The following is a 115,343-nucleotide window of genomic DNA, read 5'->3' on the forward strand; positions in this document are numbered from 1 at the left end:
ATAATCGGCAAGGAACGCATTATAAAGCTCGTTGCCACCGCCATGATAGAGCCAGGCATTCTGCAGGCGTGTGTTCATGCCGAAGGGAATAGCCGTCCCGATGGCGAAAGCCGGGTTCTTGCCAGTGAAATAATAGCCGCACGTATGCGCCATTTCGACCGTGTTGGCCTGAACCGCATCGATGGCCTGTGGGCCAGGCACGATTTCACCGGCCTGGAATACCTGAATCTGGAACTTGCCTTCTGTCATCTTTGAAACGGCATTGGCCATATAGACCGCACCGCCGTAGATCGTATCCAGATTGTTCGGGAAGCCCGAAGTCAGGCGCCAGCGCAGCGTCGGCAACTCCTGCGCGATTGCCGGTGTTGCGAGTGCCGCTCCACTTGTGGCAGCGGCAGCGCCGATTGCGGCACCCTTCGTCAGAAATGTGCGACGGCTCAAATCCTGTGTCATGTGTCTCCTCCTAAGATTGTTCTGGTTTATCAGAATCTACGCAATGCTCGTTTTCCCCTCATTGCGCAGGTTTTTGCTGTTGGTCTTTGTCCTGTCCGAAGCTCGGCTGCGGAGAACCGAAAGACGGCGCGGGCAGAGGCTCAGTTGACGGCGAAGGCGCTCCGAAAGGTGCGGGTGCTGCGCCGAACGGATTGCCGCCGCCAGCATCTGGCATTGGCACATTGATCTGGATCGATGCCGGATCGGCCTGCGGATGGCCGCTCTTGTAGTGGGTGACGATGCCCGGGAAGCTGATGATGATGCCGACCATGACAAGCTGGATCAAAAGGAACGGGATCGATCCCATGTAGATTTGCCCCGACGTCACCGGCTGGATAGTCGCGCCTGTGACCTTGTCCTTATAGGGTCGGGATGGAGCGACCGAACGCAGATAGAAGAGCGAGAAGCCGAAAGGCGGATGCATGAACGATGTCTGCATATTGACCGCCAGCATGACGCCGAACCAGACCAGATCAATACCAAGGCTGTCGGCCACCGGCGCCAGAAGCGGGATGATGATGAAGGCCAGCTCGAAATAATCGAGGAAGAAGGCCAGAAAGAACACCAGAAGATTGGCGACAATCAGGAAGCCGACTTCACCGCCGGGGATGGACGTCATCAGGTGTTCGACCCAGATGTGACCGTTGACGCCATAGAAGGTGAGCGAAAACACGCGCGCGCCCAGCAGAATGAAAATGACGAAGGACGACAGTTTTGCCGTGGCGTAAAGCGCCGACGTCAGCATCGTCATGTTGAGGCGGCGATTGATGATAGCGAGAAGCAGAGCGCCGACCGCCCCCATCGCGCCACCTTCCGTAGGCGTTGCAACGCCGATGAAGATCGTTCCGAGAACAAGGAAGATCAGCACAAGCGGCGGCACGAGCGAGATCACCACTTTCTGCGCCAGTTTCCAGCCCTTCAATGTACGGGCATGCGGCGGCAGAGCCGGGACCGTATCAGGCCGGAAAATCGACATGCCGATGATAAAGGCACAGTAGAAGCCAACCAGCAGAAGACCGGGAACCAGCGCGCCCTTGTACATATCGCCAACCGAACGGCCCAGTTGATCGGCAAGCACGATCAGGACGAGGCTTGGTGGAATGATCTGTGCCAGCGTGCCGGATGCTGCAATCGTGCCGCTCGCCACTTTGCGATCATAGCCGTAGCGCAACATGATCGGGAGCGAAATCAGTCCCATCGAAATCACCGAGGCAGCGACAACGCCGGTCGTGGCCGCAAGAAGCGCGCCGACGATGATCACCGCAAAAGCCAGCCCGCCACGCACGGGACCGAAAAGCTGCCCGATCGTATCGAGCAGTTCTTCCGCCATGCCGCTTCGCTCCAGTATCAACCCCATGAAGGTGAAGAACGGAATAGCGAGCAGCGTTTCATTCGACATCTGCCCGAAGATGCGATCCGGTATCGCGCCGAACAGGTTGACAGGCAGAAGCCCCATTTCGATGCCGACGAAGCCGAAGGCAAAACCGACGAAGGCCAGCGCAAAAGCCACCGGGTAGCCGAGCAGCAGCACGACCACCAGCGACAGAAACATCAACGGAGCGAGATTTTCCGCAATAAAAGCAATCATATCCGTTCCCCTCAGAGCGTCTGGGCTTCCGCATCTTCAAGGGCGACCGTGTCCGGTATGCGCCCTTGAAGGATGGCGATGCGCTTGATGAGTTCGGAAATGCCTTGCAATGCGAGCAGCCCGAAACCGATGGGGATCAACACCCAGACCGGCCAGAGAACCAGCCCACCCGTATTGTTGGAGGTTTCACCGCTGGCGATCTTGGCTTCCACGATGGGCCAGGAGAGGTAAATGGTGATGAGGCAGAAAGGCAGGAGGAAAAAGAGCGTGCCGAAAATCTCGACCAATAGCTGGGTTCGCCGCGAATAACGGCTGTAGAGAAGATCAACCTTCACATGCTCGCTATGCAGAAGCGTATATCCGGCGGCGATAAGAAAGACCGCCGAGAACAGATACCATTGCGCTTCCAGCCACGCATTCGAGCTGACATTGAACAGCTTGCGCGAGACGGCATTGATAGCACTGATGAGCACTGCCACCAGGATCAGCCACGATACGGATTTTCCGATGAAATTATTGGCCGCGTCGATAGCACGCGACAACGCCAGCAAGACTGACATCGCTCCTCCCCTCCTGTTCCGCCTCCTCAAGCGGTTTTGGAGCGAATGATAGGACCGGCGAATCCATGCCGCAAGTTGACGAAAGTTCTAAGAAACGGAGACCTACCCATTAGTGGGTAAGGCAATATCGGGAGACGAACGGAATATCCGCTATTGCGAGGACAGCTATTGCGAAGACAGGCGCAACCGGTTCTCGATGACGTAGCGCGTAAGCCCGGCAGTGCTGGCTATTCCGAGTTTCTTCTTGATATTCTTGCGATGAGTTTCGACCGTCGCCTCCGAAATGCCGAGCCTGATTGCAATTTCGCGGTTGCTTCCACCTTCGGCCACCAGCACCAGAACATCGTTTTCGCGGACCGACAGCCCTTCCGATTTCCTGTCGCCGCTGTCGAGCAGCGCTTCCGAAACACCGGAAGAGAAATAAGTTCCACCCGAAGCGACCGCATGAATGGCGGCGACGATTTCAGTGGTGGACACATCCTTCAACACATAGCCGGAAGCTCCGCGCATGATGGAGGTCGAGATATATTCGCGGCTGTCGTGCATGGACAGCATGAGGATGCGAATGCCCGGCAATTGTTTCTTGAACAGTTCGATAGCGTCGATACCGTTGAGAAGTGGCATGTTGATATCCATCAAAACCACATCGGGATTAACGGTCAGCGCCAGTTCCAGTGCAGCCCGCGCATTGGAAGCCGCGCCTGCAATATCGATATCGTCATAGGTTTCGAGTACAGCTCGCAAACCATCCAGAACCAGCGGATGATTATCCACGAGCAATACGCGAATCTTGCATTCATTCGTCATGCGACTTCCGGTTCCCGCTTTCTCTCTGTTGCCGATTTCGGCAAGCGCGCGGTGAGCTGCGTACCATCTGCGCCGGTTTCAACCAAGAGCACACCGCCGAAATGCGCCATCCGCTCCTGCATATTTCGCAAGCCAAGCCCTGAAAGCTGATCTTTCAGATCACGCGCGGTAAAACCATTGCCGTCATCGGCGACTGTCATCGTCACCTTGCCGCCGGAACCCCAGAGGCGGATGCTCACCTGGCTTGCCCCGGAATGGCGCTCGACATTGGTGAGCGCTTCCTGCACGACGCGATAAAGCGCCGTGCTTGCCTCCGGCTTCAGCGTCTCGTTTAGTCCGCTTGCTTCGAGCTGCGTTTCAATGCCGGTCCGCTCCGAAAAATGTTCGCACAAAGCCTTGAGCGCAACGGTCAGGCCAAGATCGTCCAGAATGCGCGGACGCAGATCATGCGAAAGCCGCCGCACCTCCTTGATTGCACCATTGAGCGCATCCGATGCCTTCTCGATCGCAAGCGGCGCGCCTCCGCTGTCCATGCGCACCTGACGGCTTGCTAAATCGATGGCATAGCGAACGCCGACGAGATTTTGGGAAATGCCGTCATGCAGTTCACGCGCCAGACGTGCCCGTTCCTCCTCCTGCGTATCGATGATGCGCTGCGCCAGCTCCTTCAGCTTGTTATCAGCCATACGTCGCTCGCGCAGATTGAGCAGCATACAGGTCGCGAAGACGAGCATCACAGCTGGCACGGCGATCAGACTGACGATCAGGAATGTCGTTCGGATATTGGCCCGGAAATCGGCGTTGGCGGCAGCAGTCTGCGCATAGACATCGTCAAGATAGACGCCAGTTCCGAGCATCCACTTCCATTTGCTCAGTCCAACAGCGAAGGAGAGCTTGTCCGCCATTTCGCCGCTTGACGGCTTTTCCCATTTATACTGGTGCAGTCCTCCACCTTCCTTCGCCTTGTCAATCAGATTGGCAATAACGCGATCTCCATCAGGATCAACAAGATCGAGCCAGTTATGGCCGGGCCGAAATGTCTGGCGAGGATGGACGACATTGTTGCCGTCATAGTCATAGACAAAGAAGTAGCCGTCGCGACCATAATCGAGCGAGGTCAGAATCTTCCGCACCTTTTCCATGGCAGCGGTATCGTCGGGGCCTGCATCGTCGTAAATCTGCTGGATGGAAGAAAGCGCCAGGTTGGTAAGATTGAGAAGCTCAGTCTCCTTGGCCTTCAGCATATTCTTCTCGAAGGTCGCGATACTGCTCTGCACAAGATTTGCCGACTGCCAGGTAATGAAGGCCGTGACCGTCAGAATAGCCACGATAAGGGGCACAATCGCCAGTGCAACGATCTGATAGCGTAGCGTCACGACTTCTCCTCCCGGCACAACGAGCCGACTTTTCCCAGGCGACTTTAGAGTTCCGGCTTGATGAGGAAAAGGGGACAATCAGCAAAACCTTGCCCCAAGAAAAAGACGCTTGCACAACCAATAATATATTATTCTTTTCTTATATAACTGAAATATAAACAATAATTCATAGTTGAAGACACGAATATTTTATGTTCAATAATGTTTTCTTGGACAGTGCGTCCGAGTATACGGTTCTGGGGCTCATTAATTTCAGAGAGAATCTTTTTATGAAAAGCTATCGCGTAATCGGTCTTGCATTCACGCTTGCAACCATTTCCGGCGCTTCGGCCTTTGCGGCTCCACTTCCAGGTGGAGCTAGCACCCTTCAGGAGACTTACCAAGACTGGACCGTTTCCTGTCAGAGCCAGAAGGAAACAAGCATCTGTGTGATGCGTCAGGACCAGAGCAGCACGCAGACCGGCCAGCGCGTTCTGACCGCGGAATTGCGCAATGTGGAAGGTAAGGTCGAAGGTGTTCTGCTGATGCCATTTGGCCTTGATCTTGCCAAGGGCGCAGCTCTCAAGATCGACGAAGTTGCCGGACCGAACCTCGCTTTCTCTACCTGCCTGCCGCAGGGTTGCCTGGCGCCGGTCAGCTTCGAAGCAAAGCAGGTTGCAGCTCTCAAGGCTGGCACCAATATCAACGTCACCACGACAGCCCTGAGCCCAAGCCAGCCGGTCGCCTTCAAGGTTTCGCTGAAGGGCTTCGGCGCAGCGCTTGACCGCATCACCGCACTGACGAAGTAAGCTTCAAAACTTTGATGAAAAAGCCATACGCCCGACGGGCGTATGGCTTTTTCTTTTGTCAGGCCGGATGCGCCGAGATATGCGCGAGATGCCTGCGCCATCGCAGCGTCATCAATACCGAGACGATACCGAGACCGGCGGCAAGGCCGAGCCAGATACCGACCCCACCCAGTTCAAACTGGAATGCAAGCAAGGCACCCAACGGCAAACCCACACCCCAATAGCCGAATAGAGCCAGGAACATCGGAATGCGTGTATCGCGCAATCCGCGCAACATGCCCGCGGCAACGGCCTGTGCACCGTCAACGATCTGGAAGAGAGCCGCCAGCGCAAGAAATGTGACAGCCAGTTCCATCACTGGCAGGTTCTGCGGATCGTGCAGATCGAGAAAAACACCAATGAACACGCGCGGGATGAGAACCATAAGAAGCCCCATCACGGCCATGAAACCGACGCCGAGCGCATAGGCGCTCCAGCCTGCATAGGCGACAGCCTGAGGGTCGCCGCGGCCATAGGCACGGCCCACGCGCACGGTTGCAACCTGACCGAAACCGAGTGGCACCATGAAGCTGAGCGATGCAATCTGGATCGCCACGGCATGAGCCGCCATGGCCGTCGGCCCGATGCGGCCCATCATCACCACTGCAGCATAGAAGATCGAAGTCTCGAACACGAATGTCAGCGCCATTGGAATACCAATGCGCCACAGTTCACGCAGGCGCGCCCAGTCGGGACGCCAGAAGCGGCCAAACAGGTGATAGCGGCGGAAGCGGTGGTGACGCACCGTGATGAATGCAAGCCCGAGGAACATCATCGTGCTTGACGCTGTTGTGGCGATACCGGCGCCGTGCAGTTCCATGCGCGGGAAACCGAAGTGACCGAATATCAGCGTCCAGCCGGCAAGCGCGTTGAAGCCGATGGCAAGGGCCGCAATAAGCAGCGTCCACATCGGCTTTTCCATCGCCGCAAAGAACGAGCGTAGAACAATATATCCGAGATAAGGCAGCAGTGCCCATTGCAGCGTGTGCATGAAATCCGTCGATCGGGCAGCTATATCCGGGCGCTGGCCGAGAAACAGGAATATCTCCTCGCAATGCCAGAGCACGATCCAGACCGGGATCGAGATCATTATGACCGTCCATAGCCCCTGTCGCACCGTGCGGCGCACATCGCGAACCGAATGACGGTTCTTGCCAAGCGCGATGGCGATCATCGGCATGACGGCCGAAACGAGCCCCATCGAGAAGATCATGAGCGTATGATAGAAGCTGGTCGCCAGCAGTGCCGAAGCGAGCGTATCCGCTCCAAGACGGCCGATGAAGATGACGTCGGTTGCAGTCAGCGCTGCCTGCGAAAGATTGGTGAAGATCAGCGGCCAGCCAAGCTTCAACGCTGCCGCCATCTCCCTGCCCCAGCGTTGCGTGCCGGATTCATGCGGCCCCCGAAAGCCCGCATCGATTGTCCTGTCCATTGTCCGCTCCCCGAAGCATCCGGGGCCGTCAATCCGCCGGATGTTCCATTTGAATGAGGTCACGCCCCGGAACATCAGAGACCATGTCAATCTGAGAAGAGGCGCGGAAATACGATCATCGACCGTCCCATGCCGGCTAAGGGTGTCCATCGCCAAGAGAGCGATCACACCCCAACTTTTCGGGTTGCTCAATTTCTAACGGGAACGTTGTGTATGTTCCAGAAACTGATCCGGAGCCAAGCGGGCTGCGCATCGATTTGCACAAAATAAGAGCACAATGGATATCAGACTTGCTTAAAGAAGCAACACATCTCGGAATGGATTTTTCATCTCCTGACACTGAGGGGAATGGAATCCTCATTCTGACGCGAAAGCGCAATTGCCCGTCCGATAAAGGATTGACGCTAACGCCCTAACCGATAGGAATGATTGCATTAATTGCAGGAGGCGTCATGCGCAGCACCAAAGTCATCCATATTGTCGGCTGTCACGCAGAAGGCGAAGTCGGTGATGTCATTGTCGGTGGCGTGGCCCCTCCTCCTGGCGATACTGTGTGGGAACAATCGCGCTTCATCGCCAGCGACGAGACCCTGCGCAATTTCGTGCTGAACGAGCCGCGCGGCGGTGTGTTTCGCCATGTCAATCTGCTGGTGCCACCAAAAGATCCGCGCGCGCAGATGGGTTTCATCATCATGGAGCCAGCCGATACGCCGCCCATGTCCGGGTCCAATTCAATCTGCGTCTCCACCGTTTTGCTGGATAGCGGCATTATCCCGATGCAGGAACCCGTGACGCGCATGGTGCTGGAGGCGCCGGGCGGAATCATTGAAGTGGAAGCCGAATGTCGCAACGGCAAGGCCGAGCGCATCAGTGTGCGCAACGTTCCATCTTTCGCTGACCGTCTGGATGTCTCATTGGAAGTTGAAGACCTTGGCACGATCATTGTCGACACGGCTTATGGCGGTGACAGTTTCGTCATTGTCGATGCAGCTTCTATCGGAATGAAGATCGAGCCGGGCCAGGCGCGGGAACTTGCCGAAATTGGCGTGAAGATTACCAAAGCCGCCAACGAGCAGCTTGGTTTCCGCCATCCTGAAAAAGACTGGAACCACATTTCCTTCTGCCAGATCACCGAGCCGGTGACGCGCGACGGCGATGTGCTGACTGGCGTGAACACCGTTGCCATTCGCCCGGCCAAACTCGACCGTTCCCCGACCGGCACTGGCTGCTCGGCGCGCATGGCCGTGCTTCATGCAAAAGGCCAGATGAAAGTCGGCGAGAAATTTATCGGAAAGTCCGTGCTGGGCACAGAGTTTCACTGTCGGTTGGACAAGGCTCTGGAGCTTGGTGGCAAACCGGCCATCAGCCCAATCATTTCCGGTCGCGCTTGGGTGACGGGAACTTCGCAGCTCATGCTCGATCCGAGCGATCCGTTTCCGAGTGGGTATCGTCTCTCGGATACTTGGCCAAATATGCCAGAGTAAGCCAGAGCAAAGCGCCAATAAAAAACCCCGCACAAAGCATGGCATTGGGCGGGGTTTTCTTTACTCATTCAGATGAGGCTTACGCGAAGTCGAGTGCGCGGTCGCCGTCTTCATCCTTGATGCGCGATGGCAGGCCGATCTGGTTGAGGATGTGGAGGAACGGCTTTGGATTAAGCTCTTCCACATTCACCATCTTCTTCACATCCCATTCACCCGAGGCGATCAGGATTGCGGCCGCAACCGGCGGAACGCCAGCGGTATAGGAAATGCCCTGCGAACCCACTTCGTTGTAAGCGTCCTTATGGTCGGCAACGTTATAGATGAAGACTTCCTTCTCCTTGCCGTCCTTGGTGCCTTTGACGAAATCACCAATGCAGGTCTTGCCGGTATAGTCTGGTGCCAGCGACGATGGATCAGGCAGAACGGCCTTGACCACCTTGAGCGGCACGACTTCCAGACCTTCGGCAGTCTTGACCGGCTGTTCGGACAGGAGGCCCAGATTGTTCAGCACCGTAAAGACGTTGATATAGTGATCGCCAAAGCCCATCCAGAAACGCACATCTGCGTTCGGGTAGTTCTTAGACAGCGAATGCACTTCATCATGACCAGTCATATAAGCCTTGCTCGGGCCGACGACAGGCAGGTCAAAGGTGTGGCCGACTTCGAACATCTTATTCGACTGCCACTGACCGCCCTGCCATGAATAGACCGTGCCGGTGAATTCGCGGAAGTTGATTTCCGGGTCGAAGTTGGTCGAGAACCAGCGGCCATGCGAACCGGCATTGATGTCAACGATGTCGATGGATTTGACTTCATCGAGATAGTCGTCAGCAGCCAGACGTGCATAGGCATTAACCACGCCCGGATCAAAGCCAATGCCGAGAATGGCGGTGATACCCTTCTCTTCGCATTCCTTGAGATGCTTCCATTCGTAGTTGCCATACCATGGCGGGGTTTCGCAGATCTTCTTCGGATCTTCATGGATCGCGGTGTCCATGTAAGCCACGCCCGTATCGATACAGGCGCGAAGGACCGACATATTGAGGAAGGCCGAGCCGACATTGATGACGATCTGAACGCCCGTCTTCTGGATCAGAGCCTTGGTGGCTTCAATATCCAGCGCGTCCAAAGCATGCGCTTCCAGCTTCACCTCGGTCTTGAGGCTCTTCTTTTCATGCACGCTATCGATAATCTTGCGGCATTTCTCAACCGTGCGGGACGCAATATGGATATCGCCCAATATGTCAGAGTTTTGCGCACATTTATGTGCAACAACCTGTGCCACGCCCCCGGCGCCGATAATGAGAACGTTCTTCTTCATTTTCTGTCGATGCTTCCTCTTCCAGCGGTTACCCGCCATCTGTTAACCGTCCCGATTGCCTTCTCACCCGGAACACATGAATTCATTGCAGTTTGAGGGCTGCAAAAGGATCTTTAAGAAAGCGACCCTTCAAAATCCGCATAATCAAATTCGCGGACTAATTTGACCGTGCCATCAAGTTCACGCACGGCAATGGCTGGCATCTTCACGCCATTAAACCAGTTCTTCTTGACCATGGTATAACCGGCTGCATCTTCAAATGAGAGGCGGTCCCCAATGGAGAGCTCCTTGTCGAAAGTGAACTCGCCGAAAATATCGCCAGCAAGGCAGGATTTGCCGCAAACCATATAGCTGTGCCCGCCATTGTTGGGCGCCATCTTCGCCTTTTCGCGATAGATGAGCAGATCGAGCATATGTGCTTCGATCGAGCTATCGACGATGGCGAGGTTCTTGCCGTTATAAAGCGTGTCAAGAACCGTCACTTCCAGCGTCGTGGTCTTGGTGATCGAGGCTTCGCCCGGCTCCAGATAGACCTGCACGCCGAACTTTTCCGAAAACGCCTTCAGGCGCGCGCAGAATTCATCGACGGGATAATTCTCACCGGTGAAATGAATGCCGCCGCCAAGGCTGACCCATTCGACACGATGCAGAAGCGAGCCGAACTTTTCTTCGATATCGGTCAGCATCTTGTCGAAAAGACCGAAATCGGAATTTTCGCAATTGTTATGGATCATAAAGCCGGTCACGCGGTCCATGACCTTTTCGACCTTCGCAACATCCCATTCGCCAAGACGGCTGAACGGACGCGCCGGGTCAGCCAGATCAAAGGTCGAAGACGAAACGCCTGGGTTCAGACGCAAGCCGCGCTTGATATGCGCTGCCTTGTCGGCAAAACGCTCCAGCTGACCGATCGAATTGAAGATGATCTTGTCGGCGTGGCTGATAACTTCGTCGATCTCGTTATCAGCATAGGCCACGCTATAGGCATGGGTTTCGCCGCCAAATCTTTCATGGCCGAGACGCACTTCATTGAGCGATGACGACGTGGTGCCGTCCATATATTCGCTCATCAGATCAAACACCGACCACGTGGCAAAGCATTTCAGCGCCAGCAGAGCCTTGGCGCCGGACTTTTCGCGCACATAGGCAACCTTTTCCATGTTGCGCTTCAGCTTGGTCTTGTCGATCAGGTAGTAAGGCGTCTGGATCATGAGAGTTCCGGGTCGTCCAAAGGGGAAATCTGGCCTCGCCAGCAAGGCTGGTTTGCCAAGTTGAGGAAACACACAGGTGGTTTCCCAAATTATTCGAAGGCTTATAGGAAGCTTGTGACAGAAACACAAATCCGCCACAGCATTATCGGGAAAAAATTTCCCCACAAGCTATCGCGGATTACTTCCCGACCTTCAGCAGGTGAGCTTCATATAGAGCTTTCTGCAGGAATTTGAACCCCTTCCCTCTTCTAGAGCGGTTCCGGTTGATAAGAAGTCGTTGGAACCGCTCTATCTGTTTGTTTTTACGCATGTCTTTATCCCGAAACTGGTTCCCGCTTTCGGGAGACATGCGCTACCCCTTGCCCTGCCGTTTTCATTGAAAGTCTTTGCCCGGACAAATGGCTTCTGCCGGCCGATAGGGCTCGCTACAATCCCAGAAGTATCATCAAATTAATTAAACAAGCATTTGCTTGACAAATTACAGCCCCGGGCGTAGCCATTTTCTCCATGTTCGGGGCGACCTCATTCAGACTTTCGCCCGCACGATGACAGTCAAAGGAAAATGAAATGCAGGATCAGAAGCCGACCGCCGGTTGGGGAGACCTGTTCGCAGGCAGAAACGCTATCGTCTCGCTGACGCTTGTCGGCGGTGTCGCGCTTCATGCCATCAACGTGTTCATCGCCACAACCATTCTGCCAACGGTCGTCGCCGACATTGGCGGCATGGACTATTATGCGTGGAACACGGCGCTGTTCGTGACTGCATCCATTCTCGGCTCGGCTCTCGTGCCGCGCCTGCTTTCCCAGGCAGGCCCGCGCAGCGCCTATCTGATCGCGGCGGTAATCTTCGCTGCCGGAACCCTGACCTGTGGTCTGGCTCCATCTATGCCTGTCATGCTGGCGGGGCGCGCCATACAGGGTCTTGGCGGCGGCATGATGCTCGCCCTTTCCTATTCCATGATCCGCATCGTTTTCGACGAAGCATTGTGGCCACGCGCTATTGGCCTCGTTTCCGGCATGTGGGGCGTGGCCACACTTGTCGGCCCTGCCATCGGCGGTGTTTTTGCGGAGCTTGGCATCTGGCGTGCCGCCTTCTGGTCGCTCGCGCCGGTGATTGCCGTGTTCACCATCATGGCCATGACGGTGCTGCCGCGTGAATCCGGCTCCGCCGCCAGCAATGACCGGCTTGCCTGGCCACAACTCATCCTTTTGACCGCTGCAGTCCTCGCCGTTTCTGCTGGAAGTATTTCATCCGAACTGACGTTCAATGCCGGAGGCGTTGCGCTTGCCATTATTCTGCTGCTTCTCCTCGCAGCCGTGGAAAAGAAAGCCAGCAGGCGCATTCTGCCGAAAGGCTCGTTCAGCATCCAGAAACTCGGCGCGCTTTATCTGACCCTCGCCTTCCTCAGCGCATCCGTCACCAGTTCCGAAGTCTTCGTGCCGCTGTTCTTTCAGGTGCTGCACAACCAGTCGCCGCTTGTTGCGGGCTATCTGGCAGCCATCATGGGCGGCAGCTGGACACTTGGCTCCATCGGATCGTCAGGGGTTGCCGCCGGGCGTACCGACCGTGTCATTCTGGCCGCCCCCGTCATGGGCGTGGCGGGCATGGTTACGCTGGCCGTTCTCATTCCCGCTGGCAGCGAAGGACATTGGTACGATCTGCTGCCGATCTGTATCGCGCTGGCCGTCATCGGTTTCGGCGTTGGCCTGACATGGCCGCACCTGCTGACCCGCATTTTCAAGCGTGCCGACGCAGAGGATCAGAATCTGGCTTCCGCATCCGTAACCATGGTGCAGCTTTTCACGACCGCCCTTGGCGCAGCACTTGCAGGAATGGTTGCCAATATGGCTGGCCTCACCAATCCCGGCGGCTTTACCGGCACTGCACATGCCGCACTTTGGCTCTTCTCCGGCTTTGCCATTCTGTCTGCACTGGCATTCGTGTCGGCACTCGCTCTGGTCCGCAGCGCGAGACAGCCGCAACCGGCATAGTGCTAAAAGGATGGTTAGGCGGTCGGCGCAATAACGTAAGCACAGCGCCGCGCACCAGCCAGAATATGCTCGGTGCGGTTTACAGAAACATCAGGGCCAAGCACGGCCCTGAATACCTGAAGCTCTGATCTGCAGAAGCCCTGGCAGGCATCTGCAGCGGCGCAGATAGGACAATGATTTTCGATGAGCAGCCAGGAGCCATCGTCCCGCTTTTCGGCATCAGCCATATAGCCTTCGGCGGAACGAATGTCGGCAAGTTCCTTCACTCGCTGGTCGAGCGACAAATCCTTCAGCCGCGTCTGATATTGACGGCGCGTCTCGGTCTCGCGATGGGCGATCAGCGTGTCCAACGCATCGTCACCAAGAATGGTACGCACCGAATGAAGAAGCTGAACCGTCAGATCGGCATGCGTATCGGGGAAACGTTTGTTACCGGCTTCGGTCAGATCCCAGAACAACGAAGGGCGGCCAACGCCTTGGGATACGGAATGTGAGGAAACAAGCCCTTCCTCTGCCAGACGCACGAGCTGTTGGCGAACGGCCTCACCTGTGGTTCCCAAATGTTCCCCGATGGTCGCGGCGGTCTGCGCTCCCCGCATCTTGAGCGAGAGCATGATCCTCTCCGCGGGAGAACGTGCTCCCAATTCATCGGTATTTAGAAAGTCATTCCTTGACATATGTGCCATTTTCTATTTAAAGAAGGATTATCTTGTTAAATAGGTGATCAGGCCTGTCGAAGCAAGATAATTCTGAATTTTCAATATTCAAACCGGCTTTCGTCAAAGCCAGAGTCCACACCGGGATAGATCCTCAGGATGCTGAACGGTGATTATGCTCAAGCGATCAGGAGTTTTAAAATGAGCTTCACTTTGCCACCACTTCCCTTTGCAACCAACGCGCTCGAAGGCGTCGGAATGGGCACGGAAACGCTTGAGCTGCACCACGGCAAGCACCATCAGGCCTATGTGACGGCACTCAACGGTTTCGTGGAGAAAAATGACGCGCTCAAGGGCAAGTCGCTCGAAGAAATCGTCCTCTTCGCCAAGGATAAGGCTGATCTAGCTCCCGTGTTCAACAATGCCGGCCAGCATTGGAACCACGATCTGTTCTGGCAGAACCTGTCGGCAACCGGTGGTCGCCTGCCTGGAGCTCTGGAAAAGAAGATCGTCGAGGATTTCGGTAGCGTCGACCAGTTCAAGGAAGCCTTCAAGGCTGCGGCCGTCGGGCAGTTCGGCTCGGGCTGGGCATGGCTGGTTCTGGCCAATGACGGCAAGCTGAAGGTCACCAAGACGCCAAATGGCTCCAACCCGCTGGCAACAGGCGAAGGCAAGGCACTATTAGGGCTTGATGTCTGGGAGCATAGCTATTATCTCGATTTCCGTAATCGTCGGCCTGACTATGTAACGAATTTCCTCGACAAGCTGGCCAACTACGAATTCGCGGAAGCCACCCTGAAGGCAGCATGACGCGCTTACATTGATTGTGATCAAGGCGTTTTGCCCGCAGCGGATGCAGTCTCCACGGAGCTGCACGACTGCGGGCAAAATGCAGCAATGACCGATAGAAACCGAACCGACCAATCCATTCCATAGGCGCCGTCCTCCCAAGCGGTGCTGGAGCAAGACAGAGACAGTTCCGAAAATGAGCAGCAACTTCAATCAGGAAACCGTCACCGACATCCATCACTGGACCGACACGCTGTTTTCCTTCCGCACGACGCGCGACCCCGGTTTTCGCTTCCAGAGCGGCCAGTTCATCATGATGGGCCTGGAAGTGAACGGCAAGCCGCTCACACGCGCCTATTCGATTGCCTCGAGCCTTTACGAAGACGGTCTGGAATTCTTCTCGATCAAGGTGCCGAACGGTCCATTGACCTCAAAGCTCCAGCACCTGAAGGTTGGTGACCAGATCATCCTGTCCAAGAAGCCGGTCGGCACGCTGCTCTATGACAATCTGAAGCCCGGAAAAAATCTCTGGTTGCTTTCGACCGGCACCGGTCTCGCGCCATTCCTGTCGATCATCCGCGATCTGGAGGCCTATGAACGTTTCGAGAAGATTATTCTCGTTCATGGCGTACGTCAGGTGGCTGAGCTTGCCTATACGGACTTCATCGCCAATGAATTACCGCAGGATGAATTCCTCGGCGAAATGGTCAAGAACCAGCTCATCTACTATCCGACTGTCACGCGTGAGCCTTACAAGAATCGTGGCCGCCTGACCGACCTCATTCGTTCGGGTCAGCTCTTTGCCGATATTGGTCTGCCGGAATTCAACCACGATGACGACCGCATGATGCTCTGCGGCAGCCCGGAAATGCTGGCCGAAACCAAGCAGATTCTGGAAGAACGCGGCTTCAAGGAAGGCAGCCAGAGCGAAGCCGGACATTACGTCATCGAAAAGGCTTTTGTTGAAAAGTAAGCCCTGCCACAAGCGCTGGAAAATGAATAGAGGGAGGCGTCTGCCTCCCTTTTTCTTTAACTGTACTTATTGAGATCGTACCGCCTGCAGGAAAAACGTCTTCACACCGGCGACCATCTCGGCACGATCCATCATATCCGGGTTGGAGATGATCTCATCGACCGCACCGTGCAGCGCATTGAACAGAAGTACAGCCGTCAAACGCGTATCGGCGATTTTCCATGCGCCTGCAGCATTACCGTCGGTCAACAACGCATCGAGCCGGACGATTGCCGGATTTTCCTGCTTCATGCGACGCATGGGCGGGTGAAAATCATGGAACACCATGTCGTGGAGTTTGTAGTTGTCGAGATAGCCGGCAATTCCGGTCTCGGCCCATGCAGCCAGTTTTCCCTGCCAGTCGTCGGCGGGAAGTAGACCGAGTTGACGTTCCAATCGCTCGCAGAACCCATCGACAAATCGCTCCCGCAAGGCAAGCAGGATGTCGTCCTTGCTGCGAAAATGCAGGTAGAACGTACCTTTGGCAACGTCCGCCAGACGCACGATTTCATCCACGCTTGTCGCCGCGAAGCCCTTTTCGAGGAAGAGGGCTTCGGCTGCAGCCATCAGCTCGTCGCGACGTATTTCCGCTGGTTTAGTGCGGGGCTTGGGCTTGATGGCAGTGGAAGGCAAATCAATCTCCAAAACTTCAGGTCGCTGCCAATTTATCCCGGATCGCCGCCCTGTCAAAATCAAGCTGATTTGGTCGAATGACCCGATCTTCCAGCCAATGCAGCGCCGCATCGACATTGGAGAATGTGCCCGCGGGGACGCGAAACAGCTTTTCTGCATCCATGCGGCTTGCCTGTTCATAAACAGATTCCGGAACGATGTTCACCATGCCCAGCACCTGTTCGCGAATACGCTGCGCATTCTGCTGCAACCATTGTTTCACTTCCCGTGCCGAACCTTCGGGATGCGCAAGTGCATCCTCGTCCAGAAAACGGCGGATCGTGATGAAGGGCTTTCCCTCATCAAGCCACCGATTCCAGACATCAAAGAATTCACGAGTTTCTTCCAAGGTCGATGCACCCTTCGACAAGGTGACCACGTAAGGCCAATTTTCCGTATGGTGAAGCATCACGCTTCCCTCCTGCTCGATATCCATCAAACTTTCTGCGGCAATGCCGCTTTGAGCCGTGACGGCGATCCGGCAGCCGGCACGCACACAAGCAAGTTGCAGAACCACCGCACGACTCATGACTGACTATCAGTCAGTCATTGTGTGACATGAAAACATGAATTATTCAATCATGTTTTTGCATGTAGGATTCTTGCACGAGTATGGATGCAGTTTACGCCATGAATGTGCGAGACCTAACCCTTAGCGGTGGGCTAGGTTTCACAGCGAAACACGTTGGGACATTGCCTATGTGGGAGATATTGCGCCTGTCCACACAAGACGTAAAGCCTCATCTATTCAATTCAAAATCGAGCCCGATATCGAGATTTGGCGCGCTGTGCGTGGTCCAGCCAACCGAAATCAGATCGACGCCGCTGGCTGCAACCGCCGCCACTGTTTCCGGTGTAATGCCGCCAGAAGCCTCCGAAATAGCGCGCCCGCCGATCACCGATACCGCCTCGCGCAATTGCGCTGGCGACATATTGTCGAGCAAAACGGCATCCACACCAATGGCCATCGCCTCCTCGAGTTGTTGCAGCATATCGACCTCGACCTCGATCTTGACCATGTGCCCGGCGCCAGCCTTGGCGCGTTCGATGGCCTCGCGCACCCCGCCCGCGACGGCGATGTGATTGTCCTTGATCAGCACCGCATCATAGAGCGCGAAACGGTGGTTCATGCCGCCGCCTGCCCGGACTGCATATTTCTGCAAGGCGCGCAGACCGGGCGTCGTCTTGCGGGTGCAGACGATGGAGGCCTTTGTGCCAGCCACAGCCTTGACCAGATTAGTCGTCGCCGTGGCGATGCCGGACAGATGGCCAAGGAAATTCAGCGCCGTCCGTTCTCCTGCGAGTATAGAGCGGGACGAGCCGGAAACCCGGGCGACATCCTCCCCTTTTTCAAGAGACTGACCGTCCCGCGCCAGACGTTCGAATGTGACATCCGGATCGACCAGACGAAATGCCATTTCAGCCACGTCCAGCCCGGCGATAACGCCCGGCTGGCGCAGGCTGAACAGCATGGCCGAGCAGTGTTCTTCCGGCACCACCGCATTGCTGGTAATATCACCAGCAAGCCCCAGATCTTCCAGAAGCGCAGCGCGCACCAGCGGTTCGACGACAAGCGGAGACAAGCGCGGCAGGTTCATCATGCAGTCCTTGTAACAGGGTGAGGCGCGGCAATGTCGCGTGCCAGTGCGAAAGCTGCCGGAAAGGTGAAAAAACTGCGGACTGGAGCCGCAATTTTGGCGGGATAGTCGGTGCGGGCATGACTGCCACGCGACTCGCGCCGTTCATATGCCGCAACCGCAGCAACCAGCGCCACGGCTGCGGCATCGTCGGTCTCCGCGAGGGGGAGAAGGGCGGTGATTGCAGAGCGCAAACCTTCTTCATCACGCAGCAGGCCAAGATGGCTGGAAACCACGCGCCGCACCGGTTCGGGATCGGCGCTCTGCGGCAGGCTGACCGGCACGGGATGCCGCACGGCGACCGCCTCTTCACAGCCAAGCGCGCGGGCGGCGCGCAGCCCCATGGCGGCAGCTTCAAGCAGCGAATTGCTGGCCAGCCGGTTGGCGCCGTGCAGGCCGGTGCAGGCCGCTTCGCCCACAGCCCACAGCCCCGGCAGACTGCTGCGCCCGTCGGCGTCGGTCCTGATGCCGCCCATATGGTAATGCGTGGCCGGTCTGACCGGGATCATATCACTGGACGGATCAATGCCATGCTGTTTGCAAAGCGCGTCGATACCGGGAAACCGGGTTGCAAAACGCGCACCCAGAGCCGCGCGCGCATCCAGATAGACCTTGCGCCCTTGTGCAATCTCGTTGCCAATGGCACGCGCCACCACATCACGGGGCGCAAGCTCACGGCCCGGAATATCAGCCATGAACTGCTCGCCACGATCATTGACGAGCTTAGCGCCCTCCCCGCGCACCGCTTCGCTAACCAGCGGCAGACGCGGCGCAGAAACGGCAAGCGCGGTCGGGTGGAACTGCACGAATTCCATATCGGCAAGCACAGCGCCAGCGCGGCCTGCCAGAGCGGCACCTTGGCCGAGATTGCCAAGCGGCGTGGTTGTTGCCTTATAAAGTCCGCCGATCCCGCCCGTCGCCAGCACCACGGCGGTTGCTGCAACCGGTCCGAGATTTTCAAGACAGGCACCGACCACACGGCCATCCTGCTTGATCAAACGCAGGGCGCGGGTGTTTTCCAGAACTGTGATCGAAGGCGTTGCCAGAACCTTTGCGGTTAAAGCGCGCATGATGCCCGCCCCCGTCGCGTCGCCATCCACATGCACAATGCGATAGCGGCTATGGGCTGCCTCCAGACCGAGTGAAAATGCTCCGTCCAACTTGCGGTCGAAGTGCACGCCATGCGCTTCCAGCGCAGCAACGACTTCCGCGCCTGCCGCCACAATCTCCGCAGCCACGCCCCGGTCACACAGGCCGTCGCCAGCCGCAATCGTATCGGCCAGATGCAGCGCCGCGCTGTCATCAGCACCAACACTTGCAGCAATACCGCCTTGCGCAAGCGTGCTCGAACCGGACAGGCCGAGGCTTCCCGCTGTCACCAGCAACACCGGCTGCGGAGATAGCGTCAGCGCCGTCATCAGACCGGCAAGACCGCTGCCGATGACGAGAACCGGGAGCGGGGCCGTGTTCATACCGCCAGCATCCGTTCGACGGCGCGCCGGGCAGGCTCCATCAGTGCTGCCTCGACGGTCACTTCATGGCGATTGTTTTCCAGCGCATCGCGAATGTTGGCAAGCGTGATCCGCTTCATATGCGGGCAGAGATTGCACGGGCGGATGAACTCGACATCGGGGTGATCGACAGCGACATTGTCGCTCATCGAGCATTCGGTCAAAAGCACGACACGCTGCGGCTTTTTCTCGCCGACATAATCCGACATGACCGCCGTGGACCCGGCGAAATCGGCAGCTTCCACCACGTCCGGCGGGCATTCAGGATGGGCCAGAACCACCACACCGGGGTGGCTCTCGCGCAATTCGCGAATATCGTCGGGGGTGAAGCGTTCATGCACCTCGCAATGGCCATGCCAGGCGAGAATTTCGACATCGGTTTCGCGCGCCACATTCTGCGCCAGAAACTCGTCGGGGATCATCAGCACGCGCGGCACGCCGAGCGACTCCACCACCTTTTTGGCATTGCCGGAGGTGCAGCAAATATCGGATGCCGCCTTCACGGCAGCGGATGTGTTGACATAAGTAATGATCGGCACGCCGGGATGCGCTTCACGCAGCAACGCCACATCTTCCGGCGTGATGCTGTCGGCCAGCGAACAACCTGCAGCCATATCGGGGATCAGTACCGTTTTGCCTGGATTGAGCAGCTTGGCCGTTTCGGCCATGAAATGCACGCCCGCCAGCACGATCACATCGGCATCGACCTCCGCAGCCTTGCGCGCCAGCGCCAGACTGTCGCCGACAATATCGGCCACGCAGTGGAAGATTTCCGGCGTCTGGTAATTATGCGCAAGGATGACTGCATTGCGCTTTTTCTTCAGTTCGAGGATCGCCGCAACGTCGTCCTCGAAGCCCAGCCACTCCGCCTTCGGCAGGACTTTGGCCACGCGATCATAGAGTTGCGAGACGGAAACATGATCGTTCATGGGTGATCTCCCGAGTGCATCAATTATACTCAACTTGAGTATTTTATGTCTGCGAAGTTATACTCGATTCGAGTATATTGTCAATCGCGAGAGATTGGCAGCTTGGCACCAGCCAGATGGCGCTCGGAAAGGGCGCGTTCCTCGACAATCGAGTAGCGGAAACGGAACAGTTTTGCCGGGCGACCGCCGGTTTCGCTGTCGCTTTCGCCGGTTTCCTCGACGAGATCCTGCTGTTCGATCAGGCGGCGGAAATTCTGCTTGTGCAGGCGCAAGCCGGCCAACGCTTCGACGGTGCGTTGCAACTGCAGCAGGGTGAAACCGTCAGGCATCAACTCGAACACCACCGGGCGGTATTTGATCTTGGCACGCAGTCGCGCAATTGCCGTGGCAAGGATACGGCGATGATCGGCAAACATGGAGCGGCCGTTCTCGTCTTCCTTCATTCCGGCCTCGGCCACCAGACCAGCCTCGAACAGCAGCTCATAACGTTGCAGTACAAGGTCTTCGTTCCAGCGCCCGCTCCACTCTCCGCTCTCAAAGCCGAAGGTGAAAGCGATGCGCCGCATGCGCTGCGCTGTCAGCTCCGGCGTTTCAGCCCGATAGGCCCAGACAAGCAGCGCATTGTTGAGATGCTCCATGATGGCCGGTTCGCCCTGACGGTGATCTTCCCACGGCAGATAATCATACCAGCCGCGCCAGCCCGCCTGCCCTGCCGCCGCATCGCTTTCGCGCACGAGGCCGAGATAGCTGATCGAGATGATGCGTTCGCCCTGTGCGTGACGGTCACGGTCGGCAAAAGTGTAGAGCTGCTCCAGATAACCGACCGGATGTGCGGTTTCCGACTGCACCCAGGCGCGCAGACCCGATTGCAGAGAACGATGCTCGCTTTCGAACGGACCCGACGGTAAAGCTTGTCCCTGCCGCACAGTCATGACGCGCGGCTGTTCACTGGTCACAGCCGTCAGCACGGCAATCAGTTCGGTATGGGCAATATCGTCGGTCACGGCAACTCCGGAAAACAGTTCCGACATTGAACGCGATTGACGAATAAATACAAGGCGCTACCGCCATACGGCACAGGTTTTGCTATTCAGCCCTTGGGTTTCGCGCCGAAAACATGCTCCGGCCCCGGAAATGCACGCGCCTGCACCTCTTCGGCATAGGCTTTGGCTGCATCGGAAATCTGCGGCGCCAATTGCGCAAAACGCTTCACGAAACGCGGCGTGAAATCCTGAAACAGCCCCAGCATGTCGTCTGAAACCAGTATTTGCCCATCACAGGCAGCCGAAGCCCCAATGCCAACCGTCGGAATGGCGAGCGATGCGGTGATCTCGCGCGCCAGCGGTTCCACGGTGCCCTCAATAACCAGCGCGAAAGCACCGGCATCGGCAATGGCATGTGCATCGCGGCGAATCCGGTCGGCTTCCTCGTCGCCGCGTCCGAGCGAGCGGAAGCCGCCGACCGTGTTAACCTGTTGTGGCATCAGCCCGACATGACCGAATATCGGAATGCCCCGCTTGACGAGGAATGCGACCGTTTCGGCCATTTCCTCGCCGCCTTCGAGCTTGACGCCGTCGCAGCCGGTTTCCTGCATCACACGAGCCGCATTGCGGAACGCCTGTTCCTTTGATTCCTGATAGGAACCGAACGGCATGTCGACGATGACGCAGGCCGTCTCGGCCCCGCGCATCACCGCCTGCCCATGGGCGATCATCATGTCGAGCGTGACAGCAAGGGTGGAATCCATGCCGTAAAGCACCATGCCGAGTGAATCCCCCACCAGCAGCAGGTCGCAATGCGGATCGAGCAGACGCGCAATCGGTGTCGTATAGGCGGTGAGGCTGACAATCGGGCGCTCGCCCTTGAGAGCCGAAATGGCCTTCGGCGTCAGTCGCTTCTGTTTAACGGATGCGCTCATCTCAGGCCGCCTGTTCCTGCGCGACATGCGCGATCACGCGATTATCGAGAAGCCGCGTCGCGCCAAGCCGCACGAACAGCGCAACGAGCACCGGACGCCCCTGAACCGATGTCAGGCGCTCAAGCGTCACCGGATCGCGGAGTGCCACCACTTCCGGCGTCGCCAGCGGTTCCGTGGCGATGAAAGTGCGAATTGCCGCTTCCAGCGCATCGGGATCATCCACACCGGACCGATAAAGCCGCACGGCCTCATCGAGTGCCTTCGGTACGATGATGGCAGCGGCGCGTTGTTCGGGCGTTAGATAGACGTTGCGGGACGAACAGGCGAGCCCGTCATCCTCCCGCACCGTCTCGACGCCGACCACTCGCACCGGAATGGCCATGTCCTCCACCATGCGGCGGATGATGACGAGTTGCTGAAAATCCTTTTCGCCGAAATAGGCGGTGTCCGCGCCGACGATATTGAAGAGCTTGCTCACCACCGTCGCAACACCGGCGAAATGACCGGGACGCGCCTCGCCTTCCATCTGGTTGCCGAGGGTTGGCACATCCACCACCGTCTGCATCGGCTGCGGATACATGTCGCTGACCGCTGGCGCGAAAAGATAATCGACATCCGCTCCGCGCAACAGAGTGGCATCCCGTTCCAGATCGCGCGGATATTTGTCGAGGTCTTCATTCGCGCCGAATTGCAACGGATTGACGAAGATGGACACGACGGTCACGTCATTTTCCGCTCTGGAGCGGTGAACCAGTTCAAGATGGCCTTTATGGAGGTAGCCCATGGTCGGCACGAAGCCGATGCGTTTTCCAGCCCGCCTTGCTGGTGCCAAAACCTGACGCAATTCCTCAATGGTGCGGATGATCTGCATGAGGTCCTCCTCGCGGCCCGAATTTGTTGGCCGCGAGTCCTACAGCGTCAGCTCAAATATGACAACTGCAGAGGAAAGAACGCTGTCAGCATACTTTACTGCGTGGGGGTAGTTACCGCGCCAACCGTATTGCCGACAGCACGACCGAAACGGTCAATCTGCTCGTCATAGGTTTTGCGCGTGTTCGGATCGAACACGGCAATCGGCGCCGTCACCACCAGCGAGGCAGCCGTGCCGACACCCTGTGCCGTGCCCATCGCCACCGCCCCCAGACGATCACCGAGGCCAACCTGCGAATCCGTGATGGTCTGGCCTGCGACAAGGCGCTGACCGATCAACTGCACGACTTCCGGACTTGCAGCAAACTTGCCATGGTTGAGACGGTCACCCGCCTTCAACTGTGTCAGGTCGATAACGGTGATGCCTGCTTTTTCCAGCTCGGAGCGATAAGGCTCGATTGACGGATCGATCTGGCCGAGGCGGTCGATATTGCCCGAAATGCGCCGTGACAATGCAAGCGCCTTGTCATCCCGCGACGTGAACAACGTGAAGCGCGGATGCTGCTTGCCCATGGCAAGGAACTGCTTCGAGAACACATCGACGTCGAGATCGGGCGATGCCAGAATGACATCCGTGATCTTGGCATTGACGCGACCGTCGCGGATCGCCATCTGCCGCAGAGCCTCGACCGTCAGCCAGCTGCCCATCGAATGGGCCATGACAGTGATATCCTTGACCTCTGGCTCGCGTGCGATGGCGCGCAAGATCTGTTCCAGCGCATCGCGGGAATAATTGGTACTTTCCTTGTCGTAGTTGTAGTCGAAAACACTGGCGCGCGATGGCCAGGTAAAGATCACCGGTGCAACATCGGCACCGGAATCGTGCACGATCTGCGCAAAGCGATAGACGGAATCCTCGAACGTATTGTTGAAGCCGTGCACGAACACCATTACGCGGCGGCTTTTAGTCAGATGCGGGCGGACCCAGCCTGCCATTTCCACATCGGTCTTGACCGGTGTCACGCTGACGGTGGTGAAATCCTTCTGCGGATTGGGCGGCAGCTTCTTGGGCCACTGCACTTCACCCGCCTTGCGGTTCTTTTCCGGCGGAATGGACACAACGATCTCGTTGAGCGACACGAGCTTGTCGCGTTCGCCGGAGAAAAGAATGCCGGGATTATCAGACGGACGGCGCGTGGTGGCAACGACAAGATTCACCTTCGTCGTACCGGGCGAAGCGACATCGCCGACCGGGATAAGCACGCCTTCAGGCCGGCTGGCGCAACCGGCAAGCACAGACAGAAGAACAAGCAACGCAGGGGCAGTCCGAGAAAAAACGCGCCGCAAAACCAAACTCCCTCAACGCTACGCCAGCAGGTCTCTTATACGAGGGCGCTGAGATGCTGACGCATCACGCCCTGAAAATGCTCAATCGCCGCACAGGCTTAACCAAAACTCGATGGGTCAAACTCATCTAGTTTTGGTATTACACCCGAACTTTGAGGGTTAATATATTCTTTACCTGAAACCTTCTGCCAAGCCCCAATTATCCACCGTTGTCGGAACGCAAGGCGATTGCGGCTTATGGGTTACACACTGTTCAACAGGTGATACTTTCCTCACGATCAGCCCAGACCGATATATCCCCCAACAGCAACTCCGTTTCTGAAGGAGGCACATTATGGCATTGGAACTGACAGGGCTGCACCATCTGACAGCCATTACCGCCGATGCGCCCGGCAACCGGCGCTTCTATACCGACACGCTCGGGCTTCGGCTCGTCAAGAAAACCGTCAATCAGGACGACACCAGCGCCTACCATCTGTTCTACGCAGACGGGCTGGCTTCGCCCGGCACGGACATCACCTTTTTCGACTGGCCGGTACAGCGCGAACAGCGCGGCACCAACAGCGTCGCCCGCACCGGTTTGCGTGTGAACGGTGTCGAAAGTCTCGATTGGTGGCGAAAGCACCTTAACGATAAAGGCGTCCAGACGGGCGATATTTTCGAGGTCGCGGGACGGGCTGCTCTCGACTTCGAAGACCCGGAAGGGCAGCGCTTGCGCCTGACCGATGATGGCGGCGCGGGTGAGGCACATAGCTGGGACCGGAGTCCCGTGCCTGCGGAAAGGCAGATCAGAGGTCTCGGACCGATTACGCTTAGCGTTCCCGAACTGGTACCGACCCAGATCATTCTGGAAAAGGTCATGAACATGCGCCAGACCGGCGATTACGCTTCGCCTGACGGCGAAGGCCATGTCCATGTCTTCTCCATGGGTCCGGGCGGTGCTGCCGCCGAACTGCATGTCGCGGTACAGCCGAACCTGCCAACCGCATGGCAGGGTGCGGGCGCCGTGCACCATGTGGCCTTCCGCACGCCGGATCAGGAAAGCATGCAGGAATGGGTCGACCGCCTGCGGTCCGTACGCATGCCGTCAAGCGGCGAAGTGGAACGTTACTACTTCCGCTCGCTCTACTTCCGCGAGCCGAACGGTATCCTGTTCGAAATCGCTACCGATGGGCCGGGTTTCGCTGTTGATGAACCACTTGAAAGCCTTGGCGAGAGCCTGTCGCTTCCACCTTTCCTCGAAGGAAAGCGCGAAGCCATCGAGCGTAACCTGAAGTCCCTCGATTAATATAGTAAAAGGGCTGCGGAATTCTCCGCAGCCCTTTTATTTATATCTTGTCCCGAAGCCAGTCGCTTACAATGAGGATATCTTCATCGATGAGTGCATGCCCTGCTTCGACCGTGCTGATGGTAAGCGCCGCCCCGTCGTCTCTCAGGACTTTTTCCAGCGTTCCGGTCTCATCGCCGAACGGATCGGAAGCACCATTCATCAAAAGTACTGAAGCGTCCGACAAATCAGCGCTATCGGGCTGCTCCTCCAAAACCTCCTGACCGCGTAGAAGAACCGCCGTGCGAACCACATGCGGATGCAGGCGTATGAAAGCCGCCAGCAAATTTGCGCCGTTGGAGTTCCCGATAAAGGCTGTCCGATTCAAATCGATACCATAAGCGGCGGCGGCACCTTCAACGAAAGCCTCGAATGCCTGCGCTTCAAACTGAATATCGGCCTGATCGAATTTTTTCAGATCGAAGCGGCGGAACCAGCGCTGGATACCCTCTTCCGTGCTGCGTCCCCGTACCCCCAGAAGGGTTGCGCGCGGCGCAGCCTTGCGGGCGAACGGCATCAGGTCGTTTTCGTTTCCACCAGTGCCATGCAAAAGCACCAGTGTACTGCCATCCGGGTCTTCCGGCTGGTGTATCCGATGAACGAAAGGCAGATCACGATAGATGACGCGCTCTTCGCCCGGCAGAGCGAATTGCGGCATTCGTGCCCGAATGGCATCGGCCTTTTCTTCATTACCGGGCGGCACAAACAGGAACTGACCCAGTTTCTCGACCGGCTCGTCTATTGCAAAGCCCGGTGCATCAGTTGCAAATTCGAACAGCGTTCCGCCCGGTTCGCGAACATAGAGCGACGTGAAATATTTGCGGTCGTGCACATTGACAGCGCTGGAATTGAGCTTGGAAAGCTCCTTCTCCGCCTTTTCCACGTCGCCAGTATCGGCAGCACGAAAAGCGACATGATCGGCAATGCCCGTGCCGGGGATGCCCGGCCAGAAGCCGCCGGCGTCACGCACATCGATGGCGTCGCCGGAATCCGACAGAAGACGATCTATCGTGCCTTCTTTCGCCGAAGGCCTGAAACCGAAATAACGTTCGATGAAACCTGCCGTCTGTTCCGGCGCTTCGGACAGAATAGTCGCGGCACGCAAACGCCTGACGGCGAAAGCTGGCGGAATGCCTTCGCTTTCCCACGCATCATTGGCGGCAAGATCGCAGCCGACAAGCTTGACGATCACACCGTCGGGATCGCGCAGGCGCAGAACAGGTTCGCCAAACTCCTGAACCGGTCCTTCGGAAGGCACATGATAACGCAAGGCGCGTTCGAGCCAGAAACCGATGGCCGTGCGATCGATGGCAAGCGCGATTTCGCTGACCTGACCGTGGCCAACACGCCCCTTGGCACCATCTTCCCAGACCAGAAACGTAATCAACGATCCGGGCGTGCCCGAGCGGTCGCCATAGAACAGATGCAGCTGCTCGGCATCCTCGAACCCGCCTGTTTGCTTGACGATACGCAGCCCCAGAAAGCCGGCATAGAAATCGACATTCGCCTGCACTTTTCGGGTGATGAGGGTGATGTGGTGGATGCCGCTTGTCATGGACACTGTCTCCCCGATTCAAAACTTGAATCAGAGATAGAGCAGATGCTGCAGCTTGCCTATGGGGCTATGCAGTTACGCATTGTCAACGCACGGAGTTGAAAGCGAAGCAGGATGCAGGGGAGCTAAAAAAGAAAAAGGCCGCGCGGGAGGAGGATGCGCGGCCTGATCTTGAATACGGCTTGGGAGGAGGAGTGCCGCATTCCTTATCGAGTTCTGGGAGGAGGAGTGAACTCGATGAAGAGATATTTACCCGCCCCCCTTCCCTGCAGCAACGGTCATTAATGCATATCAGTTATGCAAAGACGTTGATGCTCAAGAAAAAGGCAGATTCGCTAATACAGAAAACGCCCGGAAACCGGGCGTTTTTAAAGAATTGTCTGTAAAACTAGGCTCTTACAAAAAGTGGGCAATCAGGGGAGCAGCAAGCACATTCACGAGGCCAACAAGCACCATGACCAGCCCGGCAATCGAACCTTCTTCGCTGCCGATCTGGTGGGCCTTGGCCACACCGGCTCCGTGCGCACCCATACCGAAAAGGGCTCCGCGTGCCAGCGCGGAGCGGATCGGCAGCCAGTTGAGCATGACTTCACCGAGAGCTGCACCGAACACACCTGTCAGCACCACGAAGATTGCTGTCAGGTCAGGCGTTCCACCAATGTCGCCAGAGACGGTCATCGCAAACGGTGTGCTCATTGAACGTGGCATCAGGCTGAGGCTGATTGCTTCGTTGAGGCCCAGCAGATGCGCCAGACCCCATGCGGAAGCCATGGCAGACGAACTTCCGACGACCACACCGGCCAGAAGCACCGGCCAATAGCGGCGGATCGTTGCGCGCTGCTGGTAAATCGGGACCGCAAAAGCAACCGTTGCAGGTCCAAGCAGCGCAACCAGCCAGTGGGTAGCACCGAAATAGCCGCGATAGTTCTGATTGAGCCCAATGACCAGCGCTATCAGCAACAATGGCGTAACAACGAGCGGCGTCAACCACCACATCGGAAAGCGGCGATAGACGCGCTTGGCAGCTAGATAAAGCAGGATCGTCGCGGCAGACCAGAAAAGCGTCGCAACAAGCGGATTACTTAGCGACATAACGCAGGCTCCAGCGGTAGCAGAGATCAACCGTCAGTGCGGTGACACTCATGACCGTCAACGTGCCGAGCAAAATCACAGCCATGATTTTCAGACCGAGCAGACCGAGCAGTTCCTTATGCTCGAGAATTGCAAGCACTGCGGGAACGAAGAAGAGCAACATTTCTGCTAGAAACCATTCTGCGCCGCGCTTCATGCTGAACAGGCTAACACGACCGCTCAGGAGCAGCGCCAGCACCAGCGCCATACCGACAATGCCACCCGGCAGAGGCAGACCGACGAGGCGGACGAAAAGCTCACCCGCCAGCCAGAAACCGACCAGCGTCGCAATCTGCATCAGACGGCTGTGATGCAGTGCGTAACGAAACCGGATCAAAAGGCTGTGGGCGTTCATGTGCTTTTCCAATGGGGACTGATGCATTTTCATGGGTGAATATAGGCCTTCTGGCGCTATTCTAGAAATGAATTGATTTCATTGCAGCTATTCCGTAATAGAATGGCTCATGAACTTGCGCAGCTTCCAGGCCTTTGTCGAAGTGGTGCGGCAAGGCGGTTTTTCCGCCGCCGCAAAAACCATCAACGCGACCCAGTCGACCGTCAGCAAGGCGGTCAGACAGCTTGAAGACGAATTGGGGCTGGTTCTGCTGGATCGTGAAATCTCTCCCTCTCGCCTCACGACGGCAGGTGAGATTGTCTTTCGTCGCGCGGTCGCCATGCTGGCGGAAAAAGACGACATGCTGGCCGAGCTGGGTGAGCTCCGCGGCCTCAAGCGCGGCCTGCTGAAACTCGGCCTGCCGCCCATCGGGTCCAGCGTGCTTTTCGCTCCCGTCTTTGCGGCTTATACGAAGCTTTATCCGGAAATCGACATTCAGCTGGTCGAGCACGGCAGCCGGAGGCTGGAGGAATTGCTGCTTGCCGGAGATGTGGAACTTGCGGCTTCGCTTCTGCCGGTTGAAGACAGCTTCGAGTGGCAGGATGTGCGGTGCGAACCGGTTGTGGCGCTTCTCCCGACCGATCATGCGCTTGCACGCGGTGACGGCGTTTCGCTGCAGGACATTGCCAGCCTGCCGTTCATTCTTTTCGAGAGCGGCTTTGCCCTCAACCACATTATCCTTGATGCATGTCGTTCGCATGGATTCTCTCCAAACGTTGCGGTCCGCTCCAGTCAGATTGACTTCATCGTCGAGCTCGTAGCGGCAGGCATGGGCATCGGCTTTCTACCAAAAATGATCGCGGAACAGCGGCATCATCCCGGCGTGCGCATCCACAGGATCAAAGGTGCCGATGTGAACTGGAATCTGGCACTGATCTGGCGAAAAGGCGCATTCCTGTCTCATGCCGCTCGTGCCTGGCTCGAGCTGAGCAAGGCCGGAACCGGCACCGCATCATCTTGAAACGCCCGCCATATCCCCTATCTCAAATAGATATACCGACTGGATAAGTGCCCCCGGCACCTCTTCAGCCATAGGCCCGTGTGTAGAACATTGCTCTACCCACCCGTTTCAAAGCGCGCGACGCCTGAAACCGCCGACGGATTTCTGCTCAGCGCTTCATCAGAAGGAGGCTATGATGGAAGGTCAGGTTATATTCTATAAGGACGACAGGATTCTCTACCGGCACCATATCGATGTGCAGGAAGACGATTATTCAAAGGGCGTCAACGACGCGCTCATTGCCTTTCAGCGCAATTATGCAGGCTTCGACCTCGCAGGCGACAACATTCACATTCGCTTCAAGAAGCCGGGTGACGTGTAGGTTTTGGAAGATTTTGCGGATCGAAACAGGCCGGTTCCCGAAACAGGGAAACGGCCTTGGTCCGCTGGTTCAAGCAAAAGCGGCTTCGCGGGCGACGCGATGAATATCGGTGCGTGAAAGGCCGAGATCGGAAAGCTCGCGGTCCGTGCAGCCACTAAGTTCGCGAATATTTTCGCGATACTGCATCCAGCGATGGAAATGGGTGCGAAGATTCATGGTGGTATCCCCTTTTTTTATCTTCCTCCCGATAGTGAGCTTCCGCCTTTCTCTGTCTTTTGAGAAGTGCATATCCTGCATGGCTGCTGTGATTGCAGCGAAATCCTATCATTTCACCCGGATTTCCCAACAACAAAGGAAATTGCCTCCTATTGTTGTAATCATTATGTAATTCTAATTTAGATATACCTACTGTTTCGACACAGGCACCGGTTCATTCTAATTAGAGTTGGAGTGCATGAAAAAGACATTGATCATCGTCGGCAATGCGCCTTTGCCGCGCGATCTTTCTGCCGAAGTGGATGCTGCCGATTTTGTGGTCCGTTTCAATGAGCCAAAAAAGTCCATCGGCATGAGCGGCACCCGGACAGATCTCCTGATGCTGGCAACCTCAAGCAAGCCGATGCAGCGGCGGCTACGCGATCCGGGCTTCGTGCAGACGCCGACTTTCAAGGCGGCCAAGGAAGTGATGCTTGCCTATCATCCAAGCATCATCCGCAAATATCACCCTGGTCCGAATTTCCTCTCCCGTCTCAAGGGAAGGCGTGGCGACTGGACCATGCAGACCATCGAAGTTGTCGGCTCTGCGGGTAAGGAAATCCGGATCATGCCGCCCCAATTCTATCTGGCCGGATGCAAAGAGCTGGGTGTAACCGACGAGAATATAAGCAAAGCCTTTCCAAGCACCGGCTTTTTTGGCATCTGGTACATGCTCGGAAAATGTCCGGAGGAAAGCTGGGACGTTAAAATCTGCGGCTTCACCTGGGAAGGCTGGAAACGCCACACCTGGGGAGATGAGCGCAGTTGGGTTGAGCAGAAGGTCAAATCCGGACGCATCAGCCTCATCCAGTGACCCAGCGCCATAGAGCATAATCCGACCGGAGTGAAACGAGGATCGATAAGATTATGCTTGAAGCAGAAATTAGGGCGTCGATCAGATGGAAACGCGCTCTAACTTTAATTTCCGGCGGAAAACGTGGGGAACGATCACGACACAATCTCTTTAGAGGAGCCTATGAATGAGTGAACCGTTACGCATTTTCATCGGATGGGATTCTCGCGAGCCCATCGCATATGAAGTCGCCAAAGCATCCGCATTGAAGCATTCCTCTATCCCGCTGGAGATCGTGCCGATCAAGTTGCAGGACCTGGTCGATCAAAGGGTTTACACGCGGGAAGTCGATCCACTGGCATCGACAGAGTTTACCTATTCGCGGTTTTTCACACCATGGCTTGCGGGCTACAAGGGGTGGGCGCTTTTCTGCGATTGCGACTTTCTTTTTCTGGGCGATATTGCTGGCCTCCAAGCTTACAATGATCCTTCAAAAGCCGTTTATTGCGTTCAGCACGATTATCAGCCCAAGGATAGTGTGAAGATGGATGGCAAGGTGCAGACCAGCTATCCACGCAAGAACTGGTCGTCCTGTATGCTGTTCAACTGCGAGCATCCCTCGACACGCCAGTTGACGCCGGAGCTGATCAACAGCGAAACTGGCGCCTACCTGCACCGCATGCAATGGGCTGCCGATGATGAAATTGGCGCTCTGCCGACGGATTATAACTGGCTGGAAGGCTGGAACGAGAAGCCGGAAACCGGCCTGCCGAAAGTGGTGCATTACACACGCGGCGGCCCGTGGTTCAAGGATTGGCAGAATGTCGACTACGCCGATTTGTGGCGAGCGGAAGCCGATAGTGTCGAGCCGGGCTGGAAGCCGGTCTGATCTGCAAAATACCTTGAGCTTTCTGTATGCTGCAAGGTAGATAAGGACCATGAACGAAACGCGTCCTGACATCACTGCGAATGACGGCCCCCAAAGGGCCGTCAAGGCTTTCATCATCCATCTGGAGCGCGCCACCGACCGGCGGCCGCAAGTCGAAGAACTCATTCGAAAGCTGCCGGTAGAGACGGACGTGGTGAACGCCATCGACGGGCGCACGCTCGATGCGCAAACGATCAGCCGTGTTTATCGGCGATCGGCACACAAGCCGCGCTATCCATTCCAGCTCAGCACCAACGAAATCGCGTGCTTTCTTTCGCACCGGAAGGCCTGGCAGGCGATTGTCGATCAGGAACTGGATGCAGGTCTCGTGCTGGAAGACGATGTGGAACTGACACCGGAATTTGCCGCTGCCTATTCCGCTGCATGTCAGATTCTCAAGGCCGATAGCTTCATCCGCTTTCCGTTTCGCGAGCGTGAAAGCGGGCGCGTGGTCCTGAACACCGAAACACTGCGGATCATCGAACCTGTACCGGTCGGCCTTGGCATGGTGGCGCAGCTTGTCGGGCGGGAAGCCGCGCAGCGCTTGCTCTCTGCAACCGAAGTGTTCGACCGTCCGGTCGATACCACGGCACAGATGAACTGGGTTACGGGACTCAAACCGCTATCCGTTCTTCCGGGCGGAGTGAAGGAAATCTCGGTACAGCTTGGCGGCAGCACGATCCAGAAATCGCGTTCCTTGCCCGACAAGCTGAAGCGTGAAATCTTGCGCCCGCTTTATCGCTGGAAGATAAAATCGCGCTCGCGCGCAGCTATCTGAGGTTTCCCGTGCCTGTTCCGATTTTCCTGTATCATCAGATTGACTTGCCACCGCAACACCGCACGCCCTATCGCAGTATGATCGTGCACCCGGATCGCTTTCGCCAGCAGATGGCCTGGCTGAAACGGCTGGGTTATCGCGGCCTGTCGGTGAGGGACGCAATTCCTTACATTTACGGCGGGAAACAGGGCAAAGTCGCCGTCATCACGTTTGACGACGGTTTCGAGAATGTGTTCCGTAATGCCCTGCCCGTGCTGCAGGAGTTTGGCTTCACCGCCACGAACTATTTCGTGGCCAACCAGATCGGCGGCTTCAATCTCTGGGACCAGAAGATCGGCGTTGCGCGCGCCAACTGTATGAGCGTTTCCGAATTGCGCGAATGGGCAGATCTTGGTCATGAAGTCGGTTCCCATACGCTCGACCATGTCCTCCTGCCGGAAATAAGCGAACAGGAAGCCATCACGCAAATCCAGCAATCACGCATGAAGATTGAAGACCTGCTCGGTCATGAGGTCATGTCTTTCGCCTATCCTTACGGCGGAGAAAACGCAGTGACACGCAAGATCGTCGAAGCGGCAGGCTATACAAACGCGACGACGACAGAAAAACGCCGCGCACGGTCAAATGATGATCCGTTCGGCATTCCGCGTCTTACAATCAGGCGCAATGATATATTGCTGCAATTCCTGCGGAAAACGTTCACGCGCTAAGCTGGCTCTTCGCCCTGGTTCCACGCTCTATGTCGTGCAAATCAGCCATGAAGCCGCGCTTAACAAGACAATCCGGGCCTGTGTACTGGACCGAACCTTCATAGACGAGCGAAAGATCGTCTGAAAAACGCTCGTTCTCGACGATTGCGCGGTAGTGCTCTGCACCGCCAGCATGGCTCTTTTCGGAGGCAATACGTTTGAACTCGCCGACCGAAAGCGAAGAAAAGCGGTAATGGAGAAGAGCACCGGTTGCCGGAAGAAAATTCCGGAAACATGGACCCGGCCCATGAATGCTGCCCCGGCGATAATCCGTCTTTTCATCGACCCAAATCAGCGGAAATTTTGAAAGTCGCATGCTGCGTCCGAACAAGCGCAAACGCGGTCCACCACGCACCGCCACCCCGAACTTCTCCCATGTCGCCGTGTAGCCGTCGCCGTCGAAATGCGACGAAACCTCAAACGGATATTTCGTCCCGTCATCGACGAAGACTCCTTCACGCAGCAGGCCGCCGGGATACATGTCGATCATCGGTGCCAGACACCGACGAATTCCATTCCCCTCCAGCTCCTCGATAAAAGAGCGGATATCCCGTTGCTCCATTCTCGGGAATACGAAGAACTCGTCAGCATCAACCGACAAATACCAGCGCCCGCGTCCGTAGAGGTTGAACAGGGCATCGCGCCAGGCACGTCCGCGGTCAGCCTGTGCGTAGCCAACGTCCGAGGTGAACAAATCCACATCAGGAGCACTGGACAAGATTTCAGTCGTTCCGTCGTCCGATCGGTCGTCTACCACGATGAAACGCGTAACACCCATCTCGCGATAATAGCGCAGAAACGACTTCATATAAGGCGCAGCATTGCGAACCACGCAAACAAGCGGCAGATCGCCTGGCCGTAAAGCCTCGAAGCTTCCGGATGCAGCAATCAGATTTGCCGATTTTTTTCGATGCGGAACCGAAAGCTGCACGTGCCTCCAACGCAAGCGCAGATGTCGCATCGGTGAGGCGCGCCAATAGGCAGTCCAGTCGCCGGTCGTCGAGGCTGGATAGTTCATCACCGTTCGCGTTGGTTTCATAAAGGTGCCAGGTTTTCAATGAAGGTCACAAAAAGCTGGTATTTTGTTGCGCTTCATTCAAGCAACTCTTTGTTGAAGCCGATCACTCTGTAACAGCCCCCGACACGCTTCGTGATGAAAACTTCGTCGCCGGTATTTTGATCGTCGAGCCGATTTGCTTGATTTCAATCAATGCTGCTTCACACAAACGTGGCAAATTGCCCATCAATGCGCCATGGACGGCAAGTGCCAAAAGCGCTAGTTAGTGCACAGACTAAGGAGCGCATTATGGACTATCGCCGTTTTTTCGAAGAAGCGATCGACCAGTTGCACGCCGAGAAGCGTTACCGCGTTTTTGCCGATCTTGAACGTATTGTCGGACGTTTCCCCCGAGCTATCTGGCGCAACAATGGCACTGCCCGTGAAATCACCGTCTGGTGTTCCAATGATTATCTTGGCATGGGACACCACGCCGACGTAATCAAGGCAATGTGCGATACAGCTGGCAATGCTGGCTCAGGTTCCGGCGGCACGCGCAATATTTCCGGCAATAACCATCCGCTCGTTGAACTCGAAACCGAACTCGCCGATTTGCATGGTAAGGAAGCTGGTCTCGTTTTCACGTCGGGCTTCGTTTCCAATGAAGCTTCGATTTCCACGATTGCACGGCTGCTGCCGAACTGCCTCATCCTCTCCGACGAGCTGAACCATGCCTCAATGATCGAAGGCGTGCGTCGTTCAGGCGCGGAAAAGAAGATTTTCCGTCACAATGACGTCGAGCATCTGGAACAGCTTTTGAAGGCCGCCGATCCGGCGCGCGCCAAGCTGATCGTGTTCGAATCCGTCTATTCGATGGATGGCGATATCGCGCCGATCGAGAAGATCGCCGACCTCGCCGACAAATATAATGCCATGACCTATATCGACGAAGTTCATGCTGTTGGCATGTACGGCGCGCGTGGCGGCGGCATTACCGAACGCGACGGTCTGGCACATCGGATCGATATTATCGAGGGCACGTTGGCCAAGGCTTTTGGCGCTCTCGGCGGTTATATTACCGGTTCGCGCGCGATTGTTGACGCCGTACGCTCGTATGCACCGGGCTTCATCTTTACGACCTCCTTGCCACCAGCAGTTGCCGCATCTGCGACGGCCGCCATCCGGCATTTGAAGAACTCGCAGGTGGAGCGTAACGGTCAGCAGCGTCAGGCGCAGCGCGCAAAGGACGTGCTTTCGGCCGCAGGTTTCCCCGTGATGCCGTCCGAAACGCATATCGTGCCTATTCTGGTCGGCGATCCTGAACTTTGCAAGAAAGCCAGCGACCGTTTGCTGGAAGTGCACGGTATCTATATCCAGCCGATCAACTATCCGACCGTGCCACGCGGAACCGAAAGACTGCGTATCACGCCGTCGCCTCTGCATGACGACGCCCTGATCGACGGCCTCAAGGATGCCTTGCTGGAAGTCTGGAATGCACTCGGCATTCCTTATGCAGAGCCCACTGTTTCGCAGCCAGCCAGTTCCGAGCGGATCATTCCGCTGATGGTCTCCAAGGCTGGCGGCTGACAATTTCTGGAATTCTCCAATAAAAAGGCCGCTTCGAGCGGCCTTTTTTGTCAGAGCTTTTCGATCCAGCGCACGAGCCGCCGTGCGGCTTCGTCCACCTGTTCCGGATCGCGGCAGAAACAGAGGCGGAAAAAACCTTCGCCGCCGAGGCCAAAAGCGCTGCCAGGTGCCAGACCGACATTGGCATTGTCCACCATATCGATGGCCGCCTTGACGGAATCCCCGACACCATCCACGCCGAAGAAAAGATAAAATGCCCCTTGAGGCGGCGTCAGGCGAACTTTGCCGGTCGATAACAGCGCTGCGCACAGGCTATCGCGCGTCGAACGCGCCCGTTCAACCTGCATCGAAATAAAGGCATCGCCTTCATCGAGAGCCGTAACGGCACCACGTTGCATGAATTGGGCAACACCCGAATTCGAATATTGGATCAGATTTTCAATGACCGGCCCCAGTGACGGGTGCACCGTCATCCAGCCTACACGCCAGCCCGTCATCGCCCAGTTCTTGGAGAACGAGTTGACGAAGATGATGCGATCATCCGGCTCCATAATATCCATGAAGGATGGAGCACGACCGCCACCATAATAGAAATGGGTATAAATCTCGTCGGCGATGATCCAGAGACCATGCTTGCGGGCAAGATCGAGAATGAATTGCAATGTTTCACGGTCCGCTGTCCAGCCGGTGGGATTGGATGGCGTATTGATGAAGAGCGCTTTCGTGCGCGGCGTGATGGCGGCTGCGATCTTTTCTGGATCGAGCATCCAGCCATTGGCACCGAATTCCAGCTCGACCGGAACCGGAACAGCGCCTGCCAGACCAGCTGCGCCAACAAAATTTGGCCAGGCCGGGGAAAGATAAATCGCCTCTTCGCCCGCCCCAACAGTTGCTGTCAGCGCCATTTCGATGGCGTGCATACCGGAGCCGGTGACATAGAAGTTCTCCGGTTTCAGGGGCAGCGGGAAATGACGCGCGTGATAGCGAGCCAGCGCCTCCCGCAGTTCCGGGATGCCAGCCTGCCAGGTATAGAAGGTCTCGCCTTCAGAGATACCTTTTTGGGCCGCGGCGCGGATGAAATCGGGCGTCGAAAGATCTCCCTCGCCTACCCAAAGCGGGATAAGCCCCTCGCGCCCGCGCCCGTGATTGGCGACCGCCACAATCCCGCTTTCCGGTGACTGGGCTGCTTCCCGACGAAGATTGGCTATGAGCGTCATGATTTCCCCGCGTTGAACTTCGATTTTGATTTCGTGCTTATCAAGGCCCGTTAGCGAAATCACGCGGCTTTTTGTGATGGTCCGATCAAGTGTATTTATGGATCAAAAGAAAACGGGGCCACAAGGCCCCGCATTCGTTCGTCAGTTTTGGATGGGTCAGGCTTTCTGCTTTGCCAGAAGATCGCGGATTTCGGTCAGCAGGACCTCTTCACGCGGTGCTTCCGGTTCCGGCTTTGCCTCTTCCTTCTTCTTCATGCGGTTCATTCCCTTCACCACAAGGAACAATACCCATGCGATGATCAGGAAGTTGATGAGAAGCGTGACGAAATTGCCGTAGGCAATGGTCGCACCGGCTTCACGGGCAGCTGCCAGCGTGGCTCTGGGTTCACCTGCCAGCTGTATGAACATATTCGAAAAATCGATACCGCCAGTGATCAGACCGATGATCGGCATGATGATATCGTTGACGATGGAATTGACGAGGCCGCCGAACGCCCCGCCAATAATGACACCGATGGCCAGATCGACCATATTACCCTTCAGGGCGAATTCCTTGAATTCCTTTAGCATTACCTGTCTCCCTCACGAACGCGGACCGTTGGGGCCGTCCTGCCGCGGTGGCGTTCGCCAAATCAACCTGGGCACCAGATAAACTGGCAGTGGATGGCAGGGCCCTCTCAGAAGCGAAACTGAAAGGCGCCCTGCCATTTCAAATGCTATCCTGAAAAATGACGTGCACTTCTTCAGGATCACACTCCTAGTGTGTAGGCGAAAATTACCAAAGAAAAGATGAAACCGCTAAAACACACTGTTTTTCATCAATAATCTTGCACGAACGCACCGAAAGTGCTTGCGTCAAATCATGATCGAGGAGTGAGGGAACAGGCTGGCTATGCAGGGCTGGGGTATTATTGGCGCCGCCTTTTTGTATTTGCTGCTGCTTTTTGCAGTTGCCAGCATCGGCGACCGGCGCACGTCGCGCTGGAACAGTGCTCCGCGCCCCTACATCTATGCGCTCAGTCTGGCCGTTTACTGCACCTCCTGGACCTTCTTTGGCTCTGTCGGCTTATCGGCTCAGCGCGGTCTTGAGTTTCTTGGAATCTATATCGGCCCCATTCTCGTCTTTACGCTCGGCAACCGGCTGCTGCGGCATATCGTGCGACTGGCGAAATCCGAGCACATCACGTCAATTGCTGATTTTCTCGCTGCCCGCTACGGCAAGAGCTTCGGTGTAGCCTCTCTTGCAACCTGTATCGCAGCTGTCGGTTCAATCCCCTATATCGCACTTCAGCTCAAGGCCGTTTCCGGCAGTGTCGGTCTTGTCATGGAACATTACGGATCAGCCGTCGATCCGTCGGTATTCATATTCGGTGACATCTCCCTCCCCGTTGCCGCTGTGCTCGCTGTCTTTGCGATCCTCTTCGGCACCCGCCATACCGACGCCACGGAACATCAGAACGGCCTTATTCTGGCTGTGGCTCTGGAATCCGTCATCAAGCTTTGCGCCTTCCTGACCGTTGGCTTTGCCTGCACCTTCTTTCTGTTCGGTGCCCCATCGCAACTGATCAATCAGATATCCCAATCACCAGAAGCGCTGGAAGCGTTCCACTATCAGACATCCATCGGCACATGGATCGTACAAAGCGCACTCAGTGCCGCCGCCATCATCATGCTGCCGCGACAATTCCATGTGACCGTGGTGGAAAGCCGGAGTGAAAAGGAACTGCGAACAGCCTCCTGGCTCTTCCCGCTTTATCTGGTCCTCATCAATATCTTCGTCTTTCCCATCGCGCTGATTGGCGTGATGACGCTCGGAGGCAATGTCAGCGGAGATTTGTACGTTCTGGCTTTGCCGCTGGCGGCAGGCGCTCATTGGCTCGCACTGGTGGCTTTTCTCGGCGGATTGTCAGCGGCAACGGCGATGGTCATCGTCGCCTGCGTTGCGCTTTCGATCATGATCTCCAACCATCTGGTGCTGCCGCTCTTCATCCGGCGTCTCGCGAAGCAACATGCCGCCGAACAGCGCGACCTGACCAAAGTCATTCTGAACACACGCCGCCTCACCATTATCGGCATTCTGGCATTCGCATTCGCCTATTATCGGTTTACCTCCAACAACATCCATCTTGCTTCGATCGGCTTCGTTTCTTTTGCTGCAATTGCTCAGTTTGTTCCGGCTTTCATCGGCGGGCTATTCTGGCGCAATGCGAATGGGCGCGGTGCCATGCTGGGTCTGTCAGCAGGATTTCTGGTTTGGGCCTACACATTGCTACTGCCAACGATGGCGCCGGAAAATGCTGCCATTCTGCGCAACGGCTTCCTTGGCTTTACGGCGCTACGTCCCGAAGCGCTTTTCGGAACCAACGCTCTCCCGTTGACCAATGGCGTGATGTGGAGCCTTGCAGCCAATACGCTCTTCTACATCCTTGGTTCCCTTTCACGCACCTCGACGCCGCTCGAACGCATTCAGGCAAGTATCTTCCTGCCGCGTTATTTCATCGGCACGCCGACGCTCAAGCGCTTCCGCACAACCGTCACTGTTGCCGAACTGAAAGCCACCATGGCGCGCTATCTCGGTGCGGAACGTGTCGAGCGCGCCTTTCTGCGCTTTGAAGGAAGGGAACAGAGGCGGCTTGATCCGGGCATGACTGTCGACACACCGCTCATCCGTCATGCGGAGCAGCTGCTCGGCACAGCCGTCGGCTCGGCATCGGCGCGCCTTGTACTGTCACTGCTTTTGCAGAAGAGCGATGCATCAGGACGTGACGCGCGACAGCTCCTTGACGATGCTTCAACCGCCTTGCAGCAAAATCGCAATCTGCTGCAAACGGCCCTCGATCAGATGGAACAGGGTATTACCGTTCTCGACAAGGATCTGAGGCTGACTTTCTGGAACCGGCAGTTCCGCAAGCTTTTCGATCTTCCAGATGAAGTGATGCAGGTCGGGATACCCGTTTCGGAAATCGTGGAACAGCTGCACCGCCGCGGCGATATATCGTTCAACGCGCAGAACGGGGTCATACGCTCGCTCGCAGCTGTGCGCCAGCCATGGCGCATCAACATGAAATCGACGGGCAAGGTGCTGGAAATTCAATCCAACCCGATGCCGGATGGCGGAATTGTCGCGACATATACCGATATCACGGCGGCAGTCGAAGCCGACGTCACGCGCCAGAAGGCAGCGGAAATGCTGGAGCAGCGCGTGGCGGATCGCACGGCAGAACTGACCCGCGTCAACCAGCAGCTCGCCAAGGCCCAGACGGCAGCAGAAGAGGCCAATCAGGGAAAGACGCGCTTTCTGGCAGCAGCCGGTCATGACATTCTGCAACCTCTCAACGCAGCGCGATTGTACAGTACCGCGCTTGCCGAAAAACTCGGACGCTCCGAAACGAGCGAATTCGCACGTAATATCGATTCCTCGCTGGAGGCCGTGGAAGCCATTCTGGGTATGGTGCTGGATATTTCCCGACTGGACACCGGGTCACTCAAGCCTGACCTCTCGGTGTTTCACCTCGACAAGCTGATGAGCCAGATTGCCACCGATTTTACGCCTCTTGCAGCCGCCAAAGGGCTGAAGTTGCGCGTTGTGCCGTCGAGCATCGTTGTCAAAACGGACCGCAATATGCTTCGCCGCCTGATCCAGAACCTTGTTTCCAACTCGATCAAATATAGCCGCAAGGGTGGTATTCTGCTCGGCGTCCGGCGTCGCGGCTCCTTTGTGGAGTTGCAGGTGTTCGATACCGGCATCGGCATTCCGTCGCAAAAGCTGAAACTTGTCTTCCGGGAGTTCACGCGACTGGATGAGGGGATGAGGGAAGCGGAAGGGCTTGGCCTCGGCCTTTCCATTGTTGACCGCATCGCAAGGCTGCTGTCGCTGCCGCTGTCCCTGTCTTCGACGCCCGATAAGGGAACCATGTTCACCCTGCGCATTCCTGTCTCGCAGGAAAAAGTGCCCGCCGATGACGTGAAGAGCCGCCGCGGCCTGCAGAAAGCGCTGGAATTGACCGGGCTCGATGTTCTCTGCATCGATAATGACGCCAGCATCCTGTCCGGAATGGAAACGCTGCTTCGCGGGTGGGGATGCCATGTAACGACGTTGCGCAGTGGAGCAGCGTTGAAGAACTATTGTGCCGACCACTCCACACCGCCCGATGTGATCGTCGCAGATTATCATCTTCTACACGAAAACGGCCTCGATATGATCGGCTTTGCGCGCGAGACGTTTCAGGTGGAAATACCCGCCGTCCTGCTGACAGCCGATCGTTCCAAGGAAGTCCGCCAGCGCGCTGAAGACGAGAACGTCACGGTTTTGCACAAGCCACTTCGGCCCGCCGCATTGCGTTCCCTTCTATCGCATTTTTATCATGCGAGGCAGGATAATAGGTCAGCGCAGAACGCCGCTCAGTAGTTGACCGTCATTCAATCCGTGCTCAGGGCATCATTGCCGATGCGTGACAGAAGAATGACCGCCTGCGTGCGGCTGTCGACCCCAAGTTTCTGCAGCACCGCCGAAACATGCGCCTTGACCGTGGCTTCCGACACGCCAAGCTCATAGGCAATCTGCTTGTTCAGAAGACCCTCGGCAAGCATGGTCAACACACGTGTCTGCTGCGGCGTCAATGTACGCAGTCGCGCAATGAGAGCCTCAATTTCAGGGTCGTGCGGATGATCCAACTCAATATCGGCAGGTGTCCAGATATCGCCAGCCAGAACGGCACGCACGGCCCCGCCAATAGTCTCCATGCTGGCGGATTTCGAGATGAAACCGGAAGCGCCGAGCTCGACAGCATGACGGATCGTGGCAGCATCGTCAGTCGCCGAGACGATGATAACCGGAAGCGCCGGTTGTAAGGCCTTCAACGTCACCAGACCGGAAAGCCCGGTTCCTCCCGGCATCGTCAAATCCAACAGTAGAAGATCGATATCTTCTCGTTCCCCAACCAGTTTCTTGACGGCGTCAAAATCGCCGACTTCGATGATTTCAACACTCTGCGACTGTCCCGAAAGGACCTGCCTGAGTGCGCCCCGGAAAAGCGGGTGATCGTCAGCAATGATGAAATGCATGTGCCTCGCGCGCCATTGTTTCAGGTCTCCTCCCCTCGCGGTGCAGGCCAATCAGCCAACCACTCCGTTTTATGCCGTTTTTTGGCTTGGGCAACCAAAATTCACGTTGCTAACCCGTTTTCACAATACGCATTGCCGCCATCTGGCCGCATTGTATGTTAGGCTGGTGTCGAAAATAACATAAGAGCGGCCCGACCAGCCTAATGGAAGGGAACCAAAAAGGCATTTCATGACGCGCAATACGCTTTATCCAGAAATCCAACCGTTCAAGGAAGAGATGCTTCAGGTTTCTCCGCTGCATCGAATCCATGTCGAGCAATGCGGCAACCCGGACGGCAAGCCGGTCATCATGATCCATGGCGGCCCCGGCGGCGGCATCACACCGACCATGCGCCGTTTGCACGGCCCGGAGCGCTATCGCATCATCCTGTTCGACCAGCGCGGATGCGGCCGTTCGACCCCGCATGCGGAACTGCGTGAAAACACGACATGGGACCTTGTGGCGGATATGGAACATATTCGCGCGCATCTCGGCATCGAGAAGTGGCAGGTCTTCGGCGGCTCCTGGGGATCGACCCTTGGCCTTGCCTATGCGCAATCCCATCCGGATCGCGTGGCCGAGCTTGTTCTGCGCGGCATCTTCATGATCCGTCGTTTTGAAGTCGACTGGATGTATTCCAACGGCGCAAGCATTCTATTTCCGGACCATTTCGAGGCTTATCAGGAGCATATCCCGGAAGCCGAGCGCGGCGATATGATCGCCGCTTATTACAAGCGCCTGACTGATCGTGACCCGCAGGTGCAGCTTGAAGCAGCGCGACGTTGGGCGCGCTGGGAAGGCTCAGTCATTTCACTTCTGCCCGACCCGGCCCGCGTCGATGCCTTCGGTGAAGACCAATACGCCATCGCTTTTGCGCGTATCGAATGCCACTATTTCCAGAACCGCGGCTTCCTCGATTCCGATGACCAGCTTCTGCGCAATGTCGATCGCATCCGGCATATTCCTGGTGTGATCGTGCATGGCCGCTATGATGTCTGCACGCCGTTTATCAATGCCTGGCAGTTGAAGAAGATGTGGCCCGAAGCCGATCTCAGAACCGTCGAGGATGCAGGGCACGCCGTCACCGAGCCCGGTATCACTCATGAACTGATCGAAGCGACAAAGCGTTTCGCTCAATAGAGCGGAAAACATTCACATTCGTTCGCGCTTCCGCTCTATCTATTTGTTTTTACGCATTATCCTACGCAAAACCGCTTCGTACTATTGCTGGAAATGCTCTAATGAAAAGGCGCCACATGGCGCCTTTTTTCTTTATCGTCAGGTCCGACCGCCCGGCGCAGTTTCTTTGTTCGGGCTTTCCGGCTCGCTGTCGAAACTTTTCGCAATATCCATGAAGCGACGCATGAAGCGTTCCATATAGCTCATGGACTGCTCGAATTCCTGCTCGGTCGGCAAGCCAGAAGCGGCACTTCCGCCCTTCCCCTCAAGAGCGGAAACCTTGTCTTCAAGTTTCTCTAGACGATCCTGCAAGTCGGCAATGTCGTTCTCATAAGCTTCGCGATCTTCGGTCGCCATCTTGCAGACGAGCTGTCCCTGCTGCTCCGTGCAGGTCGAGAGCGCCCCGGTTCGTGTATCCAGGCGGACATAACCGGTTTCCGTGCCTTCCAGCCGATAACGCCCGTTTTCCTGCGCAAATGCAACACTTGGAGCAAGCGCTGAACCGAGAAGAGCAACAGCAGCCAGATTGCGAACCATCAGTGTCTTTCTGTTCAACATAATGCAATTCCCTTCAGCTTCTCTTTGAGATGTCCCCATCATATGGGACGTTTACGACGAAAATCGAACATGCGGGACTTTGATTTCCGAAGAATTTCAGTCTAGAGAGCAGCCATGACCAATGAGATCATCTATAAGATCGCTCCGCGCGACCTTTGGGCACAAGCAGAACAGGCTGGTAGTTTTACCGGGGCTCCGGTTGATATTGCCGACGGCTATATCCATTTCTCTACTGCAACACAGGTGCGGGAAACGGCAGCCAAGCATTTTGCGGGCCAACAGGATTTGCTTCTGATCAGTGTGAACGCTTCCGCGCTTGGAGCAGCATTGAAATTTGAAGTTTCACGCGGCGGAGCCCTGTTTCCTCATCTTTACGGCGAGCTGCCGCTTGCAGCTGTTTTGAAGGTTGAACCCTTGCCACTGGGCGATGATGGTCTTCACATTTTTCCGGAGCTGGAAGATTAATGAGCGGGCTTTTTGAAACTCTCGGGCGACGCGCCCTCTTTGCCTTTGATGCGGAACAGGCACATGGCCTTTCCATCGCTGGCCTGAAGACAGGTCTTGTCACCTGCGGCGCGCCAAACGATCCGGCTCTTTCCGTCAAGGTTGCCGGCCTGCAGTTTCCAAATCCGCTCGGCATGGCGGCAGGTTATGACAAGAACGCCGAAGTCCCGGATGCACTGCTGAAACTGGGCTTCGGCTTCACCGAAATCGGCACCATCACACCGCGCCCTCAAAGCGGCAATCCACGCCCGCGCATTTTCCGCCTCGTTGAAGATAGAGCGGTTATCAATCGTCTTGGCTTCAACAATGAAGGCCATGATGCGGCGTTTAAGCGCCTGACGCAACGTGCAGGCAAGAGCGGTATCGTGGGCGTCAATATCGGCGCCAACAAGGATGCCGAAGACCGCATCGCCGATTATGTTGCCGGTATTCGCCGCTTCTATCAGCTGGCACGTTATTTCACGGTCAACATCTCTTCGCCCAACACTCCGGGTCTGCGCAATCTTCAGGCTCGCGACAGCCTGCGTGAATTGTTGAGCCGGGTACTGGAAGCCCGAAACGAAGAAGGCAAGATGTGCACGCTGAAGCGTCCGGTTTTCCTCAAGATCGCGCCCGATCTGGCCAATGAAGAACTGGACGATATAGCCGCCGAGGCAACCGAACAGAAGCTGGACGGCATCATCATATCCAATACGACACTTTCACGCGCCGGACTGAAAAGCGCAGAAAATCGTGATGAAACAGGTGGGCTTTCCGGTGCCCCACTTTTCGACCGTTCCACCATCGTCCTTGCCCGGATGCGCGAGCGCGTCGGTCCTGACATGCCGCTGATCGGTGTCGGCGGCGTGGATAGCGCCGAGACAGCGCTGACGAAGATCAAGGCAGGCGCCGATCTCGTCCAGCTTTATACGGGCCTGATCTATCGCGGCCCGAACCTGCCTGCTGAAATCGTGCGCGGCCTGTCCGCCGCTGTAAAACGTGAGGGCGTTACCAACATCACCGCACTGCGCGACCGGGACACCAAAGACTGGGCCCGGCGCGAACTGTCTGCATGATTAAGCGATGAATTCTGTACGATAGCGTCGCGGAAGAATCGCCAGAAGCGTAACGCCGCGGATAGACAGAAACAGATTGAGAGCCAGCCAAAGCCCGTGATTGCCCATCACGGGCTTTGCCGCATAAAGAACAACCATAAAGAGTGCGAGCGACAGAAACATCATGTTGCGCATGTCGCGCGACCATGTGGCGCCGATATAGACCCCGTCCATATGGAAGGCCAGCAGCCCCGTAATGCCTGTCAGCGCCGCCCATGGCAGATATTTCAGAGCCTCGGCATGAACGTCTTCAGCCTTGGACAGAAGCCCAATGATGGCATCGCCGAACACCAGCAGGAAAAAGGCGATGATGCTCGCCATGACCAGCCCCCACACGAAAGTGAGCTTGGCACCCCGCACAAAGGCCGGGCTGTAACGCGCTCCGATCGACCGGCCGACAATCTGTTCGGCAGCCGCCGCCATGCCGTCCAGAAAGAAACCGGCAACGAGAAAGAAGTTCAACAAGACGGCATTGGCCGCAAGCGTGACCGTTCCAAGGTCGGATCCCGCCCGCGTAAAGAACGCGAAGGCAGTCAGAAGCAGGAACGAACGGATCATGATGTCGCGATTGACCGCGAACATGCGCAAAATTCCTTGCTTCTGAAAGATGCGTGCCCGGTTCGGACGCAGGGACGCATCCTTGCGGAAATGCCTCAGCACGATGAACATGCCGACGAGAGCGGCAACCGTTTCACCAGTCACTGTCGCCCAGGCAACCCCCGTGACGCCCCAGCCCATTTCAAGACCGAGGATGATGCAGAGCACTATATTGATGCCGTTGAGCAGCACTTGAAGACCGAGACCGACAAGGCCCTGTCCGCGGCCAAGAACCAGCCCGAGGATCGAATAATTGATCAGCGCAACCGGTGCCGACAACATGCGGATCGACACATAGGTCGCCATGGCTTCCTGCGTGGCGGAAGTTGGATGCATGAAAGTGGACGAGACAGCGATGATGATCGGCAGGCACAGGATCATCAGACTGCCGGCTACCACCGCGATAATGATTGCGCGCCAGAAGATCGCCTGTTCTTCCACTGCGTCTTCCGCACCCACGGCCTGCGCCACAAGTCCAGTCGTGCCGGAGCGGAGGAAGTTGAACATCGATAGCAGGAAGTCAAATACCAGCGCGCCGATCGCCAGACCGCCGATCAGCTCGGCCTGTCCCATCTGGCCGACAACGCCCATGTCCACAAGTCCGAGAAGCGGCGTCGTGATTGCAGCAAGCGTCATGGGAATGGCGATCAGCATCACCATCCGGTGCGTTACGTCGAACGGCCTTGTTACGCCACCAACACGTTGCAGCGACTGATCCATTATGTTTGTCCCGAATGCATTCCCTCTGATGAAGATCATCTACTCTGGAATCAATCGAAACTACAGATAATTCGGCCACCGCATTGTCGCAGTTCCTGACAGCGAACTGTCAGGAGAAACGCGATGTTAGAGACCCAACATCATGGCCCAATATATGTAAGTGGGTTTGTTTTCAGGCGTAGCCCAGGCAAGGCCATAATGCTCGAATGTCGGATCGAGCATGTTCTTGCGATGGCCCGGCGATTTCATCCATGCGTCGAAGACGGCTTGGGTATCACGCTGTCCCGAGGCCACGTTTTCGGCGGCTGGTCCGCGGATACCCGCCTGGCGCAGTCGCGCGACGAAGCCATTGCCCCAACCGACGCTGTGACCGATCTTTCCGTAACTCGCCATACGCCTTGCTTGATAAAGCGCGGCTTGCTCGAGCTTGGAATCGGTCGCCATCAAAGGCAGGCCATTTGCCTTGCGAATAGCGTTGAAAATCGGGGTGGGATCATTGTCTCCGGCAGCCAGCGCCATGTTCAATGGCGCGGCCGACACCGCCAGCGCCCCACCTGCGAGGACCAGAAAACCGCGCCGGTTGAGTGTTAATCCTTGTTTTTGCTGCATTGCCTGTCTGAGCTATCCAATTACCGAATTGAGTTCATTTCCGGTAGCTGAGGATACGGAGCAAAATAAAGGCAGGAATGACGACAGCCGCCCCAAGGATCAGATAATCGACAAAACCTGAGATTGCCGAAAAGCCCATATTCCACAGGCGCAGGAAGAAATCGCGAATGCCGTAGAAAATATCATAGGGCGTCCAGTGAAACGCGCTCATGACCACGCCGACGACCAGCGAGATCAGCACCAGCTTGATCAGGACGCGGGCGGGGGTATCGCCAAGAAAACGGTTCACACCATCCGACATGCAAATCTCCTGAGTGGTTATTGGTCAAAGCGACAGATTCATCGCGCAAGAAATAGGCTGTCCGTGCAACCTTCGCAAGTTCCACACGCGTTTATCGCTGTTTGCGGTAATCTCGCGGAGCTTTCTGCTTTTGCCGCGAAAATGAACGGTTCATGCTGCGCGTATCGGTGAAACCGCTTGCAACAGCCACTTCCAGCAGGGACAGACCTGTTTCGGATAAAAGTTCTTTGGCCTTTTTAACCCGAAGTTCTTCGCGAACCTCGAATGCCGTTCGCTCAAGGGCAAGTTTGAAACCACGCTCCATCTGGCGGACAGAAATTCCCAATCGCCGCGCGACATCGATCATCGGCACCGGGTCTTCCAGCGTTTCCTCAAAAATACGGATCGCCTTGCGGATCATCGGCGAGCGTACACCGTTGAAACTCAGAGCGGGTTGTTCAGAACGTACAAGCTCATAAGGGATCATGAGGATGGATGCGCTCTTGCGCGCCAGTTCCTCGGAAATTTCGTTCTGTATGATTGAAAGTGCCAGCGACGCCGTACCAAGCCCACCAGCACAGGTGAAATGTCTTCCGCTGCGGTGAAACAGGCTGGTCGTATCGGCTGTATAACCGTCGAAAAGCTCCAGAAAATCGTCGCGATGGAACCAGCTGACGCAGCAATTGCGGTCCGGCAGAAGATCGGCCTCCGCCAGCAGAAAGGCGGCAGTACAAAGACCGACTACGGTCTTGCCGCGCCGGTCCGCACGCTTGATGATATCGATCAGTGCCTGCTGCCTTGGCCGATACTGTGCAAGCAGCCCGCCGACAACGGCAACATAATCACAATCGTCGAGTTCTCCCATGGGGGCCGTCGGCTCGATCACCATGCCGGAGCTGGAGGTTACGGGGTCTCCTGATAGCGTGCAGATTTTCCATGCGCAGCGTATCTGACGGCTCTTGTCGCGATCATCGGCAGCAAGACGAAAAGGATCGAGGAAAAGGCTGAGCGCACTCAGCGTAAAGCCCGGCAGCGCAACAATGCCGACCGATAGCCTGCGCTGCGGGGCATCCGTTGTCGCTTGAAGCTTCCCGTCCTGATCCCGTTCGATTCCAGTTGTCACTTAGGTCGGTCTCCTCCACCCAGAACTATATCTGCTCGGAGGAGGCTAATACAGTCAACGAAAATGCTTGGAAAGCTTCAACTGCTGCGCCTGATAGTTGGAGCCGAGGTCGACACCGTAAAGCGCAGATGGGCGGTGCAGCATGTGTTCGTAAACCAGACGCCCGACGATCTGCCCGTGCTCCAGAATGAACGGAACCTCATGGCTGCGAACTTCCAGAACGGCGCGGCTGCCGGTTCCACCCGCAGCGCTATGCCCGAAACCCGGATCGAAGAAGCCTGCATAGTGAACTCGGAATTCGCCAACCAGCGGATCAAACGGCGTCATTTCCGCCGCATAAAGCGGGGGAACATGCACGGCCTCGCGTGAGACGAGAATATAGAATTCATCCGGATCAAGTACGAGTTCGCGCGCGCCGCGATCATAGATCGGTTCCCAAAAGTCGAGAACGTCGTGCGCCGCACGCTTGTCCACATCGACCACAGCAGTATGGTGCTTGCCGCGATAGCCGATCAGCCGGTCAGGACCGCCCGAAAGATCGACCGAAAGGGCGATGCCGCCGCCGGAAATATTCGGCATTTCCGCAGCAACCAGTGTTTCGGCATTATGCAGAGCAGCGAGTTCAGCTTCATCAAGCTGGGCCCGCCCCTTGCGGAAGCGTATCTGCGACAAGCGCGATCCCGTGCGCACGACGATCGGGAATGTGCGCGGGCTGACTTCCAGATAAAGCGGGCCATTATATCCCGCAGGCACCTTGTCGAATTCCTGCGCTCCGTCCGCGATAACGCGGGTGAAGATATCGAGGCGTCCCGTTGAACTTTTCGGGTTTGCCGATGCCGACAGATCCGGCGACAGCGCCAACCCTTCGAGGAGCGGAACGATATAAACGCAGCCGGTCTCAAGAACTGCCCCTGCGGTCAGGTCGATCTCGTGCAGTTTCAGTCGTTCCAGCTTTTCCAGGACCGGTGTGCCTGGCCCCGGCATGAAGGAGGCGCGGACACGATAGGCCTTTGCGCCAAGCCTCAGATCGAGGCTTGCAGGCTGTATCTGATCGGGATCAAGAGGGCGTGGAGACGCCAGCAAACCGCTTTCAAACAGCGCGGAAATATCCGCATCCGCCAGAATTCCAGCATCTTTCTGCATCATTACCCCGATACTCCGTAGCCTAAAGCATGTCGTGCTTTATCGTGTTCAAGCGACATGCTTTAATCTCTTGTTTTCACGCATATCTTTATCCCGAAACCGGTTCCCACTTTCGGGAGACATGCTCTAAGCATTGCTTGACAAAGACCATTGACCGCTCGCGGCGTCAATGCCAACCCTTCCAGCAGCTAGAAACCGGGTTTTCCGCAGGAATCCAAGCATTATCACGGCATGCGGGATGCGCTTTTCCCGAAATGGGGCGGTTTCGGCATTGACGGCTCTACTCAACAGGCATAATGGAAATGTGTTCCGTGGTGATTTGGCCGGCCGGCTTGCAGCCACGTTAAAGAATTCGCTAAAAAAGGCCGCGGTTCGTTACCGGCCTTTTGCGTGTTCGGAAGGCCGGTTTTTTATTGGCCGCCGAGGCTCGACTATCCTGCCCCGGCCGACCAGCTTTCGACAGGTTGGAAAAATGACGACTGAGAATACCCGCAAGTTTCGCCCTGCAACTGAGCTCGTGCATGCCGGATCGTTGCGTTCCGGATTTGCCGAAATGTCGGAAGCAATGTTCCTGACACAGGGCTTCCTCTATCCGAATGCCGAAGCCGCCGAAGCGCGCTTCAAGGGCGAGGATCCGGGTTTCATCTATTCGCGTTATGCCAACCCGACCACCGACATGTTCGAAAAACGCATGTGCGCGCTGGAAGGCGCCGAAGAAGCCCGTGCAACCGCATCCGGCATGGCAGCGGTCGCAGCTGCGATCCTGTGTCAGGTGCAGGCGGGCGATCATGTGATTTCTGCCCGCGCCGTTTTCGGTTCCTGTCGCTACATCGTAGAGACTATCTTGCCGAAATATGGCGTCGAAATCTCGATTATCGACGGCTCCGATATTGAAAACTGGAAAGCGGCTGTTCGCCCGAACACCAAGGTCATGTTCCTTGAAAGTCCGTCCAATCCGACGCTCGAAATCATCGACATTGCTGCCGTTGCACAGGTCGCCAATGAAGCGGGCGCCAAACTGATCGTCGACAACGTTTTTGCCACACCACTTTTCCAGAAGCCTCTGGAGTTGGGCGCGCATATCGTCGTTTACTCTGCGACCAAGCATATCGACGGTCAGGGACGCTGCCTTGGTGGTGTAGTCCTCTCCGACCGCGAATGGATTGAAAACACCCTGCAGGATTATTTCCGTCACACCGGTCCGGGGCTCAGCCCATTCAACGCGTGGATCATGCTGAAGGGTCTTGAAACACTGGCCGTTCGCGTGCGCCAGCAGACGCTATCGGCGACTGCGGTTGCCGACTTCCTCGCAAACAAGCCGGGCGTGAAGCGCGTGATCTATCCGGGACGGGCAGACCATCCGCAGGCCGACATCATCGCCAAGCAGATGACCGGCGGCTCGACCCTCATTGCTTTGGAACTTGACGGTGGCAAGGAAGCAGCCTTCAAGTTCCAGAACGCGTTGCAGGTCTTCAGCATCTCCAACAATCTGGGTGACGCAAAAAGCCTGATTACACATCCGGCGACAACCACGCACAAGAATCTTAGCGACGAGGCAAAAGCTGAACTCGGTATCTCGGACGGCCTCCTGCGTATCTCGGTTGGCCTCGAAGATACGGATGATCTCGTGGAGGATGTAGAAGAAGCGCTGAAGGCCGCGCGCTAAGCAAACACAGAGCTATATTGTGGCATTTAGGCTGCAAACAAAGGCTAAAACTGAGCATTTGTCGGAACATTTCGGCAAATGCCGTTCATTTGACGTGCCGAATTGTTGACCTCCCCCGCAACTTTAGCGATAGGTGGGGCGAACAACGGTGCCCATGAACAGAATCGGCAAACCGTTCAATGCAAAGCATCATTGCGATCCGGTCTCAACTGATCCCAAGGGTGCCAAGGCCGATGTGAATGTAGGGCGGGTGCGCATGTACAGAGCGGTAACGCGGGGGATCGAAGTTTCGGTCGAACCTTTTTATCTGGAAGATCAATCCGAACCCGAAGAAAACCGTTATGTCTGGGGCTATCGTATAACGATTGCTAACAACTCCACGGAAACCGTACAGCTTCGTTCGCGTTACTGGCAGATTACCGATGCGAACGGGTATGTCGAGGAAGTGCGCGGGCCGGGCGTGGTCGGCGAACAACCAACGCTCGAACCAGGCGACTCTTTTCAATACTCATCGGGCTGCCCGTTGACCACCACGTCGGGAGTCATGGTCGGACGCTATCAGATGCAGGGTAACGGCGGCAGCTTGTTCGAAGTGGATATACCCGCGTTCTCGCTCGATATTCCGGAACAAAGGCGAACTTTAAATTAGGTTGGTCATAAAAAATGGCTCGCTACCAGTGGTAACAAGCCATTTTCTCAGCTGTAATAAAGCCTAGGACTTTGGCGCGAATTCCGCCGGATCGAACTCATAGCGTTTCGAGCAGAACTCACAGGTCACGGAAATCTTGCCGTTGTCCGCACTCTCCGCAATTTCCTCGGCTGTAAAACCTGACAGCACACCGGAAATTTTGTCCCGCGAGCACGAACACTCGTCCAGCACAGGCACAGAGTCGAACACGCGCACGCCACGTTCATGAAACAGACGATAAAGCAGCCGCTCGGAGCCGACCTGCGGGTCCGTCAGTTCGGAACTTTCGATCGTTCCAACCAGCGAACGGGCTTCGTCCCATGCGTCGTCTTCGGGATGAAAGGCGACTTCGGCTTCATCCTCATCACCGCCTGGCAGGTCGGGGATGCGTGCGCGCAGTTCGGATTCCGGCAGGAACTGAATGATCAGCCCGCCAGCACGCCACTGTTCCACTGGCTTACCATCGGCACCGCGTTCGACAAGCTTGGCAACGCTCAGTTTCAGATCAGTCGGAATCTGTTCCGACTGACGGAAATAGGTCGTGGCGATTTCTTCCAGCGTCGAACCATCAAGCGCAACAATGCCCTGATAGCGCTGAGTATAAGCGCCCTGATCCACGGTGAAGGCGAGTGTGCCTCGTCCAAGCAGTTCCTCGGGCTTCGTCTTGTGGGCGGCAACCGCCTCCTTCAAGCGCTCTTCGTCGAAACGTGCATAGGCGCGTACCGAACGCGGCGTGCGGAAATCGACCACCAGCATGTCGACGGGACCGTCGGACTGCGTCTGGAAGATAAACTTGCCTTCAAATTTGAGCGAAGTGCCAAGCAATACGGTCAGCACCGTTGCTTCCGCCAGCAGGCGGGCCACTTCTTCCGGATAGTTATGGCGTTTCAGAATGCCGTCGATACTCGCGCCAAGCTGAACCGCGCGACCACGCACGTCGAGTCCTTCCACCTGAAAGGGCACAACGGCGTCATCGCCTGCGAAGTCGAAATCGCCCAGATTGACCTGGATGTTCTCGACTTCGGTATGCTCATTGCTGGTCTTGTCAGCCAAATTATGCTCCCAGATCGCGGCTTTGCAGACACCAGGCCAGAATGGCTTTCTGGGCATGGAGCCTGTTTTCCGCTTCATCGAATACGACCGATTGTGGTCCATCGATCACTTCATCCGTCACTTCCTCGCCGCGATGTGCAGGCAGGCAGTGCATGAAAAGCGCCTTCGGATCAGCTTTTGCCATCAGTCGCGCATTGACCTGATAGGGCATGAAAACGTTGTGGCCGCGGGCATGATCTTCCTGCCCCATCGAAACCCACGTATCGGTCACGATGCAATCTGCGCCGTTCGCCGCTCTTTCCGGATCGATGGTAGACATGATGCTCGCGCCATTCGCTTTCGCCCAATCGACATATTGCGACTTGGGTTCACTGCCTTCCGGCGTTGCGATATTGACGTTGAAATCAAAACGCGCCGCAGCTTCAACCAGCGAGTGGAGGACGTTGTTACCGTCCCCCATCCAGGCAAAAGTCTTGCCTTTGATCGGGCCGCGATGTTCCTCATATGTAAGAACGTCAGCCATGATTTGACAAGGGTGTGTATCGTCCGTCAGTGCATTGATAACCGGAACAGTTGCATATTCGGCAAGTTCCAGCATGCGTTCATGCGATGTGGTGCGGATCATGATCGCATCAACATAGCGCGACAGAACTTTCGCCGTATCGGCGATGGTTTCACTGCGCCCGAGCTGCATTTCCGAACCGGTCAGCATGATCGTCTCGCCGCCAAGCTGGCGCATACCGACATCGAACGACACACGCGTGCGCGTGGAAGGCTTTTCGAAGATCATCGCAAGCACCTTGCCGGCGAACGGTCGTTCGATTTCTCCCGCCTTCAGGCGCGCCTTGCGCGCCTTGGCGTCTTCCATGATAGCGCGAAGTTCCGATGCCGGAACAGCAGAGAGGTCGATAAAGTGTTTGATCCCGTTATCGTTAGCCATGATATCACGCCGTCTTGCTGATCGGATTTACAGTTGCGAGCCGTTCGACCGCCGTTTCAATGCGCTTCAGCGCTTCACGTGCTTCTTCCGGCGTCGTAACCAGCGGTGGCAACAGACGAACGACATTGTCGCCAGCGCCGACGCTCAGGAAATGCTCGTCACGAAGGGCTTGAATGAGACTGGTATTCGGCAACACACATTTGATGCCGATCAGCAGGCCGCGACCACGGATTTCGGAGACAACACTCGGGTAGCGGTCAACGATGGAAGCAAGCCCTTGCTTCATGACCAGAGCGGTTGCCTGAACATTTTCGAGGAAACCGTCAGCCAGAACAACATCGAGCACGGCATTACCGACGGCCATGGCCAGCGGGTTGCCGCCATAGGTCGTGCCGTGAACACCAGCCGTCATGCCCTTGGCCGCTTCTGCGGTCGCGAGACAAGCACCCATCGGGAAACCGCCGCCGATGCCCTTGGCCACAGCCATGATGTCCGGCTTGATACCAGCCCATTCATGCGCAAACAGCTTGCCCGTGCGGCCAACGCCGGTCTGCACTTCGTCGAGGATCAGCAGAAGACCCTTTTCATCACAGATCTGGCGCAGCATGCGCATGAACTCTTCAGGGAAACCGCGCAAACCGCCTTCGCCCTGCACGGGTTCAAGCAGGATCCCTGCGGTCTCATCAGTAATAGCGGCACGCAATGCCGCTTCATCACCGAACGGAACCTGATCAAAACCGTCGACCTTCGGGCCAAAGCCTTCGAGATACTTGGCCTGACCGCCAGCGGCAATCGTGGCCAGTGTGCGGCCATGGAAGGCGCCTTCAAAGGTCACAATGCGGTAGCGTTCCGGGTGACCGCTTACATATTGATAACGGCGCGCGGTCTTGATCGCGCATTCAAGGGCTTCAGCGCCGGAGTTGGTGAAGAAGACCTTGTCGGCGAAAGTGCTCTCGACAAGACGCCGTCCTAGCTTCTCCTGCGCCGGAATTTCGTAGACATTCGACAGATGCCACAGCTTTTCCGCCTGGGTCTTCAGCGTTTCCACCAGATGTGGATGCGAATGGCCAAGCGAGTTCACAGCAATGCCGGCAGCAAAGTCGAGGTAACGTTCGCCGTTTTCGGTAATCAGCCAGATGCCCTCACCTCGCTCGAAGCGCAGCGCCGCACGATTATAGGTGTCGTAAAGCGGTTGCACGGTCGTAGCGTCGGTCATAGCGTCAGGCCTCCAAAGCCTTTTTTGCAGCTTGCACGGTCGCACCGGCAAAGCTGTGTTTCCCATAAATAGTCCTCAGGCACTCGAAACGGTTCCCACCTTTCGAAAAGCGCCCAATATTCCATCCCAGCTGCCGCGAAAATATAATGAGACATGAGGGAATGGCCCAGATAGCTCATGCTCCTCGCCTGAGCTTCCGGCAGAAATAAAAAACCGCCCTCAGGGCGGCATATTTATCTCGCGCGTATATTGGCGTTCACAAAAAAAATGTCAATCAAAGCAAGCAAGGTTTGCAGGTCATCTTTCGGCATGAGTTCATGCATTTTCTCGTTCTTGTAACATTCGCCGGTCGAAGGTGACTTTACGCGAGCGTCCACACTCTATAGAGAAAGGCCTCTCCTCGGCTGAGGCTGCCAGACGGCATATCCGCTTCGCAAGTTCGCGATGTTCCATCCTGAAACAATCCGGGTTTTCAGTTCAGGACCAATTGCGTGCAAAAATTCGGCGCTGGATCAAAGAAAAACCGTCTTTGGCACCCAAGTTGGGGAAAACCATAAAAATGGAATCTGCCTGACAGGGCTATCCCTTGTCATGGAGTCGTTGGATATTGTAGTTTCTTTTTAGAGATTAAAGCTACATTTCGTGCGGCGGACCTAGTCACCCGGATAGATATGGTGTTTGCGCTTGGAGCAATCCGAGAACACTGGCGGATTCCGGATAACGAAAATGATTGGAGCCCAGGGCGATGAACTGGACAGACGAACGCGTCGAACTACTGAAGAAACTGTGGAGCGAAGGCTTGAGCGCAAGCCAGATCGCAGCACAGCTTGGCGGCGTGAGCCGTAATGCAGTGATCGGCAAAGTGCACCGTTTGAAGCTTTCAGGCCGTGGCAAAACCACGACCGCTGCTCCACGCAGCAAGAAGGTCAACACGGTTGCCGCAGCGCCACGTCCTGCAGCACAACATTCAACCGGCGTGCATACGACGACGATGCGCACGGCTACGGTCACCAAGACGGTTGGCGCTACTGCACTTCAGATGGACTACGCCGTAGACGTCGTTGCGGAAAGAGTGGTCAAGCCGGCTTCAGATGTGGTGGTGCCTATTTCGCGCCGTCTCTCACTGCTGCAGCTGAGCGAACGTACCTGCAAGTGGCCGATTGGCGACCCGCTGAACGAAGACTTTCATTTCTGCGGCCATGAATCCGGTGAATCGAGCCCATATTGCAGCTATCATTCGCGTCTGGCTTTCCAGCCGACTGCGGAACGCCGTCGGGCTCGTTAAGACGAATACGAGAATGAGATTATTGGGCCCCGGAGCGAAAGCTTCCGGGGCCTTTATTTTAGTCCGCACACGCCTTGTCCCGAAAACCACCCCACAACTTTCGGGGTGCGTTCTATTTCAAAGTAGACTTGTAAACTTCCAGCGTGCGGTCAGCGATCCCGCTCCAGCTGTAATCCCGCGCGATCCAGTCGATCATTTCTTGCGACTGCTTGCTGGTCAACGGGCTATCGATCTTCCGTCGCAGCGCATCCTTCAATGCATCGACATTGCCAAGCGGAAAGTAACTCTCCTCTGAAAGCCCCACTTCGACATTGGCAGTAATATCGCTTGCGAGTACGTTCAAGCCATACCCCATCGCCTCCAGCAGAGCGATCGGCATGCCCTCGTGGCTGGATGGCAGAACGAACAATGCCGCCTGACTGAACAAGGCTGACAGCTCTTCTCCCTGAAGTGCGCCCGTCAGCACGACACCTGGCACAGCATCAGCCCTTGCGCGGACGGCTCCGGCATATTCAGCGGTATATTCCGCCGAACCGATCAGAGCCAGTTTCAAAGAAGGATCGGAAAGTTTTGCAAACGCCTCGATGAGATCGAGTTGACGTTTCTCTGGAACAATCCGTGCCACAAGAGCGATATACCGCTCCGGTAACAGGCCGTGCTTCTCCAACCACGTCTTGTCTCGGCAGGCAGGACGCAGCGTGACGCCGTTCGGGATAAATGTGATCGGCACATGGAAATGCTGTTGCATGGTTTGCGCGATGTCGTTGGACACAGCGATACGTGCATTTGCAAAACGCATCCCGCACCATTCGCCAAGCTTCAGCATCGTGCGCGCAAGACGCCCCCACTTCTGACGATTATAGTCAAATCCGTGGTGCGTCACGACCGTGCGTAACCCCAGCAGACGCGCCAGCGGAACAGCCAGAGCCGGACCGATTGCGTGAATGTGCAGAACATCCGGACGTTTGAACCCTGCCCGCAGCACGCCCAGAACCGTATGGACAATCGCCTCGAATTTCATGGAAGTCGGCGCCCAGATCGGCGTTACCCGCACACCCTCCCATACATAAGGCTGTTTCTTTTCAAGATATGGGCGACGTCCGATGACCTCGACATCCCAGCCCTTTGTCACATAGAGCCGGGCGAGCTCCTCGACATGTTTTTCCACTCCGCCTTGTACGTTTGGAACACCGCGTAGACCCAGCATCATGACGCGAGGTCGTCTGTCGTTTCGGACCATCAAAGCGCCCCTAACTCGGCATAAAGTTCCAGCGTGCGGTTTCTGTATGCCTGTGGCGAGAATTCGTTGCCGGCCCAAACCCGGCCTACATTCCCCATCTTGCGACGCGCCTGCGGAGATAATCTCGCAAACTCGCCAAGAACACGGGCGAGATCATCGATATCGCCTGCACGGGAAACCATTCCGGTCTCACCTTCGATGATCATTTCGGGAATTCCACCAATGTCTGCGCCAATCACCGGCACCCCAAGCGCATAGGCTTCCAGAATACTGATCGGGGCATTTTCATACCATTCAGACGGAAGAACGAGCGCCTTTGCTTCTCCGATCAGCCTATGCAGTCGTTCACCCGAGACATAGCCTGCGAATGTGACATCGCCGCCCGCCTCAGTGGCAATCGCTTTCAGTGATTGTTCTTCAGGCCCGGTGCCTGCAATAACAAGTTTCTGCCTCGCAATCGCCGCTGCACGAATGAGGGTACCGATCCCCTTTTCCGGTGCCAGTCTTCCAACATAGGCGAAGTAGTCGCCCTCATCTGCGTAAGGTTTCAGATCGTCCGTATGGGCGAAGTTGGGAATATAGACCAGCTTTTCTTCGGGCCAGCCCCATTCGGCAAGCTTGGCAATATAGAAGCGGCTCGGCACAACGATACGGTCAAGCGTATTGCGGTAAAGACCAAGCATGCGATGAATGGCTGTCTCAACGAAAACCAGCCCGCTCAGCGCCGTGGAATCCTTGATGCATTTATGAAGCGCTACATTATAAATGCGCCCGCCCTTGCAACGCTCGCAAATCTGGTTGTGTGACAGCATCTTATAGGCCGGGCAGGCCAGCTTCAGGTCGTGGGCTGTCATGACCGTCGGGATACCCGCGTCCTTCAGAACCGGGAAAATCGACGGTGACAAATGATGATAGATATTATGTGCATGCGCGACATTCGGACGAAAACGTTCGATCAACGCCTTGATCCGGTCGCGCGCTTCCCATGAATAGATGATCTTGCCCGCTTGCACGACTTTTGTGAGTGGGCTGCTTTCCCGGCCATACTCAATTTCCGAGACGAAATAGGAAGACCAGTCGGATGGGAAATTATCCGGATGCTGCATGGCAAAAGGTGCCGTTTGCCAGCCGATTTCAGAAAATAGTTTGATGTGGTCGAGAAAAACAGTTTCGGCGCCACCGCGCCGATAAAAGTAATTGTTGATCGCCAACAGGCGATGTTCTTTATCATTTAAATGCGTCAAGCAGCACCTCGTTGAGCGCCAAGGCGCGCCAATGCTTCGCGGACAGAAAGAACAGCCGCCCCGCTTTTGACCGCATGAGATACGAGGCGCTCAAAGGTTTCAGGCTTGCACCCGAACTCGGTCGGTGTATCGCTGACATCATGCGTATAGAAGACAAGCCAGCCGGGATTTGCATTCAGATCATCAATCCAGCGAGTCTGGCGCGCGGCGTCATCGTCAGGCTGCCTGATCTCCACCGCCTGCAGAAAGGCAAGGTCGATCATGCCGCGATTGATGCGGTTGCCACCTCCGCGGCATGTAGAGAAACGATCAGCAAAGAGCCGCCGCGACATCATGGAAGATGCGCAGTAGGGATAAGCGAAATTGCGCGCCTCAACACGATCAGGCTCGAACACATCGAGATAGGCGGTGTTGCGATCTAAATCGGCCACTATGTTCTGCGCCCCAACATAGGGAACCTTGAGATGATCATAGGTATGGCAACCCAATTCATGTCCGCGCTCGACCAGTTTCCGGCAGCCTTCCTGTGTGATCAGGTTCCTTTTGGCTTCTTTCGTACCAACCAGGTTGCCTGCAATATAGAAAGTGCCATGAACCCCATGCTTGTCGAGAATGGCAGCCCCGGCGCTTTCGGCCGTATCAGGCACATCGTCAAATGTGAAAGTGATGATCCGTTCATTCTTCGGCAGGCAGAATGGGCGCAATGGAAACCGACGGCTGATGCTGTCGTTCAGCCGTATAGCATACCATTCCAGGCGGCTGCGCGCCTTGTCGAGACTATCCATTTCCATCATTGCCCCAGCCCCCAAAAGCTGTTTCAGACGAGCTTTGCCTTTGCCTGCAAGCGCAATCCGAAGACAGCAACCATAATGCAGAACCACACCGCCCCACCGTTCTGAAAGAACGTGCTCTCCATACAAGACATATATAATCCGTAAAGCCAAAGGCGAATATAGAGGAGCGTTAATATAGGGTCGTTATCTGTGCTTTCCGCTTCCTTAATATACCGAAGCGGTAAGACCATTATCCAGATAAGCGTCAGAATTAAACCAATAATCCCAGCATTGATCATCATATCCAGAAAAGAATTATGTGCATTGAAGGCTGCAACGGCCCAGCTTGCGCCACCGCCACCTGCATAGACCATTTCCGGCGTTTTCCAGAATGAGTCCAGACCGTAGCCGAAAATCGGCTTTGCCGAGATTGCGGCGAATGCGAGTTTCCAGATGTCAGATCGATTTGTAAAGCTGGCGTCAACGCCCAGGCTTTGGACAAGCTCGCGCAAGGGATCGAAAACGGCCGCTCCGACAGCAATAATATTGAAAGCAGCGATCCCGCCGATAGCAATGAAAACACGTGTCCATTTCAGTCGCACAAACACCAGCGACATCACGACGATAAACGGCAACATGGCCGTCGATGTCTTGCCGCCCGTGTTAAGAACAAAGAACACGCAAAGGGCGACGATAAGCATACCCGTCTTCGGCAAGCCGGTTTTCCAGATATAGAGGCCGAAAAAGCTCATCAGCACCAGAGAGGCGGCGGCGGCATTCTTGTGTGGATAGTGGCCGCGCCATGCACCGGCCAGCATAGGTTCAATAACTTCAGTACCCTGATGAATAGCCCGTTGCGGCATAAAGATTACGCCGAAATAGGCAAACGCCAGGGTTATCAATGAACCAACTGCCAGCAACCGTGCCATCTGGCGTTCGGATTGCGGCAACATGAGAAAGATGCTCGCATTCAACGCGGTCAGGATGGACAAGACCACTTTCTTGCTGGCGATCATCGGGTGAGCCGACAAAAGGGCCGTCATAAAGAGCCAAAAGAAAACCAGGCCAATCAGAACGCGCGGTTGCAGAATGGCACTGCGCATGGAGCTGCTCAGTGCGCAAACCAGAAAGCTGCCCGTCAGAAACAAGGTGACCAGCTGGTTGAGCGAGCTGGAATCTGCAGCTTTGGCTGTGACGCCGGTCACGGCACCAAGATCCGGATAGGGATTGGTACCTATCCAGATGAATAAGAACATGCAGAGAAAGAGAGCGGCCCCGATAGCTGACGAGACTCGCGGTTGTATCTCCTCACGGTAATGAACCGATAGTTCAGCCAAGTCAGACCAGACCCTCACGGTTTCGACGCCATGCACCAAGATAGCCCAAACTGAGCGCGAGAACCACACCAAGGCCCATCCCGGCAATGCCACCCCCAGCACCAAGCACGACGGTCTTGGGTGGCCAGCTGCGACCAATCGGAGGAATGGCAGTCGAAATGATCCGGATATTGGTCGCATCGAGTTGCTGGCGCTGGCTCGTCTCCGATGAGCGGGTCAGGAACGTATTGTAGATAGAGACCTTGGCGGCCATGTCGCGTTCGAGGTCCGAAAGCTGGACTTGCGCGTCATTGTCGAGCGCAACAGCCGAACGTGCGGAAGCGGCCTGTGCGTTGAGAGCCGCTACAACGGCATTTGCCTGATCGAGGTCAACCTTGGCCGATTGCAGGATACGCGCCCGTTCCTGCGCCAGCTGCTGCTCCAGACCGGCAAGCTGGCGTTCCGTATTCATCAGTTCCGGATATCGCGGACCATAGGTCATGGCGAGAGCATCGTAGCGCTGTTTCAGCGACGCATATTGTCCACGCAGGTTCGTCATCGTGGGCGATTGCAAGGTGCTTGCCGGACTAACGGCGCTGCCGGTATCCTTTGTCAGCTCCTGATAGCGGGTGCTTGCATCGGCAACGCGCGCTTGGGCATCGACCAATTTAGAATTGATCTGCGTCATCGACTGGGTGCTGACGAGTTCGCCACCTGATGTTTGCAGGCCGTGCGCCCGGCGGAACGCCGAGACTTTTTCTTCCGCCTCAGTTGCCGCCTTCTGCAGAGAGGACAGACGTTCGGATAGGGCAGCGGCAGCACGTCCTGCGCCATCGGCATCTGCTTGTGCAACTTCCTCCTGGAAGGCGTTCGCCAGAGAATCTGCGACCTTTACCGATTTTTCGGGATTTTCCGTCCAGACCGCAATCGTAACCAGATAGGATCGTTCAGGACGCGTAACGTTGATCCGCTGCGACAGTGCACGCACAGCAGTCAGTGTATCATCTTTCGGACCCGTCGGTTTGCTGAGGCCAAGGATAGCCCTAACATCGAACGCTGGCGGAGGAGGCACAAACTCCTCATCCTCATTCAGCTTCAAGTCCGTCACGACCCGTCGGAGTACGTTGCCGGAAGTCAAGATGCGCATTTTGCTTTCGATGTCGAGAATCTGGCTGTCAGCCTGCAGGCTCTGGGCATAAACATCGTTGGGCAACAACTGGAGTCCAGACGGCGGAACCAGCAAATCCGTATAGGCTGTATAACGAGGCTTTGCCGTCATGCCGTAGGCGAGACCCGCCAAACCACCTATTATTGCGAGCGCTGCGATCAAAATCCACCGGGCACGCATCCAGGCGAGCGCCTCGAACAGGTCGAGTTCCGGCAGCATCAGTCCCTTGTTTGCAGGCGCAATGGTTTCAGTAACCTTTTCTTCTTCACGGACAACATACGTCTCGCGTCTGACTGCACGCAGCCGGTCATCGACGGATGCCAGATTTTCACTGGCAGTCTCTGTTACCCGTGCTTTCGAAGCGAGGTCGCGCAAGGTGTACATTAGTCGTCCCTAAGGTTCACTCAATAGCGCAAACATGGCGCTACTATTTTCCTTAGACTTAAAGATTAAAAAATTCGGTTAATGAAAGGCAATCATCTGCACGAGTGTCACCAAAATGCAAATGACGGTCATTTAGTCCTGCAGTTTGTGATAAATTTCGGTCGACATGCTTGGCACCTCATGTTCTTCGGGACTAAGAGAAAACAGTGCATATGCCTCATCATCAGAAGCTTTACGAAAAAGAAGCCTCTTCGCTGTCATAACCTTATCTTGAAGTTCCAAGCGTGCCTTTGATCCTCCAGAAGCACGCTGAGCCATAGCGGCCCGAAAACTCGGTATGAAAATTTGAAACGCCATTGGTCGACATTACTGTCCTACGCAGCTTCTAGCGGCAGCCTTTTTGCGGCAAACATCGCACAGCTTTTTACATTCGCTATCCTGGCACGCTATCTTGGTTCTCACGAGTTCGGTTTGTTCGTGACGGTGATGGCCGTTACCAGCATCGCCACCTTCATTTGCGGCCTGGGCGGAGCGGAATGCCTCGTACGTCGCGTGGCGCAAGACCGAGCGATCTATCCGGCAATGCTTGGCCACAATCTCATTTTGATCGCAGTAACAGGCGTTGTCCTCGTCGCTGCCGGAATGGTGATATTGCCGTTCTGGCTGAGTGGCTCTCCAGAATTTACAAACAACCTGTTTGGGCTTTTTCTGCTACTTGTCACCAATATTGTGTTGGTGCGTCTTATCCTGCTGGTCGAGCAAATTTACATTGCGCATACTGACTTCGTATCGGCCAATCTCTCCGTCGTCGGATTTGCCATTGCCCGCACCATTGGCGCGACAATCGCCTGCCTTGTGTTTGGCGTGTCCACTGTTGTCGGATGGGCTTATTGGCAGTTCGGGGTTCATGTGCTGGTCGCCGTGGTTTATGCCTTGTTCCTGCGCAGACTCGGTCGTCCGCAATACACAATCGTGCGCGATGAACTGCGGCTCGGAGTGATGTTCGCATCACAGTTCATCTTCAAGGCGGTCCGCCAGAATGCCGACCTTCTGCTTCTCGGAACATTGGTAACTCCCAGCATTGTTGGCAGCTACGGCGTCACTCGTCGCATCATCGACAGCAGCACATTGACCGTTGAGGCGATGAACCGTCTCGTCTACCCGCATCTGGCCCGCGCCAGCGCAAACGGCATCCATCATGCGCTACCGATTACAATGCGCCTGCTCGGCGCCGCGATTGCAATCGGCATACTCACATCACTGGCCGTCTTTATCATTGCGCCCTATCTGCCCTATCTCTTCGGCAGCGAATACGACACGCTGGTTTCCTTCTGCCGCACGCTTTGCTGGATCACGGTGTTTGTTGCTCTATGGTCGATAGCGGTGGATCTTCTGGGTGCAGCCAGCCAGCACAGCTATCGCACGGCGGTCCTGAACACAGGCAACATTCTTGGTGCACCGCTTCTGGCACTGGCCACCTGGTATGCGCCAATCACAGGAACTTTCGCAGCTATTTACGTAATCGAAATCAGTATTGTGTTGGCATCGTGGGGCTGCGTTATCTACCTCGTTCGCCGGAGTCGTGACGCAGAAGAGAAAAAAGGCGGTTTCAAGCAGGCGGGGGCTTAGATGACGCGCATCTCCACACCAGCAAATGACATCAAGTCGCGACGTGTTCGCGCGATGCATATTGATGATATTCCTGCCGTCCGCACGCTGTTCCAGCGAGTTTTTCGTCCACACTCAAAGTCATGCAACAAGACTTTCGATCAGTATTTTCAGAAGTTCTTTTTTGAAAGCCCCTACTACGACCCTGCAATTGGCAGCGTGGTCCATGAGGACGAGCACGGTGAGATCGATAGCGCGATCTCGGTTCTGCCCATCCCCTATAGGGTCAATGGTCAATCGATCATGGGGCGATTGCTTTGCGCCTTCATGATGAAACCGGAAATGTCGCCACGCGGCGCCGCCGAATTGACACTCACTTTGCGTCCAAGTGAAAAGATACTCAACTTCACCGACAGTGCTGCGCCAGTAAGCCTCAAACATTCCGAAGCAATTGGGGGGATTACACTCGGCACACATGGGCTCGGATGGACACGCATATTCCAGGCTGCCAGCTATGTGGCCAGTTACGTTGCAGAACGGCGTCCGATCCTCGGCGGATGGGCAACAAGCTCAGTAGGCAGAATGCTCAACCCGCTTTTTCCGATTCCTGCGATCACGAGAGCTGCCAAGCCCCGGGCGAATGTGAAGGAAATTGCGCAAGACGAAGCCATATCTCTTGTTCCAGGTTACCTGCAAAGCTATTTGGCACATCCAGCCTGGACAGAAAGCGACATCAACTGGCTGTTCCTGATGGCGTCCGATAATCAGGCTGCCGGTACCTTGCGTTTTTGTGCGATCAACGACCGCACCGGCAGTCCGAGCGGCTTTTTTTGTTACTACGTCCGCTCCAATGGCATTGCAGAAGTTCTGAACATCCTCGCCAAGGCCGGAATGGAAAAACATGCCGTCGATGCGATGCTGCTCCATCTGCAGGATGAAGGGCATGTCGCAGCGCAAGGCCGGGTCGATCCGCGTTATCTCAATGCGCTCTCACAACAGTCGATCATGTTCTTTCGTCTGAAAGCCAACGTTTGTGTAGCCACAGCAAACGCGGATATGCTGAACGCCGTTCAGCGTAATGATATCTTTATTGGCGGGCTCGCTGGCGAAAGCTGGAGCAGGCTGTCGACGGATTTCTATTGAGCTGCAAGCTTCCGTTCCAGCAAGAAGAACGTCGTCGGCCCTGCTTTGCCAGCTCCATTATCCAGCTGGAAGGCAATGGGGCCAGACCCGACAGCTATTTTGTCATGAATCTTCCCATCAAGACCGACTGGCGAGAGTGTCCATGAAACAGTATTTCCTGCCAGTGTCACATCCACCCGGTTACGCAGCAGAGTGACTGGCAACCATCCCCAATCCTCTATGATTTTCTCCGCCTTGTCGCGGAAGCGCATGTCGGTATTGCGGGCATCACTGGCGAAAATTATCAGCAGCTTTTCACTGTCCTTCAATGGCTTCTCATCAATAGCCGAAACAGCAAACAAGCCCCTCTCCTCGGCATTGCCGAGGGATAGCTCACGCAAAGTCAGGCGGTCTTTCAGTTCAGCAAAGGCAATGGCCTCGGTCTTAGGCGTAACGACCTGCATCCGCAGCTTGTTACGGTCGAGCCGGATTTGACCAGTGGCGCTTTCAAACAGGCCTTGCGAGGGACTGGTCGCGTTGTCATCTGCAAGGAGACCCGCCATTTTCAGACGCTGCAACACGTTATCGAGTGATACATTTCGATAATCGACTGCGACTTTTTTTTGTAGGCCTTGCGGCCAAGTCAGTTCTTTCGTGGCAAGACCGATCCCGCCAACAAGTGCCAGCGGTTTCAGTCGCGCCGATTCTCGAAACTCAAGCGATTCACCAAGGCTCGCCTCACCCTGCATCATGAACGGTAGATTGAAATCTGCAGTTTCGATGTCGCCTCGACGAAACAGGAGTGACGCCAGCGTTTCGCCCGCACGCGCGACAGGATCGACGGCAAAAGTGTAGGGAACGATACGTTGGCGGAATGGTGCTGCCTCATCAAATGCAAGCGTTAGCGGCCCCTGCCCATGGCGACAGATACCGTCCCAGCCCTGCAATGCGGCATAGGCCGGAAACACCAAACCCGCTTCATATCGATAGCGGTTCCAGAACAGATGCTCGTACTCGGTCACAAGAAAAGGCCGCCCGAGCCAGCGCCCGACAGCGATTTCGCTGACATAGGAAGCAGCGTCGGCAATCGAACTCGTATGCTTGATTTCCGTTCCTGGGCTGAGGGTTCCGATCCAGTCATGATAGGTATTGGCAACCAACGCTTTCTGGCTCTGTCTTGAAAGAGCCGTCTGGACGGTGAACCAGTTGTTATAGGGGGCGACAAGACCGCGATAGCCAAGACCGCGTAGGCCCTGTTCCATCCGTTGTGCCAGTAAACGTTCACTTTCAACGAGGAAAGCCTGAAAATCCCGAAGCCGTCTCCCGCCGCCGCTACGGCTTTCAGGCAATTGGATGGTTTGTTGCTCCAGATTTTCGTTGGGAGCCAAACCACCCCATGCTCGTGACAAGGCAGCGGTATTCGCATAGCGCTTTTTCAGAAATGCATTGAACGCGGGACGATAGCCGGGCCAAAATGTGGTCCCGTCGTCATGCTCGTGCACAAAGCTTGTGAATTCGATACCATTTTCATTGAACGGAATGATCAGGGCGAGTGCGGGGTCTTCTAGAGGTGTGAGGCCTGTATAAGGATTGATCGTGGCGTAGACTTCTTTCTGGAAGCGCAGCCAGTGATCGAATGCTGCATCGTCCACATAGGTTCGGCGTTTCAGATTGCCTTCAAGTCCCCAACGATCAGTGTCCTTCCCGCCCAAGGCGCCGCTTTCGGAGGTAAGTCCGTCAATGATCCAGTAAATGCCTTCGCGTTTGAGCGCCGCCATCAGGTAACGCATCCGGTCGAGAGCTTCCGGACGAAAATCGAATTCGCGCTCCTGTCCAAGCATCAAGTCGGCATCAACAAAATGAAGTCGAGCTATATTGTAGCCGTGCAGGCGAAGCTGTCGCACATATCGATCAATGAAGGCATGATCTACCACGCCAGATGAGGGTGGCCCCCAGGCAATCGCGGCACACTGCAGCCGCATCGTTTGGTCAGGCTCGTCGGCTTTTGCGAAACGCCCGGCGGCATTTGCGATCAAACGATTTTTCTCTTCAATCGGGATGTTTGTCAGAAACCCCGAAAAATCGAGCGGACTTCCATCGGAAATTTCGAGATTGTTTTCTGTGACCGGAAGCCATTCCTCAGCACCAGCGTTGGACATCGCGAGGCCTATAAGTGAAACGGATATGGCCAGTCGCAGGATTTTCATCAAGGCTCCCTTATAACCTTACTTTCGATCCAGTCGGTTGGTTTGCGGCGCGGCTGAAAAAAGCCAAGCGGTAGTGCAGCTGCATGAAATATCCATGCTACCACCGCGTAGACGCCAAGCTCGATACTACGCGAACGAATGGACATTGCCGCGAACGGGATCGCCGCAATCACGGCTGCCGCCAGAATTGCCAGCGGCCATCCCGGCACGAAAACGAGAGCCGCCAAGATCACCAGCCACCATAGATAAACCGCGCCCCAAAGCCGTAATTCCGGCAGTTCACGGAACAAATTCTTCTGGTGTGCCTGCCCCATTGCAGCACGCAAAACCTCGCCGGTTCCACGCAGATATTTGCTTTTCCACCGGCGAACCAGAAGCTTATAGGCATTCATGGTATAGCCAAAATGCTGCACAAAAGGGCGATCCAGACGATAGAGTTTCCAGCCTTTACTACGCAGCCGAACACCCGCATCAAACTCTTCATGGCCATGAAGATTGCGATCGGAAAAATATCCCGCCTGCTCGATCGCGCTGCGCCTGTAAAGTCCACCGCCATTCATACGGTCGATGTCACCTGTTCGCGCTTCCGGCGAATGCCGCTTCGCACGACGCTGGAACTCCAGGCTTTCCAGAATCTGGTCCACGACATGGCCGGTCACGCCACCGACATCCGGGTGCTTGTCGAGATAATCAAGAGCTGCCGGCAGAAAATCTGGCTCGATTGTCATGTCGCCATCGATCAGGCAGATATAAGGCTGCGTCGAATACTGAAAGCCCAGTTGTGGACCGAGACCGCAGCAGGCCCGCGCGGGAGGCTCGATCTGCACAATCTTGATCGGATAAGACTGTGCTATCTCTATTGTGCGATCCGTGGACCCGCTATCTGCTACGATTACTTCCACTTTTCCGCCAGGCAAAGCCTTCAGAGCGCTCTCTACAGCCTCGGCGATGCGCTTTTCTTCGTTCAAAGTTTTGATGATAATCGAAACAGACATCGTTGACCTATTTGGGAGAAAGCACGCGCCTAGCAATCTATTGGCAGAACCAATCAAGCTAGCATTTCATAGTTTCCTTTGGTTTCAAATCCACTAAACACTTCAACTATAAAATGAGATTCGACCTACTCAAATAATTGAGGTTTCCTAATTTAGGAAATCCTGAAAGACATTTATGCTGACCAAAGATTTTGACATTCGGGTCTATAGCAGCACGGAACAGCTATCCAGCGACTGGCCAGATGCCGATGACAAAACCGGCAGCGCATTTTTTGTGTTCCAGACCAAATCTTTCGTAAGAGCATGGGACGCAACTTACGGGCGCAGACCCGGCACGCAGCTATGTTTGACCGAGGTTCGCCAGCACGACGGCACCCCACTTCTTTTTCTGCCGCTCTCAATCACACGTATTTACGGATCCCGTGTGCTGGGATTCATCGATGACGGTGTGAGCGACTACAACGTGCCTATCGTGTTTCCAGCTGCGGCGAAACTTTCCCCTGACACTACCGCACGCATTCTCGCAGCTGTTATCGCGGCCGCTCCCTCCCATGATGTGATTGCATTCTGCAAAATGCCGGAGCGAGTGGAAGATCTCACAAATCCACTGTGGCAACTGACAAACAAACTTTCTAACGCATCGACACATGCGATTTCTCTGATGCGCCCGATGGATGAGATAGAGCGATCCATACAGAGTATCAGCAATATCAAGAAGCGTGATCGGATGCTTCAGAAGATGGAAGGATGTCGGTTCCTTATAGCGCAAACCCAAGCGGAACGACGATCTGTTCTGCAGGTCATGCTACGCCAGAAACAGCGCCGCTTTGAAGAAACAAAAGTCCCTGGCTTCGATGCGCATCCTGAAAAGCGCCGCTTCTTTGAAGAGGCAACCGAGCAACTAGGCCGTAGACTCATTACGACTGACACCAGATGCGTGCCGCGACGAGTTTGACGGCGGCGAGATAGTTGGCGGGGTCTTTATCGTATCGTGTGGCGATACCCCTGAAGTGTTTGATGCGGTTGAAGAAACGCTCGACGAGGTTGCGCTGGCGATAGAGCCACGCCGAGAAGGCGAACGTGCCCTTGCGGTATGCCTTGGGTGGGATGTTAGCCCAGGCCTTTCGCTCCCTTGCCTTGGCGCGGATGGCGTCGCTGTCGTAGCCCTTGTCGGCCAGAAGAATGTCGCCCTCGCCGAGAGCGTCGATCAGGGCTTCGGCCTCCCTGCAGTCGGCAACCTGCCCAGCCGTCAGGCGCAGGGTTACGGGGCGGCCTTCGGCATCGACGAGAGCATGGATCTTGCTGGTCAGGCCACCACGGGAACGTCCCATGCAGCCATCGTTTCCATCCCCCTTTTTGCCGTGGCTGCGTGCTGGTGGACACGGACACAGGAGGAATCGATCATGACGATGTCGCCGTCATAAGCCTCTGAAACCGCTGCAAGCAGGCGATCCCAGACCCCTGCCTTTCGCCAGCGAACGAAGCGATTGTAACAGGTGGTCGGCGGGCCGTAGCGTTCGGGAACCTCGGCCCACGGCGATCCCGTGCGAAATCGCCACAGGATGCCGTTCAAAACCCGCCGATCATCAACACGTGGCACACCACGAGGCTTGTTCGGCAACAGCGGCGCGATGATCAACCACTCACGATCAGTCAATTCGTAACGGCGACGAGACATCAAAAGCCTCCCTTTCGAGAGGCCTTTGAATCATCAGCTCATTCAAATGCCAAGCAGTTTTATGAGTTTACGGCCTAGCTCAACACAATGGCCTGCATCTTTCAGCGCTTGCCGTTGGGGAAACAATATTGGCCACCATGTGGAGCGTCGTTCGCAATGACCATTACTGTGCGATGATCACAACCTTCGAGGCCGGAACATGGAGCAAATTTTCACCCGGCAAAGTGATAATTCTACGCCTTTTGCACAGGCTGAAAGCAGATGGCTACGCCTGCTTCGATCTTGGCTTTGGCGACGAGGGGTGGAAAATCGGCTTGTGCGACCGGACAATACCCCTGCGCGACTATATTCGCCCCGCCACTCTTCGGGGACGCACCTCACTCATTCTTGCCCGTTCACTGGAATGGATACGTTCAACCTTGCTTTACAAAAAGCTGCGCCCGTTGAAATGGCGGGTGCTGCGCAAGTTTGGTTAGAAAGCCTACACAGTACGTTTCGGCATCCGCACCGTGAAAGTTGATCCTTCGCCCAATTGCGAGCGAACAACCAGACGACCGCGATGGCGCGCAAGGATATGTTTGACGATGGCAAGCCCAAGGCCCGTCCCCTTTTGAGCCCGGCTTGTTTCGACGTCAATCCGATAGAAACGTTCCGTCAGGCGCGGCAAATGCTCAGCTGCAATGCCCGGACCAAAATCCTGAACTGATGTCACCACCTCAGCAGAACTGCCGCTGTTATCTTCGTCCAGTTTTACGATGACGCGCTTGCCTGCCTGCCCGTATTTGCAGGCATTTTCGACGAGGTTCTGGAACACCTGGATAAGCTCGTCACGCGCGCCAGTGACTGTAACGGGATGATCCGGCAGTTGACGCTCGATACGGATATCGAGACCGGCTGCCAAGGGCGTCAGTGTGTCGGCAACGTGATTGAGGATGGACGTCATGTCCACACATTCATTGACCGCCAGATGTGCCCGCATTTCAAGGCGAGACAGGGACAAAAGATCGTCGATCAGGCGCGACATGCGTTCGGCCTGTTTCTGCATGATATCCAGAAAGCGGTCGCGCGCAGCTGCGTCGTTTCGAGCTGGCCCTTGCAGCGTCTCGATGAACCCGCGAAGCGAGGCGAGCGGCGTGCGCAGTTCGTGACTTGCATTCGCAATGAAGTCTGAACGCATACGATCAATGCGACGCGTTTCGCTCTGATCGCGGAACAGCAGGACGAAAAGTTCAGGCCTGCCATCCTTACCCGGCAAGGCCTTGACCATCGCCTTGAACCAGCGATCAATCGGGACGCGTTCGAAATATTCAATACTTCGCGCTTCGCCGTCTGCAATCACGCCTTGAATGAGAGCATGCATTTCCGGCGCTCGAAACCGCAAGTAGAGCGCTGTGCCGGTTTCCAGCGACTGGAACGCCTCCAGAGCCGCAGAATTGTTGAATAGAACGGTTCCGCTATGATCGAAGACGACCATCGGATCGGTCAGAAGATCGGCCAGACGCTCGCCGGACACTCCCGCCATTTCGTTGGGTGCCGCTGTCTTCACCGGCTCTTCGTCTGGCTCGCTGCTCGCAACTTCGCTTGCGAGCCACACAGCGCCGAGTACGACAACGGCCAGGAGGCCAGCTCGAAACCAGAAGGGGAGATCAAGAGCCAGCACGCAGACCGCGAGAACCATGCTGGCAATCAAGACACCCTTGACCCGGAGAAGCGGTTCGAAAATCGACTTCTCCGCCTGTGGTTCTGGATCGGTGCGGTTGCCTGCCTCGCTCATGCTGCTTCCTTCTGCGGTTGGGGCATAGACTTATCCGGAAATGCTCGAACGTCCTTTACGCGGCTTCCAAACAGCCCATATCATGCTTTGATATAAACGAAAGGGAATTGCCGTGGGTGACAGTTCGAAGACAGCTAACAAAAAGAAAGACAAAAAAGACGAAGCGAAGCCGATCGACAAGCCAATCAAGCTGAAAATTGACGGTGTAGCGCGTTCGTTTGACATAAATGATCCGAAACTGCCGAAATGGATCGACGATAATGCGCTGCAGTCAGGTGGATATCCCTACCCATCCAAGATGAAGTCGGACGAATATGAAGAAACGCTGGAGCGGCTTCAGATCGAACTCGTCAAACTTCAATACTGGCTTCAGGATACAGGCGGTCGAGTCATCAGTGTTTTCGAAGGCCGCGACGCGGCTGGTAAAGGCGGGACAATCTTTACTATCCGTGAGTTCATGAACCCCAGAACCGCGCGGAACGTTGCTTTGCCGAAGCCCACCGAAACCGAACAGGGTCAATGGTATTTCCAGCGTTATGTCGCGCATTTTCCAACTGCCGGCGAGTTCGTTACGTTTGACCGATCATGGTACAACCGGGCTGGTGTGGAACGGGTGATGGGTTTTTGTACCCCGGCGCAGCTTGAAACCTTCCTGACTGAAACACCCGATTTCGAGCGCATGATCGTTACGGACGGTATTCATCTCTTCAAATTCTGGCTGGATATCGGTCAGGAAATGCAGCTCAAGCGCTTTCATGAACGTCGCCATAGTCCGCTCAAGAACTGGAAGTTCTCGCCGATGGATGTGGCGGGAATCTCCCGCTGGAATGATTACTCCGACGCACTACACACCATGCTTGAACGGACCGATACAGGTTACGCACCCTGGACGATCATTCGGTCGAATGACAAGCGACGCGCCAGATTAGCTGCAATCCGGCGCATCCTTTTGACGCTGCCCTATGAAGGAAGAGACCTTCAGGCAATTGGAGCCGAGGATCAATCGATCATCGGACGCGGCTCTACATTCCTCACCTCGTCTTCTGCGGAAATGTAGAACAAGCTTGGCTGGTGCGGTGTCTTTTCCCACAGATGAGGCACACGCATCAGCTGCCATAAGGCGCGCCACGCGGAGATTGAAATCAACACCCAGTATACCGGGATTGAAAACAGATAAGCATATCCTCCCAGTTCCGTTGGCTCCATTGTTCTTGCACCCAGAAGATAGAAGCTAAGATAGGCCAGCAGAATATTCGTTACATCAATCCCCAACAGCCAGACGCCATGGGTTGTCAAAGGCCCGAATAACATGCTGGTCAGCAAGATCGCGAACATGGCCAACATGAGCGGATGCAGAAGCGCTGAACTGATTATACCTAGCGTGTAGATCTGATTGACAGAAAACCGGAACCAGCCAAGTTCACGCCATGTGTTGTGCGGCTGGCGTCCATGAACGAGCCATGTCTGCATCCAGCCTTTGAGCCAGCGTGTTCGCTGTTTGCGCCAGATATCATAGTTTACGGGTGCGTCCTCAATCGTTCCGCGCGTGATGACGCCGATGTGATAACCGAACCGGGCGAGCCTCACCCCGAGATCGGCATCCTCCGTGACATTGTAGGCATCCCAGCCGCCAACTTCTTCCAGACAAGATCGCCGAAAATGATTGGAAGTACCGCCGAGAGGAATGACAAGCCCCCGCGAAGCGAGCCAAGGCAACAAACCGCGGAAAAGCGCTGCATATTCAAATGCAAACATTCGTGTCAGCAGGTTGTGGCGGAAGTTCCCGATAATCAGCGGTGCCTGCACACAGGCCAGCTTGTCGCCTTCAGCCTGAAAAGTCTGCCATGCTTCCAGCAGCTGGTCAGGGTGTGGACGGTCTTCAGCATCGAAGACCGCTACAATCTCGCCTCGCGCAAATTGCAATGCATAATTCAGTGCCTTCGGCTTCGTCTTGGGTCCGCCAGACGGCACGAGAACCAATTCGAAATTCAACGGCAGCCGTTCACGGCGTATCGCCGATACTGTATCGAAATCATCCTTCTCGCAAACAAGCTTGATATCGAGTTTGCTGGCGGGCCAATTCAGCCGTTTCAAGCTCGTAATGAGCTGACCGATCACTTCCTGCTCCCGATATAACGGGACCAGGACTGAATAGTTCGGTAAGTCACGCGGATTGCATTTCCTGATTTCGAGAAACTTCAACCGGCGTCCCGAAACAGCCGCGAACAAACGGATCATCACGCATCCGAAGAAGAATACCGACAACGCCACATGAAGCACCAGAAGCGTCATCGTCGGCCAGTTAAACACGCAGGCAAAGAACGCATAGATTGCCATGGCAATGATAAATGCCTGTGGCGTATCCAGAACGCGCGCTGCTGAAAACGACTGCGGCGTCATTTCATGAGCCCGCGCAATCAGATCCTTCTGATGTCGTTGCCGCATGATCTGTTTCAAAAGTGTCGGCGTACAGATCCGAATTCGGCTCTTCAATTGCGGTGTCGCAAGAATATGATCTCGAAGTTTTCGGATACGATTTTCGGACGGAGCAATGTAGAGATAACTATTTCCGTCTGCGCCGAGCACCATAACCTGTCCGACATCGATGAAAGCCGATGGCTTTTCCTCCCCCGATACGAAAATGCGCGACGGTAAAGCCTCGTTTGTGAATTCCAATCCCAGAAGATCAGCGATAGCTGCATAAATGGCCGATTCCGCAACATCTCCTCGCTGAATCAATTCCACACAAAACGATGTTCCATGGTGAGTAGCCGTACTATACGCCCCCAACAACGCATCTCTAGACACGCCACATTGTTCCAATCTGGCTGATATGGCACTGCATATCTCCAGATCGAACGCAATCGATCCATTACTCATAGCACCCCCGCACTACTGAATACCTATATTTACTTATTTTATGCTTTAATAATTCAATTCTTTAATATTTTACCATTTACTTCATTAGGTATTTATTTCGGTAAAATTTGCAATCGGAAGGTAATATACTGAAAATGAATTGCAACCTTTATTTTTATTGAACCTTCGTTGAATATTGCTCGTCACTCGATAACTCAGTTAACGCGAAATTATAGAGAAAAAGGCAAAAGCGGGTCATGAAACGCTACCTTCCAAGACTGCTCGTCGCGTTGGCATTCACGTGTGGCGCCCATGGTGCCTGGGCCTCAGACGCACAGCCAGAGGCTCCATCTTTCATCAACCAGAAAGAACGCCTGCCGTTACCGTCCTTGCAGGCGCTCAATCGGTTGAGGTTCATCACAACCGTTGACTTTCCCCCGTTCAACATGCTTGGCGATCAGGGACAGCTGTCCGGCTACAATGTCGACCTAGCCAAAGCCCTTTGTCGTCAATTGGGTGTTGACGACGTCTGTCAGATTGAAGCTGTGCCGTGGAATGAGCTTGAGGAACGACTGCTTAGCGGACAAGCAGAAGCCATCATAGCCGGATGGAAACCAACCGATGAGAATCGTGGTCAATTTGCTTTCTCGCGGTCCTATATGCGATTGCCTGCGCGATTTGCGACGACCAACGCAGGCGCATTTAATGACGATGCAATTACGGCCACAAAAGGTAAAAGCGTTGGCGTTATTGCGGGATCGGCCCACGAGCAACTGCTAAAAAGCTATTTTCCTCAAGCGGTCGCCAAACCGTACCCTGACGCATCCATCATGCTCGCTGACCTCAAGAGCGGTAAGGTCAGCGCGGTGTTCCACGACGGCATGTCACTTTCAGTGTGGCTGAATAGTCCTGAAGGCCATGCTTGCTGCAGCTTTACAGCCGGCGCTTACCTCGCACCGCAATATCTTGGCTCCGGTCTCAGCATTGCGGTCGCACAGAAGAACGCTCCCCTTGCCAGTGCCTTCAACAATGCTCTTCAGGCCTTGCAGCAGAAAGGCACGCTAACGGAGCTTTATCTGCGCTATTTCCCCAACAGTTTTTATTGAGCCTAACTCAAGACGGATGGATTCGATAAAACTGGGATGCCCTTTGCGTGCCATTTTGACGCAGAGAAGGGCCGTCACTAAACGAATTTTCAGATATTCTTGAAATTTCCGATATAACGATACTTACAGTAAAAAAGTAAAAATATTTCATATCAAATATATAGCTCAACAAAATCGCGTCCGAAGCGTGATAACTATACAACTTGCACCGCGAATTGCGCCGCTTATAGCAGAATAAGATCAATAAATACATGCATTTATTTTGACTTGAACAAATCACCCTCTCATCAATAATCAAGTTGAGGGAGAAGGAGGATTTATACAATGTTCGATGGCGTTCCTGCCCAATGGCACAAGACTCCGGAACAAACAAAGCGCTCGCCCAATGAGGCCGCCTATGTGTTTCTCGGTATCATGCTTGCAGCGCTTAGCGTACCAGCGACTTTTCTGGGCTGGGCAATCGTTCAGAGTATCGCATCGCTGTTTTAGAACACGCACACCCTTTGGTTCGAGGGATATGTCGCAACGAAATGCGAATACAGTCTGATAAGCATGAGCATTAACTGATGTAAAAAAGCCCCGCCTATCGGCGGGGCTTTTGTGTGAAGTTCGAAACGGACTAGATATCTGTCTGCCCATTCGGGCCAGTCGTTTCATTCACATCTTCATCCTCTGGCCGCTTCGGCGGCTTGCGCGCTATCAGACTATAGAACATCGGAATGAAGAACGTTGCGATGAACGTTGCAGCCAGCATACCGCCGATGACACCCGTACCGATCGAGTGACGGCTTGCCGAACCGGCACCCGTACTGATCGCGAGCGGCACTACACCGAGAATGAAGGCCAGCGAAGTCATCAGATCGGACGGAAGCGCAGGCGGGCCGCCGACGCTGCCGCCTCTATCGCGGACTTGCCTGTCTCTCGCTCGAGTACCGCGAATTCCACGATCAGAATCGCGTTCTTCGCCGCCAGACCTATGAGTGTCACCAGACCAATCTGGAAATACACGTCATTGGTCAACCCGCGCAGATCGGTCGCCAGCAGCGCACCGAAGATAGCAAACGGCACTGCGGTAATAACGGCAAGCGGCAGGCTCCAGCGCTCGTATTGCGCCGCAAGGATCAGGAACACCATGACGAGACCGAAGATCATCGCCTGCGTGCCTGTGCCGCTTGTGGTTACTTCCTGATAGGCCGAGCCCGTCCATGCAATCTGGTAGCCCTGCGGAAGAACCTCCGCAGCCACTTCCTGCATTGCCTTGATGGAATCGCCAGAGGTGAAACCTGGTGCCGGATTACCGGTGATCTTCGCTGCATTGAAGGCGTTGAAGCGTTCAAGCTGATCCGGGCCAACAATACGTTTGACGGTCACAAGAGCATCAAGCGGGATCATGCTGCCGGAATTGGCCCGCACGAAGACATGCTTGAGATCGCTTGGATCACGACGGAACTCAGCCTCCGACTGCAGGTTGACCTGATAGTTGCGGCCAAACAGCGTAAAGTCGTTGACGTAGAGACTGCCGAACGTTGCCTGCATTGCAGTGAATACAGAGTTGATCGGCACACCCATAGCCTTCGCCTTTTCGCGATCAAGCTGGATGTCATATTGCGGAACGTTCGGATCGAACGTCGTGCGCACGCCCTGCAGTTCCGGTCGCTTGGCCGCAGCCTCGGTGATGAGTTTGGTCGCACGCGTCAGCGATTCGACACCACCTCCGGTACGATCCTGAACATAGAGTTCAAAGCCACCGGTCGTGCTGAGGCCCATGATCGGAGGCGGGTTGAATGCCAGCACAAGCCCGTCCTTGATGCCCGAATTCATGGCCATGATGGCACCGGGAAGATTGCGGGCATCGGTTTCAGGTGTCGTGCGTTCCTTCCAGTCCTTGAGCATGATGAACATCGTGCCCGCACTGGTTTTCAGACCGCCCGACAGAAGATCGAAGCCGGATACCGCGAAGACGCTTTCCACAGCCGGGCTTTTCCGGATATTCGCGCTCGCCTGATCAAGAACCGCCGTTGTGCGCTCCAACGAGGCCGCAGGAGGCAGGACAGCAACGCTGAACAGGTAGCCCTGATCTTCGTCAGGTAACAGCGATCCCGGAACCCGTTCAAAAAGATAGTATGTAGCACCAAGAAGGCCTGCAAAAATGATCAGACCGATTGCAGCGCGCTTCAAAAAGAAGCGAACGCCACGAGAGTAACCGTCCGTCACCCGCTCGAAGAAGCGGTTGAAGATGCGGAACGGCAGCATCGGCTCGTGATGACCCGGCTTGAGGATCAACGCGCAGAGCGCCGGTGTCAGTGTCAATGCCACAAGACCAGACAACGTCACCGAAATCGCGATAGTGACGGCGAACTGCTTGTACATTTCACCGACAAGACCGCCCATGAAGGCAACCGGAATGAACACGGCGCAAAGCACGAGAACAATCGCAACAACCGGCCCCGTCACTTCACCCATGGCCTTGATGGCGGCCTTGCGCGGCGACAGCTTATCGGTCGTCATGATACGTTCGACGTTTTCCAGAACCACGATAGCGTCGTCGACCACGATACCGATTGCCAGCACCAGACCGAACAGCGTCAGGAGGTTGATGGAGAAGCCGAGCACATACATGCCCGCAAAAGTGCCAATGATCGAGATCGGCACTGCGATGATTGGAATGAGCGTCGCGCGCCAGTTCTGCAGGAAGATGAACACCACCAGCACGACGAGAATGATCGCCTCGATGAAGGTGTGTATCACTTCCTCGATGGAGACCTTGATGAACTTCGTCGTATCGAACGGGATCGAGTAATCGATACCCGCCGGGAAGCTCGCCTTCAACTCGTTCATACGGTTCTGAATGAGTTCCATCGTGTTGAGCGCATTCGCGCCCGGCTGCAGATAGATTGCAATCGGAACTGCAGACGTACCATTAAGATTACTGTCGACGAGATAACTTTCCGTGCCTAGCTCGACGCGCGCAACGTCCTTCAGACGCAGCGTTGCGGCGTTAGAGCTGGAACGAAGGATAATGTTCTCGAATGCAGCGGCATCCGGCAGACGCCCCTGCGTGGTCGCCGTATAGGTGAACGGCCCGGCCTGCGGATCGGGCTGATCGCCGAAACGACCGGCTGCGAACTGTGCGTTCTGTTCCTGGATAGCCGTCGAGACATCGCTAGGGGTCAGATTATACTGCGCCAGCTTGTCTGGACGCAGCCAGATACGCATCGAATAGTCAATATTGCCGAGCAGCTGCACGTCGCCCACGCCCGACAGACGCTTGAGATCGTCGACCACGTTCAGCAGCGCGTAGTTACCGACGTAGGTGCGGTCATAACGATCGCTGTCGGAGAACATGGCGACCATGCCCAGAATCGTGGTGGAACGCTTGTCCACCGTGACGCCGAGACGCTGAACCTCCTGCGGAAGCGACGAGGTTGCACGCTGTACGCGGTTGTTGACGTTGATGGTGGCCTGATCGGGGTCGGTGCCCAGAGCGAAGGTCACGGTCAACTGCATCGTACCGCTACCAAGGCTCGAGGACTGCATATAGAGCATGTTCTCGACGCCATTGATCTGCTGTTCCAATGGCGCAGCAACAGTCTGCGCCACCGTTTCGGCACTTGCGCCGGGATAGGTTGCACTGACGACCACCTGTGGCGGCGTCAGTTCGGGGTACTGCGCAATCGGCAGGATCCGGATGCAGATCAGGCCAGCCAGCACGAGCACAATGGAAATGACCGCCGCGAAAACGGGGCGGTCGACGAAAAATCTATTCATTGCTTGTCTGCCGCCTGTTCTTTGCCAGCTTCAGCACCCGCCTTGTCAGGCGATGTCTGATTGCTTGCTTCAGTAGCTGCGTCGACCGGATTCACGGGCTTACCCGGGGCTGCCTTGACGAGACCTTCGCTTATAACCCGTTCGCCTGCATTGAGACCTTCGGAAACAAGCCACGCGTCACTCAGTTCACGCGACACCGTGATCGGTCGCACTTCGACAACATTGTCCTTGTTGACCACGTACACAAACTGCGTTTGCGGACCCTGGAGCAATGCGGCCTTCGGGATCGTGATTGCATCCTTGACCTGAATACCGAGGATCACCGCACGGACGAACTGACCAGGGATCAGGCGGCGATTAGGGTTCTCAACGACTGCACGGGCGCCAAGAGTGCCTGTTTCCGTATCGAGCGACGATGAGGTGAAGTCGATCGTACCTTCATGATCATAAGCCTGTCCGTCACCAAACAGGACCTTGATCTTGAGGCGATCGGCATCTTCACCCGTTGCACCGCGTTCTGCGCGCAAACGGTCGATTTCGGCAGCTTCCGTATCGGTGAAGGAGAAATTCACGTACACCGGATCGAGCTGGGTAATCGAAGTCAGAAGACTGGAGGATGCATCAGTACCGATGAGGCTGCCCTCATTGACCTGTTCCTGACTGGTAATGCCGCTGATGGGCGCGGTGACCTTCGTATAGCTCAGATTGAGTTCTGCGGTGCGAAGCTGTGCCTTGGCTGCAGCAACCGCCGCCTTGTTCAGGTCGCGCGTCGCAAAAGCGGAATCACGAACTGCCGTGCTCTGCACCTTCTGCTGGACGAGTTGTTCTGCGCGCTCGGCATCCCGAATGGATTGCTGATACTGCGCTTCGGCCTGCGCTACCTGAGCCTGAGCCTTTTCAAGCTCGGCCTCATACGGTGCAGGGTCTATTTCGAACAACACGTCGCCCGCTTTGACTTCCGTACCTTCGATGAAATTGCGGTGAAGCAATATTCCGCCCACGCGCGCTCGGACCTGAACATCGCGATAGGCGCTGATACGCGCCGCATATTCATAGGTAACAGGTACATCATGCGGCTTGACCACCGTAACGGATACCTGTGGCGGAGGCGGTGTAGCCCCCCCGGGTGCCTGCGCCAGAACGGGTTGCCCCGCAAAGACAAGAAATGCGGCCCCTGCCGCAAAAAGCCGAATGGAACGGTTCAAAGTCATGATGGGAGTGCCCTTGCTGTCGCGCGGTGCTGCCAATTTAACATACACGAGTGTTTGTAAATACGGACTACCGTGTTATAGTCAATCACCTAATATTACAGATCACGAATGAGTTATCCAGATTCAGTGGCAAACTGGGCCACTAGCCTGCATCTACCTGAGAGAAGTCATGCGAAGAACGAAAGCCGAGGCAGCCGAGACCCGGGAAGCCATTCTGGTGGCCGCCGAGCAGGTTTTCCTCGAACGTGGTGTCAACCAATCTACACTGATGGAAATCGCATGTCATGCCGGAGTAACGCGTGGTGCGATTTATTTCCACTTCCACGACAAGCTTGAAATCGCGCGCACAATCATAGGTAATGTCCGCTTCCCGCAAGAAGAAATCATGTTGCAGGCAGCGGCCGTTAATCACCCCAATCCAATGCATGTTCTGGAACAATCGATTATCCAGGCGCTGCATCTTTTTTCGAACGATGTACGCCAGCAGAACATTTTCATTATCATCAACCAGCGATGCGAATTCGTCGGCGAGATGGCCCCACTGGAAGACAGACTCAGGGAAGCGCGATCTAATGTCCTCTCATTGCTCGTAGGATTGCTCGACGTGGCGGCAAGACGCGGGGAGCTTTCAAAGGAATGGACTGCTGATACGGCAGCACTGATCCTGCTTTCCATGTTGAGCGGGCTCCTCAATGAATGGTTGCGCGGCGACCGAAACTACGATCTCGTCACCTATGGCGGCAAGGCAATCTCGATACTCATTCGATCTCTGCGAAATCAGGAATTCGAAGCTCATCAGACGCAAGATTACACATAATTGCGATGTGCCCCGCCCATCGGACCTGCTATTTTCTCCCGTGGTTTCTTTCAACCTATTGTGATTGCTGAACTTAAAAATTGGGGAAGACGCTCGACTCCTTTATAATTTACGCTTACGTCAATGTAACTCTTGCGAAGAGAGTAAAACTCGACCACATTTATGGTGAGGAGGCTGTCCGGGCGGGCAGCTTGGGAGACGGCGGGCGCACAGGCTGCCCAACTTAGGACGGAGCAATCCGGGGAGAAGACATGGCGAAAAAAACGACTGGGCAAAGTGCATCCGTAGTTGAATCCGTCGCAGCAGATACAGCCAAGAAAGGCGCGTTGAAGCAGGAAAAAATCTGGCTCAAATCGTATCCGGTCGGCGTTCCGCACGAAATCGATCTGAGCAATACCTCGTCTATTGGCGATATGATTCTGGCGTCCTGTCGGCAGTTCCCCGACAATCCCGCCTTTACCTGCATGGGTAAGGATCTCTCTTTCAAGAAGCTGGACGAATACTCTCGCGCCCTCGCAGCATTTCTCCAATCGCGTGGCCTCGTCAAAGGTGATCGCGTCGCAGTGATGATGCCAAACATCCTGCATTATCCAATTGCGTTTACGGCTATTCTCCGCGCCGGTTTCGTGGTGGTGAACGTCAATCCGCTTTATACGCCGCGCGAGCTGGAACACCAGCTGAACGACTCCGGCGCCAAAGCATTGATTGTTCTGGAGAACTTCGCATCGACGGTGGAGAAGACCCTTAACTCCGTCAATGTTCCCAATATCATTGTCGCTTCAATGGGCGACATGCATGGCTTCAAGGGCCACATCATCAATTTCGTCGTGCGCCGCGTGAAGAAAATGGTCCCTGTGTGGAACATCCCGGGCCATATCCGTTTCAAGGATGCATTGGCTCAAGGCCGTGCCCAATCCTTCAACCCCATTCCGGTTCAAGGTTCTGACCTTGCTTTCCTGCAATATACAGGCGGTACGACGGGCGTCTCGAAAGGCGCCATGCTCACCCATAGCAATATTCTTGCGAATGTGGAGCAGATGCATGTCTGGATGGAGGTTGCTTTCCGCAACAAAGGCAAGCCCAAGGCCCTGAATTTCGTATGCGCCCTGCCGCTTTACCATATTTTCGCGCTCACGGTGAATGCGATGATCGGCATTAAGCTTGGTGCACGAAATATCCTCATTCCCAATCCACGCGATATTTCCGGCTTCGTCAAAGAGCTGAAGAAATACCCGTTCCATATCTTCCCGGGCCTCAACACCTTGTTCAACGGCCTCATGAACAACCCTGATTTCCAGACGCTGGATTTCAAACCTCTTATTCTCACTCTCGGCGGCGGAATGGCTGTGCAACGTCCTGTTGCCGAACGCTGGCAGAAAATGACTGGTTGCCACGTCACTGAAGGGTATGGCCTTTCGGAGACCTCGCCCGTCGCCTGCGCCAACGCGCTTGATGCGACCGAGTTCTCCGGCACTATCGGCCTGCCCATGCCATCGACTGATGTGGCAATCCGTGACGATGACGGAAATGACCTGGCACTCGGAGAGGTCGGGGAAATCTGCGTGCGCGGACCACAGGTGATGTCGGGCTATTGGGAACGTCCCGATGAAACCAAACGCGCGATCATGCCGGATGGTTTCTTCCGCACGGGCGACATGGGCTTCATGGACGAACGCGGTTACACCAAGATCGTCGACCGCAAGAAGGACATGATCCTGGTTTCCGGCTTCAATGTCTATCCAAACGAAATTGAAGAAGTTGCCGCCGGTCACCCCGGCATCGTGGAAACGGCTGCCGTTGGCATACCGAACGAACATTCGGGCGAAGTCGTCAAATTGTTCGTTGTCCGTAGCGACCTCAACCTGACCGAAGACGAAGTCAAAGCCTATTGTGCCGAACGTCTCACCAACTACAAGCGTCCGCGCGAAGTCGAGTTCCGCGAAAGCCTGCCAAAGAGCAATGTCGGTAAGATTTTGCGTCGCGAACTTCGCGACTGAGAACGTTGAAGTTTACAAACAAATACGGCCGGACATTTCATCCGGCCGTATTTGTTTCAGACTGAATCATGCTGAGGGCGGCACCAGAGGCTGAACGATCTCCTGGAAAGGTGCCAGCGCTTCGCATCGAGCTGCCAGACCAGCCAATGCCGGATGTTTCTGCTCATCAAAGAGGCTTGGATGCGCCTCGCGCAGAAAGCGAAGCGCACAAGCCGCCGCGATATCGGTATGTCCGATATCATCTCCAAACCAGTATGATGATTTCCGTTCCGCAAGATCACTTTCCAGAACATCCAGCACCCGCGCGATCTGTGTCTCGCAGCGTTCCACCCAAACGCTTGATTTTTCGCTTCGCAGCAAACCTTCATAGAGAAGGCTCACGGCCTTATCGGCAAGACCGGTAGAAAGCGCACATATCTTCAAAGCCTGACGGCGCTCGATACCTTTTTGCGCCACCAACGGAGGCTTGCCGACCGCGATCTCATCGAGATAATCGAGTATCGCCGCGCTTTCGATCACGACGTCGCCATCGTCGAGGACAAGCGTCGGCACGCGGCTCAGCGGATTGAACTCCGCAATCCTGTCCCGGTCACCGAATGTCGACCATGGTTCATGCTCGAATGGCAGGCCGTAAAGCCGCATGGCGATAGCGACACGCCGCACAAAAGGGGAATCATACTGGCCGATCAGGATCATGGACATAGCTCGGGAACGTTGAACGTTCCGTCATGCTACTCCACACCGATCACACCGCAAGAGCATTGAGGATGAATTGTCATGATGCTTCCATTCAACGAATTGAATGGAAGCCAGCACTCATCACTTCAATAATTCAGGCAATCCAGCAACGCTATCCAGCACCACATCGGCATGAGGCTCCAGCGCCTCACGAGGAGAGTTGCCCGATAGAACACCGACCGCAAGCCCTGCCCCGGCAGCATGGGCTGTTTCCAGATCATGCAGATTGTCGCCGACCATGGCGATCTCGTGGGGTGCCAATCCCAGCTTTTCTGCAAAATAGAGCAGCGGGTCGGGATAAGGTTTTGGGCGCGCCGCCGTGTTGTAGCCAATCACGACTTCGAAGAGCCCGTGGATACCCAGAGCTTTGGCGGTAGCGTGGGCACCAGCCTCGGAATCGTTGGTGGCGATACCAAGGCGAAGCCCCATCTCCCGCAGCGTTTCCAGCGTTTCGCGAACGGCTTCGATCGCAACCGCCGAACGCGCACCTTCGGTGACGCAGTAAGCGTCATATTCTTCGACCAGTTTGCGCACCTGCTCGGATGCGACGTCTGGATGCCAAAGTGAAACGATATCTTCGACTGTACCTGCCGCGATGACCGAATTGGCCCGGAAACGCTCGGTCAGCCAGTCATAACCTCCCGCATCGAGCAACGCGCGAGCCCGCACCTCGTCGCCTTTTGCTGCACGCTGCGCCAGTTGCCACGAGATTGAAAACCAGGTGCGGTCGAAATCGATCAGGGTGCCGTCCTTGTCGAACAGGACGGCACGGATTGATTTCATACGCTCTGCGGAAAGCTTGTCGCTCATGCTTCCAGCGCACCGGCACGCTTCTTGACGGTTGAAGGCTGTGCTCCAAGCAGCTTGAGAAGATCATCCCCACGACGCACATAGCGCAGCGAGCGACGCGTCAGAATACGTCCATCCTGCGGTGCGGTCAGCGTGATATCGCCCTCTGGTTCACCCGGCTTCGTAACCACTGTAACCAGCTTCGTTCCCGCCTTTACTTCATCGCCCGGCGCTACATGAAAGAGCACCATACCGCCTTCCGGCGCGCGCAACATTTCAACATGTGAGAGCGGCGTGACAAGACCCTTATATTCCGTCTCTAGCTTCACATTGTCGTCGCGAACAACGCCCCGATGCACGAGGAATTTATACAGACCTTCGGCATCGCCTTTGCCCATATCGGCATAAACATCGCTCAAGCCACGGAATTCAACCGTTGTAACAGCCCGGCGCTTCATGTTGCGCTTGTCCGCCGGCAATTGCAGAACCGGATGCGCACAGGCTTCTTCAAAAGCTGCGTCGGCCGTCGTGTCCCATGCGAGGATTGCCGTCGAATTGAGCGCGATGGCCAGATCCTTCATGTCTTCGGCGAATTCCTCCGCGATATAAACGTAATTCTCGCTCTCGTCGTCGCAATGCAGGTCGAGCACGATATCGTTCGTCAGAGCCAGCTTCAAAAGCGTCGCCTTCAGGCGCTGAGCCAGTGAGATCGGCGCATCCGGCTCCGGCAGTTCAGACGTGTCGAAATCCGGCAGTAGTGGGAAAGCGCGATTGAAATTGGTCAGCGAAAACGTCTCAAAACGGCCGAGATGCTGATGTGCCTGCCACTGATTGGAGCCGATCGGATTGGCTTGCGGAACAACGGTAATATTACCAAGAACGCGCCCTTCCTCAGTCGCTTTCTTCAACATCGGAACCAGGAAATGAAGAGCCGCCTGCCCCGGAAGTTCGGCACCGTGAAGCGAAGATTGCAAATAGGCGGAAGGCGCATCGCTATCCTTGCCTGCAAAGCGCAGCACGCGCAACTCGATGGCATTTCCCGGTACATCGCCGGCAAATTTTACGATCTCGGTTTTCATTTCATTTCCCATTTATTTCTCATGAAGAGAGCCGGGTTACAAACCCGGCTCTCCTTTATTTCTAGCTGTGCAGAGAATGCCGTCAAGCTTTCCTTCGCGCATGCAGATGTGCGACAAGCCCTTGTGTGGAAGCGTCGCGACCGTCGCTGCTCTCCTCACCCGAAACCACCGGCAGAAGTTCGGTGGCAAGTTCCTTGCCAAGCTCCACGCCCCATTGATCGAAAGCATTGATGCCGAAAATCTGTGCTTCGACGAACACGCGGTGTTCATACAGCGCTACCAGACGTCCGAGAGCAAACGGATCAAGCTTGTCATGAACCAGCGTCAACGAAGGGCGATTGCCTGAGAAAACGCGATGCGGAGCAATGCGTTCAACTTCGCTCTCCGGCAGGTTCTTCGCCTTCAACTGCGCTCGCGCTTCATCAAGGGTACGCCCCTTCATCAAGGCCTCGGACTGTGCAAGGCAATTCGCCAGCAACATTTCATGTTGATGGTCGAGGTGCTTTTCATGGCCCTTTGCTGCAACGATGAACTCGAGCGGAATGGTGTCGGTGCCCTGATGCAGAAGCTGGAAGAAAGCGTGCTGGCCGTTCGTGCCAGGTTCACCCCAAACAACCGGGCCTGTCGGACCGGAAACCGGCTTGCCATCGACCGTGACGCTCTTGCCATTCGACTCCATGTCCAGCTGCTGCAGATAGGCCGGGAGACGGGCGAGACGCTGGTCGTATGGAATGATCGCACGGCTGCCATAACCACAGATCGCACGGTGCCAGTAACCGATGAGACCCAGCCAGACGGCTAAGTTCTTTTCCAGCGGCGCATCTCGGAAATGCACATCCATTGAATGCGCACCTGCCAGAAACTTGCGGAAATCCTCCGGTCCAATCGCAATCATCACAGGCAGGCCGATGGCCGACCATACGGAATAACGTCCACCGACCCAGTCCCAGAAACCAAAGACCCGGTCTTCAGCAATGCCGAAGGCAGCAACCTTGTCCAATGCGGTTGAGACAGCCGCGAAATGGGCGCCCACAGCCGCTTCTCCAAGTGCATCTGCTACCCATTTACGCGCGGTCTGCGCGTTGGTCATTGTTTCGATGGTCGTGAACGTCTTGGAAGCGATGATGACAAGCGTCGTCGCAGGATCGAGAATGCCAAGCGTATCCGCAATATGAGCGCCGTCGATATTGGAGACGAAATGCGCACGCGGGCCATCATGATATGGGGAAAGAGCCAGAGTTGCCATGACCGGTCCGAGGTCGGACCCGCCAATGCCAATATTGACGATATCGGTGATCTTCTTTCCGGTCGCTCCCTTGATCGCGCCCGACCGAATGCCATCCGCAAATGCCGCCATACGGTCGAGCACTTCCTTTACATCCGGCAGCACATTGTGTCCGTCAACAAGCACTTCCTTCGAGGACGTGTCGCGCAGCGCGACATGGAGAACGGCACGGTCCTCCGTGTTGTTGATGTGCTCACCCGCAAACATCGCCGCACGACGACCTTCGACATCGGCAGCAATAGCGAGTTCCTTGAGGAGCCCGATCGTCTCGTCATTGACCCGGCATTTTGACCAGTCGAACAGAAGGTCATCCAGGGATAGCGAATACCGCTCGAACCGGCCCGGGTCTGATTTGAACGCCGCGCGCATATCGTGCGGGGCCGAATCTGCCCAGTGCTTTTTAAGCTTTGCGACCGTTGCTTCAAGCTTCGTCGCGTCTCTTGCCATGATGCTACTCCCGAATCAAATCGATTTAATTGCGGACATTAAGCGTTTTAGAGAGGATTTACGGCAAATAAATTACCGAACTTCCAATTTGGACAGAGTGTCATATACACCATATTGATCAATTTAGGGTGATCCACCTCGGAGTGAAGCATGGACCTGACCGGAGAAGAGCGGATTGCGGCACCACGCCAAGCAGTCTGGGATGCGTTGAACGACATTGAAACGCTGAAATCCTGCATTCCCGGTTGCGAAGATATAGAGCGCATTTCGGAAACAGAGATACGTGCCGCCCTCAAAGTGAGTTTCGGAATCCTGAAAGTCCGCTTTCACGGCATTCTGGAATTGTCGAATATGAAACCGCCGGTCTCCTATACGATTTCCGGCCACGGGGAAGGCTCCATAGCAGGGTTTGCTCACGGTGCGACCGATGTGCGTCTGGACGAAGATGGTACCGACACGATTTTATCCTACGCCATACGTGGCGATGCCGGCGGCAAGGTGGCACAGATCGGCACGAAATTGCTCGGTTCAGTCGCACGAAAAATCGCAGACCGCTTCTTTGCCAATATCGCAGAAGCGGCGTCGAACGCCGCCGCAAAAACGACCTGATCCAGCTTCACTCTTATAAAGCTGCAACGGTGTTCCTTAACAATCCGGTATTCGATAATTCGCAATACTTCTTGAAAGCCCGCTGGCATGAAACCCAGAGACGTCGCGACCTATATTTTCCTTGCCGTAGCATGGGGACTTTCGTTCCTCGTGGTGCTGCGCGTGGTCGAAGCCTTTGGCTGGGCCGGTGCGGTTGCCTTCCGCTCTTTCATTGCCGCCGGAACACTTTTTGCAATCGCGAAACTCTCCGGACGCAATCTTGATTTTCAGGCGGGCTGGAAACCCTTCGCCGTGGTTGGTGCAACCACCGTTGCGGGCCAGCTTATTGGCCTTTCCTACGGAACGCCGCTGATTGGCACCGCTATGGCCGCGATCTGCGTCGCATCCATTCCGCTTTTCTCGATGGTTATCAGCCAGCTCTGGGGTCTCGAACGCATCACGTCGCGCGGCCTCATCGGCCTGCTCCTCGGCGTGACCGGCATTGTGCTTCTGGTCGGCTTCCCGGCTGTTGCGGTTACGCCTGAATTTATCATGGGCTGTATTGCTGTGCTTTTCTCCTGCTTCTCGGCAGCTTTCGGCAGCAACTATGCAAGCCGTCGTCTTTCTACCACCGGCTCATGGGAAACCACCATCGGCGCATTCGTGTTTGGCGGCATATTGAGTTTGCCACTGATCTTGGCCGTTCCTGTGCCAGCCATGCCGGGGATGATTGATTTTGTGTATCTGCTGATCTCGGCATGTGTGATGAGTGCGCTTACCTATGTGCTTTACTTCAAACTGGTTGGAAATGTCGGACCGACAAAAGCCATCAGCGTTGAATTCGTCGTGACAGTTATCGCGGTTCTCGTCGGTGCGGTGTTCCTCAAAGAACAGCTTTCCTTGATCCAGTTTGTCGGCGCTGCTGTCATCATTACGGGCTGCGCTCTGGTGCTAAGCTCGCGCCCGGCACTACCCAAAGAATCCCAAACTTTCCCTGCCTCGGAAGCGACACCGGACAGCCTCAAGTCCGATCCGCTTTGATTTCACACTCTGATCAGCTGTCAAAGGCCCGCGCTTCCAAAGCCGGGCCTTTCTCTATTTCTAGTGCCTAACTCTCATAAATTGACCAGATGATAAAAAATTTGACCTTCCGTAAAAATCTGTCATCCTGTCATTAACGGGCGTCACGCGACGGCAAAGATCGCAGCCCGGAACAACGTTTAAGGTGCGCAAAGGGAACCCGCACCTGAACAAGCAAAAATGGGAGATGCGATCGATGAGATCAGCAGACAATTCGCCTATTGATGCAATTGATAATCCGGGACATGCGAACGGGCCTGATATTCATGGCTCGCGGCTGGAAAAGGCCGACTACGCGCATGTTTTCGATGATCTGCATCCGCCGCTGAACAAGCATGAAGCCCTCGTTGAATCCGACCGCTGCTATTATTGCTATGACGCACCTTGCATGAATGCATGTCCTACCAGCATCGATATTCCGCGTTTCATTCGCCAGATTAACACCGGCAATGCCGTCGGTGCAGCCAAGACCATTCTCTCAGAAAATATTCTGGGCGGCATGTGCGCCCGCGTTTGCCCGACAGAAACGCTCTGCGAAGAAGTGTGTGTTCGCGAAACCTCCGAAGGCAAACCGGTCAAGATCGGTGAATTGCAGCGCTATGCCACAGATGTTCTGATGGAAACCGGCAATCATCCATTCAAGCGCGCACCCGATACTGGCAAGCACATCGCAATCGTTGGCGCGGGCCCGGCAGGTATCTCCGCAGCACATCGCCTTGCGATGTATGGGCATCAGGTGACGATTTTTGAAGCGCGACCCAAGGGCGGCGGTCTTAATGAATATGGTATTGCCGCCTATAAGACGGTCAATAATTTCGCCCAGCGCGAACTGGAATTCGTGCTGAAAATCGGCGCGATCAATATCGAATATAACCAGACGCTCGGTCAGGACATCACCATTGAAACGCTGAAGGCTGGCTATGATGCAGTTTTCCTCGGCATGGGCATGCCAGGCGTCAACGATCTGGCGCTTGTCGGCGAAGATGCGCCCAACGTGATCGATGCGGTGGATTACATCGCCAATCTGCGTCAGGCAAAAGACCTCTCATCCCTCCCCGTTGGCCGCAATGTGGTAGTGATCGGCGGCGGCATGACGGCGGTAGACGTTGCGATCCAGACCAAGAAGCTTGGCGCTGAAAACGTGACAATCGTTTATCGTCGCGGTCAGGAAAGCATGAATGCCAGCGCCTATGAGCAGGAACTGGCACAGATTCATGGCGTGGTGATCCGTCACTGGTTGCAACCGCATGCCCTTGAGCGGAACGAAGACGGCACGGTCAATGCCGTGGTCTTTGAATATACCAATGCCGATAGCGGCAAGCTTTCCGGCACCGGCGAATATCTCATTCTTGAAGCCGATCAGGTGTTCAAGGCTATCGGCCAGAAGTTTGAACCAGAGCCAATTGCCGGGTCTGGCATCGGACTTTCCAAAGGGCGCATCAGCGTCGATGAAGATCGTCGCACATCCGTTGAGGGCATATGGGCAGGAGGCGACTGCGTTGCAGGTGGTCAGGATCTGACCGTTGCATCGGTGGAAGACGGCAAGGTTGCAGCAGAATCCATCCATGCGACGCTGACAAAACGTCCCGAAGCGATTGAAGGTTTTGCCGATGCGGTGTTGTCGGGCGGCGCACTTCATGCGCCCTCCCCGTCTGCTTCGCGTGACCGCAGTGTGCCATTGGGCCAGGAACAGGGCTGAGGAGAGTAAAAATGGCTGATCTTTCAACGAACTTCCTCGGCATCAAGTCTCCAAACCCGTTCTGGCTGGCTTCGGCCCCACCGACGGACAAAGCTTACAATGTCGAACGGGCTTTCAAGGCTGGCTGGGGTGGCGTGGTCTGGAAAACGCTGGGGGCTGAAGGCCCGCCGGTCGTAAACGTCAATGGTCCGCGCTATGGCGCTATCCATGGTGCTGACCGGCGCCTGCTGGGTCTCAACAATATCGAGCTGATCACCGACCGGCCACTGGAAGTGAACCTGCGCGAAATGAAAGAAGTGAAAATGCGCTGGCCCGACCGCGCATTGATCGCTTCGATCATGGTGCCATGCGAAGAAGAAGCGTGGAAAGCAATCCTGCCCCTGGTGGAAGAAACCGGTGCCGACGGCATCGAGCTGAACTTTGGCTGTCCGCACGGCATGAGCGAACGCGGCATGGGTGCGGCTGTCGGTCAGGTGCCGGAATATGTCGGGATGGTCGTGAAATGGTGCAAGCAATATAGCCGTATGCCGGTGATCACCAAGCTGACGCCGAACATCACCGATATTCGCAAGCCAGCGCGTGGCGCGAAAGAAAACGGCACCGATGCGGTATCGCTGATCAACACGATCAATTCGATTGTTTCGGTTGATTTGGACAGCATGTCGCCGGTGCCATCCATTGACGGTCGCGGCAGCCATGGCGGCTATTGCGGACCAGCGGTCAAGCCGATTGCGCTCAACATGGTGGCGGAAATTGCGCGCGATCCTGAAACCTATGGCCTGCCGATTTCAGGCATTGGCGGGATTACCACATGGCGCGATGCTGCGGAATTTATCGCGCTCGGCTGCGGCACGGTTCAGGTCTGTACCGCTGCTATGACCTATGGCTTCAAGGTCGTTGAAGAAATGATCGACGGTCTTTCCGACTGGATGGATAGTAAAGGCTATCAGACGCTGGACGATTTCCGCGGCATGGCTGTGGGGCATGTCAGCGACTGGCAGTATCTCAACCTCAATTATGTCACCAAGGCACGGATCGATCAGGATTCCTGCATCAAGTGCGGCCGTTGCCATATTGCCTGCGAAGATACTTCGCATCAGGCGATTACCAGTCTCGTGAACGGTGCGCGGCACTTTGAGGTGATCGATGAGGAATGCGTTGGCTGCAATCTTTGCGTCAATGTCTGCCCGGTCGAGGATTGCATCACCATGGAGCAGATCGGAGATTTCGATCCACGCACCAAGGCACCAATCCCGGCACAATATGCCAACTGGACGACCCATCCGAACAATCCGATGGCCGTGAAAGAGGCCGCCGAATAAAACAGAAACGCCGGGCAAAAACCGGCGTTTTCTTTTGCTGTATTTGTTTTTAACGGCTGACGCGTTTGCCTTTTTCCGGCTCGAACACATGGCTTGTTGCCTGATCAATCGCGATTGTCAGCACATCGCCCGGACGCACGGTCAGGCGCTCGCGGAACAGACAGGTAATCGGCTGATCGCCGAGCTTGCCCATGACCATGATTTCCGAACCGGTCGGCTCGACGATTTCGACCGTGACCGGAACGCCCTGCTCTGCGATCTTCATATGCTCAGGGCGCACACCATAAACAGCCTTGCCCGAAAGACTTGCATAATCGCCTTCCGGAAGCGGCATACGGAAGCCGCCGTCGGCCACAAACGAACCTTCTTCGATCTTGCCATTGACGAAGTTCATCGATGGTGAACCGATGAAGCCAGCCACAAACATGTTGGCCGGACGGTCATAAAGATCGAGCGGCGCGCCGATCTGTTCCACGAGGCCATCGCGCATGACGACGATCTTATCAGCCATGGTCATGGCTTCGATCTGATCGTGGGTCACGTAAATCGTGGTGGTCTTTAGGCGCTGATGCAGTCCCTTGATCTCACCGCGCATCTGCACGCGCAATTTAGCGTCGAGATTGGAGAGCGGTTCGTCAAACAGAAACACCTGCGGATCGCGAACAATCGCACGGCCCATGGCCACACGCTGGCGCTGACCGCCGGAAAGCTGGCGTGGAAAGCGGTCGAGCAGCTTGTTGAGGCCGAGGATTTCTGCTGCACGATTAACGCGGCTGTCGCGTTCTTCCTTCGGTGCATTTTTCAGCATGAGCGCGAAGCCCATATTGTCGGCCACCGTCATATGCGGATAGAGCGCATAATTCTGGAACACCATGGCAATATCGCGCTCTTTAGCGCGTAGGTCATTGACCACACGCGGACCAATGGCGATTTCGCCGTCACTGATTTCCTCAAGCCCTGCGATCATGCGCAGAAGCGTTGACTTGCCGCAGCCTGACGGGCCGACCAGCACGACAAATTCGCCGTCCTGAATATCCACGGACACGCCGTGCAATACGCCGACATTGCCATATTTCTTGATTGCATTTCGGATGGATACAGATGCCATCTTGAACCTCAACTCTTATTTGACGGCGCCTGCTGTCAGACCTGCAACGATCTGGCGCTGTGCGAATACGGTTAGCAACAGGACCGGCAATGTGACCACGAGGGCTGCGGCGGCAAGCGGACCCCAGCTGACCTGTTCAAAGGACAGCATGTTGTAAACTGCGACCGGCAGGGTGCGTGTCTCGCGGCTTGCAAGCACGATGCCGAAAACGAAATTGTTCCACGAGAAGATCACCGCAAGGATGAGCGACACCACAACGCCCGGCTTGGCGATTGGAAGTGCCACCTTCATGAACACCTGCCACGAGGATGCGCCATCGATAATGGCGGCTTCTTCAAGCTCCAACGGCGTTGTCTCGAAGTAGCCGATCATGATCCAGATCACGATTGGAACAGTCACAACCAGATGGATGATGATCTGCGGCCAGAGGGTGCCGAGCAGTCCGAGCGTCTGAAACAGCAGAAACAGCGGGATCAGGTAGGACAGACCCGGCGTCATACGCGCAATCATGATGACGATTGCCGACTTGTTGGCGCGCAGTCGTGCAATGCCGTAGCCTGCCGGAACCCCGACCAGCAATGCCAGCAAAGTCGCTGTTCCGGTCACGAGAATACTGTTCCAGAAATAGAGCAGAAAATCGTTGGTCTCGAAAATTCCGCTATAGTTCGACCACGCGATGCGGTCGGGGATCAGGATCGGTGGATAGGCGCCGTTGTCGATTTCATATTTCAAGGAAAGCGACAGCATCCAGACGAAGAAGAAGATTGCAGGCGACACGATGATGAAAACCATGAGTGCCGTGCCAAGCTTTGAAAGAATTGACTTGCGTGCCATGGTCGGTCCTCACGAGTTCCATTTGGTTCGCTGGCGCAGGGCCAGAAGGATCATCGACATGGCGATAATGACAATGAAGAACACCACGGCAATCGCCGATCCATAGCCAATGTCATAATAGGAAAACGCCACGTTATAGAGATAGATATTGATGGTTTCCGATGCCGTTCCGGGACCGCCCTGCGTCATCGCATAGATGATGTCGAAGCTTTTCAGCGCATCGATCGAGCGGATGATGACGGCCACCATGATAAAGGGCAGGATCATCGGAAGCGTGATATAGCGGAACTTCTGCCAGCCATTGGCACCATCGATTTCCGCACTTTCAAACGGATCGCGCGGCATGGAGGCCAAGCCGCCGAGCACAATCAGCATGACCAGCGGCGTCCACTGCCAGGTTTCAACCAGCACCAGCGACGGGATAACCGTGCTCTGATTAAATATCCACTCCTGCGGCGCAATGCCGATCAGCGAGAGAAGATAGTTCAGCACACCGAGCTGCGGATGATACATCATCGTCCAGACAAGGGCGACGGCAACCGGCGTCGCCATCATCGGCATCACGAAAATACCGCGCAACAGTCCGCGCATCGGCAATTTGCTGTCAAAGACCAGCGCCGCAATCGTGCCCAGTATCATCGGCGCCACGACCGAGAGAACCGTATAAACAAGCGTATGCCACATGGATTCCCAGAAGCGCATATCGGCTGCAAGACGCAGATAATTGTCGAAGCCGACAAAGCTCTGCTCCCCGCCGAGCTGCCACTGGTTTGCACTCATCCAAAGCGTAAACACCCATGGGAAGACAATCACCGCCCCGACGGTGATCAAGGCTGGAAGAACAAATGGCCAGTAACTTGGCCGCAAGCGGCTCTTGCCAGTCTTGGTGGAGGAAGCTGCATTGGCAGCAGCTTCCGTTTTTGCACCTATCGGGGCGGCAGATGTCATTTTCCTTCGCTCCGTGCGAGGACCGGACGGAATTCTTCCGTCGCGCGTTTCATTTCAGTTTCTGCATCCGCACCATTCAACAGATTGGTGAGGCCGACACCGATAATGTCGCGGAATTCCGTGACAGGTACGATGACCGGCAGGCAGAGCTGGCTGATTGGTGCGGATTTTGACAGAGCTTCCACCCAGCCCGCTGGCATGGTAACGCCCTTGCGCACGGCTTCATCATCGATGACCGACTTGCGGAACGGAACACCCGATCCCGACTGCAACAGGCGAGCGCCCATTTCCTTGGAAATGGCCCACTGGCAATACAGATATGCAGCTTCCTTGTTCTTGGAAGCTTCGGTCACGCCGATACCATCGCCGGTGGTTGGTGCTGCCTGCGCATTCGGGCCTGCTGGCATGACGCCATAGCCAACCTTGCCGACAACACGCGACTTGTTCGGATCTTCGAGCGGCGGCGCAAAGCCGATACCGTCGAGCCACATGCCGACACGGCCCTGCAGGAAGTTCGACTGGCATTCAGCCCAGTTAAAGCCTGCAACACCGGGAGGTGCCGATTTGGTCATCAGGCGCTGATAGAGCTTGGCGGCTTCAATCCCTTCAGCCGAATCCGTCTGCAGATTACCGTCTGCGTCAACCGACTGCTTGCCATAGCCGAGCAGGAGGCTAGTATAGACCGGCGCATTGGCATTCTTCATGCCGCGAGCGACAAAACCATAGGTTCTGGTTGATGGATCGGTGAGCGCTTCTGCAGCGGCAACCAATTCTTCAAAAGTCTTCGGGAATTCGATGCCCTTGGCGGCAAAGAGTTCCTTGTTCCAGTAGATGATCCAGTAATCGACCGAGAAAGGCAGCGCGCCGAAGCGGCCATTGGCATCCTTGGCGAAGGTCAGACCGGCGCTTGCAAAATCATCTTCTGTGAGTGATGCATCGGTCAGCGTCGGGTCTTTCAGAAACGGGTTGAGGTCGGCAAGCCAGCCACCCTTTTCAAATTGACGCTTCTGAACGTGATAGCTGATGTGAATAACGTCGAAGCTTGGACGACCGGACGTCAGCTCGATCACCGCTTTCTGGCGCTGCTGCTGTTCCGGCATCTGCTCGGAATTGACCTTGATGCCGGTGAGCTCTTCGAATTCCTTCTGATATTTCTGAAGGATTTCGCCGCGCGGGCTCTTGATAAGATTTACTTCAAGCGTGGTGCCAGCATATTTCTTCCAGTCAACGGTCGACTGCGCGAAAGATGGGCTGATGCCCGTGACACCCGAGGCGGCGATGGCCGCTGTTCCCGCCAGAAACTGACGACGTGTTGGACGTAATAGATTCATTACATGCTCCTCCCCTATGGCTTCTTGGCCCTATCATTCTTCCGGCCCGGCAACTCCTCTTGCGCGGCCCTGGTTGTTAAATCTGCAAAGCCAGCTTCCGTGCATTGTTGATGTGAACGGCGATGGCATCCATGGCTGTCTGCGGATCGCGTGTTTCGATTGCAGCAAGCACAGCGAGATGCTCCTGCATGACCGGGATAACACGCCCGGTGATACGGAAGCGCTCCTGATTGATCAGGCGCATCTTGATCGTATTGGTCTGGTAAGCACGCCAGATGATCTCATTATCGAGCGAGCCGACAATTGTGTCGTGCAGGCTCCAGTCGATATTCTGCGCCCGCTCTTCGAGCTCTGGTGTTTCGCCCTCATTCATTGCGCGATTGAGCGTCTCTTCATGCTCGGCACGCAGCGAACGCAACAGCTCGTCGGAAGCCGATTGACAGAAAATCGCAATCGACTCCTTTTCGATGAAAAGGCGGAACTGAAACGCTTCGCGGATCAGATTGAGGTCGATATGAGCGATCTGAAGCCCGCGCTGCGGCACGGTCTTGATAAGACCTTCCGCCTCAAGGCGCGGGATCAGTTCGCGGATCGCACCCAGTGGCAAACCCGTCATGGTGACGAGCTGGCGCTGCGAAACGAACTGGCCCGGATGAAAATCACGCGCCAGCAAATGCTGGGTGAAGCTCTGATAAGCCTTATCCCGCAATTTTACTGGTTCGTTGTGATCGTCTGCCAAAGCCAGTCCCCTCTTAGTCCCGTTTGCTTATGCCGCCCTTAAGCTGCTTTTGCCATATGCAAACGGTCGAATACACTGCCGATTGCATCGAAATCCGCATCATTCAGTGAAATCAGCGGTGCACGTACGCGACGCCACTCCTTGTCACCCGTATGACGCGCCACCATGGCCTTGACCGCAGGCGTTACCGGATAGTTCAGCAATTGCTGTACTGCGCCGACCAGTTCGGCATCGTCCTGACCGTCGTTGATCATGCGCAGAAGGCGATCTGGGAACAGATTGGCCATGCCGGAAATCGCACCCTGCCCACCGAGACGCACACCGGCCGCAAGGTCGCGTTCATCGCCGATCAGGATCGCAATGTCTTTATGCGCAGCAAGCAACTTTTCCGTATAGGCCCAGTTACCGGACGAATCCTTCACGCCGATGATGATGTCACCGAAAGTTGCGCGCAGGCGACCGATGAGATCGACCGACAGTTCAACTGCAGTCACCGACGGAATATTGTAGAGAATGATGCTGCGGGCATTACTGCCCAGACCTTTGAACACCGCTGAAAACCAGTTGAACAGACCTTCGTCGGAGAGATTCTTGAAATAGGAAGGCGGCGCCAGAAGAATAGCCTTGCAGCCGCGACGCAGCGCATCGGCCGACTGCAGGACCGCATCGGCAACCGAATTTTCCATAACGCCGACAACAATGTTCGAAGCCGGGAAACCCTGCGCGATGAAGGCGTCGAGAAGTGCTACGCGCTCAGCATCGGCAATTGATGACCCTTCGCCAGTGGTGCCAAATAAGGTTACGCTTGAGCAGCCGCTGTCGAGGCGTGCGAGAGCGTGCTTCAGTGCACGGCCGACATCGATTTTGCCATCTGCATCGAATGGCGTCGTAAGCGCTGCAGAGAGCCCAAAGCGCTCCTGCCCTGAATGATTATGCGCCAAAACTGGCTCCTCCCAAATTTGAACTTTAAGCTTGCACATACTAACATGTTAGTAAAGAGTCAATTCGGGTTCAGTGTGCAATCTAATGATTTTGGAAGAACCTGGGAGAAAGTAGAATTCGAGCGCTGACCTCTCCTTCCCTCATCCTGAGGAGCTGTTGAAAACAGCGTCTCGAAGGACGAGGGAAAATGAACCAAATGCCTCCCCTCGTCCTTCGACACGGTGCTTCGCACCGGCTCAGGATGAGGGAGGGGACGACAGGAGACGTTCAATTTATCGGACTGGAACAACGCCGGTTTCGATGAAGGAAAGAACTTCTGTTTTGCTTGGCGAACCGGCACGTCCGCCGAAGCGCGCGCATTTGATGGCGGCAGCAGCATTGGCAAAGCGGATGATGTCGGTCATCGGCTTTCCCTCCACCAGACCATGCGCGAAAGCGCCATGGAAGACATCGCCTGCAGCCAGCGTATCGACTGCATTAACCTTGAAGCCCGCCACATGGGAAACAGGCTTGCCAGCACCTTCAGTCCAATAGCAGCCATCTGCGCCAGCCGTGACGGATGTGAAAACATCATAGCGGTTGCTAAGAATACGGACGCATTCGTGCAGATCCGTCGTGCCCGTGACGCTGATTGCAGCGGGTTCCGACGCAACAATATGGGTTGCAAGCGGTAGCAGCGTTTCCAGCAATTCGACAGGCGCGGTATCGGCATCCAGAATCGCCGGAATACCGGCATCGCGAGCCGCACGCAGCGCCGTTTCCGCAGCCCACGGCCAGCGCACATCGGTCATAACAGCCGCATAGGCTCCCGCCACAATCGGCGGCACCAGATCAGACGGGCTTGCAAGCTTGCGATCATAAAAGGGCACAATGATGCGTTCGCCATTTGCATCGACAAGGATTGAAGAGAAGGCCGTGCGTGCGCCTTCCAGCCGCCGGATATAGGAACAATCAATGCCTTCGGCTTCCAGTTCGGCGACGGCGCGATCGCCCACCGGATCAGTCCCCGCAGAAGCCCAGAGCGCCACGTCGCCGCCAAGCCGGGCAATCGCGGCAGCGGCGCTCGAGGCCATGCCAGCTGCAATCTCGACCGCTTCGCGCGGCAGATATTTGCCTGCCTGTTCGGGAAGCGTGTCGAGGCGGAAAATGGTGTCCATTGTGAGGGCACCGACACAGAGAATTTTGGAAGTCATGATCAGGAAATGAGGCCTTCCGAGCGAAGCATGTTCCAGAATTCATCCGGAATCGACTGCTCGAACCAGACCACATTTTGCCTGATCTGTTCAGGTGAACGGACGCCAATCAGAATGGAGCTGACGGCCTCATGCCTCAACGGAAACTGCATGGCAGCAGCGGCAAGCGGCACATGATACTCATCGCAAATATCATGCAGGCGATTGGTGCGCGCAATGATGTCGGCAGGTGCATCGGCATAGTCGAACTTCTGTTCGCCGCCGCGCGGTGCCGCGAGAATTCCTGAATTGAACACACCGGCGATTACCAGTGCCATGCCGCGCTTTTGTGCCAGCGGCAGGAATTCTTTTTCAGAAACCTGATCGAGCAGCGAATAGCGCCCAGCCAGAAGCGAGCAATCAAGATCAGCTTCTTCCAGCGCATCGCGAATGATCTGCCATTCGTTCACACCAAGACCAAAGCCCTTGATATTACCTGCCGCGCGCAACTCGGTCAGCGCACGGAAGCCGCCCCCCTTGGTCAGCGCATTCCAGTGAAGCTCGTGTCTGTCGCCATGGGTCACACGGCCAATATCGTGGACATAAAGCAGATCGATTTCAGGAAAGCCGAGGCGCTGTTGGCTGTCATCGAAGCTGCGCATGACGCCATCATAGCTGTAATCGAAAACCTCACGGAAATTGAGGCCATTATGCCAGCCCGAATCGAGCGGATTCTTTGGCGGCGATGGTGGCAGCGTGCGACCAGCACGCTCATTGGTCATCAGACGCCCGACTTTGGTGGAAATGACGGCGCGCTCGGGTTTTTCACGCAGCATATCGCCAAGAAGGTGCTCGCATCGGCCATAGCCATACATCGGCGCACTGTCGAAATAACGGATACCGCTGCCCCAACCAGCTTCCAGCAAAGCGTCCGCATCAGCACGCGAAACCGGCGCATACAGTCCGCCCAAAGGCGCGGTTCCCAGACCAAGCGCGGTTACAGTCAAACCAGTTCGGCCAAGCGTCCGCTTTTCGGATGCCTTCAATTGCATGGGTATCTCCTCGATCGCGGCATGCAGCATGCCGCACTCCTTTTTCAGCGCGTCTTATCCAAAAACCGCTTCACACTTTTTGGGACGCGCCGCCTCTTCCAGCGATTGATAGGAGCAAGCTTGCCGAAGCGCAATCGGAAAAGCATGCGCATGCAAACAGTCTATTCACTCGCAAATAAACCGCGCTTGACAGTCTCGAATTCCTGTCGATATTACTATGATGTCAGACCAATTTAAGAACCAATAAGGGAACCGGCTCTGACCTGATTGCGCGTTGAGACTCTGGGCTGATCTCTGGGTCAATCTGTGAAATGGAGGCAGAATGAAAGATCGCAGGCTGCTGCAGATAGCACCGTTACCGCCGATGGATCGCGCCCGGCAGGTAACAGATGCGCTCGCCAATTACATCGCGACAGCGCAGCTTCAGGCCGGAGATCGCCTTCCCGCCGAACGTGAATTGATGACCGCGCTGGCCGTGGGGCGCTCCACCATTCGCGAAGCAATCCGGCACTTTCAGGCGCTGGGTGTGATCGAAGCCCGCAAAGGTAGCGGCACCTATCTGCTCAAGCCGATTTCGGCGGCAACCATTCATATGCCGCTTTCATTCGACCCCGCGCAATTGCGCGATGCATTGCTGCAATCGCTTGAAGTGCGCCGTGGCATCGAAGCCGAGGCCAGCATGGTCGCCGCCCGCAAACGCACGGCGGAAGACCTCGTCATCATCGAACGCAATCTCAATGAGATGGAGCGCGTTCATATCGCGGAAGGCACGTCAGGCCCGGAAGATCTGGCGTTTCATCTCGCCATTTACGACGCGACCCATAATCCGCTTTTCAGACAATTGCTCGAACAGATGCGCGAAGCCTTCTTGCACTTCTGGGATCATCCGTTTGAGCGGATCGACTTCGCGCGGCGGACCTTTCCGTTCCACCGCACGCTCTTTAACGCCATCGTGGCTCAGGACCCTGAAGCCGCACGGCAGGAAACACTCAAGATCCTCGACATTGTCGAGGAAGACATCAAGGAAATGTCCAAATGACCGACGGGATGGATCCGCTGGATTTCGCAGCGCTTACGGTTGCTCATGATGAAAGCAATGCCTACGACGCCGTGGTTCCACCCATCGTGCAGACCTCGCTTTTCACCTTCCCAAGCTATGACGACATGGTCGCCTCTTATCGCGGCGAAAAGGTTCGCCCGATCTACACACGCGGCCTCAACCCGACCGTGCGGGCATTTGAAGAAATGCTGGCAAAACTTGAAGGCGGCGAAGACGCGCTGGGCTTTGCCAGCGGCATGGCTGCCATCTCTTCAAGTGTGCTGGCCTTCGTCAATCCCGGTGATCGCATCGTTGCGGTACGTCATGTCTACCCGGATGCATTCCGCCTGTTTGGCACCATTATGAAGCGTATGCAGGTGCAGGTAGACTACGTCGATGGCCGCGACGAGGAAGCGGTTGCAAAAGCCCTGCCCGGTGCAAAGCTCTTCTACATGGAAAGCCCGACGAGCTGGGTCATGGAAGCCCATGATGTCGGTGCCCTGGCAGCGATTGCCAGGCAGCATGGCGTGCTGAGCATCATCGACAACAGCTGGGCCAGCCCGATCTTCCAGCGCCCACTGTCGCTTGGCGTTGATCTCGTCGTGCATTCGGCATCGAAATATCTCGGTGGCCATAGCGATGTCGTGGCCGGTGTCGTGACCGGATCGAAAGCCCTGATCAATACAATCCGCGCAGAAACCTATCCATATCTCGGCGGCAAGCTTTCACCGTTTGATGCGTGGCTTCTGGTGCGTGGCATGCGCACTTTGCCGACGCGCATGAAGGCGCACGAGGCTTCGGCACTGGAAATTGCAAAGCGTCTTCAGGCACTGGATGTGGTTGAAACCGTCTGCCACCCGGCACTTGCCAATCGTCTGCCTGCGGGTCTCAAGGGCACGTCCGGCCTGTTCTCGGTCATCTTCCGGGAAGGCGTGAACATTCGCGAATTCTGCAATCATCTCGATCTGTTCAAGCTCGGCGTGAGCTGGGGCGGTCATGAAAGCCTGATCGTGCCGGGCGAAGTCGTGCTGCAGCAGAAAGCACAGCCAAATTCGGCACATACGTTCGGCATCGACCCGCGCTCCGTGCGCCTGCATGTCGGACTGGAAGGAACGGAAGCGCTGTGGCGGGATATTGAAGGAGCGCTCGCAGCATCGACCGAATAACGAAAATCCAGTGAGGAGCAATAAGGGGAACTGCAATGAAAAAACTAATAGCAGCCGCATTCGCAACCATGCTTTTGAGCGGTACGGCGCTTGCCGATACCACTCTGAAGCTTGTTGAAGTCATCACCAGCCCGGAACGCACCAAGACGCTTGAATCCATCGTTGCCAAGTTTGAGGCAGCCAATCCGGGTACCAAGGTCGAAATCATCTCGCTGCCATGGGGCGAATCCTTCCAGAAATTCGCAACCATGGTTTCGGCTGGTGAAATTCCCGATGTCATGGAAATGCCGGACACCTGGGTTTCGCTCTATGCCAACAATGGCATGCTGGAAAACCTCGAGCCATATCTCGAAAAGTGGGAAACCACGCCAGACCTGACCGAGCGCGCACTTGAGCTTGGCCGCAGTGTCAACAACACAGCCTATACGCTGCCTTACGGCTTCTATCTGAACGCCATGTTCTACAACAAGAAGCTGCTGTCTGAGGCTGGTGTGTCCGAGCCGCCAAAGACGATGGACGAATTTGTCGAAGCCTCCAAAAAGATCGCAGCCCTTCCCGGCAAGTCCGGCTTCTGTATGCGTGGTGGCCCCGGTGGTCTCAATGGCTGGGTGATTTTTGCCGCATCCATGGCCGGTGACAATAAGTTCTTCAACGAAGACGGCACCTCGACCATGAACAGCGAAGGCTGGAAAAAGGGCATCACCTGGATGGTCGATCTCTACAAGAACGGCCTTGCACCGAAGGACAGCGTCAACTGGGGCTTCAACGAAACCGTCGCCGGTTTCTATAGCGGCACCTGCGCCTTCCTCAACCAAGATCCAGATGCGCTGATCGCCATTGCCGAACGCATGAAGCCGGAAGATTTCGGCGTCACCATCATGCCAAAGGGCCCGGATGGCAAAACCTTCCCGACCATCGGTTTTGCCGGCTGGTCGATGATGAGCGGTAGCCAGAACAAGGACCTCTCCTGGAAGCTGATCTCGATGCTTGAAGGTCCGGAAGGCAATATCGAATGGAACAAGCGCACCGGTGCATTGCCGGTTCTTAAATCTGCTCAGAACGATCCGTTCTATAGCGGCGAGCAGTTCAAGGGCTGGTTCGATGAACTGGCTGACAAGAACGTCGTTCCAACCGTCATGCCGACCTATCTGGAAGAATTTGCCTTCTTCAAGGATTCGCTCGTCATCAAGACCTCGCAGGAAGCGCTTCTCGGCGACATCACGCCAGATCAGCTGGCCGACCAATGGGCAGAATATCTGACCAAGGCACAGCAGAAGCACCTTTCAAAGCAATAGCACCATGAACAGCTTGCAGGCGTGGAAGACCGCGCCTGCAAAGCGAATGATGCAGCCCCGCGAAGGGAAAAATGATGAACGACACCGCTTCCATAAAGGCCCCGGTGCACAACGACGTGCCAAGACAGGATCGCCGCAGTTTTCTGCAGCGACTTGCGCACGCCTCCGAACCTTATCTCTACAGCGCCCCCGCACTGATCCTCATCGGCGCCATCATGCTGGTTCCGCTGGTCCTCGGCGTCTCCTATGCCTTTCGCGACATTCAGTTGCTTAACCCGTTTTCGGGTGGCTATGTAGGGCTTGATCATTTCCGCGAACTTGCGACGGATCAGGCTTTCTATCGTTCTTTGAAGAACACACTCTGGTGGACCGGCTGTTCGGTGCTGCTGCAATTCGTGTTCGGGCTTATTCTTGCCCTGCTGCTCGACAAGCCATTCGCCGGACGCGGCATTGCGCAGGCATTGATCTTTCTGCCATGGGCTGTACCGACATTCCTCACCGGCCTTAACTGGGCGTGGCTGTTCAATCCGGTGATCGGTCCGCTGCCGCACTGGCTACATGCAATCGGCATTCTGAGCGCACCAGACAACATCCTGTCCGACCCCAATCTGGCCATGTGGGGCATCATTACCGCCGGTGTATGGTGGGGTATTCCGTTCTTTGCCATCACCATGCTGGCCGCTTTGCAGGCCATCCCCCGCGATCTTTATGAAGCAGCAGCGATTGATGGCGCTGGCCCCGTGCAGCGTTTTCTCTCGATCACGCTTCCATATCTCGCGCCAACCATGGCTATCACCATTTTGCTGCGCACCGTCTGGATTGCCAACAGTGCCGATCTGATTGTCGTGATGACCGGTGGCGGCCCTGCCGACCGGACACAGATCGTCGCCAGCTACATCTTCACGCAGGCCTTCAAACGGCTCGATTTCGGCTATGCCTCGGCAATTGCGATGGTCCTGCTTGTCCTGCTGATGGTCTATTCAATGCTCATCGTGCTGTTGCGCCAGACGCTGCTGAACAAGGATTGAGGCCATGACAAACCGTAAACTCCTCCTTGTCGGCGCGCATCGCATTGCCATTCTGCTGTTCGTCCTGTTCGCGCTGTTTCCGATCTTCTGGCTGGTGAAGGTTTCCGTCACGCCCAATGATCTGCTTTACAGCGAAGGCGTACGGCTCTGGCCATCGCGCATGACGTTCGATCACTTCAGCCATGTTTTGAATAACAGCTCATTTCCGCTGTTCTTCCGCAACAGCCTGATCGTATCCGGCTCAACCGCCATCATCGTTACGCTACTGGCATCGCTCTCCGGCTATGCGCTGTCACGTTTCAATTTCCGTGCAAAATACTGGATTGTGGCGCTGATGCTGCTGACGCAGATGTTCCCGCTCGTGATGCTGATCGCGCCGATCTACAAGATCATGGCACCGCTCGGTCTCACCAACAGCCTGATCGGCCTCATCATCGTCTATTCGGCATTCAATGTGCCTTTTGCAACCTTCCTGATGCAATCGTTCTTCGACGGCATTCCGAAGGATCTCGAAGAAGCCGCCAAGATCGACGGCGCAACGCAGTTCATGGCTTTCCGCCAGATCATTCTGCCGCTGACCCTGCCCGGTATTGCTGCAACGCTCGGCTTTGTTTTCACCGCAGCGTGGAGCGAGCTTCTGTTCGCGCTGATGCTGATTTCCGGCAATGATTCAGCCACGTTCCCGGTCGGGCTTTTGAGCTTCGTCTCAAAGTTCTCGGTCGATTTCGGACAGATGATGGCAGCGGGCGTGCTCGCGCTGATCCCGGCCTGTCTCTTCTTCTTCCTCATTCAACGATATCTCGTGCAGGGCCTCACGGCTGGCGCGGTCAAAGGCTGAAAGGATTTTTCCCTATGGCTTCCATCGATATTCAGTCAGTCCGCAAAAGCTATGGCGAACATGCTGTTCTGCACGGCGTTGACCTTGAGATCAAAGATGGCGAATTCATCGTGCTGGTCGGCCCGTCAGGCTGTGGCAAATCCACATTGCTGCGCATGATTGCAGGCCTTGAAGACATCACTGCCGGTCAGGTGCAGATCAGTGGCAAGCGCGTCAATGAGCTGGCACCCAAAGATCGCGATATTGCGATGGTGTTTCAGTCCTATGCGCTCTACCCGCATATGAGTGTCGCCGACAATATGAGCTACAGTATGCGGCTGCGCAAAACGCCGAAAGAAAAGATCGCAAGCGCCATCAAATCGACCGCCGCCAAACTTGGCCTTGAGCCTTTGCTGGAACGTCGACCGAAGGCGCTTTCCGGTGGCCAACGCCAGCGCGTTGCAATGGGTCGCGCCATTGTGCGTCAGCCCAAGGCCTTCCTCTTTGACGAGCCGCTTTCCAACCTCGATGCGCGCCTGCGCGAGCAGATGCGTGCCGAAATCAAAAAACTGCATGGTGAGCTGAAAGCCACATCCATTTATGTGACACATGACCAGATCGAAGCCATGACTCTGGCCGACCGTATCGTCGCCATGCATGGTGGTGTGGTGCAGCAGGTCGGCTCTCCACTTGAGCTTTATGACCACCCGGCCAATCTCTTCGTGGCAGGTTTCATCGGCTCACCCGCCATGAACTTCCTCGATGTGACCTATCTTGAACAGGATGGTGGCCCGCGTCTGAAACTCAAAGACGGCACGCTCATCGCATTGCCGCAGCCCGTAAAACTCAAGGATGGCGCGAACGCCACGCTTGGCATTCGTCCAGAGCATGTGCATATCGAGAATTCAGCAGGCCTGACGGCTGATGTCGATTTGGTCGAGCCGACCGGCTTCGGCATTATTCTGCATCTCAGCCTGCACGGGTTGCCGTTCAAGATTTTCACACTGGATCGCGATGCGCTTCATGCGCAGGGCTCCATTCAGGTGAGCTTCCCGGCACAGCACCTGCATCTTTTCGATGGCGAAGGAAATCGCGTCGAGAGTGCTTAAACTGCATCCGAAAACCGCGCCTGAATGCTCTGCGAAAGCAGGGCAACGGGACGGCTTTGATCGCCAGCCTTGAGCCAGATCAGTTCTTCAATCTCGCTGGAAGCGGCAGGCACCTGCCCTTCCTTAAGGCTAAGATGGAACAGCTCGGCTTCAACCGTGGCGTCGAGCTCGTTAGCTGCAGGCGCTGACATTTTCGCAGCATAGCTTAACTGGCTCTCGGCAATGCGAATGCCGAGTTCCTCCTCAATTTCGCGGATAAGGGCTGTTTCAGGCTGCTCGCCTGCATCGATCTTGCCACCCGGCTGGAAGAAAATCTCGCTGCCGCGCTTGCGCACGAGGAGGAAACGGCCTGCCTCATCGCGGACAATGGCTGCTGCAATAAGAATCGTTTTCATGATGACGAATTCTCGTTTCGTGGGCGGATGCCGTCAAGAATAATGGCACTCACCGCTTTGGCCGTCTCATCATAAAAACCGGCCTCCTCCGATCGCCTGCCGAGAACGGCCCCGACCTGCACGGAAAAATCCGAATAGTGCTGCGTTACCGCCCATATGGTGAAAATCAGATGATAAGGATCGACCGGAGCCAAGCGTTTTTCAGCAATCCATCGATGAATGACTGCCGCTTTTTCATCGACCAACTGCTTCAGGTGCCCTTTGAGAAAGTCAGAAATCGCCGGAGCGCCATGCAGAATTTCATTGGCGAAAAGGCGCGAAGCCTCCGGTTTCTTCGCCGACATTTCAAGCTTCACAGCAATGTAGCGCCGCAATTCTTCCAGCGGATCACCGTCCGGATTAATGTGTTCGAAAGGCTCCAGCCAGGTGGCAAGCGTATCTTCCAGCACGGTCACATAAATGTTCTGCTTGCGCGGGAAATAATAAAGCAGGTTTGGCTTCGACATGCCTGCCTTCTCGGCGATCTGGTCGACTGTCGAACCTCGAAAGCCATAAGCGGAAAAAACCTCCAGCGCTGCATCGAGGATAAGCCTGCGATTTATACCCTGAATGCGCGTCGCGCCTTCCGACTTGTCGTTCGACATCTTCTCGTTTTCAACCGTGTCGGTCCGTGAGTCTGAAGGAGCTGTGGCCATTTGACACCTTTCAGCAGTGTAGAATTTTTCAAAAGCGCTTGACCATATTCAAACGCTCTTCTAGCCTGCAATTTGACCAACTAGTCAAGTTTTTGCCCGCAAGGCAAGAATATTGTGGCCAAAGAGCCGGGTCGTGGGAACATATATTGGCGGGTGGATACGGGCTAGAAGTATAATGGCCCGAATTTAAACGCACATACATAATGCGGAGGCAGAGCGCATGGTGCTCACCAGCAATCTTAGAGTCAATGGCGATCGTCTTTGGGACAGTCTGATGGACATGGCCCAGATCGGCCCCGGTGTGCGCGGTGGCAATAACCGCCAGACCTTGACCGATGAGGACGGCGAAGGCCGCAAACTGTTTCAGAGCTGGTGCGAAAAATCCGGACTTTCCATGGGCGTGGACACGATGGGGAACATGTTCTTCCTCCGCCCCGGCGAAGATGCCGACGCCGATCCGGTCTATATGGGCAGCCATCTCGACACGCAGCCGACGGGTGGTAAATTCGATGGCGTGCTGGGCGTGCTCGGCGGCCTCGAAGTCATGCGCACGCTCAACGATATGAATATCAAGACAAAGCGGCCAATCGTCGTCGTCAACTGGACGAATGAGGAAGGCACGCGATTTGCCCCAGCGATGCTCTCATCCGGTGTTTTTGCCGGTGTCCACGAGCAGGACTGGGCCTATCAGCGCACCGACGCCAAAGGCAAGAAATTCGGAGACGAACTGGAGCGCATCGGCTGGAAAGGCGATGAACCGGTCGGGCAGCGCAAAATCCATGCGATGTTCGAGCTTCATATCGAACAGGGACCAATCCTTGAAGTTGAGCACAAGGATATCGGTGTTGTCACGCACGGTCAGGGGCTGTGGTGGCTGCAGGTGACCTTGACCGGCAAGGAGGCGCACACCGGCTCTACGCCTATGAAGATGCGCAAGAATGCGAGCCTTGGCCTCGGCAAGATGCTGCAACTCGTCAACGAAATCGCCATGTCCCACCAGCCGGATGCGGTTGGCGGTGTCGGCCATATCGACGTTTCACCCAATTCACGCAATGTGCTTCCGGGCCAGATCGTTTTCACTGTGGATTTCCGTTCGCCCAACCAGGATGTGCTGGATGACATGAAAACGCGGTTTGAAAAGGAAGCGCCGAAGATTGCCGCAGAACTGGACATCGGCATCGAGATTGAGGTGGCCGGACATTTCGACCCGGTGACCTTTGATGATGGTTGTGTGGTGGCGATCCGCAATGCGGCAGAGCGACTTGGCTACAGCCATCGCAACATCGTTTCCGGCGCAGGCCACGATGCCTGCTGGGTCAATCGCGTCGCACCAACGGCCATGGTCATGTGCCCATGCGTGGACGGGCTCAGCCACAATGAAGACGAGGATATTTCGAAGGAATGGGCGTCGGCGGGAACCGACGTGCTTCTGCATGCGGTATTGGAGACTGCTGAAATTGTAAGCTGATTTCACAACCATCCACTACTGCTACTGTTCGCAACAAAACCAAAAAGGGGAACGACGAACAATGGCAAAGGTCATCAAAGGCGGAACCGTCATCACGGCTGACCGCACCTTTAAAGCCGATGTTCTCATCGAAGGCGAAAAGATTGTTGCTGTCGGCGACAATCTCTCCGGCGATGAAGTCATAGATGCATCCGGCTGTTATATCATGCCGGGTGGCATCGACCCGCACACCCATCTGCAAATGCCCTTCATGGGGACCTATTCTTCCGACGATTTCGATACTGGAACGGCGGCTGCCCTTTCTGGCGGGACGACGATGGTGGTCGATTTCGTGCTGCCGGATTCCGAAGGTAACCTGCTCGACGCGCTTCAGGAGTGGTTCCAGAAGGCTGGCAAGGCGCGCACCGATTATTCGTTCCACATGGCGATTACCGGCTGGAACGAGCGCACGTTCAACGAAATGGCCGAGGTGGTGAAGCGCGGCATCAACACCTTCAAACACTTCATGGCCTATAAGGGCGCGTTGATGGTAAATGATGACGAGATGTTCGCGTCGTTCCAGCGTTGTGCTGAACTGGGCGCCATGCCGCTCGTCCATGCTGAAAACGGCGATATCGTTGCGCAGCTGCAGGCTAAACTGATGGCCGAAGGCAATGACGGACCGGAAGCCCATGCCTATTCGCGTCCGCCGGAAGTGGAGGGTGAAGCAACCAATCGCGCGATCATGATTGCCGATCAGGCAGGCGTTCCGCTCTATGTCGTGCATGTTTCCTGCGAACAGAGCCATGAAGCAATCCGCCGCGCCCGGCAAAAGGGTATGCGCGTGTTCGGCGAGCCGCTGATCCAGCATCTGACGCTGGACGAAAGCGAATATCATAACAAGGATTGGGATTATGCGGCACGCCGGGTGATGTCGCCGCCATTCCGTGACAAGGTCAATCAGGATAGTCTGTGGGCCGGTCTTGCGGCCGGAAGCCTGCAATGCGTTGCAACCGACCACTGCGCATTCACTACTGAACAGAAGCGTTACGGCATCGGCAATTTCACCAAGATTCCGAATGGAACGGGTGGTCTGGAAGAACGTATGCCAGTGTTGTGGTCGCGCGGCGTGCGCACTGGTCGCCTGACGCCAAATGAATTTGTTGCTGTCACCTCGACAAACATTGCCAAGATCTTGAACATCTATCCGCAGAAAGGCGCAGTGCTGCCGGGTGCTGACGCTGATCTTGTCATCTGGGATCCGGAGGCAACCAAGAAGGTTTCTGCAAAAACACAGCTTTCCTCGATTGATTACAACGTGTTCGAAGGTTTTGAGCTCAAGGGCCTGCCGAGGACGACGCTTTCACGCGGACGTATCGCTTTCGACAAGGGACACGTCACGGCAGAGCCAGGTGACGGGCGCTTCGTCGAGCGCGAGCCGAACGGTGCCGTCAATCGGGCGCTGTCACAATGGAAGGAAATCGTTGCGCCGCGCAAGGTGGAACGCAGCGCCGAACATATGCCGATAGGGGTCTGAGACATGGCCATCGTCCAGCTTCGGGAACCGCGCATGAACTTGAATGACAGCATGGCCACCCGATCCAGGGATAATGGGAGGGGCGAGGCAAATGCGCAGACAGTGATCGACATCAAAGACTTGTCGCTCGTCTTCGAGACGAATGACGGACCTGTCCATGCGCTGTCCAATATTGATCTTGCCGTCAAGCGCGGCGAGTTCGTTTCCTTCATCGGACCTTCGGGATGCGGCAAGACTACGCTGATGCGTGTGGTGGCCGATCTGGAGCAACCGACATCAGGTTCTGTCACGGTCAACGGCAAAACACCGGAGCAAGCCCGTCTGGACCGGTCCTATGGTTACGTATTTCAGGCGGCCGCTCTGTTTCCGTGGCGTACCATCGAAGACAATATCAGCCTGCCGCTGGAGATTATGGGGTTCTCCAAAGCAGAAAGGCGCGAGCGGATCGAAAAGAACCTCGCGCTCGTCAATCTCTCAGGCTTTGACAAAAAATATCCCTGGCAGCTTTCCGGCGGCATGCAACAGCGCGCATCGATAGCCCGCGCATTATCATTCGATCCTGATATGCTGCTGATGGACGAGCCCTTCGGCGCTCTGGACGAAATCGTGCGCGATCATCTCAACGAACAGCTTCTCAAGCTTTGGGCAGCAACCCGCAAAACAGTGATTTTCGTCACACACTCGATCCCGGAAGCGGTGTTTCTCTCAACCAAGATCGTTGTCATGAGCCCGCGCCCAGGCCGCATTCATGAAATCATCGATTGCGATCTTGGCCCGGACAGACCACTTGAAATCAGGGAGTCCGAAGCGTTCCTGAAAATTGCCCACCGCGTCCGTGAGGGTTTGCGTTTGGGACACATCCATGAATAAGGGCACTTTTCAACGGCATCGTGCTGGAGATCGTCCATGAAAGGCTTCCTGCACGACAGATTCATCCCCGTGGCGACTATACTCGCCGTCATTATTGCGCTTTGGTACGGCCTGGCGGTGGTGCTCAACGCCCCGTTTGAGCGTGATCAGGCGACACGCGCAGGGACAGAAATCACCTTCTCGACGCTTGTTGCCAATACGATGCATCAGGACCGACCGGTCCTGCCCGCACCGCATCAGGTAGCTGAAGAAATCTGGAAAACCGTCTTCGGTGTCAAACCGAGTTCCAAGCGCAGCCTGATCTATCACGGATGGGTCACACTATCGTCCACCCTGCTCGGTTTTGTGCTGGGATCGGCATTGGGCGTTCTTCTCGCCGTGGGGATTGTTCATTCCCGCACACTCGACAAAAGCCTGATGCCATGGATCATCACCTCACAAACGATCCCGATCCTCGCCATCGCGCCGATGATTATCGTGGTCCTGAATGCCATTGGCATATCGGGCTTGCTGCCCAAAGCTATCATCTCCACCTATCTCTCTTTCTTTCCCGTGGCAGTGGGAATGGTGAAGGGGCTGAGATCGCCTGATGTGATGCATCTCGACCTCATGCGCACCTATAATGCATCAAGATCGCAGGTGTTCTGGAAACTGCGCTGGCCTGCGGCCATGCCATTCCTGTTCACATCGATACAGATCGCCGTCGCGATCAGCCTCGTTGGCGCTATTGTCGGTGAATTGCCAACCGGTGCAGTTGCCGGTCTTGGTGCTCGGCTGCTTGCAGGCTCGTACTATGGCCAGACCGTGCAGATATGGGCAGCACTCGTTGCCGCTGCTCTGATGGCTGCGGTGCTGGTTGCGCTGATTGGCGTCGCGGCACAGCTTGTGAACCGACGCATGGGTGTAAAGCCGGAAAGGGCAGCCACATGATGACAGGCATCCTATCCGTCATAGCGCTAATAGCTGTTTCATGGCTGGTTGTGGGTTGCGTCGCAAATCTCAAGACCCGTAACCCTTTGGGCCAAAAGCTTCTGGATATCGCAGTGCCAGCGCTCTTTGGCATCGCGATGTTATTGCTCTGGGAAGTAACCGTCCGGCTTTTCGCTATTCCTCAGGTTCTCCTTCCAGCACCATCAGCAATCTGGGCACGCATAACGGCGTCCGTACCAATTCTCTGGGCGGATTTCCGACAGACCTTTCTGAAGGCCGTCATCATCGGCTATGTGGCGGGATGCGGTCTCGGTTTCATAACCGCCATCATCGCCGACCGGATTCCATTCCTGCGTAAAGGCCTGTTGCCGCTCGGCAATCTGGCTGCAGCACTTCCAATCGTGGGCGTCGCACCGATCATGGTGATGTGGTTTGGCTTCGACTGGCAATCGAAGGCAGCGGTGGTCATCATCATGACCTTCTTCCCTATGCTGGTGAACACGGTTGCGGGCCTTGCCAGTACCGGGGCAATGGAACGGGACATGATGGAAACCTACGGCTCAAGCTACTGGCAGATATTGTTCAAGCTGCGTCTTCCAGCGGCCATGCCGTTCATATTCAACGCTCTCAAGATCAATTCCACCCTCGCACTTATCGGAGCGATCGTGGCGGAGTTTTTTGGCACGCCGATTGTCGGCATGGGGTTCCGCATCTCTGCGGAAATCGGGCGCATGAATGTGGATATGGTTTGGGCTGAAATCTTTGTAGCTGCTCTTGCGGGATCGCTCTCTTATGGGCTGATCGCGCTGATCGAGCGCAGAATGACATTCTGGCACCCTTCATACAGGAGGGCATAAGCCTGAATAATTGGCATCTGCAAAAATAAGGCAGACCAAAGTGCATTCCGAAAAGTGGGAACCGGTTTTCGGGCAAAATGCGCGGCAATAAAAAGAACCAGAGGAGAACTGAAATGAAAAAGGCAATTTCTTTATGCCTTGGAACAGCCGGACTGGCGCTCGCGCTTATGAGCAGTTCGGCAATGGCAGCCGACAAGCTGACCTTGCAGCTCAAATGGGTGACGCAGGGGCAATTTGCCGGTTACTATGTAGCCAAGGACAAAGGCTTCTATGAGGAAGAAAATCTCGATGTCGATATCAAGCCGGGCGGACCGGACGTCGCTCCGCCGCAGGTGATTGCCGGTGGTGGCGCGGATGTTGTGGTTGACTGGATGCCGTCGGCGCTCGCGACCCGTGAAAAAGGCGTCCCGCTCGTCAACATCGCCCAGCCCTTCAAGAAGTCCGGCATGATGCTGACCTGCCGCAAGGATACTAACATCACCAAGCCGGAAGACTTCAAGGGTCGCACGCTCGGT

Annotated in this window: 104 protein-coding genes, 2 pseudogenes and 1 riboswitch (2 of these 107 running past the window's edge); of the genes and pseudogenes, 45 read left to right on the plus strand and 61 right to left on the minus strand. The window is 55.7% G+C overall.

The annotated features are described in order from the left end of the window. The 5 genes from FG152_RS08505 to mctS form a co-directional block, all read right to left on the minus strand. Positions 1-453, minus strand: partial view of a TRAP transporter substrate-binding protein gene (locus FG152_RS08505; protein WP_029925687.1) — the 5' end (the start) only. The gene continues 666 nt to the left of window position 1, outside the view; 453 of the gene's 1,119 nt are visible here — the first part of the coding sequence; the start codon lies at positions 451-453; its stop codon lies beyond the left edge, outside the window. Positions 454-511: 58 nt separating this feature from the next. Beyond that, the gene (locus tag FG152_RS08510) at positions 512-2,080 is read right to left on the minus strand and encodes a TRAP transporter large permease (RefSeq protein ID WP_010658268.1); all 1,569 of its coding nucleotides are present in this window, start codon (positions 2,078-2,080) and stop codon (positions 512-514) included. Positions 2,081-2,091: 11 nt separating this feature from the next. Further along, on the minus strand, positions 2,092-2,640 hold the full coding sequence (locus FG152_RS08515) for a TRAP transporter small permease subunit (protein ID WP_010658267.1): 549 nt from the start codon (positions 2,638-2,640) through the stop codon (positions 2,092-2,094). 165 nt (positions 2,641-2,805) lie between these two features. After that, entirely contained in the window at positions 2,806-3,447 is a 642-nt protein-coding gene (gene mctR / locus FG152_RS08520; RefSeq protein ID WP_010658266.1) for a two-component system response regulator MctR, read from the minus strand. Further along, positions 3,444-4,823 (minus strand): two-component system sensor histidine kinase MctS, encoded by a 1,380-nt coding sequence (mctS, locus tag FG152_RS08525; protein ID WP_040129891.1) that lies wholly within the window; start codon positions 4,821-4,823, stop codon positions 3,444-3,446. Before mctS ends, mctR begins: the two co-directional genes overlap by 4 nt. A 269-nt stretch (positions 4,824-5,092) precedes the next feature. Here mctS and FG152_RS08530 point away from each other — a divergent pair, with 269 nt between their 5' ends. Further along, positions 5,093-5,611, plus strand: coding sequence for an invasion associated locus B family protein (locus tag FG152_RS08530; RefSeq protein WP_010658264.1), 519 nt, complete (start codon positions 5,093-5,095; stop codon positions 5,609-5,611). Positions 5,612-5,669: 58 nt separating this feature from the next. Here the strand turns inward: FG152_RS08530 and FG152_RS08535 are convergent, their stop codons facing one another. Continuing rightward, positions 5,670-7,082, minus strand: coding sequence for an MATE family efflux transporter (locus FG152_RS08535; RefSeq protein WP_010658263.1), 1,413 nt, complete (start codon positions 7,080-7,082; stop codon positions 5,670-5,672). Positions 7,083-7,534: 452 nt separating this feature from the next. On the opposite strand from FG152_RS08535, the gene FG152_RS08540 reads away from it, so the two are divergent. After that, a complete protein-coding gene (locus FG152_RS08540; protein WP_151615017.1) occupies positions 7,535-8,566 on the plus strand; it encodes a trans-3-hydroxy-L-proline dehydratase in 1,032 nt (343 codons plus the stop codon). A gap of 79 nt (positions 8,567-8,645) precedes the next feature. On the opposite strand, the gene FG152_RS08545 is transcribed toward FG152_RS08540, so the two are convergent. Both FG152_RS08545 and nspC read right to left on the minus strand, forming a co-directional pair. After that, on the minus strand, positions 8,646-9,887 hold the full coding sequence (locus FG152_RS08545) for a saccharopine dehydrogenase family protein (protein ID WP_010658261.1): 1,242 nt from the start codon (positions 9,885-9,887) through the stop codon (positions 8,646-8,648). A gap of 113 nt (positions 9,888-10,000) precedes the next feature. Further along, on the minus strand, positions 10,001-11,098 hold the full coding sequence (nspC, locus tag FG152_RS08550) for a carboxynorspermidine decarboxylase (RefSeq protein WP_010658260.1): 1,098 nt from the start codon (positions 11,096-11,098) through the stop codon (positions 10,001-10,003). Between the two features lie 567 nt (positions 11,099-11,665). Here nspC and FG152_RS08555 point away from each other — a divergent pair. After that, positions 11,666-13,090, plus strand: a complete 1,425-nt coding sequence (locus tag FG152_RS08555; protein ID WP_151691243.1) for an MFS transporter — start codon at positions 11,666-11,668, stop codon at positions 13,088-13,090. Positions 13,091-13,104: 14 nt separating this feature from the next. Here FG152_RS08555 and FG152_RS08560 read toward each other — a convergent pair whose 3' ends face one another. Beyond that, positions 13,105-13,704 carry a helix-turn-helix transcriptional regulator gene (locus FG152_RS08560; protein WP_012090727.1) on the minus strand — a complete coding sequence of 200 codons (600 nt, stop codon included), beginning with the start codon at positions 13,702-13,704 and terminating at the stop codon, positions 13,105-13,107. 243 nt (positions 13,705-13,947) lie between these two features. Between FG152_RS08560 and FG152_RS08565 the strand changes: the two genes are divergently transcribed. Further along, the gene (locus FG152_RS08565) at positions 13,948-14,556 is read left to right on the plus strand and encodes a superoxide dismutase (protein ID WP_029925699.1); all 609 of its coding nucleotides are present in this window, start codon (positions 13,948-13,950) and stop codon (positions 14,554-14,556) included. 175 nt (positions 14,557-14,731) lie between these two features. Then, entirely contained in the window at positions 14,732-15,508 is a 777-nt protein-coding gene (locus tag FG152_RS08570) for a ferredoxin--NADP reductase (protein ID WP_010658256.1), read from the plus strand. Between the two features lie 66 nt (positions 15,509-15,574). On the opposite strand, the gene FG152_RS08575 is transcribed toward FG152_RS08570, so the two are convergent. The 9 genes from FG152_RS08575 to FG152_RS08615 all read right to left on the minus strand — a co-directional run bounded on the left by FG152_RS08575 (position 15,575) and on the right by FG152_RS08615 (position 24,437). After that, positions 15,575-16,180: a TetR/AcrR family transcriptional regulator gene (locus FG152_RS08575; protein WP_433761612.1), complete on the minus strand. Its 606-nt coding sequence runs from the start codon at positions 16,178-16,180 to the stop codon at positions 15,575-15,577. A 16-nt stretch (positions 16,181-16,196) separates the two neighbouring features. Next, positions 16,197-16,748 (minus strand): hypothetical protein, encoded by a 552-nt coding sequence (locus tag FG152_RS08580; protein ID WP_226622390.1) that lies wholly within the window; start codon positions 16,746-16,748, stop codon positions 16,197-16,199. Between the two features lie 211 nt (positions 16,749-16,959). Continuing rightward, on the minus strand, positions 16,960-17,817 hold the full coding sequence (gene nadC / locus FG152_RS08585; protein ID WP_151691259.1) for a carboxylating nicotinate-nucleotide diphosphorylase: 858 nt from the start codon (positions 17,815-17,817) through the stop codon (positions 16,960-16,962). Further along, complete coding sequence (locus tag FG152_RS08590; RefSeq protein WP_151691239.1) at positions 17,817-19,328, minus strand: L-aspartate oxidase; 1,512 nt, start codon at positions 19,326-19,328, stop codon at positions 17,817-17,819. The genes nadC and FG152_RS08590 overlap by 1 nt, the downstream gene beginning before the upstream one ends. Beyond that, positions 19,325-20,296: a quinolinate synthase NadA gene (nadA, locus tag FG152_RS08595; RefSeq protein ID WP_151691238.1), complete on the minus strand. Its 972-nt coding sequence runs from the start codon at positions 20,294-20,296 to the stop codon at positions 19,325-19,327. Before nadA ends, FG152_RS08590 begins: the two co-directional genes overlap by 4 nt. A gap of 80 nt (positions 20,297-20,376) precedes the next feature. Then, a complete protein-coding gene (locus FG152_RS08600; RefSeq protein ID WP_151615014.1) occupies positions 20,377-21,327 on the minus strand; it encodes an NUDIX hydrolase in 951 nt (316 codons plus the stop codon). 59 nt (positions 21,328-21,386) lie between these two features. Further along, positions 21,387-22,214 carry a 3-methyl-2-oxobutanoate hydroxymethyltransferase gene (gene panB, locus FG152_RS08605; RefSeq protein WP_151615013.1) on the minus strand — a complete coding sequence of 276 codons (828 nt, stop codon included), beginning with the start codon at positions 22,212-22,214 and terminating at the stop codon, positions 21,387-21,389. A gap of 1 nt (position 22,215) precedes the next feature. After that, complete coding sequence (gene panC / locus FG152_RS08610; RefSeq protein WP_151691237.1) at positions 22,216-23,085, minus strand: pantoate--beta-alanine ligase; 870 nt, start codon at positions 23,083-23,085, stop codon at positions 22,216-22,218. Between the two features lie 95 nt (positions 23,086-23,180). Next, on the minus strand, positions 23,181-24,437 hold the full coding sequence (locus FG152_RS08615) for an alpha/beta hydrolase (RefSeq protein ID WP_041544929.1): 1,257 nt from the start codon (positions 24,435-24,437) through the stop codon (positions 23,181-23,183). 328 nt (positions 24,438-24,765) lie between these two features. Between FG152_RS08615 and FG152_RS08620 the strand changes: the two genes are divergently transcribed. Further along, positions 24,766-25,719 carry a ring-cleaving dioxygenase gene (locus FG152_RS08620; RefSeq protein WP_151691236.1) on the plus strand — a complete coding sequence of 318 codons (954 nt, stop codon included), beginning with the start codon at positions 24,766-24,768 and terminating at the stop codon, positions 25,717-25,719. 40 nt (positions 25,720-25,759) lie between these two features. On the opposite strand, the gene FG152_RS08625 is transcribed toward FG152_RS08620, so the two are convergent. From FG152_RS08625 to FG152_RS08635, 3 genes are all read right to left on the minus strand, one after another. Further along, positions 25,760-27,313, minus strand: a complete 1,554-nt coding sequence (locus tag FG152_RS08625) for a VOC family protein (RefSeq protein ID WP_433761603.1) — start codon at positions 27,311-27,313, stop codon at positions 25,760-25,762. 396 nt (positions 27,314-27,709) lie between these two features. Further along, positions 27,710-28,405 carry an LrgB family protein gene (locus FG152_RS08630; RefSeq protein ID WP_010658243.1) on the minus strand — a complete coding sequence of 232 codons (696 nt, stop codon included), beginning with the start codon at positions 28,403-28,405 and terminating at the stop codon, positions 27,710-27,712. Beyond that, a complete protein-coding gene (locus FG152_RS08635; protein ID WP_010658242.1) occupies positions 28,392-28,799 on the minus strand; it encodes a CidA/LrgA family protein in 408 nt (135 codons plus the stop codon). The genes FG152_RS08630 and FG152_RS08635 overlap by 14 nt, the downstream gene beginning before the upstream one ends. A gap of 109 nt (positions 28,800-28,908) precedes the next feature. Between FG152_RS08635 and FG152_RS08640 the strand changes: the two genes are divergently transcribed. Both FG152_RS08640 and FG152_RS08645 read left to right on the plus strand, forming a co-directional pair. Beyond that, entirely contained in the window at positions 28,909-29,799 is an 891-nt protein-coding gene (locus tag FG152_RS08640) for a LysR family transcriptional regulator (RefSeq protein ID WP_010658241.1), read from the plus strand. 175 nt (positions 29,800-29,974) lie between these two features. Then, entirely contained in the window at positions 29,975-30,160 is a 186-nt protein-coding gene (locus FG152_RS08645) for a hypothetical protein (protein ID WP_010658240.1), read from the plus strand. A 69-nt stretch (positions 30,161-30,229) separates the two neighbouring features. Here FG152_RS08645 and FG152_RS08650 read toward each other — a convergent pair whose 3' ends face one another. Beyond that, positions 30,230-30,376 (minus strand): DUF1127 domain-containing protein, encoded by a 147-nt coding sequence (locus tag FG152_RS08650; protein WP_010658239.1) that lies wholly within the window; start codon positions 30,374-30,376, stop codon positions 30,230-30,232. Between the two features lie 238 nt (positions 30,377-30,614). On the opposite strand from FG152_RS08650, the gene FG152_RS08655 reads away from it, so the two are divergent. The 4 genes from FG152_RS08655 (at position 30,615) to FG152_RS08670 (ending at position 33,624) form a co-directional block, all read left to right on the plus strand. Then, the gene (locus tag FG152_RS08655) at positions 30,615-31,229 is read left to right on the plus strand and encodes a glycosyltransferase family 29 protein (protein WP_010658238.1); all 615 of its coding nucleotides are present in this window, start codon (positions 30,615-30,617) and stop codon (positions 31,227-31,229) included. A 166-nt stretch (positions 31,230-31,395) separates the two neighbouring features. Then, the gene (locus tag FG152_RS08660; protein ID WP_151691234.1) at positions 31,396-32,097 is read left to right on the plus strand and encodes a glycosyltransferase; all 702 of its coding nucleotides are present in this window, start codon (positions 31,396-31,398) and stop codon (positions 32,095-32,097) included. A 49-nt stretch (positions 32,098-32,146) separates the two neighbouring features. Next, positions 32,147-32,914: a glycosyltransferase family 25 protein gene (locus FG152_RS08665; RefSeq protein ID WP_094514787.1), complete on the plus strand. Its 768-nt coding sequence runs from the start codon at positions 32,147-32,149 to the stop codon at positions 32,912-32,914. Positions 32,915-32,922: 8 nt separating this feature from the next. Continuing rightward, the gene (locus tag FG152_RS08670; protein ID WP_151691232.1) at positions 32,923-33,624 is read left to right on the plus strand and encodes a polysaccharide deacetylase family protein; all 702 of its coding nucleotides are present in this window, start codon (positions 32,923-32,925) and stop codon (positions 33,622-33,624) included. Here FG152_RS08670 and FG152_RS08675 read toward each other — a convergent pair. After that, positions 33,614-34,681, minus strand: coding sequence for a glycosyltransferase family 2 protein (locus FG152_RS08675; RefSeq protein ID WP_454502844.1), 1,068 nt, complete (start codon positions 34,679-34,681; stop codon positions 33,614-33,616). The two genes, FG152_RS08670 and FG152_RS08675, sit on opposite strands and share 11 nt — an antisense overlap. 288 nt (positions 34,682-34,969) lie before the next feature. Here FG152_RS08675 and hemA point away from each other — a divergent pair, with 288 nt between their 5' ends. After that, positions 34,970-36,247: a 5-aminolevulinate synthase gene (gene hemA / locus FG152_RS08680; protein ID WP_012090709.1), complete on the plus strand. Its 1,278-nt coding sequence runs from the start codon at positions 34,970-34,972 to the stop codon at positions 36,245-36,247. 50 nt (positions 36,248-36,297) lie between these two features. Here the strand turns inward: hemA and FG152_RS08685 are convergent, their stop codons facing one another. After that, the gene (locus tag FG152_RS08685) at positions 36,298-37,464 is read right to left on the minus strand and encodes a pyridoxal phosphate-dependent aminotransferase (protein WP_029925736.1); all 1,167 of its coding nucleotides are present in this window, start codon (positions 37,462-37,464) and stop codon (positions 36,298-36,300) included. Positions 37,465-37,620: 156 nt separating this feature from the next. Continuing rightward, positions 37,621-38,034 (minus strand): large conductance mechanosensitive channel protein MscL, encoded by a 414-nt coding sequence (gene mscL / locus FG152_RS08690; protein WP_010658231.1) that lies wholly within the window; start codon positions 38,032-38,034, stop codon positions 37,621-37,623. A gap of 322 nt (positions 38,035-38,356) precedes the next feature. Between mscL and FG152_RS08695 the strand changes: the two genes are divergently transcribed. After that, positions 38,357-41,872, plus strand: a complete 3,516-nt coding sequence (locus tag FG152_RS08695; RefSeq protein ID WP_040129909.1) for a PAS domain-containing hybrid sensor histidine kinase/response regulator — start codon at positions 38,357-38,359, stop codon at positions 41,870-41,872. 11 nt (positions 41,873-41,883) lie between these two features. Here FG152_RS08695 and FG152_RS08700 read toward each other — a convergent pair whose 3' ends face one another. Continuing rightward, positions 41,884-42,528: a response regulator gene (locus tag FG152_RS08700; protein WP_454502843.1), complete on the minus strand. Its 645-nt coding sequence runs from the start codon at positions 42,526-42,528 to the stop codon at positions 41,884-41,886. 229 nt (positions 42,529-42,757) lie between these two features. Between FG152_RS08700 and pip the strand changes: the two genes are divergently transcribed. Next, a complete protein-coding gene (gene pip, locus FG152_RS08705) occupies positions 42,758-43,708 on the plus strand; it encodes a prolyl aminopeptidase (protein ID WP_040129911.1) in 951 nt (316 codons plus the stop codon). 138 nt (positions 43,709-43,846) lie between these two features. Here pip and FG152_RS08710 read toward each other — a convergent pair whose 3' ends face one another. Further along, positions 43,847-44,305, minus strand: coding sequence for a hypothetical protein (locus FG152_RS08710; protein ID WP_012090705.1), 459 nt, complete (start codon positions 44,303-44,305; stop codon positions 43,847-43,849). Positions 44,306-44,419: 114 nt separating this feature from the next. Here FG152_RS08710 and FG152_RS08715 point away from each other — a divergent pair, with 114 nt between their 5' ends. Together FG152_RS08715 and FG152_RS08720 are read left to right on the plus strand one after the other, a co-directional pair. Continuing rightward, a complete protein-coding gene (locus FG152_RS08715) occupies positions 44,420-44,770 on the plus strand; it encodes a DUF952 domain-containing protein (RefSeq protein ID WP_010658226.1) in 351 nt (116 codons plus the stop codon). Beyond that, a complete protein-coding gene (locus FG152_RS08720) occupies positions 44,770-45,864 on the plus strand; it encodes a quinone-dependent dihydroorotate dehydrogenase (RefSeq protein WP_433761595.1) in 1,095 nt (364 codons plus the stop codon). The genes FG152_RS08715 and FG152_RS08720 overlap by 1 nt, the downstream gene beginning before the upstream one ends. On the opposite strand, the gene FG152_RS08725 is transcribed toward FG152_RS08720, so the two are convergent. The 5 genes from FG152_RS08725 to FG152_RS08745 all read right to left on the minus strand — a co-directional run bounded on the left by FG152_RS08725 (position 45,865) and on the right by FG152_RS08745 (position 50,378). Next, on the minus strand, positions 45,865-47,220 hold the full coding sequence (locus FG152_RS08725; RefSeq protein WP_010658224.1) for an MATE family efflux transporter: 1,356 nt from the start codon (positions 47,218-47,220) through the stop codon (positions 45,865-45,867). Between the two features lie 126 nt (positions 47,221-47,346). After that, positions 47,347-47,829 carry a CAP domain-containing protein gene (locus tag FG152_RS08730; RefSeq protein WP_151663133.1) on the minus strand — a complete coding sequence of 161 codons (483 nt, stop codon included), beginning with the start codon at positions 47,827-47,829 and terminating at the stop codon, positions 47,347-47,349. A gap of 34 nt (positions 47,830-47,863) precedes the next feature. After that, a complete protein-coding gene (locus FG152_RS08735) occupies positions 47,864-48,130 on the minus strand; it encodes a DUF6460 domain-containing protein (RefSeq protein WP_010658222.1) in 267 nt (88 codons plus the stop codon). Between the two features lie 91 nt (positions 48,131-48,221). Then, a complete protein-coding gene (locus FG152_RS08740; RefSeq protein ID WP_012090703.1) occupies positions 48,222-49,232 on the minus strand; it encodes a GlxA family transcriptional regulator in 1,011 nt (336 codons plus the stop codon). A 54-nt stretch (positions 49,233-49,286) separates the two neighbouring features. Further along, the gene (locus FG152_RS08745; protein WP_094514782.1) at positions 49,287-50,378 is read right to left on the minus strand and encodes a 2'-deoxycytidine 5'-triphosphate deaminase; all 1,092 of its coding nucleotides are present in this window, start codon (positions 50,376-50,378) and stop codon (positions 49,287-49,289) included. 298 nt (positions 50,379-50,676) lie between these two features. After that, positions 50,677-50,756: riboswitch (SAM riboswitch) on the plus strand. 91 nt (positions 50,757-50,847) lie between these two features. Between FG152_RS08745 and FG152_RS08750 the strand changes: the two genes are divergently transcribed. Beyond that, positions 50,848-52,041, plus strand: coding sequence for an O-succinylhomoserine sulfhydrylase (locus tag FG152_RS08750; RefSeq protein ID WP_433761591.1), 1,194 nt, complete (start codon positions 50,848-50,850; stop codon positions 52,039-52,041). Positions 52,042-52,297: 256 nt separating this feature from the next. Beyond that, positions 52,298-52,690 (plus strand): Co2+/Mg2+ efflux facilitator ApaG/CorD, encoded by a 393-nt coding sequence (gene apaG, locus FG152_RS08755; protein WP_010658218.1) that lies wholly within the window; start codon positions 52,298-52,300, stop codon positions 52,688-52,690. A 63-nt stretch (positions 52,691-52,753) separates the two neighbouring features. On the opposite strand, the gene FG152_RS08760 is transcribed toward apaG, so the two are convergent. The 3 genes from FG152_RS08760 to FG152_RS08770 are packed head-to-tail and all read right to left on the minus strand — an operon-like array spanning position 52,754 to position 55,938. After that, complete coding sequence (locus tag FG152_RS08760; RefSeq protein WP_010658217.1) at positions 52,754-53,782, minus strand: Hsp33 family molecular chaperone; 1,029 nt, start codon at positions 53,780-53,782, stop codon at positions 52,754-52,756. 1 nt (position 53,783) lies between these two features. Next, complete coding sequence (argF, locus tag FG152_RS08765) at positions 53,784-54,722, minus strand: ornithine carbamoyltransferase (RefSeq protein ID WP_151662721.1); 939 nt, start codon at positions 54,720-54,722, stop codon at positions 53,784-53,786. A gap of 4 nt (positions 54,723-54,726) precedes the next feature. After that, positions 54,727-55,938, minus strand: coding sequence for an aspartate aminotransferase family protein (locus tag FG152_RS08770; RefSeq protein WP_433761588.1), 1,212 nt, complete (start codon positions 55,936-55,938; stop codon positions 54,727-54,729). 745 nt (positions 55,939-56,683) lie between these two features. Here FG152_RS08770 and FG152_RS08775 point away from each other — a divergent pair. After that, the gene (locus tag FG152_RS08775; RefSeq protein ID WP_010658214.1) at positions 56,684-57,223 is read left to right on the plus strand and encodes a GcrA family cell cycle regulator; all 540 of its coding nucleotides are present in this window, start codon (positions 56,684-56,686) and stop codon (positions 57,221-57,223) included. Positions 57,224-57,335: 112 nt separating this feature from the next. On the opposite strand, the gene FG152_RS08780 is transcribed toward FG152_RS08775, so the two are convergent. From FG152_RS08780 to FG152_RS08800, 5 genes are read right to left on the minus strand one after another with little or no spacing between them, the layout of a single operon-like run. Beyond that, positions 57,336-58,463, minus strand: a complete 1,128-nt coding sequence (locus FG152_RS08780; protein ID WP_040129914.1) for a glycosyltransferase family 4 protein — start codon at positions 58,461-58,463, stop codon at positions 57,336-57,338. Further along, on the minus strand, positions 58,463-59,707 hold the full coding sequence (locus FG152_RS08785) for a glycosyltransferase family 4 protein (protein WP_151691189.1): 1,245 nt from the start codon (positions 59,705-59,707) through the stop codon (positions 58,463-58,465). Before FG152_RS08785 ends, FG152_RS08780 begins: the two co-directional genes overlap by 1 nt. Further along, on the minus strand, positions 59,704-60,501 hold the full coding sequence (locus FG152_RS08790) for a polysaccharide deacetylase family protein (RefSeq protein WP_010658211.1): 798 nt from the start codon (positions 60,499-60,501) through the stop codon (positions 59,704-59,706). Before FG152_RS08790 ends, FG152_RS08785 begins: the two co-directional genes overlap by 4 nt. 23 nt (positions 60,502-60,524) lie before the next feature. Then, positions 60,525-61,853: an O-antigen ligase family protein gene (locus tag FG152_RS08795; RefSeq protein WP_433761582.1), complete on the minus strand. Its 1,329-nt coding sequence runs from the start codon at positions 61,851-61,853 to the stop codon at positions 60,525-60,527. Next, positions 61,819-63,348, minus strand: coding sequence for a GumC family protein (locus tag FG152_RS08800; RefSeq protein ID WP_454502842.1), 1,530 nt, complete (start codon positions 63,346-63,348; stop codon positions 61,819-61,821). The genes FG152_RS08795 and FG152_RS08800 overlap by 35 nt, the downstream gene beginning before the upstream one ends. Before the next feature lie 345 nt (positions 63,349-63,693). Here FG152_RS08800 and FG152_RS08805 point away from each other — a divergent pair, with 345 nt between their 5' ends. Continuing rightward, positions 63,694-64,977 (plus strand): lipopolysaccharide biosynthesis protein, encoded by a 1,284-nt coding sequence (locus FG152_RS08805; RefSeq protein WP_040129921.1) that lies wholly within the window; start codon positions 63,694-63,696, stop codon positions 64,975-64,977. Further along, positions 64,978-66,099 (plus strand): hypothetical protein, encoded by a 1,122-nt coding sequence (locus tag FG152_RS08810; RefSeq protein WP_040129923.1) that lies wholly within the window; start codon positions 64,978-64,980, stop codon positions 66,097-66,099. Here the strand turns inward: FG152_RS08810 and FG152_RS08815 are convergent. Together FG152_RS08815 and FG152_RS08820 are read right to left on the minus strand one after the other, a co-directional pair. Then, complete coding sequence (locus FG152_RS08815) at positions 66,093-68,285, minus strand: glycoside hydrolase (protein ID WP_498985945.1); 2,193 nt, start codon at positions 68,283-68,285, stop codon at positions 66,093-66,095. The genes FG152_RS08810 and FG152_RS08815 overlap by 7 nt on opposite strands. Continuing rightward, entirely contained in the window at positions 68,285-69,280 is a 996-nt protein-coding gene (locus tag FG152_RS08820; RefSeq protein WP_010658205.1) for a glycosyltransferase family 2 protein, read from the minus strand. The genes FG152_RS08815 and FG152_RS08820 overlap by 1 nt, the downstream gene beginning before the upstream one ends. A 175-nt stretch (positions 69,281-69,455) precedes the next feature. Between FG152_RS08820 and FG152_RS08825 the strand changes: the two genes are divergently transcribed. Then, complete coding sequence (locus FG152_RS08825) at positions 69,456-70,235, plus strand: GNAT family N-acetyltransferase (RefSeq protein ID WP_498985948.1); 780 nt, start codon at positions 69,456-69,458, stop codon at positions 70,233-70,235. Here FG152_RS08825 and FG152_RS08830 read toward each other — a convergent pair. Then, positions 70,198-70,958, minus strand: a protein-coding gene (locus FG152_RS08830) for an IS5 family transposase (RefSeq protein ID WP_498985951.1) whose coding sequence is annotated in 2 segments (ribosomal slippage) — positions 70,198-70,643 and positions 70,643-70,958 — 762 coding nt in all. Because the reading frame shifts where the segments join, the coding sequence is not laid out codon by codon here. The genes FG152_RS08825 and FG152_RS08830 overlap by 38 nt on opposite strands. Before the next feature lie 86 nt (positions 70,959-71,044). Here FG152_RS08830 and FG152_RS08835 point away from each other — a divergent pair. After that, positions 71,045-71,434 (plus strand): annotated as a pseudogene (locus tag FG152_RS08835) (GNAT family N-acetyltransferase); the annotation flags it as partial. A gap of 5 nt (positions 71,435-71,439) precedes the next feature. Here FG152_RS08835 and FG152_RS08840 read toward each other — a convergent pair. Beyond that, positions 71,440-72,732: an ATP-binding protein gene (locus FG152_RS08840; RefSeq protein ID WP_010658203.1), complete on the minus strand. Its 1,293-nt coding sequence runs from the start codon at positions 72,730-72,732 to the stop codon at positions 71,440-71,442. A gap of 112 nt (positions 72,733-72,844) precedes the next feature. On the opposite strand from FG152_RS08840, the gene ppk2 reads away from it, so the two are divergent. Further along, entirely contained in the window at positions 72,845-73,789 is a 945-nt protein-coding gene (gene ppk2 / locus FG152_RS08845) for a polyphosphate kinase 2 (RefSeq protein WP_012090693.1), read from the plus strand. On the opposite strand, the gene FG152_RS08850 is transcribed toward ppk2, so the two are convergent. Beyond that, positions 73,732-75,612, minus strand: a complete 1,881-nt coding sequence (locus tag FG152_RS08850; RefSeq protein WP_029375881.1) for a glycosyltransferase — start codon at positions 75,610-75,612, stop codon at positions 73,732-73,734. The genes ppk2 and FG152_RS08850 overlap by 58 nt on opposite strands. A 236-nt stretch (positions 75,613-75,848) precedes the next feature. Here FG152_RS08850 and FG152_RS08855 point away from each other — a divergent pair, with 236 nt between their 5' ends. Continuing rightward, complete coding sequence (locus FG152_RS08855; protein WP_010658200.1) at positions 75,849-76,697, plus strand: transporter substrate-binding domain-containing protein; 849 nt, start codon at positions 75,849-75,851, stop codon at positions 76,695-76,697. A gap of 324 nt (positions 76,698-77,021) precedes the next feature. Then, positions 77,022-77,186: a hypothetical protein gene (locus FG152_RS08860; RefSeq protein ID WP_006466025.1), complete on the plus strand. Its 165-nt coding sequence runs from the start codon at positions 77,022-77,024 to the stop codon at positions 77,184-77,186. 130 nt (positions 77,187-77,316) lie between these two features. Here the strand turns inward: FG152_RS08860 and bepE are convergent. Both bepE and FG152_RS08870 read right to left on the minus strand, forming a co-directional pair. After that, positions 77,317-80,465: pseudogene (gene bepE, locus FG152_RS08865) on the minus strand (multidrug efflux RND transporter permease subunit BepE). Further along, complete coding sequence (locus tag FG152_RS08870; protein WP_010658198.1) at positions 80,462-81,676, minus strand: efflux RND transporter periplasmic adaptor subunit; 1,215 nt, start codon at positions 81,674-81,676, stop codon at positions 80,462-80,464. Before FG152_RS08870 ends, bepE begins: the two are co-directional and overlap by 4 nt. A gap of 169 nt (positions 81,677-81,845) precedes the next feature. Between FG152_RS08870 and FG152_RS08875 the strand changes: the two genes are divergently transcribed. Together FG152_RS08875 and FG152_RS08880 are read left to right on the plus strand one after the other, a co-directional pair. Beyond that, on the plus strand, positions 81,846-82,493 hold the full coding sequence (locus FG152_RS08875; RefSeq protein WP_498985957.1) for a TetR family transcriptional regulator: 648 nt from the start codon (positions 81,846-81,848) through the stop codon (positions 82,491-82,493). Positions 82,494-82,744: 251 nt separating this feature from the next. Next, positions 82,745-84,490, plus strand: coding sequence for a long-chain fatty acid--CoA ligase (locus FG152_RS08880; protein ID WP_010658196.1), 1,746 nt, complete (start codon positions 82,745-82,747; stop codon positions 84,488-84,490). 66 nt (positions 84,491-84,556) lie between these two features. Here FG152_RS08880 and FG152_RS08885 read toward each other — a convergent pair whose 3' ends face one another. The 4 genes from FG152_RS08885 to pgi all read right to left on the minus strand — a co-directional run bounded on the left by FG152_RS08885 (position 84,557) and on the right by pgi (position 88,828). Further along, entirely contained in the window at positions 84,557-85,186 is a 630-nt protein-coding gene (locus FG152_RS08885; protein WP_029375880.1) for a glutathione S-transferase family protein, read from the minus strand. A 123-nt stretch (positions 85,187-85,309) separates the two neighbouring features. After that, on the minus strand, positions 85,310-86,038 hold the full coding sequence (locus FG152_RS08890) for an HAD family hydrolase (protein ID WP_010658194.1): 729 nt from the start codon (positions 86,036-86,038) through the stop codon (positions 85,310-85,312). Beyond that, entirely contained in the window at positions 86,035-87,096 is a 1,062-nt protein-coding gene (locus FG152_RS08895; protein ID WP_029925760.1) for a succinylglutamate desuccinylase/aspartoacylase family protein, read from the minus strand. The genes FG152_RS08890 and FG152_RS08895 overlap by 4 nt, the downstream gene beginning before the upstream one ends. 82 nt (positions 87,097-87,178) lie before the next feature. After that, the gene (pgi, locus tag FG152_RS08900) at positions 87,179-88,828 is read right to left on the minus strand and encodes a glucose-6-phosphate isomerase (protein WP_029925762.1); all 1,650 of its coding nucleotides are present in this window, start codon (positions 88,826-88,828) and stop codon (positions 87,179-87,181) included. A 150-nt stretch (positions 88,829-88,978) separates the two neighbouring features. Between pgi and FG152_RS08905 the strand changes: the two genes are divergently transcribed. From FG152_RS08905 to preA, 4 genes are all read left to right on the plus strand, one after another. Beyond that, entirely contained in the window at positions 88,979-89,437 is a 459-nt protein-coding gene (locus FG152_RS08905; RefSeq protein WP_010658191.1) for an SRPBCC family protein, read from the plus strand. Between the two features lie 87 nt (positions 89,438-89,524). Continuing rightward, complete coding sequence (locus tag FG152_RS08910) at positions 89,525-90,457, plus strand: DMT family transporter (protein WP_029925764.1); 933 nt, start codon at positions 89,525-89,527, stop codon at positions 90,455-90,457. 226 nt (positions 90,458-90,683) lie between these two features. Further along, entirely contained in the window at positions 90,684-92,195 is a 1,512-nt protein-coding gene (locus FG152_RS08915) for an NAD(P)-dependent oxidoreductase (protein ID WP_498985965.1), read from the plus strand. An 11-nt stretch (positions 92,196-92,206) separates the two neighbouring features. Next, positions 92,207-93,517, plus strand: a complete 1,311-nt coding sequence (gene preA, locus FG152_RS08920; RefSeq protein ID WP_010658188.1) for an NAD-dependent dihydropyrimidine dehydrogenase subunit PreA — start codon at positions 92,207-92,209, stop codon at positions 93,515-93,517. 49 nt (positions 93,518-93,566) lie between these two features. On the opposite strand, the gene FG152_RS08925 is transcribed toward preA, so the two are convergent. The 8 genes from FG152_RS08925 to FG152_RS08960 form a co-directional block, all read right to left on the minus strand. After that, a complete protein-coding gene (locus tag FG152_RS08925; protein WP_043062417.1) occupies positions 93,567-94,625 on the minus strand; it encodes an ABC transporter ATP-binding protein in 1,059 nt (352 codons plus the stop codon). A gap of 15 nt (positions 94,626-94,640) precedes the next feature. Then, on the minus strand, positions 94,641-95,459 hold the full coding sequence (locus FG152_RS08930; RefSeq protein ID WP_010658186.1) for a carbohydrate ABC transporter permease: 819 nt from the start codon (positions 95,457-95,459) through the stop codon (positions 94,641-94,643). A 9-nt stretch (positions 95,460-95,468) separates the two neighbouring features. After that, on the minus strand, positions 95,469-96,407 hold the full coding sequence (locus FG152_RS08935; protein ID WP_010658185.1) for a carbohydrate ABC transporter permease: 939 nt from the start codon (positions 96,405-96,407) through the stop codon (positions 95,469-95,471). Continuing rightward, complete coding sequence (locus FG152_RS08940; RefSeq protein WP_012090687.1) at positions 96,404-97,738, minus strand: ABC transporter substrate-binding protein; 1,335 nt, start codon at positions 97,736-97,738, stop codon at positions 96,404-96,406. The genes FG152_RS08935 and FG152_RS08940 overlap by 4 nt, the downstream gene beginning before the upstream one ends. A 76-nt stretch (positions 97,739-97,814) precedes the next feature. Then, complete coding sequence (locus tag FG152_RS08945; protein WP_029925772.1) at positions 97,815-98,477, minus strand: GntR family transcriptional regulator; 663 nt, start codon at positions 98,475-98,477, stop codon at positions 97,815-97,817. Between the two features lie 38 nt (positions 98,478-98,515). Beyond that, entirely contained in the window at positions 98,516-99,418 is a 903-nt protein-coding gene (locus FG152_RS08950) for a dihydrodipicolinate synthase family protein (RefSeq protein WP_043062416.1), read from the minus strand. Positions 99,419-99,691: 273 nt separating this feature from the next. Beyond that, complete coding sequence (locus FG152_RS08955) at positions 99,692-100,612, minus strand: PfkB family carbohydrate kinase (protein ID WP_043062415.1); 921 nt, start codon at positions 100,610-100,612, stop codon at positions 99,692-99,694. A gap of 2 nt (positions 100,613-100,614) precedes the next feature. Continuing rightward, positions 100,615-101,643: an aldo/keto reductase gene (locus tag FG152_RS08960; protein WP_029925777.1), complete on the minus strand. Its 1,029-nt coding sequence runs from the start codon at positions 101,641-101,643 to the stop codon at positions 100,615-100,617. Positions 101,644-101,965: 322 nt separating this feature from the next. Between FG152_RS08960 and FG152_RS08965 the strand changes: the two genes are divergently transcribed. From FG152_RS08965 to FG152_RS08990, 6 genes are all read left to right on the plus strand, one after another. Further along, complete coding sequence (locus FG152_RS08965) at positions 101,966-102,682, plus strand: FadR/GntR family transcriptional regulator (RefSeq protein WP_012090683.1); 717 nt, start codon at positions 101,966-101,968, stop codon at positions 102,680-102,682. Further along, positions 102,679-103,848: a PLP-dependent transferase gene (locus FG152_RS08970; protein WP_010658178.1), complete on the plus strand. Its 1,170-nt coding sequence runs from the start codon at positions 102,679-102,681 to the stop codon at positions 103,846-103,848. Before FG152_RS08965 ends, FG152_RS08970 begins: the two co-directional genes overlap by 4 nt. 35 nt (positions 103,849-103,883) lie before the next feature. Continuing rightward, positions 103,884-105,143 carry an ABC transporter substrate-binding protein gene (locus tag FG152_RS08975; protein WP_010658177.1) on the plus strand — a complete coding sequence of 420 codons (1,260 nt, stop codon included), beginning with the start codon at positions 103,884-103,886 and terminating at the stop codon, positions 105,141-105,143. Between the two features lie 74 nt (positions 105,144-105,217). After that, positions 105,218-106,171 carry a carbohydrate ABC transporter permease gene (locus tag FG152_RS08980; protein WP_012090682.1) on the plus strand — a complete coding sequence of 318 codons (954 nt, stop codon included), beginning with the start codon at positions 105,218-105,220 and terminating at the stop codon, positions 106,169-106,171. Between the two features lie 4 nt (positions 106,172-106,175). After that, positions 106,176-107,009 (plus strand): carbohydrate ABC transporter permease, encoded by an 834-nt coding sequence (locus FG152_RS08985; RefSeq protein WP_010658175.1) that lies wholly within the window; start codon positions 106,176-106,178, stop codon positions 107,007-107,009. A 14-nt stretch (positions 107,010-107,023) separates the two neighbouring features. Further along, a complete protein-coding gene (locus FG152_RS08990; RefSeq protein ID WP_010658174.1) occupies positions 107,024-108,097 on the plus strand; it encodes an ABC transporter ATP-binding protein in 1,074 nt (357 codons plus the stop codon). Here FG152_RS08990 and FG152_RS08995 read toward each other — a convergent pair. After that, the gene (locus FG152_RS08995; protein WP_029925785.1) at positions 108,094-108,492 is read right to left on the minus strand and encodes an NUDIX hydrolase; all 399 of its coding nucleotides are present in this window, start codon (positions 108,490-108,492) and stop codon (positions 108,094-108,096) included. The genes FG152_RS08990 and FG152_RS08995 overlap by 4 nt on opposite strands. After that, positions 108,489-109,187 carry an HTH-type transcriptional regulator RutR gene (rutR, locus tag FG152_RS09000; RefSeq protein ID WP_012090679.1) on the minus strand — a complete coding sequence of 233 codons (699 nt, stop codon included), beginning with the start codon at positions 109,185-109,187 and terminating at the stop codon, positions 108,489-108,491. The genes FG152_RS08995 and rutR overlap by 4 nt, the downstream gene beginning before the upstream one ends. A 220-nt stretch (positions 109,188-109,407) precedes the next feature. Here rutR and FG152_RS09005 point away from each other — a divergent pair, with 220 nt between their 5' ends. The 6 genes from FG152_RS09005 to FG152_RS09030 all read left to right on the plus strand — a co-directional run. Further along, positions 109,408-110,655 carry a Zn-dependent hydrolase gene (locus FG152_RS09005; protein WP_010658171.1) on the plus strand — a complete coding sequence of 416 codons (1,248 nt, stop codon included), beginning with the start codon at positions 109,408-109,410 and terminating at the stop codon, positions 110,653-110,655. A 61-nt stretch (positions 110,656-110,716) separates the two neighbouring features. Beyond that, complete coding sequence (hydA, locus tag FG152_RS09010) at positions 110,717-112,171, plus strand: dihydropyrimidinase (protein WP_029925787.1); 1,455 nt, start codon at positions 110,717-110,719, stop codon at positions 112,169-112,171. A gap of 33 nt (positions 112,172-112,204) precedes the next feature. Further along, positions 112,205-113,041 carry an ABC transporter ATP-binding protein gene (locus FG152_RS09015; protein ID WP_012090677.1) on the plus strand — a complete coding sequence of 279 codons (837 nt, stop codon included), beginning with the start codon at positions 112,205-112,207 and terminating at the stop codon, positions 113,039-113,041. Positions 113,042-113,077: 36 nt separating this feature from the next. Further along, on the plus strand, positions 113,078-113,971 hold the full coding sequence (locus FG152_RS09020; RefSeq protein ID WP_498985979.1) for an ABC transporter permease: 894 nt from the start codon (positions 113,078-113,080) through the stop codon (positions 113,969-113,971). Beyond that, positions 113,968-114,828, plus strand: coding sequence for an ABC transporter permease (locus FG152_RS09025; RefSeq protein ID WP_029925793.1), 861 nt, complete (start codon positions 113,968-113,970; stop codon positions 114,826-114,828). Before FG152_RS09020 ends, FG152_RS09025 begins: the two co-directional genes overlap by 4 nt. A 113-nt stretch (positions 114,829-114,941) precedes the next feature. Further along, on the plus strand, positions 114,942-115,343 hold the 5' end (the start) of the coding sequence (locus FG152_RS09030) for an ABC transporter substrate-binding protein (RefSeq protein WP_010658166.1). 597 nt of this gene lie beyond the right edge of the window; 402 of the gene's 999 nt are visible here — the first part of the coding sequence; the start codon lies at positions 114,942-114,944; its stop codon lies beyond the right edge, outside the window.

Source organism: Ochrobactrum sp. XJ1 (assembly GCF_024701725.1).
Classification (GTDB): domain Bacteria; phylum Pseudomonadota; class Alphaproteobacteria; order Rhizobiales; family Rhizobiaceae; genus Brucella; species Brucella anthropi.

Bases quoted from the DNA above. Each gene is read 5' to 3' on its own strand.
- FG152_RS08700 (WP_454502843.1), bottom strand. From the start codon at position 42,528: ATGCATTTCATCATTGCTGACGATCACCCGCTTTTCCGGGGCGCACTC.
- FG152_RS08730 (WP_151663133.1), bottom strand. From the start codon at position 47,829: ATGCAGCAAAAACAAGGATTAACACTCAACCGGCGCGGTTTTCTGGTC.
- FG152_RS08590 (WP_151691239.1), bottom strand. From the start codon at position 19,328: ATGAACACGGCCCCGCTCCCGGTTCTCGTCATCGGCAGCGGTCTTGCC.
- FG152_RS08600 (WP_151615014.1), bottom strand. From the start codon at position 21,327: ATGTCGGAACTGTTTTCCGGAGTTGCCGTGACCGACGATATTGCCCAT.
- FG152_RS08790 (WP_010658211.1), bottom strand. From the start codon at position 60,501: ATGATGGAAATGGATAGTCTCGACAAGGCGCGCAGCCGCCTGGAATGG.
- FG152_RS08935 (WP_010658185.1), bottom strand. From the start codon at position 96,407: ATGACATCTGCCGCCCCGATAGGTGCAAAAACGGAAGCTGCTGCCAAT.
- FG152_RS08960 (WP_029925777.1), bottom strand. From the start codon at position 101,643: ATGCAATTGAAGGCATCCGAAAAGCGGACGCTTGGCCGAACTGGTTTG.
- hemA (WP_012090709.1), top strand. From the start codon at position 34,970: ATGGACTATCGCCGTTTTTTCGAAGAAGCGATCGACCAGTTGCACGCC.
- FG152_RS09025 (WP_029925793.1), top strand. From the start codon at position 113,968: ATGATGACAGGCATCCTATCCGTCATAGCGCTAATAGCTGTTTCATGG.
- hydA (WP_029925787.1), top strand. From the start codon at position 110,717: ATGGCAAAGGTCATCAAAGGCGGAACCGTCATCACGGCTGACCGCACC.
- FG152_RS08720 (WP_433761595.1), top strand. From the start codon at position 44,770: ATGAGCGGGCTTTTTGAAACTCTCGGGCGACGCGCCCTCTTTGCCTTT.
- FG152_RS08535 (WP_010658263.1), bottom strand. From the start codon at position 7,082: ATGGACAGGACAATCGATGCGGGCTTTCGGGGGCCGCATGAATCCGGC.
- FG152_RS09005 (WP_010658171.1), top strand. From the start codon at position 109,408: ATGGTGCTCACCAGCAATCTTAGAGTCAATGGCGATCGTCTTTGGGAC.
- FG152_RS08540 (WP_151615017.1), top strand. From the start codon at position 7,535: ATGCGCAGCACCAAAGTCATCCATATTGTCGGCTGTCACGCAGAAGGC.
- FG152_RS08780 (WP_040129914.1), bottom strand. From the start codon at position 58,463: ATGGTCCGAAACGACAGACGACCTCGCGTCATGATGCTGGGTCTACGC.
- FG152_RS08860 (WP_006466025.1), top strand. From the start codon at position 77,022: ATGTTCGATGGCGTTCCTGCCCAATGGCACAAGACTCCGGAACAAACA.
- FG152_RS08880 (WP_010658196.1), top strand. From the start codon at position 82,745: ATGGCGAAAAAAACGACTGGGCAAAGTGCATCCGTAGTTGAATCCGTC.
- FG152_RS08640 (WP_010658241.1), top strand. From the start codon at position 28,909: ATGAACTTGCGCAGCTTCCAGGCCTTTGTCGAAGTGGTGCGGCAAGGC.
- FG152_RS08870 (WP_010658198.1), bottom strand. From the start codon at position 81,676: ATGACTTTGAACCGTTCCATTCGGCTTTTTGCGGCAGGGGCCGCATTT.
- FG152_RS08565 (WP_029925699.1), top strand. From the start codon at position 13,948: ATGAGCTTCACTTTGCCACCACTTCCCTTTGCAACCAACGCGCTCGAA.
- FG152_RS08930 (WP_010658186.1), bottom strand. From the start codon at position 95,459: ATGGCACGCAAGTCAATTCTTTCAAAGCTTGGCACGGCACTCATGGTT.
- FG152_RS08625 (WP_433761603.1), bottom strand. From the start codon at position 27,313: ATGACAAGCGGCATCCACCACATCACCCTCATCACCCGAAAAGTGCAG.
- FG152_RS08850 (WP_029375881.1), bottom strand. From the start codon at position 75,612: ATGAGTAATGGATCGATTGCGTTCGATCTGGAGATATGCAGTGCCATA.
- mctR (WP_010658266.1), bottom strand. From the start codon at position 3,447: ATGACGAATGAATGCAAGATTCGCGTATTGCTCGTGGATAATCATCCG.
- FG152_RS08810 (WP_040129923.1), top strand. From the start codon at position 64,978: ATGACGCGCATCTCCACACCAGCAAATGACATCAAGTCGCGACGTGTT.
- nspC (WP_010658260.1), bottom strand. From the start codon at position 11,098: ATGATCCAGACGCCTTACTACCTGATCGACAAGACCAAGCTGAAGCGC.
- FG152_RS08770 (WP_433761588.1), bottom strand. From the start codon at position 55,938: ATGACCGACGCTACGACCGTGCAACCGCTTTACGACACCTATAATCGT.
- FG152_RS08570 (WP_010658256.1), top strand. From the start codon at position 14,732: ATGAGCAGCAACTTCAATCAGGAAACCGTCACCGACATCCATCACTGG.
- FG152_RS08775 (WP_010658214.1), top strand. From the start codon at position 56,684: ATGAACTGGACAGACGAACGCGTCGAACTACTGAAGAAACTGTGGAGC.
- preA (WP_010658188.1), top strand. From the start codon at position 92,207: ATGGCTGATCTTTCAACGAACTTCCTCGGCATCAAGTCTCCAAACCCG.
- FG152_RS08890 (WP_010658194.1), bottom strand. From the start codon at position 86,038: ATGAGCGACAAGCTTTCCGCAGAGCGTATGAAATCAATCCGTGCCGTC.
- FG152_RS08750 (WP_433761591.1), top strand. From the start codon at position 50,848: ATGACGACTGAGAATACCCGCAAGTTTCGCCCTGCAACTGAGCTCGTG.
- FG152_RS08645 (WP_010658240.1), top strand. From the start codon at position 29,975: ATGGAAGGTCAGGTTATATTCTATAAGGACGACAGGATTCTCTACCGG.
- FG152_RS08510 (WP_010658268.1), bottom strand. From the start codon at position 2,080: ATGATTGCTTTTATTGCGGAAAATCTCGCTCCGTTGATGTTTCTGTCG.
- FG152_RS08655 (WP_010658238.1), top strand. From the start codon at position 30,615: ATGAAAAAGACATTGATCATCGTCGGCAATGCGCCTTTGCCGCGCGAT.
- FG152_RS08620 (WP_151691236.1), top strand. From the start codon at position 24,766: ATGGCATTGGAACTGACAGGGCTGCACCATCTGACAGCCATTACCGCC.
- FG152_RS08925 (WP_043062417.1), bottom strand. From the start codon at position 94,625: ATGGCATCTGTATCCATCCGAAATGCAATCAAGAAATATGGCAATGTC.
- apaG (WP_010658218.1), top strand. From the start codon at position 52,298: ATGTACAGAGCGGTAACGCGGGGGATCGAAGTTTCGGTCGAACCTTTT.
- nadA (WP_151691238.1), bottom strand. From the start codon at position 20,296: ATGAACGATCATGTTTCCGTCTCGCAACTCTATGATCGCGTGGCCAAA.
- FG152_RS08660 (WP_151691234.1), top strand. From the start codon at position 31,396: ATGAGTGAACCGTTACGCATTTTCATCGGATGGGATTCTCGCGAGCCC.
- FG152_RS09020 (WP_498985979.1), top strand. From the start codon at position 113,078: ATGAAAGGCTTCCTGCACGACAGATTCATCCCCGTGGCGACTATACTC.
- FG152_RS08735 (WP_010658222.1), bottom strand. From the start codon at position 48,130: ATGTCGGATGGTGTGAACCGTTTTCTTGGCGATACCCCCGCCCGCGTC.
- FG152_RS08940 (WP_012090687.1), bottom strand. From the start codon at position 97,738: ATGAATCTATTACGTCCAACACGTCGTCAGTTTCTGGCGGGAACAGCG.
- FG152_RS08895 (WP_029925760.1), bottom strand. From the start codon at position 87,096: ATGAAAACCGAGATCGTAAAATTTGCCGGCGATGTACCGGGAAATGCC.
- FG152_RS08885 (WP_029375880.1), bottom strand. From the start codon at position 85,186: ATGATCCTGATCGGCCAGTATGATTCCCCTTTTGTGCGGCGTGTCGCT.
- FG152_RS08580 (WP_226622390.1), bottom strand. From the start codon at position 16,748: ATGAGTCGTGCGGTGGTTCTGCAACTTGCTTGTGTGCGTGCCGGCTGC.
- FG152_RS08635 (WP_010658242.1), bottom strand. From the start codon at position 28,799: ATGAACGCCCACAGCCTTTTGATCCGGTTTCGTTACGCACTGCATCAC.
- pip (WP_040129911.1), top strand. From the start codon at position 42,758: ATGACGCGCAATACGCTTTATCCAGAAATCCAACCGTTCAAGGAAGAG.
- FG152_RS08975 (WP_010658177.1), top strand. From the start codon at position 103,884: ATGAAAAAACTAATAGCAGCCGCATTCGCAACCATGCTTTTGAGCGGT.
- FG152_RS08965 (WP_012090683.1), top strand. From the start codon at position 101,966: ATGAAAGATCGCAGGCTGCTGCAGATAGCACCGTTACCGCCGATGGAT.
- FG152_RS09015 (WP_012090677.1), top strand. From the start codon at position 112,205: ATGAACTTGAATGACAGCATGGCCACCCGATCCAGGGATAATGGGAGG.
- FG152_RS08995 (WP_029925785.1), bottom strand. From the start codon at position 108,492: ATGAAAACGATTCTTATTGCAGCAGCCATTGTCCGCGATGAGGCAGGC.
- FG152_RS08990 (WP_010658174.1), top strand. From the start codon at position 107,024: ATGGCTTCCATCGATATTCAGTCAGTCCGCAAAAGCTATGGCGAACAT.
- FG152_RS08695 (WP_040129909.1), top strand. From the start codon at position 38,357: ATGCAGGGCTGGGGTATTATTGGCGCCGCCTTTTTGTATTTGCTGCTG.
- FG152_RS08715 (WP_010658226.1), top strand. From the start codon at position 44,420: ATGACCAATGAGATCATCTATAAGATCGCTCCGCGCGACCTTTGGGCA.
- FG152_RS08910 (WP_029925764.1), top strand. From the start codon at position 89,525: ATGAAACCCAGAGACGTCGCGACCTATATTTTCCTTGCCGTAGCATGG.
- FG152_RS08665 (WP_094514787.1), top strand. From the start codon at position 32,147: ATGAACGAAACGCGTCCTGACATCACTGCGAATGACGGCCCCCAAAGG.
- FG152_RS08815 (WP_498985945.1), bottom strand. From the start codon at position 68,285: ATGAAAATCCTGCGACTGGCCATATCCGTTTCACTTATAGGCCTCGCG.
- FG152_RS08560 (WP_012090727.1), bottom strand. From the start codon at position 13,704: ATGCTCTCGCTCAAGATGCGGGGAGCGCAGACCGCCGCGACCATCGGG.
- panC (WP_151691237.1), bottom strand. From the start codon at position 23,085: ATGCAGATCATCCGCACCATTGAGGAATTGCGTCAGGTTTTGGCACCA.
- FG152_RS08650 (WP_010658239.1), bottom strand. From the start codon at position 30,376: ATGAATCTTCGCACCCATTTCCATCGCTGGATGCAGTATCGCGAAAAT.
- FG152_RS08820 (WP_010658205.1), bottom strand. From the start codon at position 69,280: ATGTCTGTTTCGATTATCATCAAAACTTTGAACGAAGAAAAGCGCATC.
- FG152_RS08515 (WP_010658267.1), bottom strand. From the start codon at position 2,640: ATGTCAGTCTTGCTGGCGTTGTCGCGTGCTATCGACGCGGCCAATAAT.
- FG152_RS08855 (WP_010658200.1), top strand. From the start codon at position 75,849: ATGAAACGCTACCTTCCAAGACTGCTCGTCGCGTTGGCATTCACGTGT.
- argF (WP_151662721.1), bottom strand. From the start codon at position 54,722: ATGGCTAACGATAACGGGATCAAACACTTTATCGACCTCTCTGCTGTT.
- FG152_RS08800 (WP_454502842.1), bottom strand. From the start codon at position 63,348: ATGTACACCTTGCGCGACCTCGCTTCGAAAGCACGGGTAACAGAGACT.
- panB (WP_151615013.1), bottom strand. From the start codon at position 22,214: ATGAGCGCATCCGTTAAACAGAAGCGACTGACGCCGAAGGCCATTTCG.
- FG152_RS08825 (WP_498985948.1), top strand. From the start codon at position 69,456: ATGCTGACCAAAGATTTTGACATTCGGGTCTATAGCAGCACGGAACAG.
- FG152_RS08555 (WP_151691243.1), top strand. From the start codon at position 11,666: ATGCAGGATCAGAAGCCGACCGCCGGTTGGGGAGACCTGTTCGCAGGC.
- FG152_RS08955 (WP_043062415.1), bottom strand. From the start codon at position 100,612: ATGACTTCCAAAATTCTCTGTGTCGGTGCCCTCACAATGGACACCATT.
- FG152_RS08630 (WP_010658243.1), bottom strand. From the start codon at position 28,405: ATGTCGCTAAGTAATCCGCTTGTTGCGACGCTTTTCTGGTCTGCCGCG.
- FG152_RS08980 (WP_012090682.1), top strand. From the start codon at position 105,218: ATGAACGACACCGCTTCCATAAAGGCCCCGGTGCACAACGACGTGCCA.
- FG152_RS08745 (WP_094514782.1), bottom strand. From the start codon at position 50,378: ATGATGCAGAAAGATGCTGGAATTCTGGCGGATGCGGATATTTCCGCG.
- nadC (WP_151691259.1), bottom strand. From the start codon at position 17,817: ATGAACCTGCCGCGCTTGTCTCCGCTTGTCGTCGAACCGCTGGTGCGC.
- FG152_RS08725 (WP_010658224.1), bottom strand. From the start codon at position 47,220: ATGGATCAGTCGCTGCAACGTGTTGGTGGCGTAACAAGGCCGTTCGAC.
- FG152_RS08675 (WP_454502844.1), bottom strand. From the start codon at position 34,681: ATGAACTATCCAGCCTCGACGACCGGCGACTGGACTGCCTATTGGCGC.
- rutR (WP_012090679.1), bottom strand. From the start codon at position 109,187: ATGGCCACAGCTCCTTCAGACTCACGGACCGACACGGTTGAAAACGAG.
- FG152_RS08545 (WP_010658261.1), bottom strand. From the start codon at position 9,887: ATGAAGAAGAACGTTCTCATTATCGGCGCCGGGGGCGTGGCACAGGTT.
- pgi (WP_029925762.1), bottom strand. From the start codon at position 88,828: ATGGCAAGAGACGCGACGAAGCTTGAAGCAACGGTCGCAAAGCTTAAA.
- mscL (WP_010658231.1), bottom strand. From the start codon at position 38,034: ATGCTAAAGGAATTCAAGGAATTCGCCCTGAAGGGTAATATGGTCGAT.
- FG152_RS08905 (WP_010658191.1), top strand. From the start codon at position 88,979: ATGGACCTGACCGGAGAAGAGCGGATTGCGGCACCACGCCAAGCAGTC.
- FG152_RS08710 (WP_012090705.1), bottom strand. From the start codon at position 44,305: ATGTTGAACAGAAAGACACTGATGGTTCGCAATCTGGCTGCTGTTGCT.
- FG152_RS08875 (WP_498985957.1), top strand. From the start codon at position 81,846: ATGCGAAGAACGAAAGCCGAGGCAGCCGAGACCCGGGAAGCCATTCTG.
- FG152_RS08530 (WP_010658264.1), top strand. From the start codon at position 5,093: ATGAAAAGCTATCGCGTAATCGGTCTTGCATTCACGCTTGCAACCATT.
- FG152_RS08840 (WP_010658203.1), bottom strand. From the start codon at position 72,732: ATGAGCGAGGCAGGCAACCGCACCGATCCAGAACCACAGGCGGAGAAG.
- FG152_RS08685 (WP_029925736.1), bottom strand. From the start codon at position 37,464: ATGACGCTCATAGCCAATCTTCGTCGGGAAGCAGCCCAGTCACCGGAA.
- FG152_RS08985 (WP_010658175.1), top strand. From the start codon at position 106,176: ATGACAAACCGTAAACTCCTCCTTGTCGGCGCGCATCGCATTGCCATT.
- FG152_RS08970 (WP_010658178.1), top strand. From the start codon at position 102,679: ATGACCGACGGGATGGATCCGCTGGATTTCGCAGCGCTTACGGTTGCT.
- FG152_RS08915 (WP_498985965.1), top strand. From the start codon at position 90,684: ATGCGATCGATGAGATCAGCAGACAATTCGCCTATTGATGCAATTGAT.